The organism is Mesorhizobium sp. LMG 17147 (assembly GCF_024297145.1).
Lineage (GTDB): Bacteria > Pseudomonadota > Alphaproteobacteria > Rhizobiales > Rhizobiaceae > Mesorhizobium.
The window spans coordinates 1-92159 of record NZ_JANCTC010000018.1 but is presented as its reverse complement, the minus strand read 5'-3'; the positions used below and the strand labels follow the sequence as shown (position 1 = coordinate 92159).

The window sequence follows — 92159 nt, the reverse complement described above, 5'->3', positions numbered from 1 at the left end:
CAAACCCAGCGAATCGAACCCGAGCGCGTCCAGTTCCGTGGCGATTGTTATCTCGCCGACGAATGACGCAGGCATTCCCTCACCGCTCTCCGACTCGGCGCGTTTCTTGATCAGGGCAATGACGTCCATTGCGAATTGATCGGCCATTCTGTTTCCTATCTTTCTTTCCAGCGTTTCGACCTGGACGCGGCTCCGTTCCTGAGGCGCGCCGCCTCGCGAAAATAGCCACCACGCTTGTGCGACTGACAAAGCCCAATGCTCATAAAGCCGGATCAGGTCCGGCCGGTGTGTGGCGTAGGTGCAGTATGACGATGTGAGCCGCTACACCGTGCGCGTCGTAGCCGATTGCGCGGGCTTCCGGTCTCGCGCCGGCCCAACTGCGGCCGCTTTCGAATGACTTTGCGTGGAAGGTTCCCAGTCTGTCCATAGGCTCGGAAGAAGTCGGACAGTTTGACATGGCCGGTCAGTTGCAACTCCCTTTCCCAGCACTCCACTGCCCGGTAGAGCGCATGAAAGTTCTCCTTTCGGGCAGTTCTTAAGACGCTCGCCACGCCATGAGGCAGTGGGGCATCGGTGTGCGTCAGGTGCTTCTGCCCATGCAGGATTCCACAACATTGATGAAATCGTTTGTTTCGATGAAAGGCATCCACACTTTGGATAGTTGACCACGCGTTTCAAAGATCGTGAACTACATCTCGTCGTTGTGCTCGACGCACTTCCGACAAGTAACCTCACGGGCGCGGCATGCAGGATGAGCCCAGCCGGTCATGAGTGCGGCCTTGCCGGGTCGGGCAATAGGCAGTCATGCCCTTCCTTCTGGTCAAGCACTCCGAAAAACATTTCCCCCATAAATGCTAGATCTTCCGTTGCCTTTTCGCGTCACAGGCCGTCAAACGCCCGGCCGTTCACAACAGTGATCCGGCAAGTGTTTGGCTGCGCGAGACGATGCTGCAGGGAGTCGTCCTGCATGGCACTTCGCTATGATGCTGCGGTGCCGTCTAACGGCGCCTCGTGTTTGAACACACTGAACGGCCACCGCGATCAAAATCGATGGTTCGAGGACCGTTGATCATCACCCCGCCAGCCTCGATCTTGTTTGCCGCCACGAGAGCGACACAGAGACTGCTGGTGAAGATGCCCGCCTGCCCGCTATGTTCCGGATGGTTGACCATCCCGGATGGACCCATCGAGGGTGTCAAGGCGAGCATGACCACAGGCGCGGACAGTTCACGGGCAGGCGCGACGGTGGCTGCAAAGCAACGTCGCGCCAGCATGCGATCTCAGCAGGATCGGCACCATCCTGTCAGGGAGCAATGCGAGTGGCTGGCTTAGCCGCTGCGACGCTGCCCGGCATCGATGACGAGGACCTGGCGCCGTGCGAGGAGCAAGAGTAGACGGATAGTATGCGCGGGAGTGGCGACCGACCACCTTGTTTCTAAGGCAGACTGAAAGCGGCTCTTACCGGGCGGCTACGCTGTTTCAGAGACTGGGGCGTCGTGCACATCCAGCCGATACTCTTTGTTGCGGATTGCGAACCGATTGCATTGCCGCAGTTACTGGCATCATGTTAACGCGTCGGACGGCGACATTGGCGAGCACGGTTTTGTGGCCGCAGTTGACAAAGCCCATAAGTTCTAGATGCTGCGTGCTAGAATAGATGTTTGAAATCGCAGGGAGTTTCTGATGTCCAACCTTAAGGAAACTGAGGCAACCCAGGCAGCAGGCGAGGTGCCCGTGAAGGAACAGACACCCGATATAAAGGCGCCGAAGACGCGGAAGCGGACCGCGCAGCGCGCAGGTGCTATACGAACCAGAGCCGCCAGCTCGGCTCTTCAGGCGTCTTCATCTAAAGCGATCGCTTCGCCTACAGTCCGGGCAGCGCGGAGAAATTACTCTGAGAACGAGCGTGCCCAGAAGCTCGGCGAGATCGAGAAGCAGATCGGACGGGGAGAGAGTATCAAGGCAGCCGTTCAGAACGCTGGAATATCGGAACAGACGTACTATCACTGGAAAAGGGCTGCTGGGCAGACAACACAGAGCGATGAGCTCAAGGATCTTGTGAAGCTTGAAGAAGAGAACGCCCGTCTGAAGAAGCTCCTCGCTGACCGGCTCCGGAAAGAAAACGCCGAGCTCAGGAAAAAGCTCGGGCTTGCTTGAGCCCTTTGCCGCCATAGGCAAAAAGCCCGAGGGGCGACTTACCTGAGCTCCAAGGTGACCTTCCTTTCTTCCTGTGACACAGCGAACAGCGTCGCGCCCCAGCAGCCGATACTGGCGCAACAAGCTGTTTCGACCTGAGACCGGGCAGCCGGCAACTGAAGACGTTCTTGACGAACGCGCCCAGCCGCTCCCGCCGCCAGTGGTGATCGAGCTGGAGGTCGCCGGCAAGGTGCGGCTGCGGATTCCACTGACCACGCCGCCAACACTGGCAGCGGCGATGGTGAAGGCGCGGGGCGTTTCATGATCCCGGTCCCGAGCCAGGTGCGGATCTGGTTGGCGGTGGGCCGGACCGATATGCGTCGCGGAATGCAGCGTCTCGCTCTGCAGGTTCAGGAGACATTGGGCCGGGATCCGCATTTATGCGTCGGGCGAGATTATGTGGCGGAGCCGCCCTGACCCCTTCGGACCGGCCAAACCCAGCTTGCCTCCGCCACATAAACATTCAGATGGAGTTCAGCAGTTGCAGAACGGAGTCATTTGGTCGGAAACGCACGCCGTGATCGCCGGTGACGCCCGCCTTCTCGAGTCCATTGCGCATCATCTCTACATCCGCTGTGGCATAGCGGTGGGTCGTGGCGACCCGTGCATGCCCGAGCCAGGCTTGGATCGTCAAAAGGTCCACGCCGGACTGGAGAAGCTTCATGGCGAGGGAGTGCCGGAAGATGTGCGGCGATATGGGCTTGTCGGCCAAAGCCGGTCTGGTAGGCCCGGCGCTCGTTGCGGGCGCCGAGGAATATCGGTCGCGGCTCGTGATGGGCGATCCCGCGCTCGCTCAACAAGGATGTCAGCGCCCGCAGCCGGGTCCTTAGCAATGGGGACGACGCGGTCTCTACGCCCTTTGCCGCGCAGCAGCACTTGTGGGTGCGGCCGCTCCAACTGAAGGTCGTTTGCGTTGACGCCGGTGGCTTCGGAGGCCCGGGCGCCGGTTCGTGCCAAGAAGAGCAGAAAGGCTCGGTCGCGCCGACCACGGGGCGTCTTTGGATCGGGCGCCGCGATGAGGGTGTCCACTTCGGCCGTGGTGAGGTGGTACGTCACGTCAATGTGCGTCCGTTTAATGGGAATCGTCAGCACGCGTTGGGCGACGCCGAAGGATGCTGGGTCGGCGGCAGCGACGTGGCGGAAGAAAGATCGGATCGCGGCCAAGCGGGCGTTGCGCGTGGTGACGGAATTGTTCCGCTTCTCCTCGAGTTCGTCGAGAAAAGCGAGAACGAGATCTCGATCAGCTCTTCGAGCGCCAACGCCCCCGGCTTCTTCCGCAATCGGGCGGCGGCAAAGAGGATCAGCATGCGCAAGGCATCGCGATAGCTGGCCACGGTCGCGGGAGTCGCATTGCGCTGCTTCGTCAGGCGCCGGCGGAAATAGGACTCCAGGAGCGGCGCTAGGAGTAGGTGTTAGCTCATGCTGCTCCTTGAGCGCGCCGCCATCGAGTGCCACCTCGGCTTGATCAATCAGATCAACGAGGCGTTGACGGTGGTCGAGGCGGATATCGCGGTGCATGCCCACTAGGATCCGACAATCCGTCGCCTGATGACGTTGCCTCCGACGTCACCGTGGGTGCGAACGTTGCCGCGGCAATCGGCAACATTCGGCGCTTCAGCGATCCACAGAGGCTTGTCGCCTACCTTGGCTTCTTCCGAGCGTGCGGCAGTCGGTGAGGGACCGGCCTATCATGGCCGCATCACGAAGCACGTCTCCTGAATCGAAACCTCTATCCGATCGACGAACGCCTCAAGTCTCGCAGGCGAGCAGGGCCGGGCGGGTCCAGATGTAGTCGGTATCCTAATCATCGCCGAGCGTGTTTAGCTTGGGTCGCGCAGAAAGGTGGATGGCGTGAGCGCGCTGAGATGGATCGCCATTTGGGCTAAACGACGGGCCGGCTGACTGGTATGCGCGTTCAATTGATCTGGCGCCTTAAATGCAGGAAGGCTTCGCGGCCGGTACGAGGCGCATCCCTCCTCCGAAGCACGCCCAAGTATCATCACAAGCCCCGAGCGCTCGCGTTCGGCGATGTCCAATTTCCGACAATGTCGAAATACAGTCAGATCTGCTGGATTGACTTTAAATGGTTTTCTCATTTGGCACAGCGCATGCTGGTTATCCGCAAACACGTGACCGACCAACAAGAAGTCGCATGATCACCTCACCAAAACATACAGCCGCGGAACAATCACTTGGCCCGAACTTGCTTATCGCCCTCCCCGTCACCACAACCGGAGCCATCGATGTCTGACGGGCTGCGACCGCGCTTGCCCGGTGACGACCGCTCCGGCTCCGCCCGTTACCGACGAGGCAAAGTGACGGATTTCCTGCTTTTCAACGACATGGAGGTGGTTGTCATTCCCGCTGGGGGACAGACTCGGCCTGTTCAAGGCATTGCGCGAAGGCGGCAAGATGACGGCCACCCGTGCGCGAACTCAAGGAGCGCAGCCTGTATCGTGTATCAGGCAAATAGGCCGTCGGTCAGTGACCTTGACACAGGGGACATGCGCAAGGTCCTGAAGTTTGATGTAGCGATGGAAGGGTGCCAATGACAACAATAGCTTACAGGAACGGAACCATGGCTGGCGACGGCCGAGCCTTGGGTTTTGACTCAGTATCCGTCGGTGAGAAAACGAAGGTGTTTCGCTTATGCGACGGCACACTCATCGGCGTTTCCTCTTCGTCCTTGGGTATTCCAAAGGCCGTTCGAGACTGGGTTGAGAAGGGCATGGATGTTTCTGATATTCCTGTGCCGCGCAACAACGACAATTTTGACTTTGAGGCGCTGATAGTGCGCAAAAATGGGGAAGCCGTACTGTTGGACGGCAATTGGCTGCCAAGTGATCCCGTGAAAGGTGAATATTATGCCATCGGGAGCGGCAAGCAGTATGCTTTGGCCGCGCTGGTTTTGGGCAAGTCAGCTAAGGAAAGCGTCGAAGTTGCCGCGAAACTCGACGTTTTGACTGGTGGCACAGTCACTGCCATAACTCACTAAACCCGCCTTTCGGCGGGAGTGTGACAGTGCGAGCGTGGAAGTAGGGCGCCACCCCGGGGCACGTCGAGCCCTGTCATCTGCTTGCGTTGTTGGACACTGTGAGCTGGTCCATAAGCGCGCGAAAGCGTCCAGTTGTGGCCAAAAGCACGATTTGCGACAGAACCGGCCCGCTTCTATGAGTATGGGCCGCTTTTTGCGGCCAGCGTGCTTGCCATCCTGCCGCCAGTGGCCGTCGCGTTCTTCTTCCAAGGTTACCTCGTCATGAAGTAGAGCACCACGATCTTGTCGGAGAAATCGGAAAGGCGGACGGCCCTTCCGTCCGCGTCGGCCAGTTCGAAAGGCGGCGCGGCCTGCTCGTCGATCGCCTGGAAGAACCTCTCCGCGCTGTCCATCATCTTGTCGAGATCGGCGCCCGGATGGTGGGCCAGCGCGGAGGTCGCGAGGATCAGCGCCAGAAATTGAATCGCAAGCGACGGTTTCGCTTTCATGGACAATGCATTCCGGTTGGGGGCGTTCGAGGGCTCCGCGGCTAGGATTGGTCTCACTGTGTCTGCTCCCGCTCCCGGCGGCTCATCTGCCTGATAGGCGCGTTCCCGCTCGGGCCATGTGCTTTTGATGAAGGCCAGAACGGCCCGGATCTCCTCGTCGGTGAGGACATTCCCGAAGCCCGGCATGTCGCTCTGGTAGCCGCCGCCGACGACCGCGGCCGGTCCCGGCGCCGGCATGCGTCCCGAAGGCAGCGGGCTTTCCAATCGCGCTGACCTTCGCCTGGCTAAAACCGTCTTGCCTAGCGCTATCGCCGCGGCCGGGGCGCCGCCACCGGCCATCCGGTTGGCGAGCCAAGGCAATGTCCAGACCAATCCGAGGCCTGCCGCGGCCACGCATCGATAAGAGGACCGACGCCCTTCTCCTTTGCCGCCGCTGGAGAACAGGTACTTGATCAGCGCGGCCGCCCCGAGGACGAGCACGACGACGACAAGCAGCCACACCAGGCCCATGCCGAACATCATCATGCCGCTCATGCATTCCATCATCGAAGCCTCCTATTCCGTGGCGTAGACGCCGCCGGTCCCGTCAGACTTCCGGATTTCGAGAATCTCGAAGGGCGCTTCCTTCGTGCCACTCATGCCGGGGGAGCCCATCGGCATGCCGGGCAGCGTCATGCCCGTTGATGTCGGGCCGCTCGGTCAAGAGCTTGTTGACCGTGCCGACCGGCACATGGCCGCTCACCACATAGCCGTCGATGAACGAGAGAAGGCAGCCATCGGCTTCCGGCGGAATGCCCTCTTCGCGGCTCATGGCGAAAAGGTCGTGCGTCGGCCTTGACGGTGACAGCGAAGCCGTTTCCTGCAAATAGCCGGCATAACCTTCGCAGCAGCCGCATTGCGGGTTCTTGTAGAGCGTGACGTCCTTTCGCCGGCGAACGCCGGAGCGGCGCCTGACAGGATCGGGCGAGGACAAGAGCTATCAGGGTATTGGACATTTTTGCTTCTCCTTCGGCTTGTGGACTGGTCAGGCGACCGGCCGCCTGGTGTTCGAGAACGTGGCAGTGGAACATCCAATTGCCGGGATTGTCGGCGACGAAGGCGATCTCGACCTTCTCGCGCGGCGAAACCAGCGCCGTGTCCTGCCATTCGTGTTGCTGGAATCGATTTTGCGGAAGTAAAAAGGCCCCGGCGCTGGGTCGGCGCGCAGGGCCTTCAGGCATGTACGAGATACCAGCATGTCCAGTTATGATCGTGCGCTATCATAATGAACAAACGGTGAATGATCGCTATCCGAGGTGCAGGGCGGGCGAGATGGTGGGGGCGGTGGGGGACCTGTACCGCTGCAGCGGGGCCACGAGCAGCGACTCGAGCCATGCGCCACGCTGCAGGACCTCGATTTCGGGCCAAGCCTCGAGCCCGCAACTCGCCTTGCTTCTCGGAAATCATAAGGCTCTGTGGGGCGGTTAAGCAGCGCGATATGGCCGCGGCGATACGAAGTTTTCATTTTTACCCTGTTCAGACGGTCAGGCTGCCTTCGCCGCCGGCTTGGCTGCCTTGACACGGGTTATACTGCGGCGACCGTCGACGCCGATCGGAACGTCACCGTCAACCGTAGCGCGACGCACAACCCGGTGCTGGTCGCCATAATCGTTGACCGCATAATGCTGGGTAGCACGGTTGTCCCAGATAGCGACGTCGCTTACTTGCCAGCGCCACCGCACGGTATTTTCCGGGGCAGTGACGTAGGACTGGAACACCTCGTAGAGTTTGGCGGAATCGCTCTTGGAAAGGCCGACGAGGCGCTGCACGAAATTGCCGAGCAGCAGCGACTTCTCCCCGGTTTCCGGATGGACGCGCACGACCGGATGCTCGGTCTCGTAGATCGTCGATGTGAAGACTTCCTCGAAGTGCCTCTTCTCTTCGGCTGTGGCGCGCGGGCGCACGGCTGCGTAGTCGTAGGCATTGCTATGAATAGCCCACAGATTGTCCGCCAATATTTTGAGCGGCGCCGGCAGATTCTCGTACGCGGCGTGCGTGTTGGACCAGATCGTGTCGCCCCCCGCCGCCGGAATGACGACGCCACGTAGGACCGAGAATTTCGGATAGGCATCGACGAAAGTCACATCGGTATGCCACTGGTCTGCCCTGCCACCGCCACGGCCGGAATCGAGATTGAGGATTGAGGCCGTGCCGGCTGCCGGCCCCTGCGTGGGATGAGGTACAAGGTCACCCAGACGCCGCGCGAACAATTCCTGCTCCGCATCGTCGAGATGCTCCTGGCCGCGGAAGAAGATCACCTTGTGCTTTAGAAGAAGCTGGTTGATGGCTGCTATCGCTGCGTCCGAAAGGTCTCCGCCAAGGCGAACGCCTCTGATTTCAGCTCCGACACGGCTGGTCAGCGGTACAACGTCGGAGTCAAGAATGGTCCGGTTGACAAGGACTGGACTGCTCATGGGTTCTCCTGTTTGATCTTGAAAGGGATAGCAAGTCACATCCGGCCAGCGGATGTCCGCGCTGCGTTGAAAAGTCTCATCGCTAGTCGACAGAGCTATCGAACAGGATAATTGACGTAAACTATAGAAAGAATGTTCTAAATTAAACTGGCTCGACGAAAGAGCAGTCTCCGTTGCTCCGGTCTCGGTGTTGAGTTCTCTAAGGCTGCGCCACACCTTGGTCTCCACGCCGGCATATGATCTCATTGTGCAGCCCCGTGCTCGCACGCCCCGTAGTGGCGAAACTAATTGCAAGCTGCTGCAACACGCCCCCCTGGCGGCCTGCACCGAAACGACGACAGGGGTGCATCTGATTAGCCGTGAACCCAGGTCTCAAAAACCATCCGGCGTGACGAGCGGACGCACCGCACGTGTGACACCCGCCTTGTGGGGCAGGGTTGCCTTTCTCAATCCCGGCGTTGGTCGACGTCCCAATGAGCAGCAAGCTATTATCGGCCGCCGAATCTTGGTGGCTTCGTCGAGAGCCTCAATCAACCAAGCGGCGAAAGCCTCGCTAGAGTCTCGCCCGCCTGTCGCTATGAAGCAGTTGCAGGCAGCGCTGCTTCAGGCGCATGAACTCGCCCGATGCAATGATTTCCGTTGCCCTGGGTCTTTCGAAGGGCACTGTTTCGATTCCCTTCTTCTTCGGCGCGCGGCTTGATGCCGACATACGGTTTCTTGACCTGCCGCCTGAACGGCTGCCGAAGCGGGTGCCCCGCCAGCGACCCCGACAATGCACTGTTCCGCAACTGCTGAAGAGCCGACTGCGCTCGCATCCCGATGCTGCGCAACGGCACTATGCCGACATTCTGGAGACCGCAGCCGCATGAGCCTCGAGATGTTCCGCCGACCGTCGACAAAGGCGTCCTCTCGCCTGCGTCCGCCATTTGCGTCAGTGCTCGATCTGATTGGGGAGACGCCGGTCGTCGAACTGAAGAGCTTCGATACCGGCAGGTGTCGTCTCTTCGTCAAGCTCGAAAGCCAGAATCCCGGCGGATCGATCAAGGATCGCATTGCGTTGTCGATGATCGTTAATGCCGAACAGCGTGGCCAGCTCGCGCGGGGCGGTACAATCATCGAAGCGACCGCTGGCAACACAGGGCTCGGCCTGGCCTTCTGGCGGCACGAAGCGCGTGATCGCGTGTCCAAAAGCTGACAGCGTCAGACAAATGTCAGGTTCATTACAACCAACATCTGGGCACTGTCGAGGTTTTTCGAAGCAATGGGCGCTAACTGCGCGCTGAGCGCGTTGGCATGGCTTTTGAGACTGAGTGACTGTGACTGCACTCAATGGGGCAAGACGAGCGATCCGCTCCTCCCTGAACCCGTGTGCCGTCTCTGAGAGGAAACCAGCTGGTGCAGAAACCTTTGGAAATAGCTTTGGACCGCAACGTGGTATTGCAGATGGAGTCCCCGGCTCCTTCGATTAAAGTCGAGAACTGGCTGCGTGGCGAGCCCCTCACCAGCTTTGAGCCCGGCAAAGTGTGCATAGTCGAATTTTGGGCAACTTGGTGCGGCCCGTGTGTGGACGGGATGCCCCATCTGATCCAGTTGCAGGAGAAATACAAGGACAACGGCGTTGAGATCGTCGGAGTCGCGGCTTCTGAAGACGCTCCAACGGCCGACGAGGCCCGAAGCACGTTGGACGCTTGGTTGACCGAAAAATTCCCGAATCTGAACTATCGGATCGCATTCGACTCCACAGGCGAAATGGACAAGCTTTGGATGGAGCCCAGCTTTTCTTACGGGGTCCCGACCTCGTTCGTGGTCGACCGAGACGGCCACATCGCCTTTATCGGTCATCCGACGCAACTCGATGAGGTTTTGCCGAAGGTGCTTAACGGCAGCTGGCGCACCAGCGATCAGGCAAAATCCGCCGATACGGAGCGGATTGCGGAAGGCGAAACCATAGCGCGCGAACAAGCGCTGACCAAGCCCATATACGACAAACTTCGGCCGGCAATGGAGGCCGAGGATTGGAAGACGGCGCTCTCGGCGATTGAAGAAGGCATCGCCTTGATACCGGACAAACTCAACTTCCGAGTGAGTCATGTCAATCTGTTGCTTCACAGAATGCGCGACATGCAGGCCGGCTTGCCCGTAATGCGCCAATTCGTTCGCGACGCGATCGACAGAAAGTCCGAGGGATGGATGTATTGGGCGCTATACCAACTCTTCGCGCCGGGCTTTGATTATTCCGGCTTTCCGTCTGCTGAGCGCTTCGCGATGGGCGAAGAGCTGTCCAAACACATCGTGGCACTGCCGCAAGGCGGCGGCTCTAAGTTCCTGTCTTATCCGGTGGTCGCTCAGTACTATCATGAGAGCGGCAACAAAGATCGCGCCATCGAGTTGCTCGAGCAGACACTGAAAGCGCTGGAGGGTCCGGAGCCTGTCTCGGACGACCTGAAACAGCACCTTCTACCCGAGTTGCTGCAGGCTCTGGCCAACTACAAGGGTGAGAAGGTTTGTTACGGCGCTCTCTGTGTGGCTCCGCAAGAGGATTTTCCCAAAAGGTGAAAGGGGGCGGCCAAGGAGGAAACCAAAGAGGGGCGATAGTCGAATGGCTTACTGGCCAATTCGTCCATTTCCCTGACGTGGTTGTACAAATAGGCCGGCCCAGGCGTCCAGCCCAGCCTCGCCGTTATCCGCAAACACGTGACCGAGCAAGGAGAAGACGTGCCTGATCAACTCACCAAAACATACTGCCGCTAAGGGTCTCCCGGACCCGTCAAAGATGGCACTGGAGTAAGGCTGGCAACATGAAGCTCGGCGCTGCCCACCGATCCCGGGAAGACGGGGGACGCAGCCGACCGCCTGTCTCTGCGCCAGGCAAGAACGGAGGACATGACGATGACGGAAGTGACGCCATCTGCGACGAACGGCCCGGCCGCGCAGACGAAAGCGCCAGCCGTCAAAAATCCGTCCATCGCCACTGGCCTGACCAGGATCGGGCGGACCCCTACCGGGTTCGCCGCCCACGGCCTCTACGATCCGCGCAACGAGCACGATGCCTGCGGCGTCGGCTTCATCGTCAATATGAAGGGCGTGAAGTCGCATCAAATCGTCACGGACGGCCTGGCGGTGCTCGAAAATCTGACGCATCGCGGCGCCGTCGGCGCCGACCCGCTGATGGGCGACGGCGCCGGCGTGCTGGTGCAGCTTCCCGACCGCTTCTTCCGCGAGGAGATGGCCAGCCAGGGCGTCGAACTGCCCAAGCCCGGCCATTACGCCGTCGGCCATGTGTTCATGCCGCGCGATCCTGAGCTTCAGGCGCATATCGAAGGCATCATCGCCGAGGTCGCGCAGCTCGAAGGCCAGCCGCTACTCGGCTTTCGCGACGTGCCGGTCGACAATTCATCGCTGTCAAAGGCGCCTGATATCGCTGCTTCCGAACCGGTCCAGCGGCAGGTGTTCCTCGGCCGTGGCGCCGAGATCGAGAGCGACGACGATTACGAGCGGCGGCTCTACATCCTGCGCAAGGTCATTTCCGGTCGTATCCATGAAGAGACCAAGGGCGTCGACAATGGCTTCTACGTCGTGTCGATGTCATCGCGGACCATCGTCTACAAGGGCATGTTCCTGGCCTATCAGGTCGGCGCCTATTACAAGGATCTGACCGATCCGCGTTTCGAGACGGCGCTGATCCTCGTCCACCAGCGTTTCTCGACCAACACCTTCCCGTCGTGGAAGCTGGCGCATCCCTATCGCATGGTCGCCCACAATGGCGAGATCAACACGCTGCGCGGCAACGTCAACTGGATGGCGGCGCGGCAGGCCTCGGTCGATTCCGAACTGTTCGGCAACGACATCTCCAAGCTGTGGCCGATCTCCTATGAGGGGCAGTCGGACACCGCCTGTTTCGACAATGCGCTCGAGTTCTTGACGCAGGGCGGCTACTCGCTCGCCCACGCGATGATGATGCTGATCCCCGAGGCCTGGGCCGGCAACAAGCTGATGGATCAAGATCGCAAGGCCTTTTACGAATACCACGCCGCCCTGATGGAGCCGTGGGACGGGCCGGCGGCGGTGGCCTTCACCGACGGCCGCCAGATCGGCGCCACACTCGACCGCAACGGGCTGCGCCCGGCGCGCTACATCGTTACCGACGACGATCGCGTCATCATGGCCTCGGAAGCCGGCGTGCTGCCGGTGCCGGAGGAAAGGATCGTCAAGAAGTGGCGGCTGCAGCCCGGCCGCATGCTTTTGATCGACCTGGAGAAGGGTCGCATCGTTTCCGACGAGGAGATCAAGTCGGAGATCGCGACCAGGCATCCCTACAAGAGCTGGCTCGCCAACACCCAGCTCATCCTCGAAGACCTGAAGCCGGTCGAGCCGCGGGCGCTGCGCAGGGACGTCAGCCTGCTCGATCGCCAGCAGGCGTTCGGCTTTACCCAGGAAGACACCAAGCTGTTGATGTCGCCGATGGCGACCACCGGCCAGGAAGCGGTCGGCTCGATGGGCACCGACACGCCGATTTCGGCGATGTCGGACAGATCGAAGCTGCTCTACACCTATTTCAAGCAGAACTTCGCCCAGGTCACCAACCCGCCGATCGACCCGATCCGCGAGGAACTGGTGATGAGCCTGGTGTCGTTCATCGGGCCGAGGCCGAACATCTTCGATCTCGTCGGCAATTCGCGTCGCAAGCGGCTCGAAGTGCGCCAGCCGATCCTGACCAATGGCGATCTGGAGAAGATCCGCTCCATCGGTCACACCGAGGACCGTTTCGACACCAAGACGATCGACATCACCTATGCTTCGAACGAAGGCGCGGCCGGCATGCAGGGCGCCATCGACCGGCTGTGCGAGCGCGCCGAGGCGGCGGTCGCCGGCGGCTACAACATCATCATCCTGTCCGACCGTCAGCTCGGGCCGGACCGCATCGCCATCCCGGCATTGCTGGCGACGGCGGCGGTCCACCATCATCTGATCCGCAAGGGATTGCGCACGTCGGTGGGGCTGGTCGTCGAGTCCGGCGAACCGCGCGAGGTGCATCATTTCTGCTGCCTTGCGGGCTATGGCGCCGAGGCGATCAATCCCTATCTCGCCTTCGACACGCTGCTCGACATGCACAAGCGCGGCGAGCTGCCGGCCGAAGTCGACGCCAATGAGGTCGTCTCCCGCTACATCAAGTCGATCGGCAAGGGCATTCTCAAGGTGATGTCGAAGATGGGCATCTCGACCTACCAGTCCTATTGCGGCGCGCAGATCTTCGACGCCATCGGGCTGAAGACCGACTTCGTGCAAAAATATTTCACCGGCACCGCGACGCTGATCGAAGGCGTCGGGCTGGAAGAGATCGCGGCCGAAACGGTCAACCGCCACGCCGACGGCTTCGGCAACGACCCGGTGCTGCGCAACAGCCTCGAGGTCGGCGGCGAATACATGTTCCGCATGCGCGGCGAAGCGCATATCTGGTCGCCCGATGCGGTGGCCACCCTGCAGCACGCCGTGAGCCAGGGATCGTGGCAGACGTTCAAGGACTATTCCGCTCAGATCGACAGCGAGACGGCGCGGGCGCAGAGCATTCGCGGCCTGTTCAAGATCAGGCTGGCCGAAGAAACCGGGCGCAAGAAGGTCGCGCTCGACGAGGTCATGTCGGCTGCCGATATCGTCAAGCGGTTCTCGACCGGTGCGATGTCCTTCGGCTCGATCTCCAGGGAAGCGCACACCACGCTGGCGCGCGCCATGAACACCATCGGCGGCAAGTCGAACACCGGCGAGGGCGGCGAAGAGGCCGACCGTTACCTGCCGCTGCCGGACGGCGGCAAGAACCCCGAGCGTTCGGCGATCAAGCAGGTCGCTTCCGGGCGTTTCGGCGTGACGGCGGAGTATCTGGTGAACTCCGATGTGATGCAGATCAAGGTGGCGCAAGGAGCGAAGCCCGGCGAGGGCGGTCAGCTGCCCGGTCACAAGGTCGATGCCACCATTGCCAAGGTCAGGCATTCGACGCCCGGCGTCGGCCTGATCTCGCCGCCGCCGCATCACGACATCTACTCGATCGAGGATCTGGCGCAGCTCATCTACGACCTCAAGAACGTCAACCCGGCGGCCGATGTCTCGGTCAAGCTGGTCTCGGAAGTCGGTGTCGGCACGGTTGCGGCCGGCGTCGCCAAGGCGCGCGCCGATCACATCACGATTTCCGGCTATGACGGCGGCACCGGCGCATCGCCGCTGACCTCGCTCAAGCACGCCGGCAGCCCGTGGGAGATGGGCCTTGCCGAGACGCACCAGACGCTGGTGCTCAACGGCCTCAGGTCGCGCGTCGCGCTGCAGGTCGATGGCGGACTGCGCACCGGGCGCGACGTCGTCATCGGCGCGCTGCTTGGCGCCGACGAATTCGGCTTCTCGACCGCGCCGCTGATCGCGGCCGGCTGCATCATGATGCGCAAGTGCCATCTCAACACCTGCCCGGTCGGCGTCGCGACGCAGGATCCGGTGTTGCGCAAGCGCTTCAAGGGCACGCCGGAACACGTCATCAACTTCTTCTTCTATGTGGCGGAAGAGGTCCGGGCGCTGCTCGCCGAGATGGGCTACACCCATCTCGACCAGATCATCGGCGACACCGAACTCCTGGAGAAGCGGGCGCTGATCCAGCACTGGAAGGCGCGCGGGCTCGATTTCAGCAAGATGTTCTTCAAGCCGGATGCCCCGCATGAGGCGGTGCACTGGACCGAGCGGCAGAAGCATCCGATCGACGACGTGCTCGACCGCAAGCTGATCGAGTTGGCCAAGCCGGCGCTTGAAGCCAGGCAGCCGGTCAGCATCGAGCTGCCGATCCGCAATGTCGACCGTTCGACCGGCGCCATGCTGTCGGGCGAAGTGGCAAAGCGCTTCAGGCACAAGGGCCTGCGCGAGGACACGATCTCGGTAAAACTCACCGGCACCGCCGGCCAGTCCTTCGGCGCCTTCCTGGCGCGTGGGGTTTCGTTCGAGCTGGTCGGTGCCGCCAACGACTACGTCGGCAAGGGCCTGTCGGGCGGACGCATCGTCATCCGCCCGCCTGAGAACACGAAGATCGTCGCAGCCGAGTCGATCATCGTCGGCAACACGGTGCTCTACGGCGCGACCGAGGGCGAGGCCTATTTCTGCGGCGTCGCCGGCGAGCGTTTTGCGGTTCGCAATTCGGGCGTCGCCGCCGTCGTCGAAGGTGTTGGCGACCATGGCTGCGAGTACATGACCGGCGGCATTGTCGTCGTCATCGGGCAGACCGGCCGCAACTTTGCCGCCGGCATGTCGGGCGGCGTCGCCTATGTGCTCGACGAGGTGGGTGATTTCGCCGAGCGCTGCAACATGGCGATGGTCGAACTGGAACCCGTTCCCGAAGAAGACGACCTGATGGAGAAACTGCTCCATCATGGCGGCGACCTCGATCACAAAGGCCGCGTCGACGTGTCCGGCGACATGACCAGCCATGATGAGGAGCGGCTCTATCAGCTGATCTCGAACCACGTCCATTACACAGGTTCGGTGCGCGGCCGCGAGATCCTCGACAACTGGGCGACTTTCCGGCCGAAATTCCGGAAGATCATGCCGGTCGAATACCGCCGCGCGCTGATCGAAATGGAACGCATGCGCATGGGCGTTGCGGCGGAATAGGTATTGGGATTGCCGGGAAGCAAAGCTTCCCGGTCGATGCCTTCATCAACAATCCTGGCCTCGGACTGAAGGTTGCCATGGCTGCCTTATGAGGTTAACGGGTGCGTCGTCGAGCGCGCCATCTGGACAGCAGGGACTGGACTATGGGCAAGGTAACAGGGTTTCTCGAGATCGACCGGCAGGTGCACAAGTACCAGCCGGCTTCCGACCGCATCCGGCATTTTCGCGAGTTCACGCTGCCGATGTCGGACAAGGAGGTCGAGAAACAGGCCGCGCGCTGCATGGATTGCGGCATTCCGTACTGCCACGGGCCGACCGGCTGCCCGGTCCACAACCAGATCCCGGACTGGAACGACCTCGTCTACAATGGCGACTGGGACAATGCGATCCGCAACCTGCATTCGACCAATAATTTCCCGGAATTCACCGGCCGCATCTGTCCGGCGCCTTGCGAGGAAGCCTGCACGCTGAACCTCGAGGATATTCCGGTCGCCATCAAGACGATCGAGCAGGCGATCGCCGACAAGGCCTATGAAACCGGTCATATCCGACCCTATCCGCCGGAAAGGAAGACCGGCAGGCGCGTCGCAATCATTGGCTCGGGGCCGGCCGGCATGGCGGCCGCCCAGCAGCTTGGCCGTGCCGGCCACGACGTTCACGTCTATGAACGCGAGAGCCGGCCGGGCGGGCTGATGCGCTACGGCATCCCCGACTTCAAGATCGAGAAGCACTATATCGACCGGCGTATCGAGCAGATGCAAGGCGAGGGCGTGAGCTTCCATTGCGGGATCAATGTCGGCGTCGACAAGCCGGTGGCGGAGTTGCTCGCCGAATATGATGCGGTGCTCTATTGCGGCGGTTCGGAAACGCCGCGCCCGGCCAACATTCCCGGCGACGATCTCGACGGCGTGCATGACGCGATGCCTTACCTGGTGCAGCAGAACAAGCGCATCGGCGGCGAGTCGATCCAATCGGTGGCGTGGCCGTCGCCGCCGATCGTCGCCGGCGGCCAGCATGTCGTCGTCGTCGGCGGCGGCGACACCGCCTCCGACTGCGTCGGCACCGCCTTCCGCCAGGGCGCCGTACGTGTCACCCAGCTCGACATCCGGCCGCAGCCGCCGGAAAAGGAGGACAAGCTTTCGGTCTGGCCCTACTGGGCGACGAAGATGCGCACCTCGTCCTCGCAGGCGGAAGGCGCCGAGCGCGAGTTCCAGGTGGCGACGCTCGAATTCATCGGCGAGGACGGCGCGCTGACCGGCGTCAAATGCTGCGAGGTCGATGAAAAGCGCAAGCCGATCGCCGGCACGGAATTCGTCATCCGTGCGGATCTCGCCTTCATCGCTATCGGCTTCGCCGGGCCGGCCGCCGTCGGGCCGGTCTCGGAGTTGGCTGGCCAGATGAAGATCGCCATCGACAGCCGCCGCTCGAACAATGTCGAGGCCAATGATCGCGACTACAAGACCAGCGTCGAAAAGCTCTATGCGGCGGGCGATGTGCGCCGCGGTCAATCGCTGGTCGTCTGGGCGATCCGCGAGGGCCGTCAGGCAGCGCGTTCGATCGACGAGGCGCTGATGGGATCGAGCGTGCTGCCGCGCTGAGACCGTCTCCTACTTGCGCGGCCGCCCGGCAGGTTTACGGAGTGATCGCGGTGGTCGTTTCGGGCACGGCCGGCGCCGCAGGCTGCTTCCTTGGCGGCCAGGAAAAATCGTCGGCGCGTCCGGGCGAAGCAGCTGATACCTTGCCCTCGACGAAGAGTTTTTCGCCAGGCCCGTCCGCCTTTGCCGGCGCTGCGGCACCGAGGAGTTCCGAACCGCCGTCGAGTGCCGGTGATTTCGAGTCGGCGTCGGTAGCCGGGGCGGCGGCCTCAGTCTTTTCGTTCGAGGGTGGACTACGCTACTGGCCCAGTACCGGCAAGCATCGAAGGACCTTTACAATCATAAAGGTACGTCACCGGTCTCGCGGCTCACCTATGACGATCTAGACGCGCATTCGAGTGAAGTCTTCTTCAACGCGATCCACAATCCGACTGGCATTTTCGTAAAGGCCTCCTCGGTGCCGGCGGCATCAGGGAGGGTTTTCTCATGACGAGGACTTCTTACGGAAATGGGGGGGCTACTCAAACACATTCAGTGATCAGCGCGGGGGCGGCGTCAGCTATTTCACCGCCGATCTTGGATATAATTTCTTGAACGCGCCGCGCTACCGCATCGGTGCTTTTGTTGGCAACAATTTCTGGCACGAGAGCTACGACGCTTTCGGTTGCACGCAGCAGGCGACCAACTGGAGGACCTGTGTGCCAACCGTCCCGACCTACGTCAACCTCATCAGCCAGGACAACGATTGGCATTCGCTGCGACTCGGCTTGGCCGGGCAGACGCAACTCACCGCGCGACTCAGCCTTTCTGGTGACGTGGCGTTCCTCTTCACGCGGCTCGACGGCAAAGATCAGCACCACATGCGCCCCAAGATCAAGCTAATTCCCGAAGACGGCGATGGGCATGGCGTCCAGCTCGAGGCGGTGTTGAACTACAAGGTCACGGATTTGTTCAACATCGGCGTCGGCGCCCGCTACTGGGCCGTGGCGAATAACGGCACCGCTCATTTCGAAGAGGCAATGGGCGGTCGTGGTTCCCCGCAGGCCGACGATTGGAAGGCAAAGCGCTACGGCGTGTTCGTGCAGGCTAGCATCAAGTTCAACTGAGAGAGCAAGAACCGGGGAGAGCGGCGATGCCACTCCAGCTCATTACGATCATTGGATCAGCAGAAGGAAGTTTTCCGAAGAGTTCTGCAGGCGTGCGCAAAGTCGCCAGACAAAGTTCTCTCGGTCCATAGTGTACGTGCCGTCACGCCCGTTCTCGACATGGTTGAATGATACGTCCCGCGCGATAGATCAAAGTCGTTCTTCATTGGTTTTCCGGAAATCGCGGGAGCACAGCGTGCTGTGACCCTCGGCTGCTGGTTTTCTGTCAACGCGCAGATGAGGGAGAATGAGCGTACAGCAAAAGTCATCAGTGCTGTCGCTTTCGCCAAAGCCCGCCGCAGCTAAACGGGGCCCCACGTCCGGTAGCGCCCCCTGCCGGTCACCTCACGGATGCCGAGTTCGGCACCAGCCCGAGCGCAGCGCGCTGGCTAATTTTCAGCTCGGCCGCGACCAGACCTGCCGACACCAGCGGCCGCGCCAGCACCAGCTCGATCAGCGCCGGCAGGCTCGAGTTTTTGCGCCGGTTCCTGAGCCGGCGCTCCATCTGGCTTTTGGCCAGCGCCTGGATGATTGCAAGGCTGAAACAGTCGATGGAACGCCCCTCCAGCGAAGCCGAACCGGACGAGGCGCGCGCGCCAGGTCCTTCGGCTGCCATCGGCACGCTGGGTTTAAGTGCTTGGGGTGACACGGCGTGATCTCCGCCGTTGGCGGGAACAGGGCAGTGCAATAGTACTGCCCTGTTCCTTTTGATCAGAGGCCAGTGCGGATTTCTTCGGCAAGCGCCCTCAACGTCGTCTCGACGTCATCGCCGTTTACCATCTTCTGCATCGCCACGGCCCATGCGTTCATGGCTTCGCCGAAGCCGACACGCGGTGTGAAAGCCAGCGCGGCGTGGTCCTGTGTCTTTTTGAAGCTGTCAACGAAGTTGTTGAACTCGGGCTGCGAAGCGTACTTAGTCCAGGTGTCGTCCTGCCAGGTCGACGTGCGCGGCGGATTGACGAGCTGGCCGGCAAGGGCACCCTTGAGCGCCACCTGCTTGGAGGTGGCCCACGGGATGAACAGCCAGGCCGTGCCCTTCTTTTCGGAAGCCGCGTTCATGGCGAGAGCCCAGATCCAGATGTTAGAATCGAAGCTCGTGGCGCTCGGTGCGTGCAGCGGCGGAGCGAAGGCGATCTTGCCGGATGCCGGCTTCCCCGCAACATCGTTCCAGAAGCCGAACATATTTGAGTCGATCGCCATCGCGGTGCGGCCGGAAGAGATGCCGTCCACGAACTCGTACCAGTTATCATTGGCGAAGGAAGGAGCCGCGCACTTCTTGATCATGTCCACGTAATCCTTGTGGAACGCGATCGATTCCGGCGAAGCCAGTCCCGTGTCGAGCTTGCCGTCCGTGACGACAAAATCGTGGACACCGTAGGAGCGGGCGATCGAGACTGCGGCGGTGTGGATACTGCTCCAGAAACGCACGCCTCGCACCCCCAACGGCGTGATGGAAGGATCGGCGGCTTTGAGTTGTTCGCACGCCTTTGCCATTTCCGGCGGAGACGTCGGAACCGCGATGTTATACTTCTCCAAGGTATCGTTGCGGTAGAACAGCTGGATGTTCTCAAATGCATGCGGGATTGCCCAGATCTGGCCGCCCTCCCCCGTTGCGATCTGACCGGCTTCCATCTTCCAGGTAAGCGCCGCACGCAGGCTCGGGAAGGAGTCGTTGTAGTCGTATCCAGCATCGGGTAAAAACGGGTAACCGGCACTTAAAGGCGTTGTAGTGTCGCCACCAGAAATACTGCTCCGTGGTGCTGGCCTTTGCGTGGGGGCGCAACACGGCAACTACCCGCTCAAAACGGTTGGTCCTCTACCTCTTATTCACCGTCGCTTTCCTCGCGGCCTAACCCGGCCGGAATATCCGTTGCCAGAAAAAGGCCTCGCGGCCGGTTCGAGGCGCATCCCTCCTCCGAAGCAGCACGCTCAAGTATCGTCACAAGCCCCGAGCGCTTCGCGTTCGGCGATGTCCAAATTCCGACAATGTCGGATACAGTCAGATCTACTGGATTGCGTTTGAATGGTTTTCTCATTTGGCACAGTACATGCGGGTCATCCGCAAAACACGTGACCGACCAACAAGAATTCGCATGATCACCTTAACACAACATACAGCCGCCTCGGAACAATCACTTGGCCCCTGATCGCCCGCCCCGGTACCACAACCGGAGTCATCGATGTTCTGACGGGCTGCCCTAGGATACCTGCTGCGACAGGGCCGACCACCGAAGCGAGCGACAAATTCTATCTCAACGCCGAGCAAGAGCTGGTGTTCGCCGATGAAGACAGCCCGGCCTTCATGGCAGGCGCATTCGAGTTCCTGTCCGCGCTGTGGCTCGATGAAGAAAAGGTGAGGCAGGCATTCCAGTCCGGCAATGGCGTCGGGTGGCACGATCATAGCGCGTGTCTGTTTCGCGGTACGGAACGGTTCTTCCGTCCAGGCTACAATGCCAATCTGATCGACTCCTGGCTGCCGGCCTTGGAGGGCGTCGTCGAGAAGCTCGAACGCGGCGTGGACGTCGCGGATGTTGGATGCGGTCATGGTGCATCGACCGTGCTCATGGCACAGGCCTTCCCCAATTCGCGCTTCGTCGGCTTCGACTATCATGCCCCTTCGATTGAGCGCGCCCGCAAGGCGGCCGAGGTAGCCGGCGTCGGCGTCAACACGCGGTTCGACGTCGCGGCCGCCAAGAGCTATCCCGGAACCTACGACCTCGTCACATTCTTCGATTGCCTTCACGACATGGGCGACCCGACGGGCGCCGCCACCCATGTCCACGGATCGCTCAAGCCGGATGGCACGTGGATGATCGTCGAGCCGTTCGCGCATGATCATCTGGCGGCGAACCTCAATCCCGTCGGACGCGTTTACTATGCCGCTTCCACGTTCGTGTGCACGCCCGCGTCCGTGTCGCAGGAAGTCGGGCTCGCGCTTGGAGCCCAGCCCGGTGAGGCGAGGCTGCGCAAGGTGGTGACCGATGGCGGCTTCAAGCGATTGCGTCGCGCCGCGGAGACACCGTTCAACATGGTGCTGGAGGCCCGCCCTTAGCGTGGCCGTAGCCAGAAATTGCAGCTCATCGCATTTGATGAAGATCACCGCCAAAAATCCGGACGCATCGGGCTTTTCAAGGCGTCTGGGTTCACGCAGAGGTCGCTGCCGAGCCGCCTTCTCTAAACCACTGAAGTCGATGTCCGGCGGCAGATTCTTTCCCTCTCTGCCGCCACAAGGCGAGCAGCCTCGCTGTAGGCGTCTTCCCGCCCAGTGCTTTCTCGACCCGCCGCGGTGGGCTGATCGTCTCGGATCGTCATCAAAGCGGTGGACGCCGGTGCGAAGTCTGGGCATGGAGATCGGCACCTCCGAGGTCGAGCGGATCTGCTAAAAGCGCCAGGAGCGGCACGCGACCAGTGGCCTATTTACGACACGATGGGCTTCCACCTTCGCAATACGCTCGGTGAGTGTCATCTGGATAGCCTCATCGTGTTTGCAGCTTCACGACGCCTTACGACGCAACGCCGTTTGGTATCCAAGCCATTGGTGGATTTCAGCGGCTATACGCTCGGCATGCGCGGTGACTTCGGGAATTCCCATCAATTCGCCAACGCTGCCGCGCGCCAGCGGCCCGCTGACGAAAATGCTGTCGGTCGGTCGGCCGGAAGTGCTGACCGCACGGCCTTGGCTGTCGGTCGCCAGGCCAAGGCCAATCGGGTCTAGCCGGACCAGTCCCATTCGCCCGAGATCGGCAATTGCTGTGTTGGTCCGGAAAATATCGGCATGCGCCGGCCCGGTCGTGACGACCACCCTGTCGAACGTCTCGGTTGTCTGAGTGGGTTGGCGCCTTGGCCGCAGCGTGACCCGAATGCGCCCGTCGACCTGCTCGGCGCCGACGATCGATGCGGCGCGATAGGCGAGCATGCCTTCGGCAACGCGGCGATCGAGCACGTCCGCGACCTGTGGCGCGATGCGGAAGCGATGCACATCCCACAGCGTGCGCAAATGGCGCACGAGGCGGCGTTGCTCGTCGAGCGGCAGGGCCTGCCAGATGATTTGTCCCTGACGTCGGACGGCATCGAGGACCGGGTGCCAGTCTTCGCCCCGACGCTTGGCATCTAGGATCGTGGCCCGGATGCGTCTGAGCATCACTGTTGCGCTGCGTGAAGGCAGACTGATGAAATCACCAATCGGGTCGCCCGGGAGCACCGCGTGGCTGCGCGGACGATAACCATGACGTGACAGCGCGACGATGCGGCTACGATGCCCATTGCGGTCCAGCGTGGCAATGATATCCGCCGACGTCAATCCAGTGCCGACTACGAGCACTTGGTCGTCGCGGCCGATCGCTTGCAGCCCTCCGAGATCATAGGGATTGGCCACCAGCCGGGCAGCAGCAGCCACAGACCGCAGGGCCGATGGCAAGGCCGGTGGCGGATGCGTCGCCGCAATCACTAGGGCGTCGGCTGCGAGCGTCCTTCCATCAGCGAGAATCAGGATGTAGCCCGGCCACTAAGCTCGACTGACGCGACGGCGGACCTGACATGACGGATCACTTTGCCGAACAGAAAGGGTTGTAGATAAGATTCCACGTAGCGCCCGAAAACGCGTCGTTGTGGGTAGAGTGCTCCATTTGCGGCAATAGCCTCGGCATCGTCGAGAATCGCGCCGGTCTGCTCCAGCCAATCGGCAAAGTGGCTGTCCTGGCCGGAGATCAGCGTCATTCTCGACGCCGGCACATTGATGCGGTGTGAAGGATCGGCCGTCGAGTAGGCCAGACCATAGCCGAGCCCCTCTCTGGGCTCGACGACCACGATATCGGCAGCACCGGCGGGCAGCAGCCGCGCAAGATGAAACGCGGTGGCCGCACCGGAAAAGCCGCCACCGATGATGGCTACGACCGGTCCCCTGCCCAAGTCTCTGGCGCTCAAGACTGACTCGCGCGCAGTGCCGAAGGCCGATGGTCGCCGGCCACCGTTTCGCCGAACGGTCCCATGTTCACTGCCGTCGGGCGCGTCGAGATTTCATGATCGAGCGGCAACAACAGCAACACCAGTTCGCCGAACCGATAGGCCTCCTCCAGATGCGGATAGCCGGACAGGATAAAGCTATCGATGCCAATGCGCCGGTATTCGTCGATCCGTTCCGCAACTGTCGCCGCATCGCCGACCAGGGCGGTGCCGGCGCCGCCGCGCACCAGGCCAACGCCAGCCCACAGGTTCGGACTGATTTCGAGCTTGTCGCGGCGGCCGCCATGAAGCCGGCTCATGCGCGACTGGCCGACGGAATCCATGCGCGCGAAAACCTTCTGCGCCTCGGTTATCGTGTTGTCGTCCAGGCGGCTGATCAGGCGGTCGGCATCGGCCCAGGCCTCATCATTGGTCTCGCGGACGATGACATGCAGCCGGATGCCGAAGGTCACCTGGCGCCCGGCTTTCTCGGCAAGACCGCGCACATGGGCAATCTTTGCCGCGACCTCCGCCGGCGGTTCGCCCCAGGTCAAATATTTGTCGATCTGTTCCGCGGCGACCGCGTTAGCGGCATCGGACGAGCCGCCGAAATAGAGCGGCGGATGTGGCGTCTGCACGGGCGGAAACAGCAGCCGGCCGTCCTCGATGCGGAAATGCTTACCTTCGAAAGCGACGGTTTCGCCGCGCAGCACGGCCTTGTAGATGTCGAGGAATTCCCGCGTCACCTCATAGCGCTCGTCATGGCTGAGGAAGATGCCGTCGCCCTTGTTCTCGACCGGATCGCCGCCGGTGACCACATTGATCAGCAGTCGTCCACCGGAAATGCGGTCGAGCGTCGAGGTCATGCGGGCGGCGAGCGTCGGCGATTGCAGGCCCGGCCGGACGGCGACAAGGAAGCGAAGCCGCTGGGTCAGCGGCGCCAGTGCCGACGCCACGACCCAGCTGTCCTCGCAGCTACGGCCGGTCGGCAGCAGCGCGCCATAGTAGCCGATGGCATCGGCCGCCTTGGCGACCTGGGTGAGATAGGGCAGATCGACCGCCCTGCCCCCCTCGGAGGTGCCGAGATAGCGGCTGTCGCCATGGGTCGGAAGAAACCACAGGACCTTGATCCTGTCGGGAGTGGCAATGCTCATGAATAGTCCTCTGTGACCTGACGCGCCTTGCTCAGCTCCAGGCATGGAGAGGCGGATTGACGTCGTTGAGGTAGTAGTTGCCCAAGATCGCGTATTTCCAGCGCACCGGATCGTGCAGCGTGTGGGTGCGGGCGTTGCGCCAATGCCGGTCGAGATTGTGCTCGGCCAGCGTCGAGCGTGTGCCGGCGAGTTCGAACAGCTTGTTCGTGGCATTGATGGCGATCTCGGTGGTGAGGATCTTGGACTCCGCCACAGCGATCTGCGCTTCAGCGACGGTCTTCTCGTCCGGGTCGGCGACGGCGCGATCGACCGCAAGCCCGGCCTTTTCCAGAACCGCCTCTGCCGCATTGGCGCGCAGACGAAGGTCGCCGATCGCCTGGATCGTATAAGGATCCTGCCAGGCATGATCGACGCCGCTGTCTATCCAAGCGCGCGACTTGGTGCGCACGAAATCGACCGTCTCGTCGATCGCCGCCTTGGCGATGCCGAGATCGACGGCGGCCTGGATGATCTGGAAGATGGCTCCGTCGGCCGTCGGCCGGTCGTAGCCCTTATAGCCGGGAACCAGATGCGTCTTCGGCACCTTCACATTGTCGAGCAAGACCGTGCCGGACAACGTCGTCTTCTGGCCGAAGCTCGACCAGTCGTCGATGACCGTCAGTCCGGGCGCGCCGCGATCGGCGATGGCATACCATGCGCGGCCCTCGTCATCGAGCGCCACGATCGGGACCAGATGCGCGAGCAACGCGCCGCTCGAATAGAATTTCTGGCCGTTGACGACGACATGGTCACCGGCGTCGACGAACTTGGTTTCGAAGTCGGCCGCCCGCTTGGAGCCGAATTCGGAGAACGCGTTGCCGAAGCGCGTGCCGGACAACACCTCGGCGAATAGCAGCTTCTTCTGGGCCTCGTCGGAGACGGTGCGGATGGCGGCGACGACGCCGAGATGGTTCTGCGGAATCTGGCCCAGAGACGGATCGGCCGCCGAGATGATGGTGATCACTTTCGACAGCGTCACATAGGAGAGCTCCGGCCCGCCATAGGCTTTCGGCACGTTGATCGACCACAGGCCGCTCTGCGAAAACGCATCGAGCTCTTCCGTCGGCCAGATGCGTTCACGGTCCCGCCTGGAGGCATCCTTGGCGAATTCGGCGGCCAGTTTTTCGGCGACAGCGATCGCCTCGGCGTCGGTCCTGATAACATGCGCCTTGGCTGACGGACGCTCGACCGGTGGCACGGCGCTGCGGATATCGGACGGCTGCTTTGATTGGATGGTCATGCTGCGGTCTCCTTGGGGAAATGGTCGGATGGAAGCGGCGAGCCGCCGAGATAGTAGGTCTTGATATCGGCGCGCCGGCGCAGGTCGGCAGCCGATCCTTCGAGGACGCTGACGCCGTTCTCGAGCACGGTGGCGCGGTCGGCGTATTTCAGCGCGACCGCCGAATTCTGTTCGGCAACGAGGATCGAAAGGCCTTCGTCGCGGTTGAGCCGTTTCAGGGCGCTGAAGATCTCGTCGACTATCAGCGGCGCGAGCCCCATCGACGGCTCGTCCAGAACAAAGAGCTTCGGCCGCGACATCAGGCCCCGGCCGATTGCCGTCATCTGCTGCTCACCCCCGGAAGTGAGGCCGGACCGGGTTCGCCGCTTCTCGGCGAGCCTTGGGAAAAGTGAATAGACACGATCGAGGTCGGCCTTGACGCCGGTGCGAGAGGACGAGCGCCCGAGCGCGCCGGTGAAGAGGTTCTCTTCGACCGTCAGCGAACGGAAGCAATGCCGGCCCTCGAGGACCTGGACCAGGCCGCTGCGGACGAGCTGTGAGGGGCTTGCCCTTGAAACATCCTCGCCATCGAAGGTGATCCGACCAGCGGTAATGGCGCCGCGCTCGGCCGGGAGGAGATTGGATACGGCGCGCAGCAGCGTGGTCTTGCCGGCGCCGTTGGAGCCGAGCAAGGCGATGATCTCGCCTTTGCCGACCGACAGGTCGACGCCGTGCAGGGCCGCGATGGCGCCGTTGTAGACGGCTTCCACGCTGCTAACTGACAGGATCGGGTTTTCCGGGCTGGACATCGATGACTCCGCTGGGAAGCTGGATGGCGCGGCCGGCCAGTTTGTCGGCCGCGCCATGCAAACTCAAACTCAGTTGCTGACCACTGCGTCGGCGTCCTCGGCCGTGCGGATCTTGATGCCCTTCTCCTTGGCGTAAGCCTCGGACGACTTCTCGATGATCGGGCGCAGCAGCCTCCAGTCGGGCGCGATCCAGTCAGACACGACGTTCCACTTCTTGCCGTCCCACTGCTGGAAGGTCACGTAGCCGTCACCCTCGTGATTGTCCCAGGAGACATTGATCGAGTGGAACAGATCCTTGGCGCCGAGCGCCTCGACGCGCGCCGGATCGAGCTTGAGATGCTCGAAGCCCCAGCGCACTTCGTCGCCGGTCAGCGTGCGGTTGCCGAACTTGGCCTGTGCGATGCGGACCGCCTCGACATTGAGGATGCCATTGACAATGCCGAGATTGTGGTAGACCGAGCCGATGCGGCCCTTGTCCTCGAGATTGCCCTTGCCGGCGCCGTAGATCGTTTTCACGATCTCCTGGACCACCGGATACTGCTCGCCCGAGGCCTGGGTGGTGATGGCCGTATAGCCCTTGGCGGCATCGCCCGCGGGGATGACGTCCTCTTCCGAATTCGACCAGACATTGCCGACAATGTGATCGGCCGGGAAGCCGGTCTTCTGCGCAGTCTTCAGCGCTACGGGGTTCATCACGCCCCAACCGCGCAGCACCACATAGTCGGGACGCTCGCGACGGATCGTCAGCCATTGTGCCTGCTGCTCGTTGCCCGGATGCGGAACCTCGATCTGCGACAGTTCGAAGCCGTATTTCTGCGCCAAAAGCTCGTAGATCGGGATCGTCTCCTTGCCGTAGGGCGAGCCGTGATAGAGCACCACGATCTTCTTGCCCTTGAGCTTGTCCAGGCTGCCTTCCCTGGAGGCGATGTAGTTCACGATTCCGGAAGTCTCGCTGTAGGGATTGAGCAGCAGCGGGAAGACGTAAGGGAACACGCGCCCGTCCGTGGTGTCGGTGCGGCCGTGGTTGATGGTGATCAGCGGCACCTTGTCGTCAGTGATGCGGTCGATCATGGCGTAGGCGATGCCGACCGAAAGCGGGTTCCAGGCGGCAATATCCGGATTGCTCTTCAGCCGTTCGTAGACCTCGACGCCCTTCTCGACCTCATACTGGGTCTCGCCTTCGCTCCAGGTCAGCTTGACGCCGTTGACGCCACCGTCGCGGATGTTGATCAGATTGAGGTAGTCGATGAAGCCGCCGAAGAAGCCGGTGCCGCCGGCGGCATAGGGGCCGACGCGATAGCTCTGCAGGGGGAAATACTGTTCGTCGGCGTGGACAGCCGTCGCGCCGAGCACGAAGGCCGTGGCGATCGCCGCTTTCTTGAGATGACTGAAGAAGGTCATGAGTTGCGTCTCCTGAGGTGTGGGTCCGTGAGAGGATGTCGAGCGGCGCTCAGCTGGACCTTAGCCGATCCGTCGTTTCAGGCGGTCGAAGAGGGCCGACAGCCCGCTCGGTTCCGCGATGAGGAAGATGATGATGAGGGCGCCGAGCACGATGCGCTGGCTCATGTCGAGCACGCCCGAATCGAACAGGTCGCCAAAGGCGAAGGCGCCGATCCGGGACAGAAGAAGCGGGAAGACGACGATGAAGGCCGCGCCCAGAAACGCACCGCGCATCGAAGCCAGCCCGCCGATGATGATGATGAACAGGATCTGGAAGGAGCGGTCGAGGTTGAAGCCGGCCGGCTCTACGGTGCGCAGATAGGTGAAGGCCCACAGCACACCGGCGACGCCGATAATGAAGGACGAGATGGCGAAGGCCAGCAGCTTGGTTCGCAGCACCGGAACACCGATGACGCGCGCCGCGGTTTCGTTGTCGCGCACGGCAATGAAGTTGCGGCCGGTCGCGCTGTTGACGAGACGCCAGACGACGGCGGTCAGCACGATGACCGTAGTGACCGAAAGCAGGTAGCGGCCGGTGGCGCCGTCGAGCGGGAACCCAGCGACGATGAGATGCGGCGCCGAAATCACGCCGGAGGGGTTGTAGTTGGAGAACCAGCCGAACTTGGTCAGCGCCCATTGCACGAAGAACTGGGCGGCGAGCGTCGAGACGGCGAGATAGAAGCCGCGGAGCCGCAGGCTTGGCAATCCGAACACGACGCCGATGCCGGCGGCCGAAATCCCGGCCAGGATCATGGTCGCTGGCAGCGGCAGTCCGTCGATCCGCAGATTGAAATTGTAGGCGGCAAAAGCACCGACCGCCATGAAGGCGGAAGAGCCGAGCGAAAGCTGCCCGCAATAGCCGGTGAGCAGGTTAAGACCGACCGCTGCCAGGCTGAGCGCCAGAAAAGGCAGCAGGATTGCCTCGACGAGATAGCTCGACGCATAGGCGGGGATCAGGCCGTAGCCGACGACGATCAGCACGGCCGGCATAGCTAATCTCTGCCAGTCGATTGGAACCCTTGTGCCATCGAGCGCTTGCACGGCCATCGGTCAGACCCTTTCGACGGTTTTCTGGCCAAACAGGCCGGATGGGCGCACCAGCAGGACCACCAGCGCCAGCGCATAGGCGAACCAGCCTTCGATGCCGCCGCCGACGAAGGGGCCGAGATAGACCTCAGCGAGTTTCTCGCTGGCGCCGATGATGAGGCCGCCGACGATGGCGCCGAGGATGGGATCGAAGCCGCCAAGCACCAGCACCGGCAGCGCCTTCAGCACGATCAGCGACAGCGAGAACTGGACGCCGAGACGCGCGCCCCACAACAGTCCGGCGACCAGCGCGACGAAGCCGGCCGCCGTCCACACGGTGCCCCAGATGCGAGGCAGCCGCAGCCCGACGGCGAGGGCCGCGAACTGATCGTCGGCGACGGCGCGAAACGCAAGGCCGATCCGCGTCCAATAGAAGAAGGCGCTGAGGCCTGCGACCATGGCGGCGGCGATCGCCGCCGCCAGCAGGTCGAAGGATGAGATCAGTATGCCGCCGACCTCGAAGGGGGTGTCGTCGATGCCGAGGTCGAGCCCGTGCACCTGCGTGCCCCAGATAAGCTGGGCGGCACCTTCGATGATGTAGGAGAGCCCCAGCGTCGCCATGAACAGCGTCATCGGCGAGCGGTTGACCAGCGGCCTGAGCACGGTCCGCTCGATGGTGAAGCCGAGCGCGACCATGACCGCGAAGGTGATGAGCAGCGAAAGCGCGAAGGGGATGCCGCGTTCGACGAGGCTGACAAAGGTGAGCGCTGCGAACAGCACCATCGACCCCTGCGCGAAGTTCAGCACGCCCGACGTCTTGTAGATCAGCACGAAACCTATGGCGACAAGCGAATACATGACGCCAGAGAGCAGGCCGCCGACCAGCACTTCGATGACGAAGAGGAAATCATAGTAGCTCATCGGATGTCCTCGCCATTCTCGCCCTCGGCGGTGCCGATATAGGCCCGGATCACTGCCGGATCGGCCCTGACCTCGGCCGGCGTCCCGTCTGCGATCTTGCGGCCGTAGTCGAGCACGGCGACGCGGTCGGAGAGGCCCATGACGACGCCGATGTCGTGCTCGATCAGGATGATGGTGACGCCGTGCCGGTCGCGCGCGGCGCGCACGAAGCCGGCCATCTCGGCCTTCTCGGTCGCCGTCATGCCGGCCATCGGCTCGTCGAGCAGCAGCAGCTTCGGCTCGGCGACCAGCGCGCGCGCCAGCTCGACCCGCTTCTGCAGGCCGTAAGGCAAGGTGGCGACGAGGCGGTCGGCGACGCTTTCGAGATGCAGGAAGGCGACTATCTGATCGGTCTTTTCGGCGATTCCCGCATCTTCGCTCCGGGCGCGTGGCAGACCTGCAATATGTTCGACGAAACTGGCGCGCCTGGTGTGGACGCGGCCGCACGCGATGTTGTTGCGCACGGACAGACCCCCGAATAGCGCCAGGTTCTGGAAGGTTCGCGCAACGCCCAGTCGCGCCAGGCGACTCGCCGGCACCTGTGAGAAGGACTGGCCGTCGATCGCGATCCTGCCGCGGTCGGCGTGATAGAGGCCGCTGATGATGTTGATCAGTGACGATTTGCCAGCGCCGTTGGGGCCGATCACCGCGCGGATCTCGCCGACTTCCACTTCGAGATCAACATCGCTCAGCGCCTTGACCCCGCCAAAGGAAATGCCGATCCCGCTCAGCGCGAGAACCACATCCGGCCGTGACGACAGGCGTGCCAGACGCCTGTCGTCGACGGGGTTAGCCACCGCGAGGATGGCGGAAATTTCGGACGCGCGCTCGTATGCGGCCGCTCCCAGCGAAGCACCAATCATGAAACATTCCTGCTTTTGAAGGCGTGTCGGCTGCGGCCCCGTGGGCCGCGCCCGTCCTATTCCGCGGCGACAAGCTCCCTGTCGCGAGCTGCTTCCAGTTCGCGCACCAGAGGAATGACGCGCTTGCCGAAGAACTCGACCTCTTCCTGGAAATGCAGGAAGCCGAGCAGGATCAGGTCGGCACCGGCGTCCTTCAGTTTCAGGATGCGTTCGGCGATCTGTTCCGGCGTGCCGATGAGATTGCTGCGGAAGCCGTCATTGTACTGAACGAGATCCTCGAGGGACGACTTCGCCCAATTGCCTTCGCCTTCCGGCGAGGCCTTGCCGGCATTCTTGACCTGATCGGCAAAGCCCTGCACCGCCTCCGGATTCGCCTTGGCGATGATCTCGTCGAGCACGGCGCGCGCTTCCTGCTCGCTCTCGCGGGCGATGGCGAAAGCGTTGACGCCGATCCTAACCTTGTGGCCGTTGGCTTTCGCCTTGGTGCGGATGTCGTCGACCTGCTTCCGGATCTCCTCCGGGGTATTGCCGTTGGTGAAATACCAATCGGAGACACGAGACGCCATGTCGCGAGCGGCTCGCGACGAGCCGCCCTGGAATATCTCGGGCAAGGGCTCGATCGGCTTCGGCTTCATGGAATAGTTGGTGAAGCAGTAGAAATCGCCCTTCAGCGTGAAGCTGTCTTCCGTCCAGATGCCGCGCAACGCTCGGATAAATTCCTCCGACCGGCGATAGCGCTCGTCATGATCGAGCCAGAGTTCGCCAATCGCGGCGAACTCGCCTCGGAACCAGCCGCTGACGACATTGACGGAGACGCGGCCATTGGTCAGGTGGTTGATGGTAGCGATCTGCTTGGCCGCCAGCGCAGGGTTCCACGGACCGGGCAGGATCGCTGCGATGACCTTCAGCGTTGTGGTCGCGGCAAGCAAGGCATGGCTGAACGAGACTGATTCGTGCTGGTTGTCGGCCCCATAGCCGGCTGTGAAACGGATCTGGCTCAGCGCATAGTCGAACCCGTTGGCCTCGGCAATCTGGGCGAGCTTGCGGTTGTAGTCGATATCCCAACCCGTCCGCTGCTCGATGTTGGAGATGACCAGGCCGCCGGAGACGTTCGGGACCCAGTAGGCGAATTTGATGGCGTCGGAATGCGAACTCATGTCGTCGTTTCCCCTGTTGATTGGCTCAGCCGACGCGGGTGGCGACGGCGGCATTTGCGTGACTTGAGTTGAGCAAGGAGACCGCGTCGGTAGCGGCCCTTGCAATACGCTCGATGATGGCTGCGCCGACGATTTCGCCATCGACGAAATCGTCGGGCGTGCCGTAGACGCCCGTAGGGACGGTGACAGCGCCAAAAAAGCCGAACAATGGCCGGAGCTGATGTTCGAGCACCAGGCCATGGTATGGGCTCCCGCCGGTCGCCGCGAGAAGCACGGTCTTGCCCGTCAACGCGCGATAGTCGACCAGGTCGAACAGGTGCTTGAGAGCGCCAGTGTAGGAAGCCCTATAGACAGGCGTTCCGACCACGAGCAAATCGGCCTTCTCGACACGCTGGATAATCGCTTCTCCAGATGCGCCAAGTGCGCCGCGGGATAGTCCGGCGAAAAGCGACGGTGCTGCCTCCGTGATCTCAATCAGACCGGTGTCGGCAAGCAGGCGCAACGCGACCGCCTTGACCAGCGCATTGACGACCGCCGTGGTGCGGGACGGGTTGCTTACACCGCCGGATATTCCAAGAACCGATAATCGTGCCAAGTCATCTATCTCCCACACATGCGCCATAGGCCACCACCGAAACCAAACGATATTCTACGAAATCTGTAGACATAAGGTACTTTGTTCTGATGTTTTCACGTCAATGGGAAAAACGGCGCTGCTAGGAGCGGCACGCCCACCGCATTCGATCTCAAATGGGATTAACTTGGCAGGGGCCGTAGGCGTCACCCGCGAGTTCGACTTTGGTGAAAACAGGGGTCGTGTCCCACCGCGTGGTGTAGGTCGGCGATAGCGAAGCCGCTCGCGAGCGCGCCCTCAACAGCGCTGTAGCGAGCGAGCGGCGCAGCGGCGGTCATCGATGTTCTTCGGTAGGGTTGGGTTGCTGACACAACCTGATTCGAAGGAACCACCGATGACCAACGACATGATGAACCTGCGCACGCTCGTAGAGAAGACCCCCGATGCCGATATCCTGCGCGAGATGATCGGCTTTGCCGCCGAGCGGCTGATGGAGCTGGAGGTGGGCGCCGCCACCGGCGCGGCCCATGGCGAGAAGAACCCGCTGCGGCTTGTCCAGCGCAACGGCTACCGCGACAGAGACTGGGAGACGCGGCGGCACCGTCGAGCTGCGCATCCCCAAGCTCAGGAAGGGCTCTTACTTCCCGAGCTTCCTTGAGCCGCGGCGCATGGCCGAGAAGGCGCTGATCGCCGTCATCCAGGAGGCCTACGTCCAGGGTATCTCGACGCGCTCGGTCGACGACCTGGTCAAGGCGATGGGCATGAGCGGCGTCTCCAAGAGCCAGGTCAGCCGGCTGTGCGAGGAGATCGACGGCAAGGTGAAGGCCTTCCTCGACAGGCCCATCGAGGGCGACTGGCCCTATCTGTGGATCGATGCCACCTACCTGAAGGTGCGCCGCGGCGGACGCATCGTCTCGGTCGCCGTCATCATCGCCGTCGGGGTCAACGCAGACGGCCGGCGCGAAGTGCTGGGCATGGGGGTCGGCACGTCTGAGGCCGAGCCGATCTGGACGGAGTTTTTGCGCAAGCTGACCCGCCGCGGCCTGCGCGGCGTCAAGCTCGTCGTTTCCGATGCCCATGAAGGCATCAAGGCGGCCGTCACCAAGGTGCTGTGCGCGACATGGCAGCGCTGCCGGGTCCATTTCATGAGGAACGTGCTGGCGCATGCCGGCAAGAGCGGCCGCCGCGTCGCCTCGGCCTTCATCGCCACCGCCTTCGCCCAGGAGACGGCCGAGGCCGCCAGCACCCAATGGCGCGCCGTTGCCGACCAGATCCGGCCGAAGGTGCCCAAGCTCGCCACCATCATGGACGATGCCGAGCCCGACGTGCTTGCCTACATGACCTTCCCCAAGGAGCACCGTGCCAAGCTGCATAGCACCAACCCGATCGAGCGCCTCAACGGCGAGATCAAGCGCAGGACCGAGGTCGTCGGCATCTTCCCCAATGACGATGCCATAGTCCGTCTCGTCGGCGCCCTCCTGCTCGAACAGAATGATGAATGGGCCGTGCAGCGGGCGCGCTACATGACCCTTGAGACCATCAGCCAGATGAGCGATGATCCGCTCATCAGCCTGCCGGCAGTGGCGCGCTGATCAGTCCGGCCCTTGCCGGAGAGCACGGCGACCAATGCCGTTACCTACACCACGCCATGGGGCACGATCAAAACAGGCTCCGCCGGCGCGATATGAGGAATGTCGTCCAGCCGTTTGTGACAGCGCTCTCCACCGATGCCACGCAATCAAATGAGCGCGTGTATCATGACGGCTAGGCGTGCGAGAAACGTCCTCAGGCATTGCCCTACGAAGGAGCCGATATTAGCGCCGAGATTTCAAGGCTGGTCAGGGACGATTGAGAGTTTTGAGCACCGGCAGCACGAAGGCGGCAATCGCAGCGTCATGCCTTCGGAACCATCGGTAGCTGCTCAATACGTTCTGTTGTGCTCCTGCCTGTATATGTGTTGCGTAATTCCCACTGAATGGCAACGGATTACCTGCGTCTGGTTATTCATTCTTCACCACTCACCCGCCCTTGATGATCTTTCGAAGCCGGGCGGGATCGGACAAAATCGCGAGGTCCTTCAACGGATTGCCGTAGACGGCGATGAGATCTGCGTGAGCGCCAGGCGCGATGGTGCCGATGAGGCCTTCCATGTTGAGCACGCGGGCAGCATCCACCGTCGCGGATCGGATCACGTCCCGAGGCTTGAGAACGCGGCCGCGCAGAAGAAATTCCTCTGATTGGTGCCCCTGCATCTGGCCAAGCAGATCGGAGCCGTAGCCCATGGTCACGCCAGCGCTTTGAAGCATTTCGAGCGCCGACAAGCCGGCATCGAGAACGAAGCTCACCTTTTCAAGGGATTCGGCGGACATGCCGTATCTGGCTCCGTCCCGAGCGACGACAGCAAAGGTGATGTTCGTCGGGACGACGAACGCGCCTGCCTCGCGAACCCGGTTGGCGGTTGTCGCTTTGATGAGGTTTCCATGCTCGATTCGGATGGTCGACGTTTCATCCCAGATTTACTTTCGCGCCTCACGCCGGCACTCGCGCACATAGTCCGCCGGGTTATGTCGCCAAGCGCCGAGCGGATTTGCGGCAAGGGGAAGTCCGGGCACTCCTCGCACCCTCGTCCTCGCGCAACACCGCACGTAACAGAAACGATAGCACGCATTCTCACAATTAACGACGGCTGTTCGGCAGTGGGCTTCGTCGCGAGCGAGGACGAGAGTGTCGGGTCTACAACCAAATGTCGGAGGTCGGACCCAAATGTCGGAGGTCGGACACGCAAGGCCCTTACCACGTAGGTGATTGAAAGCTTTATTGACGAGGCGCTCCAATGGCCGGCCCGCAATGCGGGAGATATTGTTAGAGGCGTCTCGAATGACTTCTCCGCGGGACCCGAAGGGCGTCTCAGGCATCCTTTGGCACGATTAGTGCAACGGATGATCCGCAAACGTTGCACCGATACAATGTGAGGGGAGCGTCACCCAGATTTTTGTGTTGACCGTCCACTCACTCTTCACCCAGTGGCTGCCGCGCAGGCGCTTGCGGACGCCGGTCAGCCCGATAGCTCATCGATCCAGATCAGCGGAGAACAATACACAGAATGGGAACGAGATCAGCATGAACTCGAATTTTAGTCGTTTGGCCCAAGCCACCGCTATGAACTTGCTCTGGACGTCGGCGAACGAAGGCATGTGGATGCCGGCCCAGATTACGGAACTTGGCGCGGCCATGCGCGCGAATGGACTCCAGCTTGATCCCGCGCAGCTCAGCCGTCTAGACACTGCCCCGCTCAACGCGATCGTATCACTGGGCGGATGTTCAGCTTCCTTCGTCAGTCCGCAAGGACTGGTTGCGACCAACCGTCACTGCGTGCTGGAATCGATCCAGTACAACAGCAAGGAGAGTCAAGACTATCTCACCAAGGGATTTCTAGCGAAAAGCCTTGGTGAAGAATTACCCGCGGTGCCCGGCAGCCGCATCTATGTGATCGAGGATATCCGTGATGTGACCGCCGACATGCTCAAGGGCGTATCGGACAAGCTGAACGGCTTTGCGCGCTATGAGCGGCTCGACAGGAACCGGAAGGCGCTGATCGCCGCATGTGAAGAACAGCCCAATCGCCGCTGCGACGTGGAGTCCTATTATGGCGGCGCCTCCTACTATCTCCAACAGAAGCTCGAAATTCAGGACGTGCGCCTCGTCTATGCGCCCGCGCTCGGCATCGGTAACTTCGGCGGCGAAACGGACAATTGGACGTGGCCGCGCCACACAGGCGACTTCGGTTTTTACCGCGCTTATGTCGCTCCTGATGGTTCCTCCCGGCCTTATGCGCGCGACAACGTGCCCTACCGGCCGAAGAGCTGGCTGCGCATTGCCTCTAAAGGCGTGCAAGACGGCGATTTCGTCATGGTCGTCGGCTTTCCCGGAAAAACCAATCGGTTCCGCACGGCGGATGAAGTACGGTTCAATTTCGCGCGGTACGAACCGCTGTTGCAGCATTTGCTGTCGGATTATGCGGCCCAGATAAACCAAACCACGGCAGGCAATCGAGAAGCGCAGATCCGCTACGCCTCCATCCTGCAAGGCGTGGAAAACTACAAGAAGAAGTTGGCGGGCGATCTCGCCGGGGCCAATGCGATCGGGCTCGACGTGCGCAAGGCTATCGAGGAGAAAGCTTATCACGACTGGGTCGCCGATGATCCCGCGCGGCAGGCGCGCTATGGCGCAGCGATCGGCGAACTGGGCGCCATGGTGGACGAGAATAGCCAGGCCTCGCTCGAGGGGCTGCGCCAGGCGCTGCTGAACCGCGCGCAAATGCTCTCATCCGCGCGCACTCTGTATCGCTGGGCCAAGGAGCACGAGAAGCTCGATGAAGACCGCGAACGCGGCTTTCAGGATCGTGACCGTAACCAGACCGTGGATCAACTGACGCAGATCGAACGCGGTTACCTGCCCGACATCGATCGCAAGCTATTTGAGGCCGCGCTCGATGAATATCGCCGGCTAGACGCAAAGGACCGCGATACTGCGTTCGGAACGGCTCTGGACCAAATCGGCCTTGACCGACTTTATGCAGAAACCAAACTCGCCGACACGGCCACGCGGCTCGGCTGGCTCGACAAGCCGGCTGCTGCCTTCGAGGCGTCGGACGATCCTTTCATCAAGCTGGCGGTCGCGCTCTATCCCGGCGACATAGCTGCGGAGCGCGCGGCGAAGGACCGCGCTGGCCGAGCGCAGGCGGCGCGCGCGACTTATATGCAGGGCCTGCGCGCCTACTGGCAGGCGATTGGCCGGCCGGTGTATCCCGACGCGAATGGATCGCTGCGCATCACCTGGGGCAAGGTGTCGGGGCGAACACGCGACGGGCAGATCTGGACGCCATTCACCACGGCTGAGGGACTTCTGGCCAAGCACACTGGCAAGGGCGAGTTTGATGCGCCGGCCGCCGCCGTCGCTGCGATCCGGGCCAAGAATTATGGCCCCTATGTCGCGCCGGAGCTGGGCACTTTGCCGGTCGACTTCATGTCCACGGTCGACATTACCAATGGCAATAGCGGCTCGGCCACGCTGAATGGGCGCGGCGAGTTCGTCGGTCTCGCCTTTGATGGCACGCTCGATGGAGTGATCTCCGATTGGGCATATGCCGCAGACCGCAGTCGAAGCATCCATGTCGACAGTCGCTTCATGCTTTGGACCATGGACAAGATTGACGGCGCTGCCTGGTTGCTCAAGGAGATGGGAGTGCTGCCGGCGTCGCGTTCATGAGCGGGGTAGTCTGGCGGTAGGCGGCCTGTCGGCGCCATACCTCCACAAATCCCCCTTGGAATTTTAGACAAATCCCGTGCGGAAGCGCCGCCTCAGCCGGTCTTGCAGCGCCTGCCGGTCGGCGACGAGGTCGTCGCAGCGACCCGGCGCCGCTGCCCGGCCATCAATTGTCCAATCGGCGCCCACGTGCCAACACAAACACGCCGCAGTCATAAGCATTCGGCTGTCGGGTCATGGGGGCTGCCTCGAAGGTGCCGTTCAGCACCCTTGCGAGCTGGTTTGCAGGCTCGTCGTTGTGGCCCTGTCCGGGAGGAGTCGTGGTGATAGGCGACCCGCTCCGGGTTGCGGCCATCAACGAGCAGCAGCGAGCAATGGGTGCTGTCGCTGGTACGATTGCCATTGCTCACTGGCACGAATAGGAAGTCGGCTGGGCCGACAGCTCGATTATAGATGACCTGCAATGTCTCTTGCGCGTTCTGCGACCCTGCGTAACGCATTTGCTCCACCTCGCGACCCAAGTTCCATGTGCCAGTCTGCCCTTTATGCGACTTTTCGAGCACAGACCGGGAACATCTGGCGCCCAAGGCCAGTTTAGCGCTGGAAAAGCCAATGTGCGGGAGTTCAGAAATGGCCGCTCCGGGGCCGACTGCGGTCCGTCCGGTTTCGGCCCCGGTTGATGGAAAGCTGCCCATAACCAACCGACGCCCTTTCGGCCGCTCGTACTCAAATACCGAAACCACGATAGCGGTCATTGCCCGTAATAATGTCAATTCGCTTCGCTACGCATGCGCAGCGATTTCGGGCTCAACTCCGAAGCGCCAAATCGCGGCGGAACCGATCGCTGTGGAGATTATGCCTGGGGCGCGACACCTTCGGGACGGGCGCTTTCCGCCCCTTCCTCGGCCGCGGCCGTTGCCTGCGCCCGTGCAGCGCGCTCCACCATCTCGCGCGTAACGACTTTGCTATGATCCCGCTCACGGTAGAGACGCGCATACGCGGAGTCGTCGACATCGCCCGGGCCATAGTCATGGTAGTCGAGATGACGCCAACCCCGTTCCGTGAGGTCCATGCCGTATTCTACGCCGACAAATCCGCTCAAGGGCACGATATAAGTCTTTACGAAGGGAACGTCCTCGTATGTCCGCTTGATGAACTGGGCGCCGGGCGTGTTTTCGATAAACCATGGTTGCCGGCCGAATCCGCCAAACTGCAGTTGGATGATGTGGCCCAGCGTTTTCAATGCCGATAGAGCGTCCTCCCGCATTGTGGAGTAGGTCGCGGGGTTAAAGTGGACCGAGCGGTTGCGCAGCGTCGCAAGCTCCATGAAAGCTATCCCAACATCAGGCAAGAGCACGCCCCAGTCTTCCAGCACGCGCACGGCGAACCGCCAGTCATCGAAAGACTCGCTGCGATAAACACGGCGGTAGTACGGCGACGCTTTGTAGTGATCCCGAAGGTCCAGGATGAGGTGGTTCAGGATGCGCTCGCCGAGGGCGCACGCAGCGACCAAGGCTGGGAAGTAGAGCCCTGATACAAAGGCGCGGCGCGCCTGTTCATGCATCAGGTTATGATAACTGACGATGGAGAACGCCTTTGCGCCAAGGTCCTTAGTGTCCTGGATCACTTGCGCATGGCGGCGTTCGCCGTACTCGGCTTTAAGCCTCTCAATCGCATTGTTGCGGTTCTCGATATGGAGCACCTTCACTTTCTCCTCCCAGTGCTCGCTCGGATCGTCGAGACTCATCGGGGTGGAGTCGAAATCATAGGCAAACGGGTGATATCGCCGCCGCCCACGGTCTCGCACGGATACGTGCCCCTCATGGTCGTAGAGGCCGCGCGGCAGGTCGGCGACCGTGATGAACCCTTCTGATACAGCGCTCTCCGCGTGGCCGTTGCTCTCGGTCTCAGCGGCTTCCCGGCGCTTGGGCGCCACGTGCTCAGGTTTCATATCTTCGACAGCAGTCGGCTCTTGATCGGCCATGGTCCGTCAGCTTGCCGTCGCGGGTGCGGCCGTTCGGCGGCGCATCCTCACCTTCAGCGCATCCGGATGGAAATTGCCCATAAGATGGCCGCATCCTGTTGTACGGAAGGGCGAAGGCTTGTTCTTGCCCCCGACCGCCTCGAGCTTTTCGTATAACCCTTCGCTGACGGTTAGCATACGTGGATCGGCCCAGATAAAGAGATTATCGTCAACGATCTTCCTCATTCTGAAGATCCATGAACTCGGCGCGCCGGACGCCGAACCACAATGTGCGCTTGCCATATAGACCCTCCGCGAGGCTGTCGAACGTGATAATCTTGAAATCGTCGCGCTCTTCGGCGTCAATACGGCTGCGCCGCAGTTCGCTCTCCGCGTATTCGGCGCGGCGGCCGAACACCAACACGAATTTCGGGTAGGTTGGGTTGCGTTGCATCGTCACCGGCACGCTGATCGTGCTCAGCTGATTGAAGAAGGCCTGCGGGTTACCTTCATCGAAAGTCAGCCTCCAACTGCTGATCTGCTGCGTGCACGAAATCCGGGTGGTACTCGTGGCCGCCGTCCATATAGAAGCGCGAGGTCGGCCTTACCCGCGAGCCCCTCGGATATTCGGATTTGATCACCGAGCATTGGCTATGGATTTGACCAGCGCTGCTGAACCGGCAGCGATGGTGCCACTCTGGCCCGCGATCGCAATGTTGAGCTGCCGCACTGGGCGTTCATCGACCGTATCCTGAAGACTTATCTTTCCGTCGCCTTGTCCTGCTCCCACGGCAACGTCTGACGCGATCGGGAGCCACATCTCGACCGTCGGATCGTTAAGATCGGTGCGATTGGGCGCGGTTAGTTTCACGACTGGCCGGCTGCCGACGATGAAGCTTTTCTTCGGCTGGACGATGCGCAGTATGGCGATGCCACGTCGCTCAAGCACGCGCATCACCTCTGCACTCGGTTGTCCGATTGTCTGAACTCGAACGTTGCGTACTGTTCGAGCCTTGGCATCGGCCGTCGCCAGCGCTTCGATTTCGTCAAGTCGATGGGGTGCGGCTTGGCGGAGCTCGTCGAGTGTATCCTCAACCATTCGCAGTGCTTCAGCATCGGAGACGTTGGCTCGTTGGGTCTCAGGACTGCGTCGCCACTGGGTTAGAAAGAATATGTACCAGAGGCGCTTTTGCTCGGATGTAAGGACGGGAAGCCGGCCCTCCCGTGCCGGCACCAGAATGGATTGCACGACTCCAACAGCCTCGCTCTCAAGAACTGAAAGAGCGTGCTCCATTGCCGGATCCTTGGCCCCGGTTTCAGAAAGCGTGCTGTACAGATGATTCTGATGGAACAGTTCAAGAGGCCTTGCGCGGCGGACCGTGACGGGTCGTTCGCGGAGGCGGCACCAGTGCAGCCAGCCATCCGAGTCTGTGAAGCCGTTCAGGATCATCTGCGGCACGTAGTGATGGCGCTTGGGAACTGACATCGGTCCGATCGTCTAGGTGCTAGTTGTGATGCACGGCGGTGCCATCAACAGATCGCCGTCGATACGACGTGGATCGAGAAACTCAGGTCGGCGGATGAGGATCTTAAGCAGGCTACGCAATGCATCGAGCGCCAGGTCCTTCGCCGCCAAATCCCGTTCTGCATGTGCGTCGGCAGCGCCAATTCGTCGCCGAGTGCCATGGACAATGGCTGATCGGGTCGAATAGACCACCGCGATCGCGTCACTCATGGCTTTCGCACCAGCTTGACCTCCCTCGATACCTGCCAACGCGGCTGCGCGCATCCGGAGCTTCCACGAGATCGCCTGCCCGTCTCCGTCGCCAAGTAAAACCTCAAGAGCGATTGTGGCGTCGAGAATTGCGTCGGCGAGGTCACTGCGCGTCATTGCCGTGTTCAGGCGACGGGTGGCCAAGGCAAGCCTTTCGCCTGTTGAACTTTCTAATGCTTCAAGAAGGCATGCGACCTTGCGCATCTGCGCCTTGCTGACGAGGGGTAGGTCCGCACGGTTCCAACCAAAATCGTCGAACACCTCGGGATAGCGGCGTGCGCCAACGGCATAAACATTGGGCAGCCCATAATTGTGCCGGTGACGCCAGCCCCTCGCAAGCCGGATTTCCTGCGCATATCCAGTCTCGATCCCGGTCTCGAGCCGGAGCGCAGCGAATAGCGCATCGATGCGCTCGCGTGCTTCCGAGCTGAAGTTCGATAGTGTCTGGCTAAGCTCGATCCAATTGCCGTTCGGAACGTCCCATCCGGTAAGCACGAAAGCATGGGTCGCGGCCGCGAGCACTTGGTCATGACCGTTAGCGCCGTAGGCCTTCATCTCCCATCGCGCTCGTTGAAAATCTGGCGACATTCGCATGATATAGGCAGAGGGTCCGAGGCGCACCCGGTCGAAGTCGAACCGGACGAGTGCGATCGGCGCGAGCACCGCAAGCTTCAGGCGCGAGTCAAACAATCCTTTGAAAAGCGGCTTCAGAACAACAGCGCGGGTCGCGTCCGTCGCGGGGGCCGCGCCGAAGCGAAGAAAATGAACATCCGCAGCCCGCGCGACTAGAAGGTCGATAGCGACCCTTGCTAACGGATTTTCCGCGTCGGATCCCGTCGGGGGAATGCGGGCGATTTCGGGGTATTCAAGGGCGAACGCTGCCAGCCTCGCCACTGCAGGGAAACGAATGGGTGGGAACTTGCCTAACTGACGCGCCTCAGGGTCGTTGTAGGGAGGTTCGAGCAGTGAAGCATATTCTAGCGGACCCACCCCCGTCCAAGCGCCATCGCCCAACGATGCCATGCCGTTGTTATGCAGCGAGAAGGTCGGATATCTGCTCACCTTGGATGGTTTGCCGCCACCCTCAAGCTTGGAAAGAATGGCAGATACGACTTCATCATACGCTTCGGCCAGCAGCTTGCCTTGGCGCCTCTGTAGCGCGCTCTCCTGGGCGGCTTCCTCATCCATCAAGTTTCCCCTAGTCGAGCAGTGACATTCCGAGTTGGTTTGTTGGAAACTAACATGCAACCAGCCCGAGGCTTAAGACTGCTGCCCGTTTTTCGTTCTTCGAGTGTGGTCGCCTCATCCGTATGCGGGGAAATAGTCAGCAAAAATCGACCGCCATTCGTCGATCGCCAGCTTCGCATATCCCTGGTTCGAGTAGTTTTCCGCAGTACGGGCCCGCCGATACGCCTGGTCGAGAGCGGCGATCATCCTGTCGGCCTCGGACTTAGCGAGATAGGAAGCGACGTCGTCGCTGTAGCCGGCGGGATCGGCAATCTTGGTCCAGACCTTGTCCCTCATTTTGTCGAATACCCATCGAGCGCCGCTCGGATAGTCGGTGATAGTGACGTCCTTCAGAACATGGCGCACTAGGACCTCCAGATGAAAGGAGCGGAAGAGATTTCCCTTCTCGCGGTTCCAGCACTTCAGCATCTTGATCAGTGGCACGAGTGAGCCGTGGTGAGCTTTGTTGGACGCGGACCACAAGTCGACGTGCTTCTTCGGATCCGTGGGAATCCATCTCTTCAGGTGCGAGTCGGGAATAAGAAACCCACCGCCAGTTCGATAAAAGCCCGGAACGACATCGACCTTGAAATCCGTGAAGGTGATGGTCACCGCTTGGCCGTCGGGCTTTATTTTCGGTGTCTTCGGATACCTCTTCTTGAGTGTCGTCATCACGGATGACAGCAGTGCATGCTGGCTTTGGTCCGTGTAGTATTTCGGATCGAGCACGATGAAGACGTCGATGTCTGCCGTAGTGAGGGGTGCGATCATCGTGTTTCGGCGATAGGACCCGGTCAGAAAGGATTCGAGAACTTCGAAATCTTCGGCGACCGTGTCCCGCACGTTCTGCTGACGGCTGGACGTAGTGCTTTCCTGAAGACTTGTGATTTCAAGGTTTGTTCTGAATTGGCGAAAGCCCTCCGATATAGTTGTGACCATGTTTGCCTCAGATTCCGAGACGACCGCGAATCTGATCCCATTCCTTCGTCAGGCGCGCGTTGTGCTTATGAAACAGCCTAGATGAGAGAAGGATCGCGGCCGTAGATTTGGTCGTCTCATAGAACGAGAAAAAGTCGATCGCCTGCGATTGAGCTGCGGGTCGCGAGAAGGCCTGCTTTCCTGTGAACAGTCGAGTTAGATTATCGAAAACCTGCTCGCTGCGGATACGGAGCCATTCCATCCGGAGCCACCGGGCGATGATATCCTCACTGAAGACCGCCTGAGCCGCGACAGCAAGGACTTCGAGATTCGTGGAGCGATTCAAGACGGCGACGAAGTAGATGACGAGGTAACCTGCGGTCTTCGTTCGCTGTCCGACGAGCATCTTTCGAACAATCTCGCGCGTGAAGAACGTGCTTTCCATGACCGACGCCGCGAGGCGCTTCAACGGGTTTGTCTGGTCATTATTGTAGTAGCCGACTGTCTCTTCATGCGTCAGCGTCACGCCGTAACTGTTCGACAGCAATTCCTGCCGGCGTTTGTCTTCGGCACGAGGAAAGAGATAGAGCTTCTGGACCTGTCCCTGGAAAAAGAACAGCAGCACGCAAACGATGAAGACGATCTGCACGATATCGTAGACAATCGGATAGGCCACCTTGTCGGCGAAAAGCGCCGCAATCGAGAGGATCGAAACCACCCAGAACAGTCCAGATCCGACAGCTTCGGCCCGCTCGAGGGGCTTGTAGTAGTTGCCACCTACCGTATCTACCCTGGGCATCGATAGCTCCCTTTCCTCAACCTACTTGATCACAGCGTAGAATGGCTCGCTAAAACCAACGAGCCGATCATCGCTTCTACGGATGATGAATGCTTCCGCCATGTGGACGCCGCGATATTCGAGCGCTTCCCAGCGACGATCACCGTCGGTAGGCTTCTCGAAGCCGCCCCGCCCTTTCTTGAGGGCCATCGCCACTGCCCCGGTATTGGTGATGCGCCACCGTACGTAGCAGTCAGCCGGCACCGTCTGGAACTTGTTGACACGGACGTCGAACCAGAGACCACCCCGCGGGGGTAACGCCTCGCCTGAATTAATCGGATGTCCCTTGCCGGAATACTGGGACGCGCGATATTCGGCGAAGACTTGGACATTCCGGGAAACCTGCTCGGCGGGCTGCCAACGCGGGGCCTGGAGGTGGGATGGCGTCCGGAACCACAATGGGAGGATGCTGATACCAAAGTCAATTACGTTGTCGACTAGGCTATCAAGGTGGGCTGCCCCTTCCATGAGAAGCGCACTGGCCTGCTGCATCGCAGAAGCCTCCGCCTTCTTTACGTTCTCTCCCTTCGCAAAATCGTCGCCGAAGACCTTGCGCCATTTCTCGATGCTGTCGGAGCGGGTCTCGGCATCGATCGCTTCATCGATCCACTTCCGGTACTTGTTCACGAAGTTTCGGAAGTTCGCGTACTGGGTGTCGTTCCACAGGTCGGCAAAATCCTCGGTGGGGAGCGAAGGGTTGTTGACCCCCAGCTTGTCCGGCCGTGCCTGCAGCCAGTCGTCGAGCCTACCCATGATTGTCTGCAACGCGGTTGGCGTGTCCGCGAACCCGTCCGAATCCTTGTCGAACCACTCGATCCGGTGACCGACGAGTGTCGTTAGAAGAACCGACTGGCAACTGAAACGCTTCTTGATGTCCCTGATGTATTTGATGAGCCGGGTCGCCTTGCGAAACGAGTTATTACCCGAGTACCCGTTCTTCTCGCGCATCCATTGAGTGTATTCGATGGGCTGGGATTCGTCGAACTTATCATTGCGCTTGTCGCAGACTTCGAGCGTTCCTCGGTACTCGCGGTCCATCACCAGCGGAGCGATATCAATCTTACAATCGTCCGCATAGGTGATCGTGACGCAGTAATCATAAACGACTGTCTTGTCGGCATATCGTCCGCTCTCAAGGAAAACGCGCCCGAGGTCCTTCACGTATTGAGCGGCACTCCAGCCATCGACCGGCCGAACCCTGACGAGCAGATCGGCGTCGAATTCTCCGCCATCCACCGGGCGGATGATAGTGTCGTGCGCCCAAGAGCCCTGCTCGATGAAGGTGGAGATTGTCGGTTCCCAGTCGGATGCTCGAAGAAAGCTATTAATCGTCTCCGCTCGGTCCTCAAGCAGTGTAATACGGGTTTGATTGAGATTGACGGTATCGGATAGAAAGTTTTTGAAGTCATTTACAAGTTTCACACTGCCCCCTCTTGATATGTGCTAGTCCCCAATGGCTGTCGAAACGCTCACGTTCCCGACGGACTCTCATTGGCGGAAGGAGAGGTACGGAAAGCCAAGGAAACAGCCGCTCGGGTTTGCGAACACGAACGAGATAATCTGCTTTACACGACCGAGAGTGAAAATAAGAATTTAACTCTCACACGGGGACGAATGCTTTTGGATAGATTGCGAGAAACCGATGCGTAGCACGCGTGCGGTGACCAAGCCGAACACGTATTATGGCGTCCATGGTAATGTGGTCGAGCAGTACAAGATCCAGGGTGTTTGGTTCTGCCATGCGTGGAGAGAAAATGGCTGCGCATGATACGGTACGCATTGTCGCGCACGACGAGGAATGGGCCGCGCGTTGTGCCGGCGAGGCGGAGGCGATCCGCGCTGTCATTGCACCGGCGCGGGCATTTATTGATCATGTAGGATCTACGGCGATCCGCGGTCTTATGGGCAAGCCGTGTATCGACCTCCTGGTCTCCCTTCTCGACTGGTCAGAAGCACAACAAGTCGCCGCAACGCTGAAAACAGCGGGCTATGTCGAGGAGGAGAGTTGCGATAACCCACCGCGCATTTTTCTTGTGAAACCCGATCCCGTCACGCCCTTTCACCTTCACCTAGTTCCCAACGGCAACTCTTGGGGACAGGACATGATTGTATTTCGCGACGAGTTGTCCGGCGATCCAGACCTAGCGAGCCGCTATGCCGCTCTCAAGCAACGCCTTGCGCAGGCGTATCCGACCGACGCCAAGGCCTACACTCGAGGTAAGTCTAGCTTTGTCGCCGAGGTTCTGCGTCATGCAGCGGCGGCGTTTAGCAATGACCGCCTGCTGACCCATCAGCGTGCGGAGCTGAACCGTGCGCAGGCATCAGAACCTGGCACTTGCCGCCCAATTTGGTGTTGCGGCCATCGCCGCAATCTCAGTCTATTCCAGTGACAACGCCACCCTTCTCAACTTCGCGCTCATCGGCTTCGGGCTTGCCGGCTTTTGGCTCTTGCTGGGCCGCAGGCAGCGGAAGCACCGCTCGGCTGGCGACCAAGCGCGCCGGGCGGTGCTCTTGGCGAGCGGTCTCAATGCACGATTCTCGGCAGAGCAGCGGCTTAGAATCTTTGACGGCTTCACCGCACCCATCGAAAACAAGCCAATGGTGCGCGAGGAAAGCTACTTTGCGAGCCGCGCAGAGCCGAGTTATTTCCGCCTGGCCGAGTTGATTGAAGAATCAGCATATTGGACGCGCGACTTGCAGCGCGCGAGTGCCCAAGCGATGCGCCTCGTGCTGGTTGCGGTTGCGCTTCTGATGGGCTTCACGCTCTGGCATGCTATGTCTTCGATGTCCACCGACGCACAGGTCTCACTTGCGCGCGTGCTGGTGGCGGCACTAGTTTTTCTGCTTTCGTCCGATACAGTCGGCACGATGATCGCACACAAGAACGCCGCCGACGCTATCGATGATGTCCTCCAACGCGTCGAAAGTGCGGCCGCACGTGGCTACACAGAGCCGGACCTGCTGCTACTCCTGTCGGACTACAATGCGGTCGTCGAAGGCGCACCAGTCGCTTTGCCGGGTATATATCAACTCCGTCGCGGCAAACTCACCCGCAGATGGCGCGCTTATCTGGAGAATAAGCGACTAACGGAGCTGAGCTGAAGCGTCTCGGCGATCAACTCAGCCCTGCAGCTCACTAGCGTGCGGAAAGCGCGAGTGTCGGCTGCTACCGGAAGCTACCTTCGCTTCACGACGTGAGATGAGGTGCGACCAAAACCTCCAGCATGTTTAATCCCGATGTCTGCTCCCGGACACAGGCTAAGTTTCCCTCTACGGCCGACATCAGGCGCAAAGCGGTCATGCCTGGATCCATCAGCAATAGTTCGAGCGACGGAGACATCCGACAAAACCATTGCTTTCAAGGAGATGGTGCATCCAGAAAGGGCTCAATTCAAAAACCTGCCGGGAAACCAACGCGCGATCGGGATGTATTTGGATCGGTTGGCCGGCCGTCACGTCATAGTAATTTCGGGAAACCTCTTCTGGCCACCTGAAGCTTGGTTCAAATGGCACTTGCGCATGAGGATTAAAATAAACGTGCAGCCCATCTTAGATGGCTCTCGCGATGAAATGAGGAATGCTGGATGTGCACTGAACCCTTTCCTTCTCTATCAATCTATAGCGGGTTGCCCTGACAAACCTCTCAATCCTGCTTTCAGCGACCGCCTTGCCGAAAGTCCCGACTGTGGAGAAAATGACAGCGCTGATCTCCTAATCGTTCGTGAAAATCCCCATTTCTACAGGCGCGCCGGAAGCTGTCGCAAGCGACCTTATCTTATCTTGTCTAAGCTCGGTTCCTTCAAGCACCGGGGCACCGATGCCGAAGAGGACCAGGTTGATCAGTTCATTGTTCTGCATGACGGATTGGCTACTATCGAAGGGGGCAATCGCAATGACGAACGGTCGGCCCTGCACATGGCTCAGCGAAGAATAGGGATGTTTTTTGCCATTGCTGCCTCGAACTATTTCCAACTTGTCCCTGATTTTCCCAACCAGCTTTAGCGCACCGCGATCCTTGAAATCTTGATAGCTGGAAGGCAGCCATTCTTTGTCGCCCGCAGGCTGGTCCGATATCACCGCTTCGATGTTGAATTGATAATTCCCAGGCGCCGTCACGAAGAAATCTGGCGAGGATTTGGAATAGTCCACGCTACAGCCGAAGTCAGTCAAAGCCTTGTTGAGCAGGCCCGCTGCCCAGCTTTGAATTACGGGCATCACCTTGGAATAGCTTGGGTTGGATCGAATTTCGCGAAAGCTCTTGTGGAGTTTGCTGTCTGGCAGTCTCGGCTCAAATAAGTCTAGCATTTTGAATCGTCCTAGCCCATGGCTTCTTGAAGCTGCATGTTGATCGGCCGCAGCCAGAATTCCCGTAACCCTGCAGGCGACCGCGCTCGGTCAGCCTCAACCCGTCTTTGACTTCATTCTTGGTCAGGCTCCAGCGGAAGGCCGATCACATCGATATGATGGCCTACGCGCAGTGGTGCCGCCAGCTGAACTCACACAGGGCGCTCGCATATCGACAAACGGGGAGAAGGTGGCAATAGGGAGCATGAAAAAGTTGGGGGTCTCGTCGGCTCTGCGTTAGCCTGAGCGCCATGTCCGGTGTTGCAAATTCCCAAGTGTATCAACTCAAAGTGAGCTTGCGACGAATCTCGCCGATGATATCGCGCCGGCTGCTCGTTCCGGAAGAAATGACACTCTACGCGCTGCACCGAACAATCCAGATCGCCTTCGGCTGGGAGGACTGTCATCTGCATGCTTTCAAGCTGCACGGCCGGCACTATGGTAGGACTTGGACCGGCGAACGCCACCGCGACGCGGCGGGTCGCGAGGTGACATTCGTCGATCTCCAACTGCGCGTGCGCCAGAGGATCCTCTACGAGTATGATTTCGGCGATTTGTGGGAACACGAGATCCGGGTTGAGGCCAAGCATGAGCGGGAGGGCGGCAAGGTCTATCCGGTCTGCATCGCCGGCGCGCGTGCCGGCCCGCCCCAAGATATTGGTGGCCCACCAGGCTATGCGGCGCTCCTCGATCGGTTCCGCTTCGGCGACATCGAGCGGCTACTTCGTGGGGAAGATGTAGTTCGAGGACGATGATCCGCTGCGCACCTTCGAACCCGAGCGTTTCAGCCGGCGTGAGGTGAATGCGGCTCTGAAACGCGAACTTTCGCGGCTCACCAAGGGCTGACTGCAACCGGTCAACATGCTTTCCTCTCCCCAGTTCAGGAGGGATGTGGATGGGGTTTGCGATTCAACTCATGATCGACAGCGGTGACGCGGCGGTCGAAACGCAAGAGATTGTCAGCTTCGAGCGAACAGATGGTACGCTGTCGATCGATGAGCTCGGCCTAACGCTGGAAGAAGCAAAGAAGGCTTTGGCCGCGCTCCAGGTAGCCATCACGGAAAGGCAGGCCCTCGACCTCGCCCGTCGCGAGCGGCCCTGTCCGTGTTGCCATCAGCCCACGCAACTGAAGGACAAGCGTACAATCACCGTACGCACGTGCTTCGGCAAGCTCGCGCTGCCGAGCCCACGATCGATATAGACACTGCCGATGCCAAACGGTGTCTGGCTTTGTCGCGCCTGTCGTGGCAGCTCTTCCCGAAGGAAGTGACCTTCATGTCGGATGGCGCCTGCAATCTGCGAGACCTTCAATATTACATGCGCCCCAATGCGGAGCATGTTCTCGACTATTTCCACATCACCATGCGCATTACAGTGCTCCAACAGATGGCCCGCGGCCTGCCACCACCGCTCAGCGCCGCAGCGCCTGCGGCTGTCGCGACCCTCGAAAGCGTGAGGCACTATCTGTGGCACGGCAACGTCGCCGAGCGCTTGAGCTGATTGAGGATTGCCGCCTCCAGTTCTGGATCAGGCTTTCCGATCTCCTCGACAGGAAACGCTTTTGCGCGCGGAGTCGGCTGCTCCTCGACTGGGGTGTCGTTCGTGCTCCAGCAGCCGGATCGACTCGCGAAGCCCATCAATAAGCGTTAGGCGTCCCGGAAGCGCGTTTACGTCGGCGTTGTGCCAGATTAGTTACGTGTTTAGGGTTGTGTAGAGGAGTCGCCGGGGCCAATGACAATTGCAATTATTGCACCCGAGAAGTTCGCCTTCCAGGATCTCGTGTGTGTAGAAATTGCGTATCGGTTTCGCGCAGTGAAGGACGCAACGCTCGTAGTTGAACCAAAATCCGGCGAAGACGGCACTCTAACCTGGTTCAATCCACGTAACGTTCGGCTCACAGCGGAGATACAGATCAAGGGTGCGGGAGGCGTCGCTACCCTCGAGGATCTTGCAACGTATCTCTCCCACTTTCCCGAACGAAGTGGCAAAAGCTGCCTCTTCGAACGGCTGTTGAATGATCCAGACCGGAGAGCGGTTTTCGTCCTTTCGGCGCGATGCGACGATCAGCTTCTGCCCTTTCTGAATGGAGGTAACGACGACACATATCCAATCCGAGCGGTGTCGGGACAGATTGCTCAGCTCTTCTTCAAAAAATTCCTTGCGACCCACCTGATCTCCTCCGGAGCCAAGGTCTCAAAGCTAGCCAAAGGAAGACGGCGACGATCGCCTCGCTAAAAAATCTTCCGGATTCGAAGATCGCTTCAGTTCTCTCGTTCTCTCCAGGATCTTTGTCATCGAGCAGGAAACCGACGCTTCGGTGGAAGTCAGGCTGCAGGCCGCTTTGCGTGCGCAGAGGATTGATTCACAATCCCTCCGCGGGGCTATTGCCCACCTTACCGATATCGTCTCGCATGCAAAGCGAACCCAGTCTGATATCATTGCACCGATCATGGAGCGCATTCGGCGACTAGCCCCTGATACAGTCGCGGCACCGGGCTATCTTCTTCGGGGCAGCGAAGGCAATCTCATCGATGTGTTGAATTCGCAGTTGGTCCTTCTTCTCAGCGGCCAACCTCGAACAGGCAAAACTTGGATCGCTCGAGAAATTGCAAGCGCGCTTCAGATGGCCGGCTTCGAGGTGCGAGTCGGCCAGCACGTCGATGAGGCAGAGCGCTTTTTGACCGAGGCCGCCGGGGGTGAACGGCTCTACCTCCTCGATGACCCTTGGGGGTCACGCGAACCGCTCCCCGGTGCGAGTGCGTCGCTGGCAACACTCCGTGGCTTAATAGGGCGCATTCCACGGAATCGACGCCTCATCGTCGCACAGTCCGAACCCGTCTTGCTGCAGGCCACTCACCAACCCAGCATCGAAAACTGTTCCCTAGGCACTCACGGGTGGGTGGTTGTTGGGGGTCTCACACACGACCTCGCTCTTGCCGTCTGGTCAAGAGCTTCGGAGGTGCACAGCGTACCGAATGACCTCCGGCGACGCCTCGAAGCTCTGATCATGGATGGAGAGGAATTGCGAGACGTTGGCGCCATTACATATCTTGCCCAGACTCATGCGCAGTTGCCTCCCAATGCTTCTGACGCCGAGATTATTCGCCAGGCACGCAGTGACGCATTCGACTTCGTTGTCCAACTCGCTGAGAAGGGCCCGGCATATGAGAGTTTGTTGCGGGCCGTCGCCTTGGCAACGACAAATTCCACCGGTGCCTCTGATACGGAACTTTCGTTCATCATCAATGGCGGCGATGAGGAGCCCGGGCTGGTGCCAGAATTGGGAGTCTGGAGTTTTTCTGGAGATACGCCTCCGCTTCCCCAATATGGCGTGGAGCCTTCATTTACAGAAGATCAGATGGCAGCACTCAATGCCTTGCAGCGTCGGCGTGTCGTAGATGAGGTCGGCGATTTAACCTTGTTTTCTCATCCCTACCTTCGCGCTGGCGCGCAGGCGCTCCTCAGAGGGGACACTCGTCACATGCGCGAGCAGGTGAAAGCTCAAACGACTCGCGGTATCGCATGTCTTTCCGATCGCGTCGAGCTTGCTTCATCACCACCTCCCAGCTTGAGCCGTCATGGCCCTCGCCATACGCACGCATTTTGAACATGTCCTTAGGGCCCTTAGCACTCCAAGCGCAACGGAAGACGACGAACACCTTATTTTGAAGATAGCTTTGCCCGGCTTCATCCGCTTGGGCCGCCAGCACGAACACCTATGCGGGGGATAACTGGTATGTTCCTTTTTTGTTCTTTTCGAGGTGGCCGCGTTCCTGTATACATTGCAACATCTTTTGTTCCCGACGGAGTGTCCGATGACTGTGCAGCCCAGGACTCTCAATGAGCCGACAATCAGCTGCCCGAGCTGCAAGACGGACATTAAGCTCAACGAGTCGCTCGCGGCACCGCTGATTGCGGCCACGCGCGAGGAATACGAACGGCGCCTTGCGCAGAGCAATGCCGTCATGGCGGCGCGGGAAGAGGAGCTTCAGCGCAAACAGGACGCGATCGACGCCGCCCGGGAGGACATCGACGGCCAGGTCTCTGAAAAACTCAAGCTTGAGCGTGCCGGGATAGCAGCCGAAGAGGCCCGTAAGGCGAAGCTGCTGGTCTCGACCGACCTTGAAGACAAGGACAGGAAGCTGGGCGAGTTGGAGGCGACGCTGATGGCGCGGGACGAGAAGCTCGCCGCGGCGCAGCTGCAACAGGCCGAATTTATGAAGCAGCAGCGGGCCCTCGACGATGAAAAGCGGGAAATGGCGCTGACCATCGAAAAGAGAATCCAGGAAGGGTTGGACGCCGTCCGCGTCAAGGCCAGGACCGAAGCCGAAGACGGCCTCAAGATGAAGGTGGCCGAGAAAGAGGAACAGATCGCCGGCATGCAGCGCCAGATCGAGGAGCTGAAGCGCCGCGCCGAGCAAGGATCTCAGCAGCTTCAGGGCGAGGTCCTTGAGCTCGAGTTGGAGTCGCTGATCGCTAGCCGCTTCCCGATGGACATCATCGAACCCGTCGCCAAAGGTGAGTTCGGTGGTGACGTGCTGCAGCGCGTGGTGGGACCGGCCGGCCAGCCCTGCGGAGCGATCCTGTGGGAATCAAAACGCACTAGGAACTGGAGCCCGGGCTGGCTCGGAAAGCTCCGGGCGGACCAGCGTGCGGCCAAGGCTGACATTGCGTTGATGATCTCCGAGGCGCTGCCTGCGGGGGTCGAAACGTTCGATCTGGTGGATGGCGTCTACATCGCCCATCCCAAATGCGCGATTCCGATCGCGATCATGCTCCGGCAGTCCCTCATCGAGCTCGCCAACTCCCGCCTCGCCCAGGACGGCCAGGCCACCAAGATGGAGCAGGTCTACGGCTATCTGACTGGCCCTAGGTTTCGCCACCGGGTCGAAGCGATCGTCGAGAAATTCTCCGATATGCAGGACGACCTTGCCAGGGAACGGAAAGCCACAATCCGCCTGTGGGCCAAGCGGGAGGCTCAGATCCAGGGTGTCATCGAGTCGACCGTCGGAATGTACGGCGATCTGCAGGGCATCGCCGGCAAGGTGATGCAGGAGATCGCGGGCTTGGATGTGTTGGCCATAGAAGCATCCGCGTCCATCCCCGATTGAGAAAGGCGAATCTAAACTGGATATCGGGTTTGGGAACGAGGGCAAGCTGCCCTTTGTTACGGATGATCCGTCAAAGGCGGAACGCAACGCCAAGAAGCCGCCGCGCTGAACCCCCTCGCCCGGCCGGGTCATCAGATTGCTATGCAGCCTCCGGTTTTTGAGCCAAGCTGTGCGGGCAATGAAAGCCTGCCCGTGACAGACCGCGAAATCCACCTCTACCTCGATGACAGCGGCAGCCGAGAGCCGGACCGAGAGCCAAAAGAGAAGCGCCGCGACGAGATGGATTATTTCGCCCTCGGCGGGATCCTCATCAACGAGGAAGATGTCGATGAGCTCTACAGTCGCCACAAGGCCTTTTGCCAGCAACACGGCATAACGTACCCCCTACACTCCTGGGCGATCAGGGGCGGGCGCGGCGACTTCGGCTGGCTGAAGAAGCCTGAGGCTGCCTACGAGTTCCTGGGTGACCTGGAACGGATGCTGCTCTCCCTGCCCGTCATTGGGATTGCCGCAGTCATCGACCGCCCGGGCTATGTGGCCCGCTACCGCGACCGGTATCAGGATCAACTTTGGTTCATGTGCAAGACCGCCTACTGCATCCTGATCGAGCGCGCCGCTAAATACGCCCGCAGCCAGGACTGCAAGCTGCGCGTGTTCTTCGAACGTGCCGGCAAGGCGGAGGACCGTGATCTGGTGGCCTATATGCGCATCCTGAAGACGCAGGGCATGCCGTTCGACGGCGCCAACTCGGCCGGCTACGGGTCGTTGACCGCAGAAGAGTTCAAGGACATCGTGCGCGGTGAGCCCCGCGGCAGGACCAAAGCCACACCGATGCTGCAGATCGCCGATCTCTACCTCTATCCGATGGCCAAGGGCGGATATGACCCGTCCTACCGGCCCTATAGGGCCCTGATGGGTCACAAGCGTCTCATCGACGCGCACCTGCCGCCCGAGGAGCTGGCGTCCCGTGGCATCAAATACAGCTGCTTTGACAGGATAAAAAACAAAGACCCGGACTAGCCGGGCCTTCGTTTTGAAAAGTTCGGCTGGCGCCTGGCGCCAACCCCGGAGCGATGCTCACGACGGAACTATGGGTGTCGACAACCCGATTGTCAATACCCCGGGTGAACCTTGGGTCAGGGGGACCTATCTTATCGCTTGCATATAGCACGGTTCATCTGATCGACACTTCATATTATCAAGTCATCTTCTTCGGGTGTAGCGCGGGTCCCCGGCCCCTGAATCAAGAGACGTAGGCCGGACGAACCGTGAAACACCCTCCCCCTGAATGCAGAACCGTCCCCAATGCCCTTGCGTCATCACGGGAAACCACCATATCTGGATGCAGTTCACCACAGGGAGCCTCATATGGCCCAGCCAGAAACCGCCAAAGCAGACGTCGACAAGCTACGCACCAACGAGAAGAAGTGGACCAAGGCACTCATGGCCACCGGCTGGAGCGCTTTCCCCAACATCATCATCGAGAAGCAGCAGGCTCTCGGCCTCGATGCGCTCGACATGAACATCATCATCCACTTGGTCCAGTACTGGTGGCTGCCCGACAACCTGCCCCACCCCTCGGTCGAGACGATCGCCAAGGCAATCGGGGTGACGCCCCGCACCATTCAGAAACGCATTGCCGCGCTCGAGGCCCTTAAACTTCTTGGCCGGGAGGAACGGCGCAACACGCCCAATGGCAGCATGACGAACCGCTATCATTTCGATGGCCTGATCGAGGCCGCCAGGCCGTTTGCCTTGGAAAAGGCCGCCGAGATCAAGAAGGCGGCCGAGGAGAGATCGAACCGGTTGAAGCGTAAGAAGCCGCAGCTGGTCGTGGACAACGATGCATAGGCAGATCGTGGCGTAGCTCAGAGGATAGAGCGCCTCGCTTTCGACCGGGGTGGTGCGTGACACCGCTATCTAGGGGCGAGGAGGTCGCAGGTTCAAGTCCTGCCGTCACGCCATTGTCCTCGATATGGATCCCTCGGCTCCGGAAACTCGAAAGATTTCCGGCACCGGACCCATAATCTACCGTGGTTTTTCAATTGGCCTCCCTTTGATATTTGTTCTGCGTATGTTCATATCAAGGGACCAACACGAGGACTCAATATGGGCATGCGATACAATGGCCGGCCGTTTGATTCGGGGGATTTTGCAAAGGATTTTGAAGCTGCGGCTGTCGAGAGCATCAAGGAACAGCTGTGGGAGAGGTTCAGTGCCATTCGCCATCCTGATACAGGCGAATTTCCCACTGTCCTGGTCCTTGGAGAAGCCCTTGACGATTTGCGGCTCAGTATTGAGGGCTCGCCGCAGCTTCTCGCGCTGGTGAAGGACAAGATGAGCGACAATGAGCAGGCGTCGACTGTGTTCCTGCCCCTGCAACAGGGCTCCCCGAAAGCCTTTCTCAGCTACTCGTTCGACGATCGCGAGCTAGCAGAGACGGTCGCGCGCGCCCTGATGGCGGATGGAATCGATACCTGGTGGGCGGAATGGGAGATCCGTTCCGGAGATTCCTTGCGCCGCAAAATCGACGAGGGACTGGGCAACTGCACGCATTTCATCGTGCTGCTGACTCCGAGCGCCATGCAGAAGCCGTGGGTCCAGCAGGAGATGGATGCCGGCCTGGTCCGCCGCATCTCTGGGCAGGCGCGCTTCATAGCCCTTCGCTACGGTGTCGCGGCACGGGAATTGCCGCCGCTTCTGTCGGGCATGCTCTCGCCAGAACTTGATGCCGCGCGCCTAGACGAAGGCGTGCGCAATCTGGTGAACGACATCCATGGCGTGACGCGTAAGCCGCAGCTCGGCGCAGCGCCCATTGCGGCTGTGCAGCCGGCGACGGGTTACTCCAAGGTCGCAACGGCAATTGCCAAGATCTTTGTTGAGGAGACGTCGGATGCAATGTTCTCGCACCCTCAGAAAGGGGTAGATGAGCTGGCGGCCACCATTGAAGCGTCAGAGGAGGACATCGAGGACGCTCTGCACGAGCTGCGCGATCTGGTTTCCGTCAGCTTCGGCCGCGTCTTGCCCAAGGAGGACCTGTTTGCCACATTCGACAAATATTTCATGGATTGGTCGCCCGAAGATGACGCGCTGCGTATCGCTGCCGACCTGATCAACGACCCGTCGATGCCCCACGATACAGGCCAGGTCGCCGAGCGGTACGGCTGGGAGCCGAGGCGCATAAACCCCGCTCTGGCCTATCTGATGGCCCGCAAGCTGATCGTCGACTACAAGGTACTCGCCAGCCAGTACAATTCGATCAGGGTGGTGAAAACGGACGCCACGCGGCGCTTCGTGAAGAGCCGAAGCTGAGGATCCCAATCCGCAGGGTCATGCCCGACAAGGTGCAGTGACCGGGGAGCCCGACCACAGGACCATGGAGCAGTCACCCTTGTTTTTTGGCAAATGGGGAGACGTCCCCATCGATGGCGATGTGAGGCCATTTAGCATCTTCAATCCGGTCCGCAGCGGGGCGGGACGGAAGAACCGAAAACACCACTTCATCTCGGTCACCTATATGGAAGGCTTCGCCGATGACCGCGGCCGTGTCCAAGTCTATCGGGCCGAGGCGCCAGAGGCACCGCTGCCGAAGCAGCCGAGGGCAACTGGGTACGAGAACTACTATTACTCTCAGAAACTCCCCGGTGGCGGTCAAGAAAACCACAGATTCGAAGACCTCTGGAATCCGATCGAGACCGTTTGGCCGGAGACCGTCCGTGCGCTTCAGGCTCGTCGTCTTTCACCGGCTTTATCCTTCAATGTCCAAGGCATGCAAACGATCATGCGGACGCGCGTTCCGGCGACCCGAGATCGCATCGCGCTTATGCTGGAGGCTAAGCTGCGAAGCGAATGCAAGGTGTTCGAGGAAATCGGCAAACTGCCGCCAGAATTGGAACGCTACGCCGGTCAGTTCGACACCGTGCCGGTCGGCGTCAATCCGCATGAAACACTGCTCGCGATGGAGGACGAATTCAAGACGTTCGGCGATCTCTGCTTTCGGCTTGGCTTCGAGGTTCTCCACAACAAGACCGACATCCCATTCCTGACTTCCGACAATCCGGTGTGTACATATGACCCGCGCGAACCGCTGCTCGCACGCACCCCCTATGATCACTCCGGTGACATCGAGCTGATCTTTCCCCTGACCGCCCGCATGCTGGTGCGCGGTTCAAGCAAGCGTCAGCCGTTTGGCGTCCTGACACGGCACCGCGACGTCACGGATAAGCACAAAGTTCGCCGGTTCAATCGAACAATCGCTCAATTCGCGTACCGGATGACGGTCGGCCAGGACCGGTCGAGCGATGCGCTGATTTGTGCCCATGCGCGTCTCGTACCGACGATCAGCACCGAGGTCCGCCGACACAACAATGAAATCCAGATCGTCTGGCGGCATATCTTCGGGCCGAAACCGGATCTTTCTCAGTATATTGACACCCCGGAAAAGGCCTCCCGCCTTGAAGCAAAAATGGCCTTGGCCGCATCGAGCCCCGTGTCCGACGGCTGCTAGCAGCGACGTCGGCACTACGGCGCGCCAAGCACCTCCGGCAGCAGTATTCCCCCAACCAAGCCGCAGCTGTTGCTTCGACGTTCCGTCCCAGACTAACCCGCTGAAAGAAGGGGATAAATTGAAATTCCGCAGCTTGGCCAGGTGAGGCGTGCTAGTTCTCTCCTCCAAAGGAGACATCATGCCCGACGTGACGCGGGAACGCGTGAGAGATGAACTTCTCCGCATGGAAGAAGATTGTATTCATTCCGGCAAAGCGCACTTCAACGCTTCAGCGCGCTGGGCGGTGTGGAACTATGTCTTCGGCATTCCCTCGGTGATCCTCAGCACCGCAGCGGGCGCTGCTTTTTTCAAGGACTATCCTGTCGCCGCGGGTTCTATGGCGCTTTGCGTTGCCGTCCTCACGTCGCTGATGACGTTCCTGAAACCCGGTGAGAAGTCGGCTGACCACAAGAGTTCGGGCGACCAGTACCTGGCGCTACGCAACAATTCCCGCGTTTTCCGCGAGGTCGAACTCGACAACACGCCCGATGCCGAAACCGTGCTGACCGCCCTGAAAGGCTTCACCACGCGGCGCGATGAACTGAACCAGGCAAGCCCTGCTTTTTCAGACCGCGATTTTAAGAGGGCCCGCGACGGCATTAACGCCGGCGAACCCAAGCACGCGGTCGACAAAGGTTCCCACCAATGACAGTCAATAGCTACCTCGTATCCCGTGCAAGCGACGCGGTGCTCTCGGCCGACGAGAAGGCCTCGATCGCGACCTCGGTCACGACCTTGAGCTCCCGGCTGGCCAGTTATTTCACGGTCGCCGGTGATGGCCTAACGTCGCATTTCCGGTTCGGCTCGCACACCCGTGGCACGATCCTTCCCCGCAAGATGGATGCGCACTCGGACGTTGACTACATGATCGTTTTTGAAAAAGGCGGACTGAACCCACAGACCTACCTCACCCGACTGCGTAAGTTCGCCGAGCAGAAATACGCCAACTCCGAACTCTACCAATCGAGCCCCACGGTGGTGCTGGAGCTCAACCATATCAAGTTCGACCTAGTGCCCGCCTTGCTCTCGTGGGGCACGACGTATCAGATCCCCAAGGGTCCCGATGAGTGGCAAAGCACGAACCCGAACGATTTCAACAGCACGCTCGAGACTGTCAACGGCAACAATTCCTATTTGATCAAGCCAACCGTGCGCCTCGTCAAATTCTGGAACGCAGAAGCCGGCTATGTCTACGATTCGTACGGCCTCGAAAAATGGATCGTCGGCCTGGGCTTTTATGGCTGCTACACCCAGAAGGACTACTTCTTCAAAGTGTTCGACAACCTGTCGGCGAACGAAGTGGCCCAATGGCGCAACGACAAGATCACGCGCGCCAAGGACATCATCGCCAGGGTCCGCAAGTACGAAGCCGATGACATGCCGAATTCGGCTGAGATCGAGGTCAAGAAGCTTATCCCGGCGTAGCGAGCAACTCTTGTGATAGCACTTCCGCCCCGGCCAACACGGCTGAGCCTGCCGTCCCTGTAAACGCGATCATGCGCATCACTGATCGCAGGTCGGTCAAATGTCGTGTCCCCTCCCCGTCGTTGGAATGGGCAGCTCGAGCGCAGCCAAGTCAGCCTTTCCAGCGTGCCCGACGCCTTTGAAATTGGGCAGGCGCCGAGGCTCCAAACCTCCTATCAGTCGCCTCGACCTAACCTAGGACAACCTGTTGAGGCTCCGCGACTAGCTTGGCGCTTCGGGCGGCAACCGAAGCGATTGGCGGGTTAATGCCGGGGACTTTGTCCGAAAGATGTAGTCCTATTTCGTACGAGATCACGGTTGAGAGGTCAGAAATATGCTACGAATTTCGGACAAAACTCACTCGCAAAGCGGCACGGCTATTTGTCGAGTTCGACTCCGACGTAATCTTGGTCGACAACAAAGTCAGGGATGATGTCACCAGCCAGTAATTTCTCCTTCGACAGCAACCCGGCGTCCTCGAGCGCCTCGTCTCCGGCAAATCGCGCAGCGTATCAAGCCCGAACTCCAGCAGGAATTCTTTGGTCGTGACATAAGTGTAGGGCGCGCCCGGCGTCGGGCTACGCGGGCCGGAAGCGATCAGACCGGCACCGCGCAGATGACCAATAAAATCGCGACTGATCTCCTTGCCGAAGAAGGAAGAAAGCTCGGCGCGGGTGATCGGCTGGAAATAGGCGATGCACATCAGCACCAGCACCTCCGACTGCGTGAGATCGCCCGCACCCCCACCGCCGCCAACGGCTGTGTCAAATGCACTGCGGATCGCATCGGCATAGGCAGGCCGGGTCAGGTGCTTCCAGCCACCAGCGACGGCAACGAGGTCATAGGGTCGACCGCGCAGTTCTTCGCGGATGTCGTCGATGAGAAGATCAATGCTGCAGCTTTTGCCGACGACGCGAGCCAGCGTCTCGCGGCCGACTGGTTCACCGGCAGCAAAGATCGTGGCCTCGACACGGTTCATCCATTCGCGCCAACGCGCCTCCGGCGGCAGGTGATCCAGCTCCCGGTCAAACAGCTGGTCAGCTGATCGACGGTCATCTGACCGGCTCCCCCCTCGCCTGCGCGCCGCTTGCACCATTATCGTCAGAGCCCGTAGATGCGGAAGGTCGGGCGGCCGGATAGCTCTCGGACGGCGCCTAGCTCGACCAGACGGTCGAACAGGCGGCGCAGCCCACGGCCACTCCTACCGGCGATCTTTTCCGAGGCAACGATCGCATCGTCGGACAGCAGCTTGTCGACAACAAGATCCGCCGCCTTGGCCCTGAGTTTCGGCGCAACAGCAAGCAGCCGGTCCGAGCGGCGCTCGAGCTCGGCGGAAAGATCGATGGCGCGTAGCGCAGCCCGCGCCTGCGCGGCAAGCAGACTTTTGGCACGCTCAGGATCGGTCTCAATGCCTGTCGCCACCGAGTTGGCTGCTGATCTACGCGGGCGGACGCTTGTGCCCAGGGCCGCTTCGGCGCCGAGCAACGGCACCGCGTGTGCCCAACCCAGCCGTTGCGCCAGCAGGGCGTCGGCGAGCCAGGCTCCAAGGGCGCGCGCAAAGCCGTGGCGTTCGGCGATCGCGACGGCGCCGGTTATCATTCCCACCGTCCCGTCAGTGGCGGCTAGCTGCCGAAGTTCGTCCGTCAGGTCGCTTACGCCCTCGTCATAACGCGCGAGACCGAGGCCATCCAGCACCGCGCCGATGCTCGCCTCGGTCAGCAGTTTCTCCGCCTCAAGTAATGAAGCTAGGGTTGGGCTTAGCTCTGTGTCGACTGGCCCAAACAGCTTCTGTACATGACGACGATTGTCTTCGGTTCCGATCAACTCCCGAACGGCGTCTGCAAGGGACTTATGCCCAGCTATGTCGCGCTTTATCATGTCGGCCGAGGTTCCCCGCCTTTTGCGTAACCCGCAGATCAGGGATGGTTGCATTAGGGGAACAAATGCAGGTCCACGTCGGTTAAAGACTTGCAGCGGTCGATCCGTCTCGGTGCAGCCACTGTCGAGGTCCGTGGCCAATTCCTCTCGGTGGCGAACCTCCAACGATAGTTACAGCGGGACTAAAAAGTAGGCCCAATCTCGCGCTCCAGGGCGACGCGGGCCTTCCGTAACGAGACGAGCAGCCGCTCCAGTAGGCCTTCATCCAATTCGGATGCTAGGCCCGAAACGCCCGGTCGTGCTCAACGATCCGGTCCTGTATCGACACTACGGTTTCATAACGAGCTACAAGGCTCGTGAGGACTTCCTGATGATCGGAGGTCATACGCTGCCCGTTCTGGGCAAGGAGCGGGCATCAAGCTTAAGCGTTCATAAAGAACGGCCTCATCGAACTCGCCGTCCGAGAACAGTGCCATTACGCTCACGCTCAGGCGCTCCGCCTGCATGCGGCTAACGGAGATACCTGCCTCGGCGCAGACACGATCAAAGACCTGCTTCAACAAAGCCAGGTCGCTGGGATAGGCAATGCCACTCATTGAGCTGGTGTTACTGACCATAGCTGTTCCTCCCATTAGGGCGGAAGCGTGGCCGTCGCTCAACGGCGATGCCCATGATGTAAATCGCCGATGGAAGCAGGCTACTCCGATTCATGCGGAGAGTCTGGGAAAGGGCTGCTAGAGTTCTGCTCACCGAAGTCGCGCCTCCGAGACAGAACCCAAGCAGCGATCCTTGGGTCAATTCCTAAAGATATCAAGAGTTGGAAACGTACCAAACAGAGGATGGGATGTTTGGTATTCAGTGAGGCGCTTTCTATGGACACGCTCAAGTGGCTTCTCAGCTGCTGAACTGCGGCATGCACTAAATCGCCACCTGTGTCCCGATCTCGACGACGCGTCCGGTCGGGATCTGGAAATATTCCGTTGCGTCGGCCGCCGTGCGCGCCAGCCCGATGAACAGCTTGTCCTGCCAGACCGGCATGCCGGAATTGGGCGAGGCCTTGAGCGAGCGCCGCGACAGGAAGAAAGAGGTCGTCATGATGTCGAACTTCCAGCCCTGCTTGCGGCAAATCGCCAGCGCGCGCGGGATATTGGGCTGCTCCATATAGCCGAAGGTCAGCGTCACCCGCATGAACAGCTCGTTGATCGTTTCCATCTTGACCCGGTCACTGTCGGGCACGACGGGTTGTTGCGCCGTCACCACCGAGAGGATGACATTCTGTTCGTGCAGCACCTTGTAGTGCTTCAGGCTGTGCATCAACGCGGTCGGCGCGCTGGCGGGATCGCTGGTCAGGAACACGGCCGTACCGGACATCAGCTGCGGTTTCCTCTTCAACAGATTGCCTGCAAGGGAATCGAGCGGAATCTCGTTCCTGCGCGTCTTGTCGAATAGATACCTGGTGCCTCTTATCCAAGTCCACATGGTCATCACGATCACTGCGGCAATGGCAAGCGAGGCCCAGCCGCCTTCGAATAACTTGACGATGTTGGCTGCAAAGAAGCCGGTATCGATGAAGACGAACACCGCCATTAAGGCTATCGCGACGCCGAGCGGCCATTTCCAGATGCGCGTCATGACGACATAAAGCAGTATGTTCGTCACCAGCATGTTGCCTGTCACCGAAATGCCGTAGGCCGAGGCAAGCTTGCTGGATTCGCCAAAGCCGACCACCAGCAGCATCACCACGAGCGCCAGTAGCATGTTGACGCGCGGCATATAGATCTGGCCGGATTGTCTTTCCGACGTATGCAGGATTTCCAGGCGCGGCAGCATGTTGAGCTGCACTGCTTGCCTGGTCAGCGAGAAAGCGCCGGAGATCACCGCCTGGCTGGCGATCACGGTCGCCGCCGTCGCCAGCACCACCATCGGGATAAGCATCCGGCCTTCGTTCATCTCGAAGAAGGGATGACCGACGACACCGCCATTCGCCAGCACGAAGGCGCCTTGCCCGACATAGTTGAGCAACAGGCAAGGAAACACGATGGCCAGCCAGGCAAGCACGATCGGCTTGCGCCCGAAATGGCCGAGGTCGGCATAGAGCGCCTCAGCGCCGGTGACGGCGAGAAAAACCGCACCAACCGTGACGAAGGCGACTTCGGGCGAGTTGATCAGGAATGACACGATATAATGCGGGCTGATTGCCAGCAGGATTTCCGGGTCGTCCATGATGTGGTTGAGGCCGGAAAGGCCGATGGCCAGGAACCACAGCGCGGTAACGGGCCCGAACACCAATCCTACGCCGCCGGTGCCAAACCGCTGTACCGCAAACACGACCGCCAGAATGGCCAGTGTCAGCGGCACCACATAGGGCTGGAATGTCGGCGTGACGACATTCATACCTTCGACCGCCGACAGCACCGAGATCGCCGGCGTAATGACTGCGTCGCCGAAAAAAAGCGCCGCGCCGACAATGCCGATGCCGAGGATCACCGCCGAGCGCGTCGGGAAACTGTTGCGCGCCAGCGCCATCAGCGACAGCACCCCGCCCTCGCCGCGATTGTCGGCACGGAGCACGAACATGATGTATTTGATGGTGACGGTGATCGTCAGCGACCAGATGATCAGCGAGAGTACGCCGAGGATGTCGCCACGGTTGGCGACGTTGCCACCGGCCGATGCGTGCAACGCCTCTCGGAATGCATAGATCGGGCTGGTGCCGATATCGCCGTAAACCACGCCCAACGCGCCCAGCATCAGCACCTTGGTGCTGTGCTGCTCGACCTCAGAATGGCTCGATTGTTCGACAGGTTCTGCCTCGTTACCAGCATTGGTAAGGGCCATGGACGACACTCCGATAAGCGGGCGGTGCTCTACGCTTGCTGCACTGCAATATCAAGTGCCGTCACGTAATGTCTGCGTCTCGGTATTGCCTATCGCTCGTCGGCTTCGCAGACTCGTCAGCCCCGAAGCGGCTTGGGAATTTTTGCGAGACTATGCTGAAGCTCCGGGAGCAACGATGCCCCGAGCCAGTATCGGATTAGGTCGATGCTCGGGCGCGCGAGCTCAGATGCCGAGAGCTTAAATTAACGCTGTAGCCGTGTAACAGACTGTCTAACAAATGCCGCGAAAAGCTCAATATTTTCAAGGACGTAAGCGTCAAGTCGAAAGACGCTCTCGCCGCCATCTTCAAGTGGTAAGGGCGATCAGATCTCGGGGAAATTGGAGGCAGCAGCGGACCTGCGACTTGCTCAACGCTCCGCTTCTGAGATGAGGTTGGGATCCGATGGCATTGAGCGAATAGAGCGATATCCGGGAACCGAACCAATCCACAGAAATATTTTGTTGGTATTTTTGTTGGCTATCCCTGCTCTTGTGTGGGTGTCAACTATTTGGAAACAAAGCCAGATTTCCTTCGCTTCGAATCCGCCTCTGGGCACCACTACTTCCTCTTATAAAATCGATGGCTTGCGGTGTAGCCAACCTGGCGGCTTACGGCATTTCATGTCGCGCCGTGTTGCGAACTGATTGAGCAAAGCGAAGCGCAGCCAAAACGACAACACTCGATACTTTCCTGCCAATAGCTTCAACAAAGACCAGCCTCATGGCAAATGCTCGGTTTCAAATTTCATGTGCCCGCCGGCTTTACCGCTTTCTGGCAACCACCAAGAAATTCTGCGCAAGCCCCGCCGGAATCCTGGCACGTGCGCAGATCCTTTCAAACGGCACGATCAATATTTCGCAGAGTCTTGGCAGCAAGTTCCCGGGTCGCGGCAAAAAACCGTACCCAACTATACGCTCGACAATAAAGCCATTTGCAATGAGCGTCTGCTCGTATCCTTTAATGCTCAAAGTGTGGCGGACGGTCCCTCCTGCATAACGGTTCAAAATGCGGCAGACCAGCCCAATAGGCGAGGTCGCATTCATGTGGATATTCGAGATTAGCAATCCACCTTCGTTCAAATGCGCGCTGATGGCCGACAGCGCATCCTTCCTGAGCTCATCTTCAGCATTGAGGAAGAATCTGAATGCCGTGACCACGTCGAACCTTTCGGCGAGCGGAGAGAACGTAAGATCAGCGCGGACCAATTTCACGTTCTTCGGAACCCGTGCGCTAGCCAGCATGGATTGGGAGATGTCAACGCCAACGACTTCACCAAAAAATTGAGCTGCGATATTTGCTATGCGACCTGTGCCGCATGCGAAGTCCAGGCATTTCCGGTTCGGCCCGCCGACAGGCAGGAGAATACGTTCGACCAATGGCTTTTCGATACCCGACCACAGAGCTGCATAGTAGCCGGACCGGAACGTGTCGGAGTAATGGGCACCGTACCCAGCCATCTGGTGGCTTGCTCGGTAATCCCGACGAGCGGGTGCACGATTCTCATGGACGCTGTCTGACGGTCGCCGCTGCGCCCGCAGAAGTCTGCGAATGCCATCGAACGATCTCACCGTGAGCACCATGCAACTCGCGCCTCTAGTCTGGCCCGACGCATGCCGTCGCGGGCAATCCGTGCCCCACGATGCGCGCGACGACCTGTTCGAAATTGCGTGGGTCGAGGCCGTCGACACGCATCAGCGGCCATTTGTCTTGCAGGCATTGGCCGATCTCCCTCGCGATATCCGCTTGCTTCAGGCCCCTGACCACTCCGACTTCGAGAAGGCGCTCGAGGTACGGCTGCCGCGCATACCGCTCAATGAGGCGGTGGCGCAGCGTTTCCCCGGGCGCGTCGACTTGAATGAGGAGATCCGGTTGCGGCAGGAACGTCAGGCAATTACGAACCATGTCGATACTTGGATTTCGTGCCAACAGGACGAGCGCACACAACGCCTGAACGATGCCCTCTTCGAAAATGAAGTACCCTTCTGAGGCCTGTGCCGTATTCCAGGCTTCAAAGAGCAAAACGACGTCGATCTTCAGACGCAACGCCCATATTCGACTTTTTGGAGGGATCGATGCCAAAAGCCGCGCAGCGGCCCCCTCGCTCGGCGGGGTCGAGAACAAGACCGGACTCGCGGTGGCGAGCTTGTGCACCAGACGCTGGATGCCATGGCGTGTCTCCGGGCCTTCATCCTCGACCGAATCGACTTCGCTACCGACAGACACAAGATCAATCCGGCGATAGCCATTGACCGTCTTCACACGGATGTCGCGTTTCGCCAGCTCACGGCAAAGGGCGCGGAGAAGGGTCGTCTTGCCTGCACCAGGCGGACCGAACAACTCGATGATCATGTAGGGATCTCCCGAACAGGAAGCAGAAAGATCGGATGAAGCGATCTCGCCCGCTCCGGCGGTGTGGCGAGCGTAAACACGCTGGCATCCGCCTGACCGAGTTGACCCGCTCGCTGGCATCCTGCTGACGCCGCAAAAAGCCTTGGAGGAGATGCGATGCGGCGGGAGACTGCCTTTCCATGGCGTGCAGTCCCGCCTGTTGAGCCGCGACAGCGTTGCCGGTTGACTTGAGAACTTGCAATTGCTTCTCGATCGCCTGCGCTTGCGGCTGGTTGACACGCCTGTCGCTGTCGAACTGGCTCGTCGCCCGTGCCATCTCCTGATCGACGTCGACGTCGATCGTCGTGGCTTCCAGGCGTGCGAGCCTCGACGACGCCGACCCCGCCGCCTGCGCCAACACCTCCGTCGTCGCGCCGCTTGCGCCCATAGGAACATGGACCTCAGAAAGTCTCTAAATTGCCTGGGGATCGGAGCTTACTAGGAGTGCCGAACCATACCATCATCCATCTGAATGACTGTCGGCACCACGGCATGCGTGTTTGGGCGCTGAACAGGACAACGAGTTCAGGCCGAGCGGGCGCTTTTGGCTTGACGCGACACAAACGCGACATTCCGGCTAAAATCTGAACAATATCAATCACCGACTGCGGACTGAAATTCGCATATCGGTGGTTCGAATCCGCCAGCGTCTCCTGCTCACCGGTCAAATGTCGATGAAAACGTCTTCGGCATCTCGGATCCCGCTCTGGCCACAACCTACAGACCGAGGGCGCAGCCGTCCTTGCGCGGTTCAGAACCGCCCAGCAGGGTCCCGTTTGCCCAATCGATGCGAATGGCCTGCGCACCGCCGATCGGGTCCGTGGCAGGAATGATTTCGAAACCGCGTCGGCCAAGTTCAGCTAGGGTTTCGCCAGCAAGCCCGTGTTCGGCCTGGACCTTCATCGTGCCGCTGACGGGGGCGATCCGCGGAAGATCGATCGCCTCCTGCAGATCCATCCCGAAGTCGAGCACTTTCGTCAGCAGGTGCGCATGGCCCATTGCCTGATAGTAGCCACCCATGACGCCGAAAGGCATTTCTGCCCAGCCGCCTCTCGCAAGCATCCCGGGTATGATGGTATGCAAAGGTCGCTTGTTCGGTGCCACTGCATTAGGGTGCCTGGGGTCAAGCGAAAAGCTTTGCCCGCGATTGTGCAAGACGACACCGGAGCGTGGCGAGACCAGGCCCGAGCCAAAGCTGTCGAAGACCGAGTTGATGAAACTGACCGCATTGCGATCCTTGTCGACAACCGAAATATAAACCGTGTCGCTGTGCAGCGGCATATCGAACGCCGGCAGATCCGCGCGGGCGCGCTTTAGGTCAATCATGCCGGCCAGACGATCGGCCCAGGCATTCGACAACATGTCGGCCACCGGGACCTCGGACGCGTCGGGATCGGCGACGAGCAGGTCACGCGCGGCGTAAGCGAGGCGCGTCGCTTCGATTTCCAGGTGAAGCCGGTCCGCGGATTGCGGGTCGCCGTTCGCTTCGAAGCGCGAGAGGATGTTTAGAATGAGCAGCGCGATCACACCCTGGCCATTCGGCGGACATTCGAACACATCGCAGCCTCGAAACGCCGCGTTGATCGGGGTCACGTACTCGCCTGTTGCCGAGGCGAAATCTTCGAGTGTGTGCAATCCGCCGAGCCCACGAAGATAGGCGACCATGTCTCCGGCCACAGGGCCAGTGTAGAAGGCCTCTCGTCCCTTCTTGGCGATCAGCCGCAGCGTTGCAGCCAACTCAGGCTGGCGATGCACTTCGCCAACGCCTGGCGCGCGGCCGTTTGGCAGGAAAATCCGTTTCGCGGCTACATCGGAGGCCAAAAGTTCTTCCTCCAACGCCCAGTCACGATGGACCCGCGGTGAAATGGCGTAGCCTTCCTCGGCGAAACGTATAGCGGGGGCCAGGATTTGATCAAACGGCATATGTCCATGATCAGCGTGCAATCTGGTCCATGCATCGATGGCTCCCGGGATGGTGACGGAGCCAGGAGAATTACGGGCCACCTCCGCCATGCCACGTTCGAGGAACCAGTCAATTGTCAGGGCGGCGGGTGTCCTGCCCGATCCGTTGTAGGCGATGACCTCGCCGGATCCGTTTCGCGACAGAAGAGCGAAGCAGTCGCCTCCAATGCCGGTCGAGGCTGGCTCGACGACACATTGCACCGCGCAGGCTGCGATGGCGGCATCCATGGCGTTGCCGCCGGCCGCCATGATCTCCACGGCCGTCAGCGTCGCCGACGGATGAGAGGTGGCGGCCATGGCCTCGCGTGAAACGACAACCGAGCGCGTTGGTTTCTCAAAATTTCGCATGCTATGCCCTTCTGGTCGTGCTCAAGAGGCGGCGTCGCTCATCGTCGAGGGGCGCTGCCGCAGATGCCGCGACATCCAGTATTCGAGTGCCGCCAAGGCACGGATGATCGCGAAGTTCAAAGTGAGATAAATGGCGCCCGCGCAGATGAAGACTTCAAAGGCGCGGTAGGTCTGGGAGATCAATCCCTGGGCAATTCCAGTCACCTCCATCAAGGTCACGATGGAAGCCAGAGACGTGCCCTTGATCATCAGGATGATTTCATTGCCGTAACTCGGCAGCGCCTGGCGAAAGGCCAGCGGCAGGATAACGTGCCGATAGGTCGAATAGGTGGACAGGCCGACAGACCGGGCCGCCTCGACAAGGCCGTGTGGCACCGATTGAATCGCGCCGCGGAGGATTTCACTGCCATAGGCGGTGGTGTTGAGTGTCAGCGCGATGATTGCGCACCAGTAGGGTTCGCGGAAAACGGCCCATAATCCAATTGCCGACAGCTGGTGCCGGAACTGACCAAGGCCATAATAGGTCAGAAAAATCTGCACCAGCAGGGGCGTCCCCCTGAACACGGCAACGAAGCCACGGATCGGCAGGACGACGAAGGGCGATTCCGATTGCTGGGCAAGCGCCAATGTGACGGCAAGAACGAAGCCGGCAACGATGGAAGTCAGGGCCAGTTCCATCGTGAGCGGCAGGCCGGCGAGTAGTTTCGGCAGGATTTCGAGGAAAAACCTGAAATCTATCATGCCGACCGGACGCGCCACGGCGCCTTTCGTTCCAGACGGTAAAAGGCATTGCCCGTGACGGAAGCGATAGCCAGATAGAGCAAGGCTGCAGCAATGTAGAAGATGAACGGTTCACGGGTCGAACCTGCGGCGATCTGTGCCTGGCGCATCAGTTCAACGAGGCCGATTACCGATATCAGCGACGAGTCCTTCAGAACCAATTGCCACACATTGCCGAGGCCTGGCAGCGCGTATCTCAGGAGCTGGGGAAAAATAACCTGGCGCAGCCGCTGCAGCCGGTTGAGACCAAGCGCGCAAGCGGCATCGTGCTGTCCCTGGTCGATGGCGAGGTAAGCCCCTCGATAGACCTCGGCTTGATAGGCGCCCGAGATGACCGCGATAGCCAAGGTTCCAGTGGCAAAGGCCGGAACGCCAACGAAACCGGACCCGCCCAGGCTATGACCAAGCGAGGTCAGGGCGACACTACCTCCATAGTAAAGCAGATAAATGGTCAGAAGGTCGGGCACGCCCCTGAAAACCGTGCAATAGCCAAGGGCCAAGAACCTTAGCAGTTGGGAGTTGTGGAGACGCCCGGCCGCTGCCAGCCCGCCAAATACAGCGCCAAGCGCAAAGCCAAGCACAGACAGAAGCACTGTGACCGAGGCCGCCATGAGAAGAGCAGCCCCCCAACCTCCGTTCTGGAAACCAAGCAGCCGGAATGCGTCAACCATTGATACCCCCGGCAGGACGAACGGCTAAGCTCCGGAACGGGTCAGGAATGGCCGTTCGCCGGCAAGCGCCTACTTGACTGGAGTGACGTCGCTCTTGAGCCATTTAAGCGACAGGGTTTTGATCGTGCCGTCGGCGGTCGCGGCGTCGATGGCGCCGTTGAGCATGTCTTTCAGCTTGGTGTCCTCTTTGCGGATACCGGCCCCGGAGCCAAGACCGAAGAGACCCCCGACAAATCCTGGTCCTGCAAGCGTATAGTCGCTGAACTCCGGTTTGCTCAGCGTGGCAGCCAGCGCTGTCTGCTGTGCGAAGAGCGCGTCGATGCGACCCGCGGCGAGATCGAGATCGTGTTGCTCGGTGGTCTTGTATTCGCGAATCTCGGCGACGTCCGAGAAGTATTTTTTCACAAATTCCAGGTTTGCCGTCGCAGCCTGAACTCCAATGATCTTTCCCTTCAGCAATGGCTTGAGCCTGTCGATTGCCGCCTGCGCAGAGGCTTCGTTGTCCAGCTTGAACCGCTCGTTGGAAATGCCGAGCTTGCCCAGTTCGCTATCCTTGGCGACCGCGAAACCTGAGGGATCCACGGCATATGGCTGGGTAAAATCGATGACCTTCAGACGTTTTTCAGTGATGAACATACTCGCCATGATCACGTCGAACTTGCCGACGGTCAGCGCGGGGATCATACCGTCCCAGTCCTGTGCGACGATCTTGCACTCGATCTTCATTCGCCCGCACAGATCATTGGCCAGATCGACCTCGAAGCCGTCCAGTTTGCCGTCGGCCGTTGTGAAGTTCCAAGGCGCGTAGGCTCCTTCGGTGGCAATGGTAATTGCCTTTGGCGTTTCTTGTGCGACAGCGGCCTGGACCAGGCCGAACAGGACCGACGCAATGGCTGCGATGCGGCTAATTTTCATGTCAATCTCCTCTTTTGCCGGTATGGCAGTTCCCTTCCGTTGTGCCGGATTATCTTCCGGCTTCAACGATTTAGATGGTATTCCTAGCGGCGGCCGGGACTTGCAAAGCTAGCCAGAAGCGGCGCTGTCTCGACGATATGATCCCGCATGACGATCTCTGCCTTGCCGGCATCACCTGACCGCAACACCTCGATCAGGATCTCGTGCTCTGCGCGCGCGCTGGCGGGTTTGTCGACATAGTCGAACCAGATGCGCAGGTAGGGCTCGATCACGACGTGCAGGCTGGCAATCTGCCGGACCAGCTTGGGTCTGTTGCTCAATTGGCAAATCTGCAGATGGAAGGCCTGATGGCGCACGACCCAGTCGCTGCTGCCGGTCTGGCTGGCGCGCTCCATCCGGTCGAGCTGGCGTTCCAGTTCTTCAAACACTTCGACATCGATGTGCGGCATGGCAAGCCTCACCGCCAGCCCTTCGAGCACCGAGCGTATTTCAAAGGTTTCGTAGATCTCATCGAGGGTAAGCCCGGCGACGATGCAGCCACGGTTCGGGCGAATGACCACAAGACCTTCCGCGGCCAGTTGGCGGAATGCTTCGCGAACCGGCATGCGGCTCATGCCGATTTCCGTCGCGATCTCTTCCGGGATCAGCCGGTCCCCGGCCCGGTAACGCCCCATCCTCAGGGCTCGCTGAATGTGGCGATAAGCCTCCTCCTCGGCGGTCGTGATACCCAACGGCTCGATTGCGTCTGCTGCCACGTCCTTGGTCCGCTCAAAGCGTATCTGTGTATCCACTTATCCAGTTGTCGAGACCTGTGTCAAGGACAGAAGCTTGCGCAGGTAGAATTTCTGTTGTGAGAATAAGCACTTGATCGGGAAAATCGGGCAAGCGCACCGTGGTCAGCCAAGCCGCTGATCGGCCGCTTTTCGACGCCCACGCGTCGGAGACCTTCGACGCCACCGAACTTTACAAAAAGGCCCGCCGCTCCATTTGCGAAGCGGCGAGGCCCCATATTCGGGGACGATCGCCGGAGTGTTCCCCGGCATTGCTTACAGTGCAATTCAGGTGCCAGAATTGTTGACCCAAAACGGGTCACCGCACCGGAGGCGCGAGAGCGGACATTCCGCGATCACGCTACTGCCGCGCATTGCCATTCCTGCTACGCTATTTTGCGGCGGACCTGATTTTTCCGCCTGGCCGGCGCTCGATCAGGCAACTTACCCCAACGCGCCCCCCAAGTGGCGCCGGCCATTTTTCACAACCCTGGAGCGCGGGTGCGCCGGCGCCGTTGAGCTGTCAGCACCTATGGCAATCCGCCAGCGAGCCGCTTTGTCCAGCCTGCAACCATCAGTCCGCACGCAATTCCCACGCAGTCGGCAACCCAGTCGAACAGATCCGGGTCGCGCCCTATCAGTTGCACGGCCTGAAGCCCCTCGATCGCTGCGCCCGTGAGAACGAGCAGTACGATCAGCTTCGCCTTGCGTTCCGGCCAGCCGAGACTTCCGAGAGCCGCCAGGACGACGAAGGCGGCGGCGTGATTGAGCTTGTCGTGATCAAACGTGAAAGCCAGGCCAAGACCCAGCAGGAGCTGCTCCGGCAAAAGGGCGAACAGCAGAACGCCGGCAAACGCGGCCGGAAAGGCAATCCTTGCCACGATCTGATAGGAATCCAGGCGCAACAAGGATAAAATGGCCTTTCGTCCGAAATCTGCGGGGGTAACACCACCGGCCAGAGCGAGCGCGGCGTCCAATTTCTGCTGTCCGGGCGTCCGGTGCATCGTCAGAATGAATGAATGCCTCGGGTCAGCCGCTGCACAGGCCGGGCTCGTGGCGAGTGCAATAGGCCAGCGGCAGCTTCCGCGATCACGCAATTCCCTGCCGCGCTGACCCGGCTACTATCTGGCTGCGGCGGACCTGATTTCCGCTTGGCCGGCGCTGCGTCGGGGCACCTTACCCATGCCACACGAATCGGCGCCGGCCAGAATTCCACCGATTGCGCAAAGGGGTCAAAGCCCGCCGCCCTGTCGGACGACGGGCTCCGTTGCCTGGGCGCCAGGGCGCCGCGGTAGCGACTGATGCTACGAATGCTCCCGCAGGTCTCCAATATGCTGCTGCCGAACAGCGTTGCGCATCGGCTAAACAAACGAAGCCCGCGCCTCTGGCGGAGGGCGCGGGCCGACCGGGTTTGCACCCCGATCTGCAGCAGAAACCCGGGAGGTTCCCGCTGCTTAAGATAACAATTAGAGACTTCTAATGTTCCAGTCTAGGGAAGATGCGGCTGCACCAGAAACCTCATGGTCGGCGCGATGACGATCGAGGCGTCAGTTCGTGCGCAAGTCGATCTGGAAAATACGCTCGTCGAAATGCCGCGTTTCGACGGCTAAGGTCAAAGCCACTTCAAGGACCAGACCGCCATGGTCGTCCCGGACCTTGACTGCAATCCTGCGGTGAGGAAGGCCATCCCTGGCCATCTCGGCCAATGTGCGAAGGGCTTCTTTCCTGACCAGCGGGAAATTGTCATATAAGGTTCCCTGATCGTCGGAATAGACGATTCCGTCTTCATCGGAATCAAGGAAGTAGCGGGGCATTGCGCTTGGCCGAAGCTCGGCATCCGGGAACGTTGTCGGCCGATGGCCGCGATCTCGGCCAATCGCGATCAGTGCCTCTCCACCGTTGGCTTCGCCACCATCTCACTTGCGCTCGCGCAATGCCTTCACCGCCTGCGAGAGGATCATCCGGTCGCCGCCGGTCCTTTTGATCAGCTTGCTCACCTGGCTGGGCGAAACACCATTTTCCCGCGCGAAATATTCGACCTCGTAATACTCATCCACCGAAACACGCTTGCGGTCGCTGAAGTCTCGCTTGCTCTTGTCGTCGGCCATTTCTGTTCTCCTCGCCCCTTCTCTCTTCGCTTTCGGGGGTCAGCTTTGACGCACGCAGCAATTTGAGGTTTCGCTCGCCACAAGGTGACGGGCGAACCTATCGGCGCAGGAAGGGACAGGCTGCGCAGCTGTCGGGTTCGATCGGAGTGGAACAGCCAAGATCGGTGCGAGCAACCGTCGACTTTTCCATGGAATCCTCCCGGCACGTGCAGCCAGAAACGGCCACGCGCCGCCACCGGTTCCGGGTCACGCGGCAAACCCACCCTTTGCGCGCACGGATCAGACTTAGGTCCTGCGGTAACACGTCGGTTGGTCCCTGCCGGGCGGGACCGAAGCCCCGTCGACGGAACGTTTTCAGCTGCCTTCCGTTCGAGTGAGCCTTGGCGTGAAGAGCGGACCGAGTTCGCAAAGGAGACGACCATGAAAATGCATTTATCCACCGCAGTGGCGGGATTTCTGCTACTGGCAGGCGTCGGAGCCGTTGCGGCGCAAGACGTCGTCATCGAGCCGGAGCAGGAAACGGTCATCAAGGAGTATGTGAAGAAGCAGCCGCTGGCCTCGGTGAAAATCCCTGGGGTGGAGCTCAATATCGGCTCGACACTTCCCGATACCGTCGAGCTTCATGAGGTCCCCAACGTCAAATACCGCTATGTCGTCGTCGACAACCGCACCGTCGTCGTCGATCCCGGCACGCGCAAGATCGTCAAGATCATCGAGTGACGTGAAAATTCAGGCAGCCGTCACCCGCCGCTCAGAACGAGCGGCGGGTGACGTTCGCGTAGGCGGCTCCGCGGCGTCGTCGCTCGGCAGGAACCCGCCGTACATGGACGGCCGGGGATCCTCACAGGCAGTTTCAATGCGAACAATCAGCAGACTTTTCGATTCCCATGACCAGGCCGCGCGTGCCGTCGAAACGCTTCAGGCGGCAGGAATTGCGCGCCACCAGATCAGCGTCATCGGACCCTACGATGATGAAATCGGCGCCGTCTTGCGCGGTCCAGGCAGCGGTGCCGCCCTTGGCGCGGCGGCGGGTTTGTTGGCCGGCCTCGGCGCCTTTGATATCCCAGGCATCGATCCCGTCGGCGCGGGATGGCTGGCATCGGCCCTCGTCGGCGCGGTCCTGGGCTGCGTTGCCGGCAGGCTTTTCGACACATCGTCCGCTAGCGGCAGGCAGCCAGGCCGGCGGGATGCCGAACAGGGTGTGATTCTGGTGCTGGCGCATGTCGATGAAAGGCAGGCCGACACCGCACAGGCGGTGCTTGGAGCTTCCGTTCAGGCGATGCAGTCTTTGGCCAGAGCGGCATGAAGATTTACCTCCTGCAAAGCGCTTGACCAGACCGCACAGCGGGGCGATCAAGGCACGCACCCAAAAATCTCTGGCAAGCCGCCGCCAGAAAGTGTTGAACACCGTGCCAATCACATTCGGCGAGCGGTTGCGCTCGGCGAGGCTTGATGATTTGCTGTCGGTTTGCGGAGAACGAATGATGCATGAGCCTGTCGGTCAGCCCGGACGATCTGTCGACGTCGAGCGCGAACTGTCCGAGCGCACAGAAACCCGGTGCAGGCCTATTCCACTAATCCTTCGCCGTTAGAAGCCCCTCACGAGCAAGGCGTTTGACCACAACAGCAAACTCCGACCATTCTAAATTTCCTCGATCTAATTCAGCGGGCTTGGCCATTTGCGCTTCAAGGCAGCTCCTGACAGCTACCTCAGCTTGGGCTGGAAATATCACTTCTTTGTCTGTGCACCTGACAATCACCTGATCCTTGTCCCGGAGAACTTCCCCAAACGAGTTGGCTCCGCTTAATCTATACTCCTGCAATTTAGAATCGCTCTCCAAGAGAATCAATGTGGATAACTTTCCCTCCAGCCCGCCTTCATAGGCTTTCAAACATTCATCCATGAAGCACTCCAATGATTTCGTAACATTGTCTGGCTCCGCAATTTTCTGGATCAACTCAACTATCCTTTCACTTAAAGCTGGATCCAGTTGATCGCGATCATACCTAAGTGGCAACGACTCTCGGAGAGCCGGATTTCCATCAATTGCCCTAGCAACACACGACGCAACCACGTCGGCCCATGTGTAACCTAGTATACCGAGCGTTATATGAAGAGATGTTCCAGATTCAGATATCGCTTCGTGCACAACACCCCTCGGGATATAGAGCGCGTCGCCCGCCTCCAAACTGAACTCTTCATAATTACTGCCTATGGTCCTACTTCCAGGGATGTCGTTATGAGCCAGGAGCGGGTACTTGAATGCCTCTTCTCCCACACGCCATTTTTTTGACCCATGAATTTGAATCACCAAAACATCATGCGTGTCGTAGTGAGGCCTAAAGCCCTGACGGCCAGGTGGGGTGAGATACGCATTGGCTTGAAAACGGATGCCCAGCAGGCCCTCTAGTTCAACGCATAGCCGCCGCAGAGGAGGGAAATGCTTGTGAAGGGCGTCCAGTATGATTGTCGAGCCTGTTGAGAATGCCTCGATCGCGCGATTAACATCCGATGAGTTATAGCCGCGATTGGGAGTAAGTTGCGTTCTGCTACTTTGGTCCGCAGACACCCACGACAAACTAGGCGGATTGCGAACGAGGGCCTCCTCAAACATGGCTATGGAGAAGACGTCCCGATAGTAATCTGGTTCGTTTCGACGAATATGAACGAATTGCTTTTCCCAATAAGTTTCTATGAAGTCTGTAGCTTCTATTGGCCATAATATCCAGTCAAATGAATTTGGCATCGCAGGCCCTGCTTAATTGCTGACTTCGTCGTCCTCCTTCTTGGGCACATCCTTATCCTTGTTCGTCTTCTCGGTGGCCTCGGTTGTGTCAGTGGTTGTTATTATTTTTGTGGTTGTCGAGGTTATAGTGATGCGTTGATGAGCGTCGCGAACGTCTGGGTCGTTTGTATGAGATGCAGAGGCAGGAGACGGGGATTGAAGGACCAATCCGCTGGTAGTCAATGCAACCGCCGATGCAACCCGCATGAGGTCCCGACGGTCTATCTTCTTGGTCATAATCGCATCGTCGGTAAGGACAGGGCGTTTTTCCATGTAAGCCTCCCATTTTGAATCTACACGTTATGATTGTCGAAATCGTTGAATAGAGCAAGCCTATTTTTGTTGTTTTGATATTACTCTCGATTTTTTGCTTCGCATGCTTCTGGCGATTTCAACCGGCGACAACGATGTTGCATAGCACAATGGACAGAATTGGACTGAATTATCTGGTCCTGTGAACCACGCGTATTTCATCATTGGCCTTGTGGCAGGAGGATGTATCTCGCGCATTCACTACTTTATCACTCGCCAACCACGAACGAATTCACTTGGAGACCACGCATGATCCCGACGGTCAGGCGGCCCATGGAAGCTGCCAATTGAACTGAGGCCGAGGCCATTTAAGAGCCCAGGAACGCTGGAACGATGTCGCATCAGGCGCGGATAATCATTGCGCGTCCGCCAACGGACGGTTTTCCCCAGCGAGGAACTCCTTTCCTGCTCGTTGTACAAGTCAATCCTGAAGCGGTCGTTCCAGCATCTTCTCGGCCGATATCGCTTCGCTTCCGATGCAATCCGGACTGACTGATAGTCGAGAAATTCGCCCAAAAACCTGGCAAGGGTGTCCGGCTGGCCTTTCAGATGTCTGTGGCACCGCGTGTTGAAGCAGCCCAGGCAGGTGATTCCAGTGGACAAAGGCTCCTGAAGCAGCGGGGCGATCAAAGCGCGAATTCAAAAATCTCTGGCAAGCCGCCGCCAGAAAGTGTTGAACACCGTGCCAATCACATTCGGCGAGCGGTTGCGCTCGGCGAGGCTTGATGATTTGCTGTCGGTTTGCGGAGAACGAATGATGCATGAGCCTGTCGGTCAAGACGAATATGGGTCGACCAGCCCGTTCGATCCGGACGATCTGTCGAGATTGAACGCAATCGGCCCGAGCGCCGGCAGCAACGATTTCGAAAAATATGCCGTCGCCGTGATCATCGTATTCGGCGCCCTGATCATCGGCGGCCTGATGGCTGCGGGCTTGAGCTTCGGGCGCCGCAGCACCTTCTTTTTCGCGCTTGGCGGCGCCACCGCGGCATGGATCTCCGGCAATGCGCTTCTGCTCGACCGGCCGCGCATCTATGCGCTGTTCGTCGGCATCGCGGCGCTGATGCTGATTGCGTCGACGATCGCGCTGGTCACCTGAAGCAAGGCGCAATCTTCTTGTTGACCATGATCTTATCCGAAACCGGTTCCCATTTTTTGCTGCGCTGACCTTCGGTTCGGGATCATCGTCTAATACCCGATGGCCTCGCCGGCTGCGGCGCGGCTGTCGATGGCGCCGTTGTAGCGGGCGCCGCCACCCTTCTCGATTTCCGCCAGGCACTTGCCGCCGACAAGGATGCCGGCCGCCTGGCCCCAGGTCGTGTCGGCAAGATCGAGGCGGTAGCCCATGCCGGTAAGCAGCTTTTCGGTATCCGGCGACAGGCCGAAGGGTTCGATATAGACCGTGTCGGGCAGCCATTGGTGGTGGATGCGCGGGGCGTCGATCGCCTCCTGGATGTTCATGCCGTGATCGATGACGTTGACAATCGCCTCCAGCGTGATGGTGATGATGCGTGAACCGCCGGGGCTGCCGATGACCATGAACGGCTTGCCGTCTTTGGCGAGGATGGTCGGGCTCATCGACGACAGCGGCGTCTTTTTCGGCGCGATCGCATTCGCCTCGCCCTGGACCAGGCCATAGAGATTGGGGACGCCGGGTTTCTGCGTGAAGTCGTCCATCTCGTTGTTGAGCAGGAAGCCGGTGCCGGCGGCGACGACGCCGGCGCCGAAAGAGCCGTTCAGCGTGTAGGTCACCGCGACGGCGTTGCCGTCATTGTCGATGATCGAATAGTGCGTCGTCTCGCTGCTCTCGCCAAAGCCCTTCGGCATCAGTTCCCGCGACACCCCGGCCCGGAACGGATCGATCTTTTCGCGGATTTCCCTGGCGTAATTCTTGTCGAGCAGTTTTGCGACCGGATTGTCCACGAAGCCGGGATCGCCGAGCGCCGAATTGCGGTCGACATAGGCGTGGCGCATCGCCTCGACCATGACGTGAACCGTCTCGGCCGAACCGGCACCTAGATAGGACAGCGGGTAGAACTCAAGCACGTTGAGGATCTCGCAGATGATGACGCCGCCGGAGCTTGGCGGCGGCGAGGAAATGATCTCGTAGCCGCGATAATTGCAGGTCACCGGTTTGAGCTCGCGCACGGCATAATTTTCGAAATCCGCCTTGGCCAGAATGCCGCCCTTCTCGCTGCTCGCCTTGACGATGGCGTCGGCGATCGCACCTTTATAGAAGGCATCCACACCGCGTTCCGAAATCGCGGCAAGCGAGGCCGCGAGATCGGCCTGGATGAGGCGCTCGCCGACGGCATAGGGCTTGCCGTCCGGTTTGAGGAAAATGGCGGCCGCCGCTGGGTCCCTGGCCAGCCGCTCGGCGCCGCCCAGGAGCGAGGCCACATCGCCCTGCTCCAGCACGAAACCGTCCGTGGCATAGCGGATGGCCGGCGCCAGCAAATCCTGCCGCGTCAGCGTACCGTATTTCTCCCGCGCCATCTCGAAGCCGGCCACCGAACCGGGCACGCCGACCGCCAGATAGCCGTCGAGACTGGCGCCCTTTACCGGCTTGCCGTCCTTGTCGAGATACATGGTTTTGGTCGCGGCGAGCGGCGCGCGCTCGCGGAAATCGAGGAAGGTCGAACGGCCGTCCTGGAAGCGGATGGTCATGAAGCCACCGCCGCCGATGTTGCCGGCGGTCGGGTAGACGACAGCCAGAGCGTAGCCGACAGCGACCGCTGCATCGACCGCGTTGCCGCCCTTCTTCAGCACCTCGACGCCGACTTCCGACGCCAGATGCTGGGCGGTCACCACCATGCCGTGCTCGCCCTTCGCCGGCTGCGGCGAGGCGGCAAAGGCGAGGAACGGCACGAAGGTCAGGGTGAGGGAAAGGGTGACGGCGATTAGGGTTCGGCGGGTGTTGTGCATGGTCGTTCTCCGAGGCGTGGGTAGGCCTAGGAAACGCGCTTGGAGAGGTTGAGTCTACCGACATTAATGGGAAGATACGGCGAGGCTTGCACCTTCTATCGACACCTGGGGTTCCTCGCCCCCATTCATGGACCCATGCATGGCGGAGGGGAACCCAAGCTGAAATGAAGCCACGATCCAACACTGACAAGCAATTTTGTTCTTGCTTTGTGCCGGCAGCTATGCTACTAATCCAACTATGGTGCTGAATCGCACCGCGACCCGCCTCAGGCGGGTTTTTCTTCGACCCGTTCCTTCAAACAATCCCGCCGCCGACGCTCGCCACCGCCGGCCGTTCCGCTGCAACCTTCGCCCGGTAGCCGGCGGCGCGGTAGGCGGCGACCGGATCGATGGCGCCGCCTGTCTTCAGCCGTGCCGTGGCAAGTATCGGCTCGACATCGGTGCGATAGGCTATCTTCAGCGTCTGCGTCGCCATCAGCGCGTCGTTGGTATCCTGGAAGCCTTCGAGCGCCCTGCGGTCGACCAGCAGCGCCTGCGCATAGGCGCGCTGCACTTCTATCGCCGACAGCATCAGGCTTTCGATCGGATCGGTGACGTTATGGCTCTGGTCGAGCATGTGGGCCGGATCGTAGCCTTCGACACCTGAAAGCTCGGCATCGACCAGTTCGTTGAACACCAGAAACAGGCGGTAGGGATCGATCGAGCCGGCGTCGAGGTCGTCGTCGCCATATTTCGAATCGTTGAAGTGGAAGCCTCCGAGTTTTTTGAACTGGATCAGCCGCGACACGATCATCTCGATATTGACGTTGGGGGCGTGATGGCCGAGGTCGACCAGGCAGAACGCCTTGTCGCCAAGCTCCTTGGCGATGATGTAGTTGGTGCCCCAATCCTGCACGACGGTCGAATAGAAGGCCGGCTCGTACATCTTGTGCTCGGTGAACAGCTTCCAGTCGTCCGGCAGCCCGGCATAGATCTCCTTCATCGCGTCGAGATAGCGCTCGAATGCCTTGGCGAAGTTGACCTGGCCGGGGAAGTTCGAGCCGTCGCCGATCCACACCGTCAGCGCTTTCGAGCCCAGCGTCCTGCCGATCTCGATGCATTCGAGGTTGTGCTCGACCGCCTGCCGGCGTGTTGCTGCATCGGCATGCGACAGCGAGCCGAATTTATAGGAAAGCTTCTGGTCGCTGGCGTCGGAGAAGGTGTTGGAGTTGATGGCGTCGAAGCCGAGACCGAAGCGGGATGCCGCCTGCTTCAGCCGGTTCGGATCGGCCTTGTCCCAGGGAATATGCAGCGAGACGGTCGGCGTCGCCTGCGTCAGTTGCCGGATGACGGCGCAGTCCTCGATCTTATCGAAAATGTCGCGCGGCTCGCCGGCGCCGGGAAAACGGGCAAAGCGGGTGCCGCCGGTGCCGACGCCCCAAGACGGGATCGCCACGGCGAATTTCTCGACCTTGTCTCTGACAGCGTCGATGGCGATGCCGCGGCGGTCGAGGCGCTCGCCGAGAGAGTCGTAATCGCGCTTGAGGTCGGCGTTGCGCGCGGCATTATGCTTGTCGACGAGGTCGACGGAGATGATGGTTTCGGACATGGTTCCTCCCAAATGCGTTCGGTTGGCGCTGCCCCTTACCCGCCTGCCGGCACCTTCTCCCCGGGGAGAAAGGTAAAGCTCCGGCCTCGGCGCCAACCCCTCAAAGACGGTCGCTTATCGCGTAAAACTCTGCGCGTTGCCGGCGTCGACGTTGATGATGTTGCCGGTCGATTTTGCCGACATGTCGGAGGCGAAGAAATAGATCGCCTCGGCGATGTCCTCTGGGAATACCGAGCGCTTCAGCATCGAACGCGAGCGGTAATGCTCCTCGAGATCGTCGGTCGACATCTTGTAGGCGGCGGCGCGCTGTTCCTTCCACTCGCCACTCCAGATCTTCGAGCCGCGCAGCACGGCGTCGGGATTGACGACATTGACCCTGATCTGTGCTTCCGCCCCTTCCAGCGCCAGACAGCGTGCCAGATGGATCTCGGCGGCCTTGGCCGTGCAATAGGCGGCGGCGTTGGGCGATGCGGCAAGCCCGTTCTTGGAAGCGACGAAGACGACGTTGCCGCCGATGTTTTGCGCCCGGAACAGCCGGAATGCTTCGCGCGAAACGAGGAAGTAGCCGGTCGACAAGATGTCCATGTTCTTATTCCACAGCGCCAGCGTGGTTTCCTCGATCGGCGCCGAGGAGGCCAGACCGGCATTCGACACGAGGATATCGATGCCGCCGAATTCGACAGCCGTCTCGGCAAAACCGGAGATCACCTGGTCCTCGGACGTGACGTTGATGACGACGGGCCGCACGAAATCCTTGCCATAGGCCTTGGCAAGCTCGTCATTGGCGCTGGCAAGGGCTGCCTCGTCGATGTCGGCCAGCACGACGCAGGCGCCTTCGCGCAGCAGCCGGTTGGCGGTGGCCCGGCCGATGCCGCCGGCGCCACCGGTGACCAGCGCAATCTGGCCGGCAAGGGCCTTTGGTTTCGGCAGGCGCTGCAGCTTTGCCTCTTCGAGCAGCCAGTATTCGATGTCGAAGGCTTCCTGGTCGGGCAGGCCGACATAGGCCGACACCGTCGAGGCGCCGCGCATGACGTTGATGGCGTTGACGTAGAATTCGCCCGAAATGCGCGCCGTCGCCTTGTCGCCGGCGAAGGTGAACATGCCGACGCCGGGCACCAGATAGACGACGGCGTTGGGATCGCGCACCGGCGGCGAATCCGGGTGCTTGCAGCGGTCATAATAAGCCTGATAGCCGACGCGATACTCCGCCACGTCATCGGCAAGACGGGCAATGACGGCATCGACGTCGGGATTTTGAGGGTCGAACTCGATGACCAGCGGCCGGATCTTGGTGCGCAGGAAATGGTCCGGGCAGGACGTGCCGAGTGCCGCCAGCGGCCGCAAATCCCTGGAATTGACGAATTCGAGCACGGCAGGGGAATCATCGAAATGGCCGAGCTTGTGGCTGTTCTCGGAGATCAGGCCGCGGATCCTCGGCATCAGTTTTGCGGCCACGGCGCGACGCGCCGGCGCATCGAGCGATTTGACGACTTCGCCGCCGAAGATCGGCTTGCCCTGGCTCTTGCGCTCGAACCAGTCGATTGCCTGGTTGATCACCGAGATCGTCGTCTCGTAGCATTCCTTCGGCGTGTCGCCCCAGCTGAACAGACCATGGCTGGCCAGCACGACGCCCTTGGCGTCGGGGTTCTCGAGGCAGAATTTCTCCAGCCACAGGCCGAGTTCGAAGCCCGGACGTTTCCATGGCAGCCAGCCGATCGTGTCGCCGAAGATCTCCTTGGTCAGCGCCTGCGAATCCTTGGCGGCGGCAATGGCGATGATGGCGTCGGGATGCATATGATCGACATAAGGCTTCGGCACGAAGGCATGCAGCGGCGTGTCGATCGAGGCCGCGCGCGGGTTGAGATTGAAGGTGCAATGAGGCAGATAGCCGACCATCTCGTCTTCATGTTCGAGGCCGCGATAGAGACCCTTCAGCGCCCGCAGTTTATCCATGTAGAGCGTGGCGAAGCCGTCGAGCTTGATCGAGGCGCTGTCGCCGCCCGAGCCCTTGACCCACAGCACTTCCACGCTTTCGCCGGTGAGCGGATCGTTTTGCCAGATCTTGGAGGAGGTGTTGCCGCCGCCATAATTGGTGACGCGCTTGTCGGAGCCAAGGACGTTCGAGCGATAGACCAGACGTTCCGGTTCGCTCATTGCTTGCGCTTTTGCGTCATCCCAAAGATTGGCGAGGCGCGTGCCGGAGCGCTTGTCGAGCATAGGTATCCTCCCTTTGGGACACGCAAACGGCGCCGGTCCCTTTTGTACGAATTTCTACGCAAGCGGCTGTCTTGTCAATCACAAACGATCAATATCAGTCATATTGCACTGCACAATGAAATTATCTGATCGGAAATGATTGACACTGCGCGCTTTGGGTGCCTAGATGCTCAAGCAGGGAGGAACCATGCACGAGAAAGAGCGCCACAGGATCATTCTGTCCGCCGTCCAGGAAAAACCTGTGGTGACGGTGCAGGAGATGGTCGACCTGACGGAGTCGTCCGAGGCGACGATCCGGCGCGACATCGCGGCATTGCACGTGCAAAAGCGCCTGCGCCGGGTGCGCGGCGGTGCAGAGGCGCTTTCGCCGCCGCAGTTCATCGGCCTTGCCGGCCGGCCCTTTTCCGTCAACGAGACCATCAACGCTTCGCAGAAACGGGCAATCGCGCGGGAAGCCGTGGAACTCTGCAAGGATGGCGAGCCGATCATCATCAATGGCGGCACCACCACCTTCCAGATGGTGCACTTCCTGACCGGCCGGCGCATGCCGATCTTCACCAATTCCTTTCCGATCGCCGAGCACCTGCTCAGACATTCCAAGAACACGGTAATGCTGTCGGGCGGCACCATCTACCGCGAGCAGAACATCATCCTGTCGCCGTTCGACAATGACGTGACACGCAATTTTTACGCGCGCCGCATGTTCATGGGCGCGCAGGGACTGGGACCGCTCGGTCTGATGGAAGGCGACCCGCTGCTGATCCAGGCCGAGCAGAAGCTGATCGACCAGGCAGACGAGTTGGTGGTGCTGGTCGATTCCTCGAAGTTCCGCAAACGCTCGAGCCTGATCCTGTGCGGCCTGTCGCGCATCGCCACGGTGATCACCGACGACGCCATCGAGGAGCGCGAAGCCAAGATGCTTGAGACCGCCGGCGTGACGCTGATCATCGCCCGCACAACGGCAGGGAATAAGGAAGAATCTTCGCTGCAGGCCTGAGAAAACTCGCACCCGCAGCGGTGATGGAATGCAACGCTCAAGGGAGGATATTCGATGAGCTTCTTTAGGAAATTGATGGTTACGGCGGCGTTCTCCGCCGCCATGTTCGTGAATGCCGCCTATGCCGAGAACGTCAAGATCGCGCTGGTGGTGAAGTCGCTCGGCAACGGCTTCTTCGACGCCGCCAACAAAGGCGCCGAAGAGGCGGCCAAGGAACTAGGCGATGTCGACATCATCTACACCGGCCCGACCAAGGCGACCGCCGAAGCGCAGATCGAAGTGGTCAATTCGCTGATCGCACAGAAGGTCAACGCCATCGCCATTTCGGCGAACGACGCCGACGCGCTGGTGCCGGTGCTCAAGAAGGCGATGGAGCGCGGCATCACCGTCATCTCGTGGGATTCGGGCGTCGCGCCGGAAGGACGCCAGCTTCACCTCAACCCCTCCGACACCAACCTGATCGGCGAGACCATCATCAAGCTTGCCGCCGACTACCTGCCTGAAGGCGGCGACGTCGCCATCCTGTCGGCTTCGTCGACGGCGACCAACCAGAATGCCTGGATCGACGCGGCCAAGAAGGTGCTGCCGGAGAAGTTCCCCAAGATCAAGCTCGTCGCAACCGTCTATGGCGACGACGACTCGGCCAAGAGCACGGATGAAGCCAAGGGTCTTTTGAAGTCCTATCCGAACCTCAAGGCGATCATCGCACCGACCACGGTCGGCGTTGTTGCCGCCGCCCAGGTGGTTACCGACGAAGGCCTGATCGGCAAAGTCAACGTCACGGGCCTGGCGCTGCCGTCGGAGTTCAAGAAGTTCATCGACAATGGCGCCAGCCAGGCGGTTGCCCTGTGGAACCCGATCGATCTCGGCTACTCCGCCGTCTACCTCGCCCACGACCTGGCGGTGAAGAAGGAAGAAGCCAAGCCCGGTGCTACGCTGTCGATCGGCCGCGTCGGCAAGGTCACGCTCGACGATACCAACTCGGCCGCGATGGCTCCGCCCTTCCAGTTCGACAAGTCGAACATCGAAAAGTTCTCCAAGATCTATTGATCCTGGAGCTTTCGAAACCGTGCGGCGGGGCTCAGGTCCCGCCGCGCTTTCAAACGAACCTTGTTTCAGGGCTTGATACGATTATGGACACGACAGCCCAACACGAAATGGCGAAGGAAGCGCCTTTGTCTTCCGGACCGCGCCTGACGCTGTCCGGCATCTCGAAAAGCTTTCCCGGCGTGCGCGCGCTGCACGACGTCGGCCTGTCGCTCTATCCCGGCCAGGTAACCGCGCTGATCGGCGAAAACGGCGCCGGCAAGTCGACGCTGGTCAAAATAATGACCGGCATCTACCAGCCGGATGCTGGCACCATCAGCATCGACGGCCAGCCGGTCACACTGCCCAGCGCGCACGCCGCGTTCGGGCACGGCATCACCGCCATCCACCAGGAAACGGTGCTGTTCGACGATCTGACGGTGGCCGAAAACATCTTCCTCGGCCATGCGCCGCGCACGCGTTTCAAAACCATCGACTGGCGCACCATGCGCAAGAATGCCCGCGAGGTGCTCGACACGATGGGTGCCGGCCATATCGAAGCCGACGCCAGGCTGAAGGATCTCGGCATCGCCAACAAGCACCTCGTGGCGGTTGCCCGCGCCATGTCGATCGACGCCCGGATCGTCATCATGGACGAGCCGACGGCAGCGCTTTCGATGAAGGAGATCGAAGAGCTTTTCCTGCTGATCGAATTCCTCAAGAGCGACGGCAAGGCGATCCTGTTCATCAGCCACAAATTCGATGAGATCTACCGCATCGCCGACCGCTATACCGTGTTCCGCGATGGCGAGATGGTCGGCGAAGGCCTGATCAAGGACGCCGGCCAGAGCCAGATCGTGCGCATGATGGTCGGCCGCTCGGTCGATCACATCTTTCCGCAGCGCAAGGCCGAGATCGGCGCGCCGGTGCTGGCCGTCTCCGGCCTGTCGCACCCGACCGAGTTCGACGACATAGGCTTCGAGCTGCACAGGGGCGAAATCCTTGGCTTCTACGGCCTTGTCGGCGCCGGGCGCAGCGAGGTGATGCAGGCGATATCGGGCATCACCCGCACCAGCCGCGGCACGATCACGCTGGAAGGCAAGGCGATCGCGCCGAAATCGGCGGCGGATTCGATCGATGCCGGCATCGTCTATGTGCCGGAGGAACGCGGCAAGCAAGGTGTGGTGATCGGCCTGCCGATCTTCCAGAACGTTTCGCTGCCTTCGCTCAAACGGACATCCAAATCCGGCATATTGCGGCTGGCCGAAGAGTTCGCGCTGGCCCGCTCCTACACCGAGCGGCTCGATCTGCGCGCCTCCTCGCTCAGCCAGGACGTCGGCACGCTGTCGGGCGGCAACCAGCAGAAGATCGTCATCGCCAAATGGCTGGCGACCGCGCCGAGGGTGATCATCCTGGACGAGCCGACGAAGGGCATCGACATCGGCTCCAAGGCGGCCGTGCACGGCTTCATGGCCGAGCTCGTCGCGCAAGGCTTGTCGGTGATCATGGTGTCGTCCGAACTGCCGGAAATCCTCGGCATGTCCGACCGCGTCGTCGTCATGCGCGAGGGCCGTATTGCCGCGGTCTACGACAATAAGGGGCTCGACGCCGAAACCTTGGTCAGGACGGCAGCGGGGATCGCGTCATGAAGGCTTTTCTCAGATATCGCGAGGTCTGGCTGCTGGCGGCAATCGTCGTGCTGATCGGGCTGATCTCAACGCGGTTTCCAGGTTTTGCCGATCCGGCCAATCTGCGCCAGGTGTTCAACGACACGTCGATCCTGATGATCCTGGCGCTCGGCCAGATGGTCGTCATCCTGACCCGCTCGATCGACCTGTCGATGGCTTCCAACCTCTGCTTCACCGGCATGGTGGTGGCGATGCTGAACGCCGCGCATCCGGCGATCCCGATCCCGCTGCTGATCGTCATCGCACTGCTGGTCGGCCTGGTGCTCGGCGCCATCAACGGCCTGCTGGTATGGCGGTTGAACATTCCCTCGATCGTGGTAACGCTCGGCACCCTCACCATCTACCGCGGCGCCACCTTCGTCATATCAGGCGGCGCCTGGGTCAACGCCGACCAGATGAGCGCTGAGTTCATCGGCCTGCAGCGCGCGGCTTTCCTCGGCATTCCGGTTCTGTCCTGGATCGCCATACTGGTCATTGCATTGTTTTTCCTAGTGATGACGCGCACGGCGCTCGGCCGCTCGATCTATGCCATCGGCGTCAACCCGACCGCATCGGTCTATGCCGGCATCGATGTCGGCCGGACGAAATTCATCGTCTTCTGCATCTCGGGGATGATCGGCGGCCTCTGCGGCTATCTGTGGATTTCGCGCTACGTCATCGCCTCGGTCGAGGTCGCGAATGGTTATGAGCTCAATATCATCGCCGCCTGCGTCATCGGCGGCATTTCGATTGCCGGCGGCATCGGTTCGGTCGGCGGCGCGGTGCTCGGCGCGCTGTTCCTCGGCATCATCTCCAACGCGCTGCCGGTGATCAACATCTCGCCCTTCTGGCAGATGGCGATTTCAGGCAGCGCCATCATCCTGGCCGTGGTGCTCAACGCACGCGGCGAACGCCGGCAAGGCCGCATCATTCTCAAGAAGGCGGAAGCGGCATGACCGACACCCCTGCTCCACACCACATTCCCGACCGGCTCGACAACCCTTTCACCGCGGCGGTCTTCTCCTGGGAGGCGCTGCTCGTCGCGGTGGCGGTCGCCATCTTTGCCGTCAACAGTTTTGCCTCGCCCTATTTCCTCGACGCGTGGTCGCTCTCGGACCTGACCTTCAACTTCACGGAAAAGGCGCTGATCGCGCTGGCCATGGCGCTGCTGATCATCTCCGGCGAAATCGACCTGTCGGTCGCCGCCATCATCGCACTCGCCTCGACAATGATGGGCATGGCGGTGCAGGCCGGCGCCGGCACGCCGGTGCTGGTGGCAATCGGCATCGTCGTCGGGCTCGGCTGCGGCGCCTTCAACGGCGTGCTCGTCACCAGGCTCGGCTTGCCGTCGATCGTCGTCACCATCGGCACTATGAGCCTGTTTCGCGGCATTGCCTTCATCATCCTGGGCGACCAGGCCTACAAGGGCTATCCCGCGAGCTTCGCCTTCTTCGGCCAGGGCTATGTCTGGTGGGTGGTGTCGTTCGAACTGACGCTGTTCCTGATCGCGGCAGTCGTCTACTGGTTCCTTCTGCACCGGACGAGCTTCGGCCGCCGAGTCTTTGCCATCGGCAACAACCCGGTCGCGGCGCAGTTTTCCGGCGTACGTGTCGGCCGCATCAAATTCATCCTGTTTTGCCTGACCGGCCTGATGGCGGGCATCGCCTCGGTGCTGATCACATCGCGGCTCGGCTCGACCCGGCCGTCCATCGCGCAGGGCTACGAGCTGGAAGTCATCACCATGGTGGTGCTCGGCGGCGTCAGCATCCTGGGCGGCGCCGGCAGCATTCTGGGTGTGGTGCTGGCGGCGTTCATCATGGGACTGGTGACCTTCGGCCTCGGCCTGCTCAACGTGCCGGGGATCGTCATGTCGATCTTCATCGGCCTGCTGCTGATCATCGTCATCGCACTGCCGATCCTGTGGCGGCGCGTACGGCGGGAGCGCTTTGCCTGATGCCCGAAAAATATGCGTTCAAGATGAAGCTTAATCCGGGCATGAAGGCCGAATACAAGAGGCGCCACGACGACATCTGGCCGTCACTCGTAGCGTTGCTGAAACAGGCCGGTATCTCCGATTATTCGATCCATCTCGACGAGGAGACCAACATACTGTTCGGCGTGCTGTGGCGATGCGATGACCACGGCATGGACGAATTGCCGAAGCATCCGGTGATGCAGCGCTGGTGGGCTGAAATGGCCGACATCATGGAGACCAGGCCGAACAACGAGCCGGTGGCGGTGCCGCTGGAAACAGTGTTCCATATGGAATGACCCGTCACGTCGCCGTCATCGATATCGGCAAGACCAACGCCAAGGTGGCGCTGGTCGATCTTGCCACATCAAGCGAAGTCGCGCTGCGGCGGGTGGCCAACGCGCCCGTTCGACAAGGGCCGTACCCGCATCATGACGTCGAGCTTCTGTGGTCGTTCATCCTCGGCAGCCTGGCCGAGATCGATCGAGAGCGTTCCGTCGACGCGATATCGATCACCACCCATGGCGCGACGGGCGTGCTGGTCGACGCATCTGGCGAACTGGCGCTGCCGGTGCTCGATTACGAATTCGACGGGCCGGATGCCCTTGCCGGGGACTATGACACGATCCGTCCGGCGTTCTCCGAAACCGGCACGCCGCGCCTGCCGGCCGGCCTCAATCTCGGCGCGCAGCTGTTCTGGCAGCAGAAGCGCTTTCCGGCGGATTTCGCCAGAACCGCCGCTATGCTGATGTATCCGCAATACTGGGCCTTGCGCCTGACCGGCGTCGCCGCCAGCGAGGTGACTTCGCTCGGCTGCCACACCGATCTGTGGAACCCGTGGAAAGCGGATTTTTCCTCACTGGTCGACCGGCTGCAATGGCGCCGGCTAATGGCGCCGGTGCGGCCGGCCACGGACCGCCTGGGCCCGATCCTGCCCGCCCTCGCGCGGCAAACCGGCCTCGACCCGCAAACGCCGGTGTATTGCGGCCTGCACGATTCCAACGCCTCGCTGCTGCCGCATCTCCTGTCCGACAAGCCGCCTTTCTCCGTCGTCTCGACCGGCACCTGGGTGGTGTCGATGGCGGTCGGCGGCAGCAAGGTTTCGCTCGATCCGGCACGCGACACGCTGGTCAATGTCAACGCACTCGGCGATCCCGTGCCGTCGGCGCGCTTCATGGGCGGCCGTGAGTTCTCCCTGCTGACTGAGGGCCAATCGGAAGACTGGACGGAAGACGATGTCGCCGCGGTGCTGGCGCACAGGACAATGCTGCTGCCTTCCACGCAACAGGGCTCGGGGCCGTTTCCGCATCACGCCGCCGCATGGCTCAGTGCCGAAGGCATCACCACCGGCCAGCGCTTTGTCGCCATTTCGTTCTACCTGGCGCTGATGACCGCGACCTGCCTCGACCTGATCGGCGCCGAGGGGTCAACCATCGTCGAAGGACCCTTCGCCCGCAACCGGCTGTTCACCCGCATGTTGGCTGCGGCGACAGCACGCGCCGTCACTGCCTCCGAGGCTGCGACAGGCACCAGCATCGGCGCTGCCTTGCTGGCGTCGGACCAGGGGACACCGCAAGGCAGAGGCGAAAGGACCGAACCGTCGGCCGATCCGGTCTGGACAAGTTACGTGCGCTCCTGGCGTTCGGCGGTCGACGAACGAGCCTGACCGCCGAGCTCATGGCGTCCTGATGTTCGGAGATGCCTAGAGTCTTTCACGTTTTGACGGAAGCGTAGCCGGCGTTTGCGAAGTAGTTGTTGCATTCGGTTGCCTCGATCGTTTCAACGAGGTGGCCGATGTGGCGCCAAGTGTCCTCGGCGGTACGCTTCTG

Annotated in this window: 77 protein-coding genes, 1 tRNA gene and 9 pseudogenes; 35 read left to right on the top strand and 52 right to left on the bottom strand. The window is 60.5% G+C overall.

The window, feature by feature from the left end; all coding sequences use genetic code 11:
- Positions 1-301: 301 nt before the first annotated feature.
- A pseudogene (locus tag NMG46_RS24450) lies at positions 302-511 on the bottom strand (acyltransferase); the annotation flags it as partial.
- Positions 512-1683: 1172 nt separating this feature from the next.
- On the opposite strand from NMG46_RS24450, the gene NMG46_RS24445 reads away from it, so the two are divergent.
- Positions 1684-2157 carry a transposase gene (locus NMG46_RS24445; protein WP_029356640.1) on the top strand — a complete coding sequence of 158 codons (474 nt, stop codon included), beginning with the start codon at positions 1684-1686 and terminating at the stop codon, positions 2155-2157.
- A 300-nt stretch (positions 2158-2457) separates the two neighbouring features.
- The gene (gene tnpB / locus NMG46_RS29775) at positions 2458-2613 is read left to right on the top strand and encodes an IS66 family insertion sequence element accessory protein TnpB (RefSeq protein ID WP_084831567.1); all 156 of its coding nucleotides are present in this window, start codon (positions 2458-2460) and stop codon (positions 2611-2613) included.
- A 46-nt stretch (positions 2614-2659) separates the two neighbouring features.
- On the opposite strand, the gene NMG46_RS24440 is transcribed toward tnpB, so the two are convergent.
- Together NMG46_RS24440 and NMG46_RS24435 are read right to left on the bottom strand one after the other, a co-directional pair.
- Entirely contained in the window at positions 2660-2908 is a 249-nt protein-coding gene (locus NMG46_RS24440) for a tyrosine-type recombinase/integrase (RefSeq protein WP_236372574.1), read from the bottom strand.
- On the bottom strand, positions 2857-3225 hold the full coding sequence (locus NMG46_RS24435; protein ID WP_254820039.1) for a tyrosine-type recombinase/integrase: 369 nt from the start codon (positions 3223-3225) through the stop codon (positions 2857-2859). The genes NMG46_RS24440 and NMG46_RS24435 overlap by 52 nt, the downstream gene beginning before the upstream one ends.
- Positions 3226-4774: 1549 nt before the next feature.
- Here NMG46_RS24435 and NMG46_RS24430 point away from each other — a divergent pair.
- Complete coding sequence (locus NMG46_RS24430) at positions 4775-5191, top strand: hypothetical protein (protein WP_126038008.1); 417 nt, start codon at positions 4775-4777, stop codon at positions 5189-5191.
- 251 nt (positions 5192-5442) lie between these two features.
- Here the strand turns inward: NMG46_RS24430 and NMG46_RS30025 are convergent, their stop codons facing one another.
- The 4 genes and pseudogenes from NMG46_RS30025 to NMG46_RS24405 form a co-directional block, all read right to left on the bottom strand.
- On the bottom strand, positions 5443-6225 hold the full coding sequence (locus tag NMG46_RS30025) for a redoxin domain-containing protein (RefSeq protein ID WP_245457195.1): 783 nt from the start codon (positions 6223-6225) through the stop codon (positions 5443-5445).
- 40 nt (positions 6226-6265) lie between these two features.
- Positions 6266-6652: a DUF411 domain-containing protein gene (locus tag NMG46_RS24415; protein WP_240992590.1), complete on the bottom strand. Its 387-nt coding sequence runs from the start codon at positions 6650-6652 to the stop codon at positions 6266-6268.
- A gap of 52 nt (positions 6653-6704) precedes the next feature.
- Positions 6705-6827 (bottom strand): annotated as a pseudogene (locus tag NMG46_RS24410) (multicopper oxidase domain-containing protein); the annotation flags it as partial.
- Between the two features lie 375 nt (positions 6828-7202).
- The gene (locus NMG46_RS24405) at positions 7203-8132 is read right to left on the bottom strand and encodes a TauD/TfdA family dioxygenase (RefSeq protein WP_029356654.1); all 930 of its coding nucleotides are present in this window, start codon (positions 8130-8132) and stop codon (positions 7203-7205) included.
- Positions 8133-8743: 611 nt separating this feature from the next.
- Here NMG46_RS24405 and NMG46_RS24400 point away from each other — a divergent pair.
- The 5 genes and pseudogenes from NMG46_RS24400 (at position 8744) to NMG46_RS24380 (ending at position 17368) form a co-directional block, all read left to right on the top strand.
- The gene (locus tag NMG46_RS24400; RefSeq protein WP_029356656.1) at positions 8744-9001 is read left to right on the top strand and encodes a hypothetical protein; all 258 of its coding nucleotides are present in this window, start codon (positions 8744-8746) and stop codon (positions 8999-9001) included.
- A gap of 8 nt (positions 9002-9009) precedes the next feature.
- A pseudogene (locus NMG46_RS24395) lies at positions 9010-9285 on the top strand (pyridoxal-phosphate dependent enzyme); the annotation flags it as partial.
- Positions 9286-9575: 290 nt separating this feature from the next.
- Positions 9576-10688 carry a TlpA disulfide reductase family protein gene (locus NMG46_RS24390; RefSeq protein WP_051695610.1) on the top strand — a complete coding sequence of 371 codons (1113 nt, stop codon included), beginning with the start codon at positions 9576-9578 and terminating at the stop codon, positions 10686-10688.
- Between the two features lie 333 nt (positions 10689-11021).
- Positions 11022-15770 (top strand): glutamate synthase large subunit, encoded by a 4749-nt coding sequence (gene gltB, locus NMG46_RS24385; protein ID WP_254820038.1) that lies wholly within the window; start codon positions 11022-11024, stop codon positions 15768-15770.
- 143 nt (positions 15771-15913) lie between these two features.
- The gene (locus NMG46_RS24380) at positions 15914-17368 is read left to right on the top strand and encodes a glutamate synthase subunit beta (RefSeq protein ID WP_029356665.1); all 1455 of its coding nucleotides are present in this window, start codon (positions 15914-15916) and stop codon (positions 17366-17368) included.
- 34 nt (positions 17369-17402) lie between these two features.
- Here the strand turns inward: NMG46_RS24380 and NMG46_RS24375 are convergent.
- Positions 17403-17597, bottom strand: a pseudogene (locus NMG46_RS24375) (DUF459 domain-containing protein); the annotation flags it as partial.
- 355 nt (positions 17598-17952) lie between these two features.
- On the opposite strand from NMG46_RS24375, the pseudogene NMG46_RS24370 reads away from it, so the two are divergent.
- Positions 17953-18471, top strand: a pseudogene (locus NMG46_RS24370) (hypothetical protein); the annotation flags it as partial.
- A 379-nt stretch (positions 18472-18850) separates the two neighbouring features.
- On the opposite strand, the gene NMG46_RS30020 reads toward NMG46_RS24370, so the two are convergent.
- On the bottom strand, positions 18851-19159 hold the full coding sequence (locus tag NMG46_RS30020; RefSeq protein ID WP_236473435.1) for a helix-turn-helix domain-containing protein: 309 nt from the start codon (positions 19157-19159) through the stop codon (positions 18851-18853).
- A gap of 62 nt (positions 19160-19221) precedes the next feature.
- Positions 19222-20142, bottom strand: a complete 921-nt coding sequence (locus NMG46_RS24360; protein WP_084831568.1) for an extracellular solute-binding protein — start codon at positions 20140-20142, stop codon at positions 19222-19224.
- Positions 20143-20740: 598 nt separating this feature from the next.
- On the opposite strand from NMG46_RS24360, the pseudogene NMG46_RS24355 reads away from it, so the two are divergent.
- A pseudogene (locus NMG46_RS24355) lies at positions 20741-21562 on the top strand (class I SAM-dependent methyltransferase); the annotation flags it as partial.
- 441 nt (positions 21563-22003) lie between these two features.
- Here the strand turns inward: NMG46_RS24355 and NMG46_RS24350 are convergent.
- From NMG46_RS24350 to msuE, 11 genes are all read right to left on the bottom strand, one after another.
- Positions 22004-22906 (bottom strand): FAD/NAD(P)-binding protein, encoded by a 903-nt coding sequence (locus tag NMG46_RS24350; RefSeq protein ID WP_254820036.1) that lies wholly within the window; start codon positions 22904-22906, stop codon positions 22004-22006.
- Positions 22907-22995: 89 nt separating this feature from the next.
- Entirely contained in the window at positions 22996-23433 is a 438-nt protein-coding gene (locus NMG46_RS24345) for an FAD-dependent oxidoreductase (protein WP_254820035.1), read from the bottom strand.
- Positions 23430-24605: an FMNH2-dependent alkanesulfonate monooxygenase gene (gene ssuD, locus NMG46_RS24340; protein ID WP_254820034.1), complete on the bottom strand. Its 1176-nt coding sequence runs from the start codon at positions 24603-24605 to the stop codon at positions 23430-23432. Before ssuD ends, NMG46_RS24345 begins: the two co-directional genes overlap by 4 nt.
- A 31-nt stretch (positions 24606-24636) precedes the next feature.
- Entirely contained in the window at positions 24637-25884 is a 1248-nt protein-coding gene (locus NMG46_RS24335) for an SfnB family sulfur acquisition oxidoreductase (protein WP_029356681.1), read from the bottom strand.
- A complete protein-coding gene (locus NMG46_RS24330) occupies positions 25881-26672 on the bottom strand; it encodes an ABC transporter ATP-binding protein (RefSeq protein WP_029356683.1) in 792 nt (263 codons plus the stop codon). The genes NMG46_RS24335 and NMG46_RS24330 overlap by 4 nt, the downstream gene beginning before the upstream one ends.
- Positions 26673-26741: 69 nt before the next feature.
- Entirely contained in the window at positions 26742-28073 is a 1332-nt protein-coding gene (locus NMG46_RS24325; RefSeq protein ID WP_254820033.1) for an ABC transporter substrate-binding protein, read from the bottom strand.
- A gap of 60 nt (positions 28074-28133) precedes the next feature.
- Positions 28134-29102 (bottom strand): branched-chain amino acid ABC transporter permease, encoded by a 969-nt coding sequence (locus tag NMG46_RS24320; RefSeq protein ID WP_254820032.1) that lies wholly within the window; start codon positions 29100-29102, stop codon positions 28134-28136.
- A gap of 60 nt (positions 29103-29162) precedes the next feature.
- Entirely contained in the window at positions 29163-30059 is an 897-nt protein-coding gene (locus NMG46_RS24315) for a branched-chain amino acid ABC transporter permease (protein WP_254820031.1), read from the bottom strand.
- Positions 30056-30961 (bottom strand): ABC transporter ATP-binding protein, encoded by a 906-nt coding sequence (locus NMG46_RS24310; protein WP_029356687.1) that lies wholly within the window; start codon positions 30959-30961, stop codon positions 30056-30058. Before NMG46_RS24310 ends, NMG46_RS24315 begins: the two co-directional genes overlap by 4 nt.
- A gap of 56 nt (positions 30962-31017) precedes the next feature.
- The gene (sfnG, locus tag NMG46_RS24305; RefSeq protein ID WP_029356690.1) at positions 31018-32118 is read right to left on the bottom strand and encodes a dimethylsulfone monooxygenase SfnG; all 1101 of its coding nucleotides are present in this window, start codon (positions 32116-32118) and stop codon (positions 31018-31020) included.
- A gap of 25 nt (positions 32119-32143) precedes the next feature.
- On the bottom strand, positions 32144-32713 hold the full coding sequence (gene msuE, locus NMG46_RS24300; protein WP_029356692.1) for an FMN reductase: 570 nt from the start codon (positions 32711-32713) through the stop codon (positions 32144-32146).
- Between the two features lie 373 nt (positions 32714-33086).
- Between msuE and NMG46_RS24295 the strand changes: the two are divergent.
- A pseudogene (locus NMG46_RS24295) lies at positions 33087-34284 on the top strand (IS256 family transposase).
- 426 nt (positions 34285-34710) lie between these two features.
- On the opposite strand, the gene NMG46_RS24290 reads toward NMG46_RS24295, so the two are convergent.
- A complete protein-coding gene (locus NMG46_RS24290; RefSeq protein WP_240992880.1) occupies positions 34711-35163 on the bottom strand; it encodes an amidohydrolase family protein in 453 nt (150 codons plus the stop codon).
- Between the two features lie 649 nt (positions 35164-35812).
- On the opposite strand from NMG46_RS24290, the gene NMG46_RS24285 reads away from it, so the two are divergent.
- Positions 35813-37960: a S46 family peptidase gene (locus NMG46_RS24285; RefSeq protein ID WP_029356732.1), complete on the top strand. Its 2148-nt coding sequence runs from the start codon at positions 35813-35815 to the stop codon at positions 37958-37960.
- An 850-nt stretch (positions 37961-38810) separates the two neighbouring features.
- Here the strand turns inward: NMG46_RS24285 and NMG46_RS24280 are convergent.
- The 8 genes from NMG46_RS24280 to NMG46_RS30015 form a co-directional block, all read right to left on the bottom strand.
- Positions 38811-39941, bottom strand: coding sequence for a hypothetical protein (locus NMG46_RS24280; protein ID WP_051695625.1), 1131 nt, complete (start codon positions 39939-39941; stop codon positions 38811-38813).
- A gap of 6 nt (positions 39942-39947) precedes the next feature.
- A complete protein-coding gene (locus NMG46_RS24275; protein ID WP_095517096.1) occupies positions 39948-40166 on the bottom strand; it encodes a hypothetical protein in 219 nt (72 codons plus the stop codon).
- The gene (locus NMG46_RS24270) at positions 40150-40386 is read right to left on the bottom strand and encodes a hypothetical protein (protein ID WP_127240888.1); all 237 of its coding nucleotides are present in this window, start codon (positions 40384-40386) and stop codon (positions 40150-40152) included. The genes NMG46_RS24275 and NMG46_RS24270 overlap by 17 nt, the downstream gene beginning before the upstream one ends.
- A gap of 171 nt (positions 40387-40557) precedes the next feature.
- Positions 40558-41406, bottom strand: coding sequence for a DUF4238 domain-containing protein (locus NMG46_RS24265; RefSeq protein WP_084831572.1), 849 nt, complete (start codon positions 41404-41406; stop codon positions 40558-40560).
- Between the two features lie 12 nt (positions 41407-41418).
- A complete protein-coding gene (locus NMG46_RS24260) occupies positions 41419-42882 on the bottom strand; it encodes a HEPN domain-containing protein (protein ID WP_029356725.1) in 1464 nt (487 codons plus the stop codon).
- A 114-nt stretch (positions 42883-42996) separates the two neighbouring features.
- Positions 42997-43860: a CBASS oligonucleotide cyclase gene (locus tag NMG46_RS24255; RefSeq protein WP_029356723.1), complete on the bottom strand. Its 864-nt coding sequence runs from the start codon at positions 43858-43860 to the stop codon at positions 42997-42999.
- Between the two features lie 7 nt (positions 43861-43867).
- A complete protein-coding gene (locus NMG46_RS24250; RefSeq protein WP_029356721.1) occupies positions 43868-44638 on the bottom strand; it encodes a hypothetical protein in 771 nt (256 codons plus the stop codon).
- Between the two features lie 21 nt (positions 44639-44659).
- Positions 44660-46099 carry a cyclic GMP-AMP synthase DncV-like nucleotidyltransferase gene (locus NMG46_RS30015; protein WP_254820030.1) on the bottom strand — a complete coding sequence of 480 codons (1440 nt, stop codon included), beginning with the start codon at positions 46097-46099 and terminating at the stop codon, positions 44660-44662.
- Positions 46100-46431: 332 nt separating this feature from the next.
- Between NMG46_RS30015 and NMG46_RS24240 the strand changes: the two genes are divergently transcribed.
- Together NMG46_RS24240 and NMG46_RS24235 are read left to right on the top strand one after the other, a co-directional pair.
- Positions 46432-47067 carry a GrpB family protein gene (locus tag NMG46_RS24240; RefSeq protein ID WP_164746801.1) on the top strand — a complete coding sequence of 212 codons (636 nt, stop codon included), beginning with the start codon at positions 46432-46434 and terminating at the stop codon, positions 47065-47067.
- Positions 46988-47779: a hypothetical protein gene (locus NMG46_RS24235; RefSeq protein ID WP_029356716.1), complete on the top strand. Its 792-nt coding sequence runs from the start codon at positions 46988-46990 to the stop codon at positions 47777-47779. Before NMG46_RS24240 ends, NMG46_RS24235 begins: the two co-directional genes overlap by 80 nt.
- A gap of 609 nt (positions 47780-48388) precedes the next feature.
- Here NMG46_RS24235 and NMG46_RS24230 read toward each other — a convergent pair.
- The gene (locus tag NMG46_RS24230) at positions 48389-48982 is read right to left on the bottom strand and encodes a hypothetical protein (RefSeq protein ID WP_189523677.1); all 594 of its coding nucleotides are present in this window, start codon (positions 48980-48982) and stop codon (positions 48389-48391) included.
- A 290-nt stretch (positions 48983-49272) separates the two neighbouring features.
- Here NMG46_RS24230 and NMG46_RS24225 point away from each other — a divergent pair, with 290 nt between their 5' ends.
- The 3 genes from NMG46_RS24225 to NMG46_RS24215 all read left to right on the top strand — a co-directional run bounded on the left by NMG46_RS24225 (position 49273) and on the right by NMG46_RS24215 (position 50521).
- Entirely contained in the window at positions 49273-49776 is a 504-nt protein-coding gene (locus tag NMG46_RS24225) for a plasmid pRiA4b ORF-3 family protein (protein ID WP_084831570.1), read from the top strand.
- A gap of 140 nt (positions 49777-49916) precedes the next feature.
- The gene (locus tag NMG46_RS24220) at positions 49917-50222 is read left to right on the top strand and encodes a hypothetical protein (protein WP_127243397.1); all 306 of its coding nucleotides are present in this window, start codon (positions 49917-49919) and stop codon (positions 50220-50222) included.
- A 74-nt stretch (positions 50223-50296) separates the two neighbouring features.
- Complete coding sequence (locus NMG46_RS24215) at positions 50297-50521, top strand: hypothetical protein (RefSeq protein WP_133116099.1); 225 nt, start codon at positions 50297-50299, stop codon at positions 50519-50521.
- A gap of 363 nt (positions 50522-50884) precedes the next feature.
- On the opposite strand, the gene NMG46_RS24210 is transcribed toward NMG46_RS24215, so the two are convergent.
- Positions 50885-51190, bottom strand: coding sequence for a hypothetical protein (locus NMG46_RS24210; protein ID WP_095517091.1), 306 nt, complete (start codon positions 51188-51190; stop codon positions 50885-50887).
- 148 nt (positions 51191-51338) lie between these two features.
- On the opposite strand from NMG46_RS24210, the gene NMG46_RS24205 reads away from it, so the two are divergent.
- From NMG46_RS24205 to NMG46_RS24165, 9 genes are all read left to right on the top strand, one after another.
- Positions 51339-52628 (top strand): hypothetical protein, encoded by a 1290-nt coding sequence (locus NMG46_RS24205; protein ID WP_254820029.1) that lies wholly within the window; start codon positions 51339-51341, stop codon positions 52626-52628.
- A gap of 208 nt (positions 52629-52836) precedes the next feature.
- A complete protein-coding gene (locus tag NMG46_RS24200) occupies positions 52837-54132 on the top strand; it encodes a DUF2130 domain-containing protein (protein WP_029356705.1) in 1296 nt (431 codons plus the stop codon).
- Between the two features lie 192 nt (positions 54133-54324).
- Complete coding sequence (locus NMG46_RS24195) at positions 54325-55152, top strand: DUF3800 domain-containing protein (protein ID WP_236378326.1); 828 nt, start codon at positions 54325-54327, stop codon at positions 55150-55152.
- A 348-nt stretch (positions 55153-55500) separates the two neighbouring features.
- Entirely contained in the window at positions 55501-55983 is a 483-nt protein-coding gene (locus tag NMG46_RS24190) for a helix-turn-helix domain-containing protein (protein ID WP_023679072.1), read from the top strand.
- 6 nt (positions 55984-55989) lie between these two features.
- Positions 55990-56094: transfer RNA gene (locus NMG46_RS24185), tRNA-OTHER, on the top strand.
- Positions 56095-56241: 147 nt separating this feature from the next.
- Positions 56242-57444, top strand: a complete 1203-nt coding sequence (locus NMG46_RS24180) for a toll/interleukin-1 receptor domain-containing protein (RefSeq protein WP_095517089.1) — start codon at positions 56242-56244, stop codon at positions 57442-57444.
- 64 nt (positions 57445-57508) lie between these two features.
- Positions 57509-58639 carry a DUF4238 domain-containing protein gene (locus tag NMG46_RS24175; protein ID WP_095517164.1) on the top strand — a complete coding sequence of 377 codons (1131 nt, stop codon included), beginning with the start codon at positions 57509-57511 and terminating at the stop codon, positions 58637-58639.
- Between the two features lie 178 nt (positions 58640-58817).
- Positions 58818-59327 (top strand): SLATT domain-containing protein, encoded by a 510-nt coding sequence (locus NMG46_RS24170; protein WP_029356699.1) that lies wholly within the window; start codon positions 58818-58820, stop codon positions 59325-59327.
- A 38-nt stretch (positions 59328-59365) separates the two neighbouring features.
- A complete protein-coding gene (locus NMG46_RS24165; RefSeq protein ID WP_236378329.1) occupies positions 59366-60103 on the top strand; it encodes a nucleotidyltransferase in 738 nt (245 codons plus the stop codon).
- A gap of 416 nt (positions 60104-60519) precedes the next feature.
- On the opposite strand, the pseudogene NMG46_RS24160 reads toward NMG46_RS24165, so the two are convergent.
- The 13 genes and pseudogenes from NMG46_RS24160 to NMG46_RS24100 form a co-directional block, all read right to left on the bottom strand.
- A pseudogene (locus NMG46_RS24160) lies at positions 60520-61238 on the bottom strand (SMC-Scp complex subunit ScpB).
- A 5-nt stretch (positions 61239-61243) separates the two neighbouring features.
- On the bottom strand, positions 61244-62020 hold the full coding sequence (locus NMG46_RS24155) for a DUF1403 family protein (protein ID WP_245460780.1): 777 nt from the start codon (positions 62018-62020) through the stop codon (positions 61244-61246).
- Positions 62021-62938: 918 nt separating this feature from the next.
- Positions 62939-64858 (bottom strand): potassium transporter Kup, encoded by a 1920-nt coding sequence (locus NMG46_RS24150; RefSeq protein ID WP_254820028.1) that lies wholly within the window; start codon positions 64856-64858, stop codon positions 62939-62941.
- Between the two features lie 801 nt (positions 64859-65659).
- A complete protein-coding gene (locus tag NMG46_RS24145; RefSeq protein WP_254820027.1) occupies positions 65660-66478 on the bottom strand; it encodes a class I SAM-dependent methyltransferase in 819 nt (272 codons plus the stop codon).
- Between the two features lie 13 nt (positions 66479-66491).
- Complete coding sequence (locus NMG46_RS24140; RefSeq protein ID WP_254820026.1) at positions 66492-67247, bottom strand: AAA family ATPase; 756 nt, start codon at positions 67245-67247, stop codon at positions 66492-66494.
- Between the two features lie 756 nt (positions 67248-68003).
- Positions 68004-69596, bottom strand: a complete 1593-nt coding sequence (gene ggt / locus NMG46_RS24135; RefSeq protein ID WP_254820025.1) for a gamma-glutamyltransferase — start codon at positions 69594-69596, stop codon at positions 68004-68006.
- A 21-nt stretch (positions 69597-69617) separates the two neighbouring features.
- Positions 69618-70337 carry an ABC transporter permease gene (locus tag NMG46_RS24130; RefSeq protein ID WP_302896924.1) on the bottom strand — a complete coding sequence of 240 codons (720 nt, stop codon included), beginning with the start codon at positions 70335-70337 and terminating at the stop codon, positions 69618-69620.
- Complete coding sequence (locus tag NMG46_RS24125) at positions 70334-70987, bottom strand: ABC transporter permease (RefSeq protein ID WP_368389319.1); 654 nt, start codon at positions 70985-70987, stop codon at positions 70334-70336. Before NMG46_RS24125 ends, NMG46_RS24130 begins: the two co-directional genes overlap by 4 nt.
- Positions 70988-71116: 129 nt before the next feature.
- Positions 71117-71962: a transporter substrate-binding domain-containing protein gene (locus tag NMG46_RS24120; protein ID WP_254820023.1), complete on the bottom strand. Its 846-nt coding sequence runs from the start codon at positions 71960-71962 to the stop codon at positions 71117-71119.
- An 83-nt stretch (positions 71963-72045) separates the two neighbouring features.
- The gene (locus NMG46_RS24115) at positions 72046-72717 is read right to left on the bottom strand and encodes a GntR family transcriptional regulator (protein WP_254820022.1); all 672 of its coding nucleotides are present in this window, start codon (positions 72715-72717) and stop codon (positions 72046-72048) included.
- A 545-nt stretch (positions 72718-73262) separates the two neighbouring features.
- A complete protein-coding gene (locus NMG46_RS24110; RefSeq protein ID WP_254820021.1) occupies positions 73263-73709 on the bottom strand; it encodes a hypothetical protein in 447 nt (148 codons plus the stop codon).
- A 570-nt stretch (positions 73710-74279) separates the two neighbouring features.
- A complete protein-coding gene (locus NMG46_RS24105) occupies positions 74280-74546 on the bottom strand; it encodes a hypothetical protein (protein WP_254820020.1) in 267 nt (88 codons plus the stop codon).
- Positions 74547-74648: 102 nt separating this feature from the next.
- Positions 74649-74840, bottom strand: a complete 192-nt coding sequence (locus tag NMG46_RS24100) for a DUF3606 domain-containing protein (protein ID WP_254820019.1) — start codon at positions 74838-74840, stop codon at positions 74649-74651.
- Between the two features lie 420 nt (positions 74841-75260).
- On the opposite strand from NMG46_RS24100, the gene NMG46_RS24095 reads away from it, so the two are divergent.
- Positions 75261-75560, top strand: a complete 300-nt coding sequence (locus NMG46_RS24095; RefSeq protein WP_254820018.1) for a DUF1236 domain-containing protein — start codon at positions 75261-75263, stop codon at positions 75558-75560.
- A gap of 133 nt (positions 75561-75693) precedes the next feature.
- On the opposite strand, the gene NMG46_RS24090 is transcribed toward NMG46_RS24095, so the two are convergent.
- The 3 genes from NMG46_RS24090 to NMG46_RS24080 all read right to left on the bottom strand — a co-directional run bounded on the left by NMG46_RS24090 (position 75694) and on the right by NMG46_RS24080 (position 77899).
- Positions 75694-76197: a hypothetical protein gene (locus NMG46_RS24090; protein ID WP_254820017.1), complete on the bottom strand. Its 504-nt coding sequence runs from the start codon at positions 76195-76197 to the stop codon at positions 75694-75696.
- 217 nt (positions 76198-76414) lie between these two features.
- Complete coding sequence (locus NMG46_RS24085) at positions 76415-77587, bottom strand: cupin domain-containing protein (RefSeq protein WP_254820016.1); 1173 nt, start codon at positions 77585-77587, stop codon at positions 76415-76417.
- Positions 77588-77599: 12 nt separating this feature from the next.
- The gene (locus NMG46_RS24080) at positions 77600-77899 is read right to left on the bottom strand and encodes a hypothetical protein (RefSeq protein ID WP_254820015.1); all 300 of its coding nucleotides are present in this window, start codon (positions 77897-77899) and stop codon (positions 77600-77602) included.
- A gap of 793 nt (positions 77900-78692) precedes the next feature.
- Here NMG46_RS24080 and NMG46_RS24075 point away from each other — a divergent pair.
- The gene (locus tag NMG46_RS24075; RefSeq protein WP_254820014.1) at positions 78693-79037 is read left to right on the top strand and encodes a hypothetical protein; all 345 of its coding nucleotides are present in this window, start codon (positions 78693-78695) and stop codon (positions 79035-79037) included.
- An 89-nt stretch (positions 79038-79126) separates the two neighbouring features.
- Here the strand turns inward: NMG46_RS24075 and ggt (NMG46_RS24070) are convergent, their stop codons facing one another.
- The 3 genes from ggt (NMG46_RS24070) to NMG46_RS24060 form a co-directional block, all read right to left on the bottom strand.
- On the bottom strand, positions 79127-80863 hold the full coding sequence (ggt, locus tag NMG46_RS24070; RefSeq protein WP_254820013.1) for a gamma-glutamyltransferase: 1737 nt from the start codon (positions 80861-80863) through the stop codon (positions 79127-79129).
- Between the two features lie 295 nt (positions 80864-81158).
- Complete coding sequence (rhaI, locus tag NMG46_RS24065) at positions 81159-82451, bottom strand: L-rhamnose catabolism isomerase (protein WP_254820012.1); 1293 nt, start codon at positions 82449-82451, stop codon at positions 81159-81161.
- Positions 82452-82565: 114 nt separating this feature from the next.
- Entirely contained in the window at positions 82566-84668 is a 2103-nt protein-coding gene (locus NMG46_RS24060; protein WP_254820011.1) for a bifunctional rhamnulose-1-phosphate aldolase/short-chain dehydrogenase, read from the bottom strand.
- Positions 84669-84855: 187 nt separating this feature from the next.
- Here NMG46_RS24060 and NMG46_RS24055 point away from each other — a divergent pair, with 187 nt between their 5' ends.
- From NMG46_RS24055 to NMG46_RS24025, 7 genes are all read left to right on the top strand, one after another.
- Positions 84856-85665: a DeoR/GlpR family DNA-binding transcription regulator gene (locus tag NMG46_RS24055; protein ID WP_254820010.1), complete on the top strand. Its 810-nt coding sequence runs from the start codon at positions 84856-84858 to the stop codon at positions 85663-85665.
- Positions 85666-85719: 54 nt separating this feature from the next.
- A complete protein-coding gene (rhaS, locus tag NMG46_RS24050; protein ID WP_254820009.1) occupies positions 85720-86715 on the top strand; it encodes a rhamnose ABC transporter substrate-binding protein in 996 nt (331 codons plus the stop codon).
- A gap of 83 nt (positions 86716-86798) precedes the next feature.
- Positions 86799-88340: a sugar ABC transporter ATP-binding protein gene (locus NMG46_RS24045; RefSeq protein ID WP_254820008.1), complete on the top strand. Its 1542-nt coding sequence runs from the start codon at positions 86799-86801 to the stop codon at positions 88338-88340.
- Positions 88337-89314, top strand: coding sequence for an ABC transporter permease (locus NMG46_RS24040; protein ID WP_254820007.1), 978 nt, complete (start codon positions 88337-88339; stop codon positions 89312-89314). Before NMG46_RS24045 ends, NMG46_RS24040 begins: the two co-directional genes overlap by 4 nt.
- Positions 89311-90312 (top strand): ABC transporter permease, encoded by a 1002-nt coding sequence (locus NMG46_RS24035; protein WP_254820006.1) that lies wholly within the window; start codon positions 89311-89313, stop codon positions 90310-90312. Before NMG46_RS24040 ends, NMG46_RS24035 begins: the two co-directional genes overlap by 4 nt.
- Positions 90312-90629 carry an L-rhamnose mutarotase gene (rhaM, locus tag NMG46_RS24030; RefSeq protein ID WP_254820005.1) on the top strand — a complete coding sequence of 106 codons (318 nt, stop codon included), beginning with the start codon at positions 90312-90314 and terminating at the stop codon, positions 90627-90629. The genes NMG46_RS24035 and rhaM overlap by 1 nt, the downstream gene beginning before the upstream one ends.
- Positions 90626-91996: an FGGY-family carbohydrate kinase gene (locus NMG46_RS24025; protein WP_254820004.1), complete on the top strand. Its 1371-nt coding sequence runs from the start codon at positions 90626-90628 to the stop codon at positions 91994-91996. The genes rhaM and NMG46_RS24025 overlap by 4 nt, the downstream gene beginning before the upstream one ends.
- Positions 91997-92042: 46 nt before the next feature.
- Here the strand turns inward: NMG46_RS24025 and NMG46_RS24020 are convergent.
- A pseudogene (locus tag NMG46_RS24020) lies at positions 92043-92159 on the bottom strand (IS630 family transposase); the annotation flags it as partial.

Excerpts from the sequence above, each read along its gene's own strand:
- NMG46_RS24105 (WP_254820020.1), bottom strand. The coding sequence starts at position 74,546 with ATGCCCCGCTACTTCCTTGATTCCGATGAAGACGGAATCGTCTATTCC.
- NMG46_RS24130 (WP_302896924.1), bottom strand. The coding sequence starts at position 70,337 with ATGATAGATTTCAGGTTTTTCCTCGAAATCCTGCCGAAACTACTCGCC.
- NMG46_RS24170 (WP_029356699.1), top strand. The coding sequence starts at position 58,818 with ATGCCCGACGTGACGCGGGAACGCGTGAGAGATGAACTTCTCCGCATG.
- NMG46_RS24400 (WP_029356656.1), top strand. The coding sequence starts at position 8,744 with ATGAACTCGCCCGATGCAATGATTTCCGTTGCCCTGGGTCTTTCGAAG.
- NMG46_RS24145 (WP_254820027.1), bottom strand. The coding sequence starts at position 66,478 with ATGGTGCTCACGGTGAGATCGTTCGATGGCATTCGCAGACTTCTGCGG.
- NMG46_RS24325 (WP_254820033.1), bottom strand. The coding sequence starts at position 28,073 with ATGACCTTCTTCAGTCATCTCAAGAAAGCGGCGATCGCCACGGCCTTC.
- NMG46_RS24095 (WP_254820018.1), top strand. The coding sequence starts at position 75,261 with ATGAAAATGCATTTATCCACCGCAGTGGCGGGATTTCTGCTACTGGCA.
- NMG46_RS24040 (WP_254820007.1), top strand. The coding sequence starts at position 88,337 with ATGAAGGCTTTTCTCAGATATCGCGAGGTCTGGCTGCTGGCGGCAATC.
- NMG46_RS24075 (WP_254820014.1), top strand. The coding sequence starts at position 78,693 with ATGATGCATGAGCCTGTCGGTCAAGACGAATATGGGTCGACCAGCCCG.
- NMG46_RS24250 (WP_029356721.1), bottom strand. The coding sequence starts at position 44,638 with ATGCCCAGGGTAGATACGGTAGGTGGCAACTACTACAAGCCCCTCGAG.
- NMG46_RS24080 (WP_254820015.1), bottom strand. The coding sequence starts at position 77,899 with ATGGAAAAACGCCCTGTCCTTACCGACGATGCGATTATGACCAAGAAG.
- rhaM (WP_254820005.1), top strand. The coding sequence starts at position 90,312 with ATGCCCGAAAAATATGCGTTCAAGATGAAGCTTAATCCGGGCATGAAG.
- NMG46_RS24380 (WP_029356665.1), top strand. The coding sequence starts at position 15,914 with ATGGGCAAGGTAACAGGGTTTCTCGAGATCGACCGGCAGGTGCACAAG.
- NMG46_RS24045 (WP_254820008.1), top strand. The coding sequence starts at position 86,799 with ATGGACACGACAGCCCAACACGAAATGGCGAAGGAAGCGCCTTTGTCT.
- NMG46_RS24285 (WP_029356732.1), top strand. The coding sequence starts at position 35,813 with ATGAACTCGAATTTTAGTCGTTTGGCCCAAGCCACCGCTATGAACTTG.
- NMG46_RS24225 (WP_084831570.1), top strand. The coding sequence starts at position 49,273 with ATGTCCGGTGTTGCAAATTCCCAAGTGTATCAACTCAAAGTGAGCTTG.
- NMG46_RS24275 (WP_095517096.1), bottom strand. The coding sequence starts at position 40,166 with ATGAGGAAGATCGTTGACGATAATCTCTTTATCTGGGCCGATCCACGT.
- NMG46_RS24320 (WP_254820032.1), bottom strand. The coding sequence starts at position 29,102 with ATGCCGGCCGTGCTGATCGTCGTCGGCTACGGCCTGATCCCCGCCTAT.
- NMG46_RS24240 (WP_164746801.1), top strand. The coding sequence starts at position 46,432 with ATGGCTGCGCATGATACGGTACGCATTGTCGCGCACGACGAGGAATGG.
- NMG46_RS24330 (WP_029356683.1), bottom strand. The coding sequence starts at position 26,672 with ATGTCCAGCCCGGAAAACCCGATCCTGTCAGTTAGCAGCGTGGAAGCC.
- tnpB (WP_084831567.1), top strand. The coding sequence starts at position 2,458 with ATGATCCCGGTCCCGAGCCAGGTGCGGATCTGGTTGGCGGTGGGCCGG.
- rhaS (WP_254820009.1), top strand. The coding sequence starts at position 85,720 with ATGAGCTTCTTTAGGAAATTGATGGTTACGGCGGCGTTCTCCGCCGCC.
- NMG46_RS24360 (WP_084831568.1), bottom strand. The coding sequence starts at position 20,142 with ATGGAAGCCGGTCAGATCGCAACGGGGGAGGGCGGCCAGATCTGGGCA.
- NMG46_RS24025 (WP_254820004.1), top strand. The coding sequence starts at position 90,626 with ATGACCCGTCACGTCGCCGTCATCGATATCGGCAAGACCAACGCCAAG.
- rhaI (WP_254820012.1), bottom strand. The coding sequence starts at position 82,451 with ATGTCCGAAACCATCATCTCCGTCGACCTCGTCGACAAGCATAATGCC.
- NMG46_RS24125 (WP_368389319.1), bottom strand. The coding sequence starts at position 70,987 with ATGGCGGCCTCGGTCACAGTGCTTCTGTCTGTGCTTGGCTTTGCGCTT.
- NMG46_RS24430 (WP_126038008.1), top strand. The coding sequence starts at position 4,775 with ATGGCTGGCGACGGCCGAGCCTTGGGTTTTGACTCAGTATCCGTCGGT.
- NMG46_RS24140 (WP_254820026.1), bottom strand. The coding sequence starts at position 67,247 with ATGATCATCGAGTTGTTCGGTCCGCCTGGTGCAGGCAAGACGACCCTT.
- NMG46_RS24335 (WP_029356681.1), bottom strand. The coding sequence starts at position 25,884 with ATGACCATCCAATCAAAGCAGCCGTCCGATATCCGCAGCGCCGTGCCA.
- NMG46_RS24150 (WP_254820028.1), bottom strand. The coding sequence starts at position 64,858 with ATGGCCCTTACCAATGCTGGTAACGAGGCAGAACCTGTCGAACAATCG.
- NMG46_RS24310 (WP_029356687.1), bottom strand. The coding sequence starts at position 30,961 with ATGATTGGTGCTTCGCTGGGAGCGGCCGCATACGAGCGCGCGTCCGAA.
- NMG46_RS24100 (WP_254820019.1), bottom strand. The coding sequence starts at position 74,840 with ATGGCCGACGACAAGAGCAAGCGAGACTTCAGCGACCGCAAGCGTGTT.
- NMG46_RS24260 (WP_029356725.1), bottom strand. The coding sequence starts at position 42,882 with ATGGATGAGGAAGCCGCCCAGGAGAGCGCGCTACAGAGGCGCCAAGGC.
- NMG46_RS24155 (WP_245460780.1), bottom strand. The coding sequence starts at position 62,020 with ATGATAAAGCGCGACATAGCTGGGCATAAGTCCCTTGCAGACGCCGTT.
- NMG46_RS24255 (WP_029356723.1), bottom strand. The coding sequence starts at position 43,860 with ATGGTCACAACTATATCGGAGGGCTTTCGCCAATTCAGAACAAACCTT.
- NMG46_RS24190 (WP_023679072.1), top strand. The coding sequence starts at position 55,501 with ATGGCCCAGCCAGAAACCGCCAAAGCAGACGTCGACAAGCTACGCACC.
- NMG46_RS24315 (WP_254820031.1), bottom strand. The coding sequence starts at position 30,059 with ATGAGCTACTATGATTTCCTCTTCGTCATCGAAGTGCTGGTCGGCGGC.
- ggt (WP_254820025.1), bottom strand. The coding sequence starts at position 69,596 with ATGCGAAATTTTGAGAAACCAACGCGCTCGGTTGTCGTTTCACGCGAG.
- NMG46_RS24180 (WP_095517089.1), top strand. The coding sequence starts at position 56,242 with ATGGGCATGCGATACAATGGCCGGCCGTTTGATTCGGGGGATTTTGCA.
- NMG46_RS30025 (WP_245457195.1), bottom strand. The coding sequence starts at position 6,225 with ATGATGGAATGCATGAGCGGCATGATGATGTTCGGCATGGGCCTGGTG.
- NMG46_RS24265 (WP_084831572.1), bottom strand. The coding sequence starts at position 41,406 with ATGTCAGTTCCCAAGCGCCATCACTACGTGCCGCAGATGATCCTGAAC.
- NMG46_RS24035 (WP_254820006.1), top strand. The coding sequence starts at position 89,311 with ATGACCGACACCCCTGCTCCACACCACATTCCCGACCGGCTCGACAAC.
- NMG46_RS24445 (WP_029356640.1), top strand. The coding sequence starts at position 1,684 with ATGTCCAACCTTAAGGAAACTGAGGCAACCCAGGCAGCAGGCGAGGTG.
- ggt (WP_254820013.1), bottom strand. The coding sequence starts at position 80,863 with ATGCACAACACCCGCCGAACCCTAATCGCCGTCACCCTTTCCCTCACC.
- NMG46_RS24060 (WP_254820011.1), bottom strand. The coding sequence starts at position 84,668 with ATGCTCGACAAGCGCTCCGGCACGCGCCTCGCCAATCTTTGGGATGAC.
- ssuD (WP_254820034.1), bottom strand. The coding sequence starts at position 24,605 with ATGAGCATTGCCACTCCCGACAGGATCAAGGTCCTGTGGTTTCTTCCG.
- NMG46_RS24055 (WP_254820010.1), top strand. The coding sequence starts at position 84,856 with ATGCACGAGAAAGAGCGCCACAGGATCATTCTGTCCGCCGTCCAGGAA.
- NMG46_RS24405 (WP_029356654.1), bottom strand. The coding sequence starts at position 8,132 with ATGAGCAGTCCAGTCCTTGTCAACCGGACCATTCTTGACTCCGACGTT.
- NMG46_RS24200 (WP_029356705.1), top strand. The coding sequence starts at position 52,837 with ATGACTGTGCAGCCCAGGACTCTCAATGAGCCGACAATCAGCTGCCCG.
- NMG46_RS24230 (WP_189523677.1), bottom strand. The coding sequence starts at position 48,982 with ATGCTAGACTTATTTGAGCCGAGACTGCCAGACAGCAAACTCCACAAG.
- NMG46_RS24390 (WP_051695610.1), top strand. The coding sequence starts at position 9,576 with ATGGAGTCCCCGGCTCCTTCGATTAAAGTCGAGAACTGGCTGCGTGGC.
- gltB (WP_254820038.1), top strand. The coding sequence starts at position 11,022 with ATGACGGAAGTGACGCCATCTGCGACGAACGGCCCGGCCGCGCAGACG.
- NMG46_RS24175 (WP_095517164.1), top strand. The coding sequence starts at position 57,509 with ATGGAGCAGTCACCCTTGTTTTTTGGCAAATGGGGAGACGTCCCCATC.
- NMG46_RS24220 (WP_127243397.1), top strand. The coding sequence starts at position 49,917 with ATGGGGTTTGCGATTCAACTCATGATCGACAGCGGTGACGCGGCGGTC.
- NMG46_RS24280 (WP_051695625.1), bottom strand. The coding sequence starts at position 39,941 with ATGGCCGATCAAGAGCCGACTGCTGTCGAAGATATGAAACCTGAGCAC.
- sfnG (WP_029356690.1), bottom strand. The coding sequence starts at position 32,118 with ATGAGTTCGCATTCCGACGCCATCAAATTCGCCTACTGGGTCCCGAAC.
- NMG46_RS24215 (WP_133116099.1), top strand. The coding sequence starts at position 50,297 with ATGTCGGATGGCGCCTGCAATCTGCGAGACCTTCAATATTACATGCGC.
- NMG46_RS24085 (WP_254820016.1), bottom strand. The coding sequence starts at position 77,587 with ATGCCAAATTCATTTGACTGGATATTATGGCCAATAGAAGCTACAGAC.
- NMG46_RS24120 (WP_254820023.1), bottom strand. The coding sequence starts at position 71,962 with ATGAAAATTAGCCGCATCGCAGCCATTGCGTCGGTCCTGTTCGGCCTG.